At 55.9% G+C, this 87,015-nt stretch carries 75 protein-coding genes, 13 tRNA genes, 1 rRNA gene, 2 pseudogenes, 1 riboswitch and 1 other annotated feature; of the genes and pseudogenes, 73 read left to right on the forward strand and 18 right to left on the reverse strand.

Annotation, left to right across the window (positions count from 1 at the left end):
* The 17 genes from ETC00_RS13215 to ETC00_RS13295 all read left to right on the forward strand — a co-directional run.
* Positions 1 to 173, forward strand: a 23S ribosomal RNA gene (locus tag ETC00_RS13215); the annotation flags it as partial.
* 57 nt (positions 174 to 230) lie between these two features.
* A tRNA-Asn gene (locus tag ETC00_RS13220) sits at positions 231 to 306 on the forward strand.
* Between the two features lie 7 nt (positions 307 to 313).
* A tRNA-Ser gene (locus ETC00_RS13225) sits at positions 314 to 406 on the forward strand.
* 4 nt (positions 407 to 410) lie between these two features.
* Positions 411 to 487: transfer RNA gene (locus ETC00_RS13230), tRNA-Glu, on the forward strand.
* Positions 488 to 559: 72 nt separating this feature from the next.
* Positions 560 to 635: transfer RNA gene (locus tag ETC00_RS13235), tRNA-Val, on the forward strand.
* 21 nt (positions 636 to 656) lie between these two features.
* Positions 657 to 733, forward strand: a tRNA-Met gene (locus tag ETC00_RS13240).
* Positions 734 to 738: 5 nt separating this feature from the next.
* Positions 739 to 815, forward strand: a tRNA-Asp gene (locus ETC00_RS13245).
* 15 nt (positions 816 to 830) lie between these two features.
* Positions 831 to 906 (forward strand) — tRNA-Phe (locus ETC00_RS13250).
* A gap of 5 nt (positions 907 to 911) precedes the next feature.
* Positions 912 to 985, forward strand: a tRNA-Trp gene (locus ETC00_RS13255).
* A 7-nt stretch (positions 986 to 992) separates the two neighbouring features.
* Positions 993 to 1,068, forward strand: a tRNA-His gene (locus ETC00_RS13260).
* A gap of 15 nt (positions 1,069 to 1,083) precedes the next feature.
* A tRNA-Gln gene (locus ETC00_RS13265) sits at positions 1,084 to 1,158 on the forward strand.
* Positions 1,159 to 1,163: 5 nt separating this feature from the next.
* Positions 1,164 to 1,239 (forward strand) — tRNA-Gly (locus ETC00_RS13270).
* A 68-nt stretch (positions 1,240 to 1,307) separates the two neighbouring features.
* Positions 1,308 to 1,382: transfer RNA gene (locus ETC00_RS13275), tRNA-Cys, on the forward strand.
* A gap of 7 nt (positions 1,383 to 1,389) precedes the next feature.
* Positions 1,390 to 1,472: transfer RNA gene (locus tag ETC00_RS13280), tRNA-Leu, on the forward strand.
* A gap of 178 nt (positions 1,473 to 1,650) precedes the next feature.
* Positions 1,651 to 2,352, forward strand: a complete 702-nt coding sequence (gene ric / locus ETC00_RS13285) for an iron-sulfur cluster repair di-iron protein (RefSeq protein WP_171566555.1) — start codon at positions 1,651 to 1,653, stop codon at positions 2,350 to 2,352.
* Between the two features lie 58 nt (positions 2,353 to 2,410).
* Complete coding sequence (locus ETC00_RS13290; RefSeq protein WP_171566556.1) at positions 2,411 to 3,133, forward strand: YwiC-like family protein; 723 nt, start codon at positions 2,411 to 2,413, stop codon at positions 3,131 to 3,133.
* Between the two features lie 146 nt (positions 3,134 to 3,279).
* Positions 3,280 to 3,837 carry a hemerythrin domain-containing protein gene (locus tag ETC00_RS13295; RefSeq protein ID WP_171566557.1) on the forward strand — a complete coding sequence of 186 codons (558 nt, stop codon included), beginning with the start codon at positions 3,280 to 3,282 and terminating at the stop codon, positions 3,835 to 3,837.
* A 74-nt stretch (positions 3,838 to 3,911) separates the two neighbouring features.
* Here ETC00_RS13295 and ETC00_RS13300 read toward each other — a convergent pair whose 3' ends face one another.
* Together ETC00_RS13300 and ETC00_RS13305 are read right to left on the reverse strand one after the other, a co-directional pair.
* Positions 3,912 to 4,301 (reverse strand): DUF488 domain-containing protein, encoded by a 390-nt coding sequence (locus ETC00_RS13300; protein WP_171566558.1) that lies wholly within the window; start codon positions 4,299 to 4,301, stop codon positions 3,912 to 3,914.
* A gap of 80 nt (positions 4,302 to 4,381) precedes the next feature.
* Positions 4,382 to 5,095, reverse strand: a complete 714-nt coding sequence (locus ETC00_RS13305; protein ID WP_171566559.1) for a Crp/Fnr family transcriptional regulator — start codon at positions 5,093 to 5,095, stop codon at positions 4,382 to 4,384.
* A 329-nt stretch (positions 5,096 to 5,424) separates the two neighbouring features.
* Between ETC00_RS13305 and lpdD the strand changes: the two genes are divergently transcribed.
* From lpdD to ETC00_RS13335, 6 genes are all read left to right on the forward strand, one after another.
* On the forward strand, positions 5,425 to 5,775 hold the full coding sequence (gene lpdD, locus ETC00_RS13310; RefSeq protein ID WP_171566560.1) for a prenylated flavin chaperone LpdD: 351 nt from the start codon (positions 5,425 to 5,427) through the stop codon (positions 5,773 to 5,775).
* 256 nt (positions 5,776 to 6,031) lie between these two features.
* Complete coding sequence (locus ETC00_RS13315; protein WP_171566623.1) at positions 6,032 to 9,718, forward strand: nitrate reductase subunit alpha; 3,687 nt, start codon at positions 6,032 to 6,034, stop codon at positions 9,716 to 9,718.
* Positions 9,708 to 11,177 carry a nitrate reductase subunit beta gene (gene narH / locus ETC00_RS13320; protein WP_171566561.1) on the forward strand — a complete coding sequence of 490 codons (1,470 nt, stop codon included), beginning with the start codon at positions 9,708 to 9,710 and terminating at the stop codon, positions 11,175 to 11,177. Before ETC00_RS13315 ends, narH begins: the two co-directional genes overlap by 11 nt.
* 25 nt (positions 11,178 to 11,202) lie before the next feature.
* Positions 11,203 to 11,775, forward strand: a complete 573-nt coding sequence (gene narJ / locus ETC00_RS13325) for a nitrate reductase molybdenum cofactor assembly chaperone (RefSeq protein WP_171566562.1) — start codon at positions 11,203 to 11,205, stop codon at positions 11,773 to 11,775.
* Positions 11,776 to 11,780: 5 nt separating this feature from the next.
* Positions 11,781 to 12,485, forward strand: a complete 705-nt coding sequence (narI, locus tag ETC00_RS13330; RefSeq protein WP_171566624.1) for a respiratory nitrate reductase subunit gamma — start codon at positions 11,781 to 11,783, stop codon at positions 12,483 to 12,485.
* 23 nt (positions 12,486 to 12,508) lie between these two features.
* Positions 12,509 to 14,029: a nitrate/nitrite transporter gene (locus ETC00_RS13335; RefSeq protein ID WP_171566563.1), complete on the forward strand. Its 1,521-nt coding sequence runs from the start codon at positions 12,509 to 12,511 to the stop codon at positions 14,027 to 14,029.
* Between the two features lie 115 nt (positions 14,030 to 14,144).
* On the opposite strand, the gene ETC00_RS13340 is transcribed toward ETC00_RS13335, so the two are convergent.
* Entirely contained in the window at positions 14,145 to 14,840 is a 696-nt protein-coding gene (locus tag ETC00_RS13340) for a Crp/Fnr family transcriptional regulator (protein WP_171566564.1), read from the reverse strand.
* Positions 14,841 to 15,144: 304 nt separating this feature from the next.
* On the opposite strand from ETC00_RS13340, the gene ETC00_RS13345 reads away from it, so the two are divergent.
* The 5 genes and pseudogenes from ETC00_RS13345 (at position 15,145) to ETC00_RS13365 (ending at position 21,770) form a co-directional block, all read left to right on the forward strand.
* Positions 15,145 to 16,266 (forward strand): TIGR04053 family radical SAM/SPASM domain-containing protein, encoded by a 1,122-nt coding sequence (locus ETC00_RS13345; RefSeq protein WP_171566565.1) that lies wholly within the window; start codon positions 15,145 to 15,147, stop codon positions 16,264 to 16,266.
* A gap of 2 nt (positions 16,267 to 16,268) precedes the next feature.
* Positions 16,269 to 18,560 (forward strand): nitric-oxide reductase large subunit, encoded by a 2,292-nt coding sequence (locus ETC00_RS13350; RefSeq protein WP_171566566.1) that lies wholly within the window; start codon positions 16,269 to 16,271, stop codon positions 18,558 to 18,560.
* Between the two features lie 74 nt (positions 18,561 to 18,634).
* Positions 18,635 to 19,909, forward strand: coding sequence for a molybdopterin molybdotransferase MoeA (locus tag ETC00_RS13355; protein WP_253264299.1), 1,275 nt, complete (start codon positions 18,635 to 18,637; stop codon positions 19,907 to 19,909).
* A 95-nt stretch (positions 19,910 to 20,004) separates the two neighbouring features.
* Positions 20,005 to 20,166: pseudogene (locus ETC00_RS20950) on the forward strand (Rrf2 family transcriptional regulator); the annotation flags it as partial.
* A 260-nt stretch (positions 20,167 to 20,426) separates the two neighbouring features.
* A complete protein-coding gene (locus ETC00_RS13365; RefSeq protein WP_171566568.1) occupies positions 20,427 to 21,770 on the forward strand; it encodes a purine/pyrimidine permease in 1,344 nt (447 codons plus the stop codon).
* Between the two features lie 39 nt (positions 21,771 to 21,809).
* Here the strand turns inward: ETC00_RS13365 and ETC00_RS13370 are convergent, their stop codons facing one another.
* Complete coding sequence (locus ETC00_RS13370; protein ID WP_171566569.1) at positions 21,810 to 22,481, reverse strand: B3/B4 domain-containing protein; 672 nt, start codon at positions 22,479 to 22,481, stop codon at positions 21,810 to 21,812.
* A 214-nt stretch (positions 22,482 to 22,695) separates the two neighbouring features.
* Here ETC00_RS13370 and rnhA point away from each other — a divergent pair, with 214 nt between their 5' ends.
* The 8 genes from rnhA to yhbH all read left to right on the forward strand — a co-directional run bounded on the left by rnhA (position 22,696) and on the right by yhbH (position 31,599).
* Positions 22,696 to 23,130: a ribonuclease HI gene (gene rnhA / locus ETC00_RS13375; RefSeq protein ID WP_171566570.1), complete on the forward strand. Its 435-nt coding sequence runs from the start codon at positions 22,696 to 22,698 to the stop codon at positions 23,128 to 23,130.
* Positions 23,127 to 24,332, forward strand: coding sequence for a tRNA epoxyqueuosine(34) reductase QueG (gene queG / locus ETC00_RS13380; protein ID WP_171566571.1), 1,206 nt, complete (start codon positions 23,127 to 23,129; stop codon positions 24,330 to 24,332). The genes rnhA and queG overlap by 4 nt, the downstream gene beginning before the upstream one ends.
* Positions 24,333 to 24,370: 38 nt before the next feature.
* Positions 24,371 to 24,922, forward strand: a complete 552-nt coding sequence (locus ETC00_RS13385) for a methylated-DNA--[protein]-cysteine S-methyltransferase (RefSeq protein ID WP_171566572.1) — start codon at positions 24,371 to 24,373, stop codon at positions 24,920 to 24,922.
* A gap of 433 nt (positions 24,923 to 25,355) precedes the next feature.
* Entirely contained in the window at positions 25,356 to 26,378 is a 1,023-nt protein-coding gene (locus ETC00_RS13390) for an amidase domain-containing protein (protein ID WP_253264300.1), read from the forward strand.
* 176 nt (positions 26,379 to 26,554) lie between these two features.
* The gene (gene trmL / locus ETC00_RS13395; RefSeq protein ID WP_171566573.1) at positions 26,555 to 27,025 is read left to right on the forward strand and encodes a tRNA (uridine(34)/cytosine(34)/5-carboxymethylaminomethyluridine(34)-2'-O)-methyltransferase TrmL; all 471 of its coding nucleotides are present in this window, start codon (positions 26,555 to 26,557) and stop codon (positions 27,023 to 27,025) included.
* Between the two features lie 119 nt (positions 27,026 to 27,144).
* On the forward strand, positions 27,145 to 27,870 hold the full coding sequence (locus ETC00_RS13400; RefSeq protein ID WP_171566574.1) for an HAD family hydrolase: 726 nt from the start codon (positions 27,145 to 27,147) through the stop codon (positions 27,868 to 27,870).
* A 589-nt stretch (positions 27,871 to 28,459) separates the two neighbouring features.
* A complete protein-coding gene (locus ETC00_RS13405; protein WP_171566575.1) occupies positions 28,460 to 30,358 on the forward strand; it encodes a PrkA family serine protein kinase in 1,899 nt (632 codons plus the stop codon).
* 80 nt (positions 30,359 to 30,438) lie between these two features.
* Positions 30,439 to 31,599 carry a sporulation protein YhbH gene (gene yhbH / locus ETC00_RS13410; RefSeq protein WP_171566576.1) on the forward strand — a complete coding sequence of 387 codons (1,161 nt, stop codon included), beginning with the start codon at positions 30,439 to 30,441 and terminating at the stop codon, positions 31,597 to 31,599.
* A 58-nt stretch (positions 31,600 to 31,657) separates the two neighbouring features.
* Here the strand turns inward: yhbH and ETC00_RS13415 are convergent, their stop codons facing one another.
* Positions 31,658 to 32,395 (reverse strand): DUF3050 domain-containing protein, encoded by a 738-nt coding sequence (locus ETC00_RS13415; protein ID WP_171566577.1) that lies wholly within the window; start codon positions 32,393 to 32,395, stop codon positions 31,658 to 31,660.
* Between the two features lie 665 nt (positions 32,396 to 33,060).
* On the opposite strand from ETC00_RS13415, the gene ETC00_RS13420 reads away from it, so the two are divergent.
* The 18 genes from ETC00_RS13420 (at position 33,061) to ETC00_RS13505 (ending at position 54,831) form a co-directional block, all read left to right on the forward strand.
* The gene (locus ETC00_RS13420) at positions 33,061 to 34,104 is read left to right on the forward strand and encodes a nucleotidyltransferase family protein (protein ID WP_171566578.1); all 1,044 of its coding nucleotides are present in this window, start codon (positions 33,061 to 33,063) and stop codon (positions 34,102 to 34,104) included.
* The gene (locus ETC00_RS13425; protein WP_171566579.1) at positions 34,101 to 35,297 is read left to right on the forward strand and encodes a glycosyltransferase family 4 protein; all 1,197 of its coding nucleotides are present in this window, start codon (positions 34,101 to 34,103) and stop codon (positions 35,295 to 35,297) included. Before ETC00_RS13420 ends, ETC00_RS13425 begins: the two co-directional genes overlap by 4 nt.
* Positions 35,298 to 35,316: 19 nt before the next feature.
* Entirely contained in the window at positions 35,317 to 36,345 is a 1,029-nt protein-coding gene (locus ETC00_RS13430) for a glycosyl transferase (protein ID WP_253264301.1), read from the forward strand.
* Between the two features lie 5 nt (positions 36,346 to 36,350).
* Positions 36,351 to 37,772, forward strand: a complete 1,422-nt coding sequence (locus ETC00_RS13435; protein WP_171566581.1) for a phosphomannomutase/phosphoglucomutase — start codon at positions 36,351 to 36,353, stop codon at positions 37,770 to 37,772.
* A 96-nt stretch (positions 37,773 to 37,868) separates the two neighbouring features.
* Complete coding sequence (manA, locus tag ETC00_RS13440; RefSeq protein WP_171566582.1) at positions 37,869 to 38,852, forward strand: mannose-6-phosphate isomerase, class I; 984 nt, start codon at positions 37,869 to 37,871, stop codon at positions 38,850 to 38,852.
* 161 nt (positions 38,853 to 39,013) lie between these two features.
* Positions 39,014 to 39,496 carry a ferritin-like domain-containing protein gene (locus ETC00_RS13445; protein ID WP_171566583.1) on the forward strand — a complete coding sequence of 161 codons (483 nt, stop codon included), beginning with the start codon at positions 39,014 to 39,016 and terminating at the stop codon, positions 39,494 to 39,496.
* 99 nt (positions 39,497 to 39,595) lie between these two features.
* Complete coding sequence (locus ETC00_RS13450; RefSeq protein ID WP_171566626.1) at positions 39,596 to 40,774, forward strand: response regulator; 1,179 nt, start codon at positions 39,596 to 39,598, stop codon at positions 40,772 to 40,774.
* Positions 40,775 to 40,901: 127 nt separating this feature from the next.
* Positions 40,902 to 41,267, forward strand: coding sequence for a response regulator (locus ETC00_RS13455; protein WP_171566584.1), 366 nt, complete (start codon positions 40,902 to 40,904; stop codon positions 41,265 to 41,267).
* A 479-nt stretch (positions 41,268 to 41,746) separates the two neighbouring features.
* Positions 41,747 to 43,921, forward strand: coding sequence for an NAD-dependent epimerase/dehydratase family protein (locus ETC00_RS13460; RefSeq protein ID WP_171566585.1), 2,175 nt, complete (start codon positions 41,747 to 41,749; stop codon positions 43,919 to 43,921).
* Positions 43,914 to 44,804 (forward strand): hypothetical protein, encoded by an 891-nt coding sequence (locus ETC00_RS13465; RefSeq protein ID WP_171566586.1) that lies wholly within the window; start codon positions 43,914 to 43,916, stop codon positions 44,802 to 44,804. The genes ETC00_RS13460 and ETC00_RS13465 overlap by 8 nt, the downstream gene beginning before the upstream one ends.
* Positions 44,801 to 46,636, forward strand: coding sequence for a DUF2194 domain-containing protein (locus ETC00_RS13470; RefSeq protein ID WP_171566587.1), 1,836 nt, complete (start codon positions 44,801 to 44,803; stop codon positions 46,634 to 46,636). Before ETC00_RS13465 ends, ETC00_RS13470 begins: the two co-directional genes overlap by 4 nt.
* Positions 46,633 to 48,084, forward strand: coding sequence for a GT4 family glycosyltransferase PelF (pelF, locus tag ETC00_RS13475; protein ID WP_171566588.1), 1,452 nt, complete (start codon positions 46,633 to 46,635; stop codon positions 48,082 to 48,084). The genes ETC00_RS13470 and pelF overlap by 4 nt, the downstream gene beginning before the upstream one ends.
* The gene (pelG, locus tag ETC00_RS13480; protein WP_171566589.1) at positions 48,060 to 49,475 is read left to right on the forward strand and encodes an exopolysaccharide Pel transporter PelG; all 1,416 of its coding nucleotides are present in this window, start codon (positions 48,060 to 48,062) and stop codon (positions 49,473 to 49,475) included. The genes pelF and pelG overlap by 25 nt, the downstream gene beginning before the upstream one ends.
* Positions 49,476 to 49,497: 22 nt before the next feature.
* Positions 49,498 to 51,213: a CotH kinase family protein gene (locus tag ETC00_RS13485; protein ID WP_171566590.1), complete on the forward strand. Its 1,716-nt coding sequence runs from the start codon at positions 49,498 to 49,500 to the stop codon at positions 51,211 to 51,213.
* Between the two features lie 18 nt (positions 51,214 to 51,231).
* A complete protein-coding gene (locus ETC00_RS13490; RefSeq protein WP_171566591.1) occupies positions 51,232 to 51,939 on the forward strand; it encodes a polyphosphate polymerase domain-containing protein in 708 nt (235 codons plus the stop codon).
* Positions 51,940 to 51,989: 50 nt separating this feature from the next.
* Positions 51,990 to 52,670, forward strand: coding sequence for a DUF4956 domain-containing protein (locus tag ETC00_RS13495; protein WP_171566592.1), 681 nt, complete (start codon positions 51,990 to 51,992; stop codon positions 52,668 to 52,670).
* A 138-nt stretch (positions 52,671 to 52,808) separates the two neighbouring features.
* Positions 52,809 to 53,052: a binding site (T-box leader), on the forward strand.
* Positions 53,053 to 53,155: 103 nt separating this feature from the next.
* A complete protein-coding gene (locus ETC00_RS13500) occupies positions 53,156 to 53,656 on the forward strand; it encodes an Lrp/AsnC family transcriptional regulator (RefSeq protein ID WP_171566593.1) in 501 nt (166 codons plus the stop codon).
* Entirely contained in the window at positions 53,653 to 54,831 is a 1,179-nt protein-coding gene (locus ETC00_RS13505; protein ID WP_171566594.1) for an aminotransferase, read from the forward strand. The genes ETC00_RS13500 and ETC00_RS13505 overlap by 4 nt, the downstream gene beginning before the upstream one ends.
* Before the next feature lie 41 nt (positions 54,832 to 54,872).
* Here ETC00_RS13505 and ETC00_RS13510 read toward each other — a convergent pair whose 3' ends face one another.
* On the reverse strand, positions 54,873 to 56,327 hold the full coding sequence (locus ETC00_RS13510) for an amino acid permease (protein ID WP_171566595.1): 1,455 nt from the start codon (positions 56,325 to 56,327) through the stop codon (positions 54,873 to 54,875).
* A gap of 106 nt (positions 56,328 to 56,433) precedes the next feature.
* Positions 56,434 to 56,622, reverse strand: a riboswitch (Lysine riboswitch).
* A 554-nt stretch (positions 56,623 to 57,176) separates the two neighbouring features.
* On the opposite strand from ETC00_RS13510, the gene ETC00_RS13515 reads away from it, so the two are divergent.
* The 6 genes from ETC00_RS13515 to ETC00_RS13540 all read left to right on the forward strand — a co-directional run bounded on the left by ETC00_RS13515 (position 57,177) and on the right by ETC00_RS13540 (position 64,380).
* The gene (locus tag ETC00_RS13515; RefSeq protein ID WP_171566596.1) at positions 57,177 to 58,247 is read left to right on the forward strand and encodes an extracellular solute-binding protein; all 1,071 of its coding nucleotides are present in this window, start codon (positions 57,177 to 57,179) and stop codon (positions 58,245 to 58,247) included.
* A gap of 12 nt (positions 58,248 to 58,259) precedes the next feature.
* Positions 58,260 to 59,390, forward strand: coding sequence for an ABC transporter ATP-binding protein (locus ETC00_RS13520; RefSeq protein ID WP_171566597.1), 1,131 nt, complete (start codon positions 58,260 to 58,262; stop codon positions 59,388 to 59,390).
* On the forward strand, positions 59,387 to 61,093 hold the full coding sequence (locus ETC00_RS13525) for an ABC transporter permease (protein WP_171566598.1): 1,707 nt from the start codon (positions 59,387 to 59,389) through the stop codon (positions 61,091 to 61,093). The genes ETC00_RS13520 and ETC00_RS13525 overlap by 4 nt, the downstream gene beginning before the upstream one ends.
* A 12-nt stretch (positions 61,094 to 61,105) precedes the next feature.
* A complete protein-coding gene (locus tag ETC00_RS13530) occupies positions 61,106 to 61,876 on the forward strand; it encodes an HAD-IIA family hydrolase (protein ID WP_171566599.1) in 771 nt (256 codons plus the stop codon).
* A 48-nt stretch (positions 61,877 to 61,924) separates the two neighbouring features.
* Positions 61,925 to 62,482, forward strand: a complete 558-nt coding sequence (locus ETC00_RS13535; RefSeq protein WP_171566600.1) for a glycerol-3-phosphate responsive antiterminator — start codon at positions 61,925 to 61,927, stop codon at positions 62,480 to 62,482.
* A gap of 215 nt (positions 62,483 to 62,697) precedes the next feature.
* A complete protein-coding gene (locus tag ETC00_RS13540) occupies positions 62,698 to 64,380 on the forward strand; it encodes a glycerol-3-phosphate dehydrogenase/oxidase (protein WP_171566601.1) in 1,683 nt (560 codons plus the stop codon).
* Positions 64,381 to 64,569: 189 nt separating this feature from the next.
* Here the strand turns inward: ETC00_RS13540 and gucD are convergent, their stop codons facing one another.
* Genes gucD through ETC00_RS13555 form a run of 3 tightly spaced genes read right to left on the reverse strand, consistent with a single transcriptional unit; the run spans position 64,570 to position 67,545 of the window.
* Complete coding sequence (gene gucD, locus ETC00_RS13545; protein ID WP_171566602.1) at positions 64,570 to 66,036, reverse strand: alpha-ketoglutaric semialdehyde dehydrogenase GucD; 1,467 nt, start codon at positions 66,034 to 66,036, stop codon at positions 64,570 to 64,572.
* A 44-nt stretch (positions 66,037 to 66,080) separates the two neighbouring features.
* A complete protein-coding gene (locus tag ETC00_RS13550) occupies positions 66,081 to 67,250 on the reverse strand; it encodes a UxaA family hydrolase (protein ID WP_171566603.1) in 1,170 nt (389 codons plus the stop codon).
* Entirely contained in the window at positions 67,240 to 67,545 is a 306-nt protein-coding gene (locus tag ETC00_RS13555) for a UxaA family hydrolase (protein WP_171566604.1), read from the reverse strand. The genes ETC00_RS13550 and ETC00_RS13555 overlap by 11 nt, the downstream gene beginning before the upstream one ends.
* A gap of 415 nt (positions 67,546 to 67,960) precedes the next feature.
* Here ETC00_RS13555 and ETC00_RS13560 point away from each other — a divergent pair, with 415 nt between their 5' ends.
* Positions 67,961 to 68,860 (forward strand): fumarylacetoacetate hydrolase family protein, encoded by a 900-nt coding sequence (locus ETC00_RS13560; RefSeq protein ID WP_171566605.1) that lies wholly within the window; start codon positions 67,961 to 67,963, stop codon positions 68,858 to 68,860.
* Between the two features lie 260 nt (positions 68,861 to 69,120).
* On the opposite strand, the gene ETC00_RS13565 is transcribed toward ETC00_RS13560, so the two are convergent.
* The 6 genes from ETC00_RS13565 to ETC00_RS13590 all read right to left on the reverse strand — a co-directional run bounded on the left by ETC00_RS13565 (position 69,121) and on the right by ETC00_RS13590 (position 74,707).
* Complete coding sequence (locus ETC00_RS13565) at positions 69,121 to 70,344, reverse strand: hypothetical protein (RefSeq protein WP_171566606.1); 1,224 nt, start codon at positions 70,342 to 70,344, stop codon at positions 69,121 to 69,123.
* A gap of 68 nt (positions 70,345 to 70,412) precedes the next feature.
* Complete coding sequence (locus ETC00_RS13570) at positions 70,413 to 71,159, reverse strand: C39 family peptidase (protein ID WP_253264304.1); 747 nt, start codon at positions 71,157 to 71,159, stop codon at positions 70,413 to 70,415.
* Positions 71,160 to 71,653: 494 nt separating this feature from the next.
* A complete protein-coding gene (locus ETC00_RS13575; protein WP_171566608.1) occupies positions 71,654 to 72,739 on the reverse strand; it encodes a copper amine oxidase N-terminal domain-containing protein in 1,086 nt (361 codons plus the stop codon).
* A 486-nt stretch (positions 72,740 to 73,225) separates the two neighbouring features.
* The gene (locus ETC00_RS13580; protein ID WP_171566609.1) at positions 73,226 to 73,657 is read right to left on the reverse strand and encodes a LexA family transcriptional regulator; all 432 of its coding nucleotides are present in this window, start codon (positions 73,655 to 73,657) and stop codon (positions 73,226 to 73,228) included.
* Positions 73,658 to 73,674: 17 nt separating this feature from the next.
* Positions 73,675 to 74,196, reverse strand: a complete 522-nt coding sequence (locus tag ETC00_RS13585; RefSeq protein WP_171566610.1) for an ImmA/IrrE family metallo-endopeptidase — start codon at positions 74,194 to 74,196, stop codon at positions 73,675 to 73,677.
* A 64-nt stretch (positions 74,197 to 74,260) separates the two neighbouring features.
* Entirely contained in the window at positions 74,261 to 74,707 is a 447-nt protein-coding gene (locus tag ETC00_RS13590) for a helix-turn-helix domain-containing protein (protein ID WP_171566611.1), read from the reverse strand.
* 228 nt (positions 74,708 to 74,935) lie between these two features.
* Here ETC00_RS13590 and ETC00_RS13595 point away from each other — a divergent pair, with 228 nt between their 5' ends.
* Both ETC00_RS13595 and ETC00_RS13600 read left to right on the forward strand, forming a co-directional pair.
* Entirely contained in the window at positions 74,936 to 75,283 is a 348-nt protein-coding gene (locus ETC00_RS13595) for a sigma-70 family RNA polymerase sigma factor (RefSeq protein WP_171566612.1), read from the forward strand.
* The gene (locus ETC00_RS13600; RefSeq protein ID WP_230077832.1) at positions 75,226 to 75,444 is read left to right on the forward strand and encodes a helix-turn-helix domain-containing protein; all 219 of its coding nucleotides are present in this window, start codon (positions 75,226 to 75,228) and stop codon (positions 75,442 to 75,444) included. The genes ETC00_RS13595 and ETC00_RS13600 overlap by 58 nt, the downstream gene beginning before the upstream one ends.
* Positions 75,445 to 75,634: 190 nt before the next feature.
* On the opposite strand, the gene ETC00_RS13605 is transcribed toward ETC00_RS13600, so the two are convergent.
* Positions 75,635 to 76,102 (reverse strand): hypothetical protein, encoded by a 468-nt coding sequence (locus tag ETC00_RS13605; RefSeq protein ID WP_171566613.1) that lies wholly within the window; start codon positions 76,100 to 76,102, stop codon positions 75,635 to 75,637.
* Positions 76,103 to 76,336: 234 nt separating this feature from the next.
* On the opposite strand from ETC00_RS13605, the gene ETC00_RS13610 reads away from it, so the two are divergent.
* On the forward strand, positions 76,337 to 76,531 hold the full coding sequence (locus tag ETC00_RS13610; protein WP_171566614.1) for a BhlA/UviB family holin-like peptide: 195 nt from the start codon (positions 76,337 to 76,339) through the stop codon (positions 76,529 to 76,531).
* Between the two features lie 176 nt (positions 76,532 to 76,707).
* Complete coding sequence (locus ETC00_RS13615; RefSeq protein WP_171566615.1) at positions 76,708 to 77,175, forward strand: hypothetical protein; 468 nt, start codon at positions 76,708 to 76,710, stop codon at positions 77,173 to 77,175.
* A gap of 104 nt (positions 77,176 to 77,279) precedes the next feature.
* On the opposite strand, the gene ETC00_RS13620 is transcribed toward ETC00_RS13615, so the two are convergent.
* Complete coding sequence (locus ETC00_RS13620) at positions 77,280 to 77,717, reverse strand: Dps family protein (protein WP_171566616.1); 438 nt, start codon at positions 77,715 to 77,717, stop codon at positions 77,280 to 77,282.
* 138 nt (positions 77,718 to 77,855) lie between these two features.
* On the opposite strand from ETC00_RS13620, the gene mobA reads away from it, so the two are divergent.
* The gene (gene mobA, locus ETC00_RS13625; protein ID WP_371808906.1) at positions 77,856 to 78,485 is read left to right on the forward strand and encodes a molybdenum cofactor guanylyltransferase; all 630 of its coding nucleotides are present in this window, start codon (positions 77,856 to 77,858) and stop codon (positions 78,483 to 78,485) included.
* Positions 78,486 to 78,549: 64 nt separating this feature from the next.
* On the opposite strand, the gene fdhD is transcribed toward mobA, so the two are convergent.
* Positions 78,550 to 79,353, reverse strand: a complete 804-nt coding sequence (fdhD, locus tag ETC00_RS13630; RefSeq protein ID WP_171566617.1) for a formate dehydrogenase accessory sulfurtransferase FdhD — start codon at positions 79,351 to 79,353, stop codon at positions 78,550 to 78,552.
* Between the two features lie 387 nt (positions 79,354 to 79,740).
* Between fdhD and ETC00_RS13635 the strand changes: the two genes are divergently transcribed.
* The 7 genes and pseudogenes from ETC00_RS13635 to ETC00_RS20725 all read left to right on the forward strand — a co-directional run bounded on the left by ETC00_RS13635 (position 79,741) and on the right by ETC00_RS20725 (position 85,808).
* On the forward strand, positions 79,741 to 81,012 hold the full coding sequence (locus ETC00_RS13635) for an L-lactate MFS transporter (protein WP_171566618.1): 1,272 nt from the start codon (positions 79,741 to 79,743) through the stop codon (positions 81,010 to 81,012).
* A gap of 48 nt (positions 81,013 to 81,060) precedes the next feature.
* Positions 81,061 to 81,426, forward strand: coding sequence for a Na-translocating system protein MpsC family protein (locus tag ETC00_RS13640; RefSeq protein WP_171566619.1), 366 nt, complete (start codon positions 81,061 to 81,063; stop codon positions 81,424 to 81,426).
* 230 nt (positions 81,427 to 81,656) lie between these two features.
* Entirely contained in the window at positions 81,657 to 82,916 is a 1,260-nt protein-coding gene (locus ETC00_RS13645; protein ID WP_171566620.1) for a molybdopterin molybdotransferase MoeA, read from the forward strand.
* 3 nt (positions 82,917 to 82,919) lie between these two features.
* Entirely contained in the window at positions 82,920 to 83,429 is a 510-nt protein-coding gene (gene mobB / locus ETC00_RS13650) for a molybdopterin-guanine dinucleotide biosynthesis protein B (RefSeq protein WP_171566621.1), read from the forward strand.
* Positions 83,430 to 83,685: 256 nt separating this feature from the next.
* Complete coding sequence (locus ETC00_RS13655; protein ID WP_171566622.1) at positions 83,686 to 84,117, forward strand: hypothetical protein; 432 nt, start codon at positions 83,686 to 83,688, stop codon at positions 84,115 to 84,117.
* Positions 84,074 to 84,397: pseudogene (locus tag ETC00_RS13660) on the forward strand (transposase); the annotation flags it as partial. The gene ETC00_RS13655 and the pseudogene ETC00_RS13660, both read left to right, overlap by 44 nt.
* 196 nt (positions 84,398 to 84,593) lie before the next feature.
* Complete coding sequence (locus ETC00_RS20725; RefSeq protein WP_253264305.1) at positions 84,594 to 85,808, forward strand: hypothetical protein; 1,215 nt, start codon at positions 84,594 to 84,596, stop codon at positions 85,806 to 85,808.
* Positions 85,809 to 87,015 lie beyond the last annotated feature (1,207 nt).

Genomic DNA, 87,015 nt, shown 5'->3' on the forward strand with positions numbered 1-87,015 from the left:
TGCGGACGGGATAAGCGCTGAAAGCATCTAAGCGTGAAGCCCCCTCCAAGATGAGACTTCCCACAGCGTCAAGCTGGTAAGACCCCTCAAAGACGATGAGGTTGATAGGTTCGGTGTGGAAGCGCGGCAACGCGTGGAGCTGACGAATACTAATCGGTCGAGGACTTATCCACTCCAATGATCCTTTGCACCATGCATATCCAGTTTTGAAGGCGCGAAGTCTTCAACGTTCCTCGGTAGCTCAGTCGGTAGAGCAATCGGCTGTTAACCGATCGGTCGGGGGTTCGAGTCCCTCCCGAGGAGCCATTATCCCGGATGGATGTCCGAGAGGCCGAAGGAGCACGATTGGAAATCGTGTAGGCGGGGATAACTCGTCTCGTGGGTTCAAATCCCACTCCATCCGCCATCATGGCCCGTTGGTGAAGAGGTTTAACACAGCAGCCTTTCACGCTGTCATTCAGGGGTTCGAATCCCCTACGGGTCACCATCTAAATGAAGTGGACCCTGCAAAGCAAACGTGATATGCTTAATAGCATACAGCGGCTTTGCGAGGTGACGTGGAGGCTTAGCTCAGCTGGGAGAGCATCTGCCTTACAAGCAGAGGGTCGGCGGTTCGATCCCGTCAGCCTCCACCATTACAGTAACATTGTAATCGTCGCGGGATGGAGCAGTCTGGTAGCTCGTCGGGCTCATAACCCGAAGGTCGCAGGTTCAAATCCTGCTCCCGCAACCAAATCTGGAGCTGTGGTGAAGCTGGAGTTCACGCCGGTCTGTCACACCGGAGGTCGCGGGTTCGAGTCCCGTCAGCTCCGCCATTTTCGTTAAGCGATGGCTCGGTAGCTCAGTTGGTAGAGCAGAGGACTGAAAATCCTCGTGTCGGCGGTTCGATTCCGTCCCGAGCCACCATATACAGGGGCATAGTTTAACGGTAGAACGAAGGTCTCCAAAACCTTTGGTGTGGGTTCGATTCCTACTGCCCCTGCCATTGCGTGGCGGTCGTGGCGAAGTGGCTAACGCATCGGATTGTGGCTCCGACATTCGTGGGTTCGATTCCCATCGATCGCCCCATTTTTAATCTCATATTGGGGCATAGCCAAGCGGTAAGGCAACGGACTTTGACTCCGTCATTCCTAGGTTCGAATCCTAGTGCCCCAGCCATTTATGCGGACGTAGCTCAATTGGTAGAGCGTCGCCTTGCCAAGGCGAAGGTCGCGGGTTCGAGACCCGTCGTCCGCTCCATTTGTCTCCTCGATAGGCTTTGGGCGGAACATGGTCAGCCCATGCCGAATATAAATAAAACAGAACATGGAGGCATAGCCAAGTGGTAAGGCACGGGTCTGCAAAACCCTTATTCCCCGGTTCGAATCCGGGTGCCTCCTCCATAAACGTGCCGGTATGGCGGAATTGGCAGACGCGCGCGACTCAAAATCGTGAGGGAAACCGTGGGGGTTCAAGTCCCTCTACCGGCACCATTACATAACGAAACAGCTCTTAAGATGCGAACCGTATCTTAAGAGCTTTTTTGCGTGCAGCTGAAATGGAACCGTACAAAGCGCGATTTTTGTGATTCGCGTCACATTGCCGAATGTCCGACAGCGGTAAACTGTTAGACAGAAGCATCGCCATTACATTAGACGAGGAGGCCGGAACATGGGTCAGACATTCAACGGTTCCGAAACGATCGGTGACATTGTAGCCGGTTTTCCCGGCGCCAGCAATTTGTTGAGGGAATATCAGATCGATTTTTGTTGCGGCGGCAGCCGCACGTTATCCGCGGTGCTGGAGCAGCAACAGATTGACAAGAGCGCGTTTCTTGCACGTTTGAATCAAATGTTTCAGCAGGCACAGGAGAAACGGGGGCAGGATACAGACTGGCGGGAGGCGAGCCTATCCGATTTGATCGACCATATCGTACAAACCCATCATGCCTATTTGCTCAAAGAACTGCCGCTGCTCAGTGAATTTACTACCAAAATTCTTCGGGTGCACGGTCAGCTGCATCCGGAGTTGGCCCAACTTCACAAACTGTTCCATCAAATGAAGATGGAGCTGGAGCAGCACCTGATCACGGAAGAGGAAATGGTCTTTCCACTGATTCGTAAAGCTGAACAAACAGGCGCTGAAACAGACATCTCAAAGGCGGCACATACAATTGAGGAGTTGGAAGCCGACCACAGCGCTGTGGGCACACTGTTAAAAGAAATGAGGGCGGTCACGCAAGATTATCGGCTGCCTGAAGGGGCATGCCGGACGTATACCCTGACATTTCAGAAGCTCGAAGAACTGGAATCGGATTTGTTCGAACACATACACCTGGAAAACAATGTGTTATTTCCGCGTGTAAAACGGTAAGATTGCAGATATGGAGGAAAACGTTTGACAAGGCCCAGTGAACCTGGAGGGGGATCGGATGAAAAAGGGATATATACCCAACCAACATGGGGCCTGGGCGATGCTGCTTATTCCGTTTTTATTCGGCATGTTCGCGGCAAAGCCCGTTTGGCTGCATGTGCTGCTTTTTCTCGGCTGGTTTCTCGCCTACTTGTTCTCGTACGCTTTTCTGCAGTGGCTGCGGACGAAAAAGACCACGATCTACCGGAGACCGATGCAGGTATATGGCAGTTTGCTGATTCCAATCGGTTTCCTGCTGCTCGTATTGGACCCGGCACTGGCGCGGTTGGTTCCGTTTTTCATCCCGTTGTTTCTCGTCAATTGTTATTACGCCAGGCGCAATCAGGAAAGGGCCCTTCTCAACGACCTGGCCGCTGTCGTACAGTTCAGCCTGATGGTGTTTGTTGCGTATCAGGCGGGGGGAGGAACCGATTGGAGGCTTGCGGCTGAGCTGTTCGGATTCAGCATCCTGTATTTTACGGGAACGGTTTTTTACGTAAAGACGATGATTCGGGAAAAGCACAATGCGATGTATTACAGATTCTCTGTCATGTACCATCTTGCTCTACTCGTCGCAGGGGCGTTATGGTTCCCTCCCGGGTTGTTGGTGCCGCTGGCCGTTTTGGCTGTTCGGGCCGTCTGGTCACCGCACACGAAACTATCCGTCAAACAGACGGGCATACTTGAGATTGCCTATTCCGTGCTGATTGCCGGTACAGTGTTGGTCGTGTATGTGGCATAAAATGAGCCTTTCCTATGCGCAGGGCTGTTGTGGGGGGCCGGAATCGTGCCGCATATCTGCACCAGTTGCCAACCAGACTAAATCCTGCATGGATACGGTTTTGAGCGTTTCAAATGTGCACATAAAAAACGAAAGGAGCATCTTGTATGGAACAAATGCCTCATCATTGTGGCCACATGATGTCGGAAGGCCGAGCCCAGGTAGCACTGTGCGAACCGCTTGCCCAACTGAAACGCGAGCACGGACCGCTTCGGGAACAAATGGATGCGTTTGCCCGGGAGGCGGCTGAAATCGGCGCGGATCAGGAAACAACGGACTGGACCGCTCAGCTTGCAGCGCTGAAACAAAAAGTGGAAGCCTTTGTGAGAGAACTCGACCCTCATTCGGAACGGGAAGAAGGTGCGCTCTTTCCCCTCATGGCAAAATATATTGGCAGACAGATGGGGCCAATCGCCGTGATGGAATATGAACACGAGTTGGCCAAACAAAACTTGAAGAAATTCCTGGAGGCCGTGGAACAGTTGGAGGGGACGGCGGATGCCGGACGGGCGAAAGAGATTGCTTCCTATGCACTTCAGGCCCATGCCGTCTTAACCGATCATTTCATGAAAGAAGAAAACGTGCTGTTTCCCATGGCGGAAAACATGTTGAACGCGGAAGAAAAAGCAGAACTCAGCCGTGCGGTTTGCCGTGATTCCATTTGACAAAGCAGGGCAAGTGCCATCCGGGAGTGCATTCCACATGCAGCCATAAGGAAGCCGGTTCAGCACTGTTGGTATCACCCATCCGAATGTAAGCGGCGGTTCAGCCATTGCTGCAGAACAATGGCGTGGTTGTGGACGGGATCTTTTGCGGCATAAACAAGCGTGACGTTTTTTTCAGACGCTAGTTCCCATATCCGATCGACGAGTCTGCACCGGGTCGGATCTTCTGACAATTCCAGTTCGTATCTTCGCGTAAATTCCGCAAATCGCTCCGGTTGATGACAGAACCACTTGCGCAATTCGGGACTCGGAGCGATTTCTTTCATCCATTCATCGAGGGACGCCTGCTCTTTTGAAATGCCGCGCGGCCAGAGCCGGTCGACCAGAATGCGTACGCCGTCTTCCGGAGAGGGCGGTTCGTAAATGCGTTTTAACCTTATAGTTGATCGGTTCGCTGCGTTCATCCGGCAATCAACTCGCACACAGTCAGCATGGTCAACAGTCAGCCTTCTTTCGTGAATTGTGTTGTAAAATGGCAATGTCTTTAGACCCGGCAAATTTCCTTCGGGCAGTTTTCACACTGGCACGTATCACGCAGGTAATCCAAGTCCTGGATGACAATATGCCCATCTTCGTAAGAAATGACACCCGCTTTTTTCAAATCCCCGAGGATGCGGTTCACGCTTTCCCGTGTTGTGCCGATCATATCCGCCAACTCCGAGTTGGTCAACTTTTTGGAAATGAGGATGCGCCCGCCTTGTTCGATTCCATATGTATTCCCCAAACGAATAAGCAGCGAACACAGAATTCCCAGTTTGCCGAACAACATCAAATCGCGCAATTTGGATTGCGTCAACCGATTCATCAGTCCGATCCACTTCATGAACTCTACGGCCAGATCGCCATGCTGCAGCAGCAACGCTTCCAAGTCTTGTTGCTGGATGATTCCGACGTCGGCATCCTCAAGAATTTCCGCGCCAAAAAAATGAACAGATTCGCGAAAAGGGTCCACTTGGCCGAAGAGATCTCCTGCCTGATGCGTGTAAATGACCAAGTGTTTGCCGTCATCAGTCGCTTTGGTAATGCGCACCCTTCCTTTATGGAGAAAGTACAGTTTGTCCGCCGGGTCCCCTTCCCAAAATAAATGCGATCCCGCAGGAAAATGGTTGTCGCACATGATTTCCTTCAGTTTGGCAAAATTCCCCTCTGAAAAGCAGGACGTATTCCGAATGCTCCCTGCGAGATCCGCTTTTATCATCGGTGGTTCCCTCCTGTTTCGATAATCCCGATTCACCATATATAAACGGAGCCGCATGTGGTGTGAACAGCATAACACGAAAGGACATAGCAAGACCACATGATGAGGAAATTTCGTCCAAAATACCCAACTCAGTATTCCCCCGTACGTGCTGGTTTGCTTTACGTTTTTCATCATAAAAAAAGGGAGGTGCCGCTATTGTGATCTTGGTCACATATCTGCAACCTTTTTTCAGCGTGTGACCAAGATCATTCGTGATGCGGAACTGCGGTGTTATTATGATGAGTGCAGGACAGGTCAGGACTGAAAGAGAAGAGGCGTCGAGCCTTATGGATAAATCAATTCATTTTGAGACGGTAGAGATTCGCCCGTTCATGATGGGAAGGGACGTGGTCTTCCTGGTTACCGGGGGGACGGCCCACATCGGGGCGTCAGCAACAGCATACGTCACCAATGATCAGGACGTACAAGTTGAGGTGTTGGCTCTGCCCGGCCATCGGGAAGGACCGCTCGCTGCCGAACTGGCAGAGACGGCATGCCGCACACTTGGCCGCACCGTCGCTGTATTGGCGGGGATCCATCTGGATCAACCGTCCCGCCAGGACATTGAAACAGTCGTTGCCGAAGCGAAAAGAAAAATGAGCCAGATGCTTGATCAATGGAACAACGGGCAGAAATGAGGCATGAAAATGACGGCGCATACGCCAACCGCCCGGTGTATGCCGCAAATCGGCGGATGAACGTAGCTGGGGAAAAAGCGGACTTCTTCGTACGGAGGAGTCCGCTTTTTGTCGATTTTTTGAAACCTGGTGTTTATCGGGCGTCCAACGCGGTGATATTGTGATTTTTTTTACATGAAAAGTGAACATGGAATGCTACATTGAGAAGCAACGGGATGAACAAAGCATAGCGCCGCACCTACAACAAGGGAGGTATATCATGGGCAAGAAAACGCCATTGTTTCAGAAACTGAGATACTTCTCCAAACGGGAACAATATTCCGAAGGCTGGAGTGAAATGTCCCCCGAGAACCGGGACTGGGAAGATATGTACCGCAGGCGGTGGCAGCACGACAAGGTCGTACGTTCGACCCATGGCGTGAATTGCACCGGTTCCTGCAGCTGGCAAATATTCGTCAAAGACGGCATTGTCACGTGGGAAACGCAACATACGGACTATCCCTCGACCGGTCCGGACATGCCGGATTTTGAACCGCGCGGATGTCCGAGGGGAGCCAGCTTCTCCTGGTATTTGTACAGCCCGCTGCGCGTCAAGTACCCCTACATACGAGGCGCGCTCCTCGACTTGTGGAAACAAGCGAAAAACAAAGAGAAAGACCCGGTGCGGGCATGGGCCAGCATTGTGGAAGATCCAAAGAAGGCGAAGCGCTATAAATCGGCCCGCGGAAAAGGCGGGTTTGTCCGCGTCTCCTGGGATGAGGTGACGGAAATCATCTCGGCGTCGATGATCCATACGATCAAAAAGTACGGACCGGATCGGATCATCGGGTTTTCGCCGATTCCGGCGATGTCCATGGTCAGCTATGCGGCTGGCTCCCGCTTCCTTTCGCTCATAGGTGCACCGCTGCTCAGCTTCTACGACTGGTACGCCGATTTGCCGCCGGCATCGCCGCAAATTTGGGGAGATCAGACGGATGTTCCGGAAAGCAGCGATTGGTTCAATTCCGGCTATATTCTCGTATGGGGGTCCAATCTGCCGATGACCCGGACGCCGGACGCCCATTTTCTTGCTGAGGCCCGCTATCGCGGCACGAAAGTCGTCTCCATCAGTCCCGATTATGCGGAGTTCGTCAAATTGGCCGATACGTGGATGTCGGTCAAGCCCGGGACGGACGGTGCGCTCGCCATGGCGATGGGGCACGTGATCCTGAAGGAATTTTATGTCGAGAATCAGACTGATTATTTTCTGCAGTATGCCAAACAATATACGGATTTCCCCAACCTGGTGCTGCTTACGGAAAACAACGGCGCGTATACGGCCGACCGTTTCCTGCTGGCGGAGGACCTGGGAGCAGCGGGAAACAACGTTCAATGGAAAACGGTGGTGTACGACGACAACAGCGGGTCTTTCGCCGTTCCCAACGGCAGCCTCGGTTTCCGCTGGGGCGAAGAGGGCCGATGGAATTTACGCATGGAAGACGCGAACGGAACCGCGATCGACCCGCGCATTTCCCTGCTGGGTGTCCATGATGAAGTGCTGACGATTCAGCTCCCGTATTTTGACGACGACGGCCGGCACGTGATGGAGCGAGCCGTACCGGTCAAGCGAATTGAACAGGGCGGCAAAACGCTGTTCGTGACGTCCGTCTGCGACCTCGTGCTGGCCAAGTACGGGATCGACCGGAACCTGGGGGACTCGTGCCCGAAGAGCTACGATGACGACCAACCGTTCACGCCGGCCTGGCAGGAGAAAATTACGGGCGTGGACCGCCATACTGTCGTGCAAATCGCCCGCGAGTTTGCGCAAAACGCGGTGGAGACGAAGGGACGGTCGATGATTATTTTGGGCGCCGGGATTAACCATTGGTACAATTCCGACGTCATCTACCGGGCGATTATCAACCTCGTGCTGATGACCGGCTGTCAGGGCGTCAACGGCGGTGGCTGGGCGCACTATGTCGGCCAGGAGAAGCTGCGCCCCGCGGAAGGCTGGCAGACGATCGCCTTTGCCAGGGACTGGTCCTTGCCGCCGCGTCTGCAAAACGGGACGTCCTTTTTCTACTTCGCGACCGACCAATGGCGCTATGAAGATACTCAGATCGAGAGTCTGGTGTCACCGCTGGCGGGGAAAGCCAGATACGAGCACAGCGCCGACTATAACGTGCTGGCAGTAAGGCTTGGTTGGCTGCCATCCTATCCGCAGTTCAGCCGCAATTCGCTGGAACTGTACCGGGATGCAGAGCGAGCGGGTGCCCGCACCAGGGAAGAGATCGCCGCTTATGTCGCCGAACAGCTGAAAAATCGAACCTTGAAGTTTTCCATCGAGAATCCGGATGACCCGGCTAATTTTCCGCGTGTCCTGTTTGTATGGAGAGCCAACCTGATTTCCAGTTCCGGCAAAGGGCACGAATATTTTCTCAAACATTTGCTGGGCACCTCAAACGGGCTGCTGAACGAGGACAACATCGGGCTGCGTCCCCAGGAAATCGAGTGGAAGGAGAATGCGCCGGAAGGCAAACTGGATTTGCTCGTCAACCTTGATTTCCGGATGGCTGGCACGGCGCTGTATTCGGACATCGTGCTGCCTGCCGCGACCTGGTATGAGAAGAGCGATTTGAGCAGCACCGACATGCATCCGTTTATTCATCCGTTCAATCCGGCCGTGTCCCCCCAATGGGAATCGCGTTCGGACTGGGAGACGTTCAAGGAACTGGCGCGCGCTTTTTCGACGATGGCCGCCCGGCAGTTCGACGGGCCGCAAAACGATATCGTCACCACGCCGCTCCTGCACGATTCGCCGGATGAACTGGCGCAGCCGTACGGGCTCGTGCGTGATTGGAGCAAGGGACAATGCGAGCCGGTTCCGGGGAAAACGATGCCGCACGTTCACGTCGTCGAGCGGGATTATGCGTCCGTGTACGAAAAAATGATCTCCCTCGGCCCGCTGGTAGAAAACAAACCGTTTGGCATAAAAGGCATTGTCTGGTCCGCGTCGGACGAATACGACCGATTAAAGCGCGTGCTTGGCGTCCGGAGAGGTAACGGGGTTGCGGCAGGATGTCCCGATTTGAGTACGGACCGGAATGTGGCCGAGGCCATTCTCACGCTTTCTTCGACTTCAAACGGAAAAATGGCGGTCAAGGCATGGGAAGCGCTGGAGAAGAAAACGGCGCTGCACCTGAAAGATTTGGCGGAAGAACGGGAGGAAGAATGTTTCACGTTTGAGGAGATCACCGCAAGGCCGAAAACGGTCATCACCTCCCCCGCGTTCAGCGGTTCGGAAAAAGGCGGACGCCGCTATTCGCCGTTCACCACCAATGTGGAGCGGCTTATTCCGTGGCGAACGTTAACCGGGAGACAGCAGTTTTACATCGACCATGAAATGCTGCGCGAATTCGGCGAGACATTGGCGACATTCAAGCCGACCCTCAAACATGCGCCGTTTCATCCAAACAGCAAGCGGCCGGTCAAGGACTGCAAGGAAATTGTCCTGAACTACCTGACGCCGCATAACAAATGGTCTGTTCACAGCATGTACTACGACGCGCTGCCGATGCTGACGCTGTTCCGCGGGGGGCCGACGATCTGGTTGAACCACGAGGATGCGGCCGAAACGCAGATCGCCGACAACGACTGGATCGAATGCTTCAACCGCAACGGCGTCGTCGTGGCCCGCGCCGTCGTGACACATCGCATTCCACGCGGGATGGCGTTCATGTACCATGCTCAGGACCGCCATATCCACGTTCCGGGAACGCCGATTACAGAGACCCGCGGCGGTACGCACAACAGCCCGACCCGCGTCCATGTCAAGCCGACGCATATGATCGGCGGTTACGCCCAACTCAGTTACGGGTTCAACTATTACGGACCAACAGGCAACCAACGGGATTTGAACGTCATCATCCGGAAATTGCAGGAGGTGGATTGGCTTGAACATTAAAGCGCAGGTCGGCATGGTGATGAATCTGGACAAATGCATCGGCTGCCACACGTGCAGCGTCACGTGCAAAAACACGTGGACAAACCGCTCCGGGGCGGAATACATGTACTGGAACAACGTGGAGACGAAGCCGGGCATCGGATATCCCAAACAGTGGGAAGATCAGGAACGGTACAACGGCGGATGGGAATTGAAGAACGGCAAGCTGGAACTGAAATCGGGAACACGGGCAGCGCGACTGCTGAACATTTTTCACAACCCCGACCAGCCGACCCTGGACGACTATTTCGAGCCGTGGACCTATGATTACGAAAAATTGACCGCCAGTCCCGAACAAAAGCATCAACCGGTGGCCAGGGCGAAATCGAAAGTGACCGGGAAATATATGGATTTGACATGGGGACCAAACTGGGAGGATGACCTGGCCGGAGTGAATGAGACAGGACGAGAGGACCCCAATCTGCGGGGGATCGAGGAATCGATCCTCATGGAGTTCGAGCAGGTGTTCATGATGTACCTGCCGCGAATCTGCGAGCACTGCATCAATCCGGCCTGCGTCTCGTCCTGCCCGTCCGGGGCGATGTACAAGCGGGAGGAGGACGGCATCGTTCTCGTCGACCAGAATGCCTGCAGAGCGTGGCGGTTCTGCGTATCGAGCTGCCCGTACAAAAAGGTGTACTTCAACTGGCAGACGAACAAGGCGGAAAAATGCACGCTGTGCTTCCCGCGGATTGAGGCCGGGATGCCTACGATCTGCTCGGAAACCTGCGTCGGCCGCATCCGCTATCTCGGCTTGATGTTCTACGACGCGGACAAAGTGAAGGAAGCCGCGTCGGTGGCGGATGAAAAAAATCTCTACAAATCCCAGTTGGGCATTTTCCTCGATCCGCACGACCCGGATGTGATCAGGGAAGCGCGGAGGGCAGGCATCCCGGAAGATTGGATTTTGGCGGCGCAAAGATCGCCGATCTATAAAATGGTCATGGACTGGGGCATCGCACTGCCGCTGCACCCGGAATACCGGACGCTGCCGATGGTGTGGTACGTGCCGCCGCTCAGCCCGATCATGAACCGAATCGAAGGGATAGGAAGCGAACGCGATCCATACGATATTTTTCCGGCGATCGACGGGATGCGGATTCCGCTTGAATATTTGGCCAACCTGCTCACTGCAGGTGACGTCGAGGTGATTCGAAACGTTTTGCGCAAGATGGCGGTGATGCGCATGTATATGCGGAACCAGCAGACCCAGAGAGCGACTGATCCGGCACTGCTGAGCGAAATCGGGATGGATGAGCAGACCGTCGAGGATATGTATCGTCTGCTGGCAATCGCCAAGTACGATGACCGTTTTGTCATCCCGCCGGCGCATCGCGAACAGGTGGCCGATCTGTTCCATGAGCAGGGCGGATGCGGACTGAGTTTTGCTGGCGGTCCCGGCTCGTGCGGCGTATTTTGATTTGATTGGAGAGGAGACGGCTCGTATGGATATCGGAACATCACAGCGCGTGTGCGGCCTGCTGTCGCGGCTGCTGGAGTATCCGAGCAGCGAGTGGCGGCAGCATCTGCCTGCGGCCCGCGAGATGGCGGCAGAGATCGCGGCTGCCGACGCGGAGGCGGCCATACACATCGAAGCATTCCTGAATGCAGCCGAATCGGCAGGCGAGATCGCATGGCAGGAGCAATATGTGCGCACCTTTGATTTCGGCAGAACGACGAATTTGTATCTGACGTATGAGCAGCACGGAGAGGAACGGGAGCGGGGCGCGGCGCTGCTGGCATGGAAGCGCCGCTACGCCGAAGCCGGCTTCATCCTGGAGGACGGCGAGCTGGCTGATTACTTGCCGCTTGTACTGGAGTTTGCGGCATCGGCATCCTGGTCGGCGGCGCAGGAGGTGCTGGCCTGGAGCCGGCCTGCGCTGCACTCGATCCGGCTTTCGCTGGCAGAAGCGGGGAGTCCGTATACAGGACTGTTTGAGCTGCTGCTGCAGATTGTCCCCGAGGCGCCTGCGGAGCTTGCAGCGGAACCGACGCTGACAGGGAGGGGAGACAATTGAGCAAGATGGAGCTGTTCGTATGGGGTGTCTTGCCCTATATCATTGCGGCGATCTTTATCACGGCGATCATCTGGCGTTATGTGACGGATCCGTTCGGCTGGACATCCAAGTCCAGCGAGGTGCTGGAGAAGCGGATTCTGCGATGGGGCAGCCTGTTTTTCCATTATGGCCTCATCGCCGTGTTCTGCGGCCACATCGCCGGATTGCTCGTTCCCGTCTCCGTGTACCGCTCTTTGGGGATCAGCGACGAGGCGTATCACCTGGTTGCGATCGTCGGCGGCTTGCCGGCGGGCATCATTACGTTCATCGGCGTGCTGATCCTGCTGTACCGCCGGTTCGCCGTCGCCCGCATCCGGCTGACGAGCAGCGCCGGCGACAAGATCGCGCTCGTGGTGCTGGCGATCGTCATTCTCAGCGGCCTCGCGGCAACGGCGGCAAATGCGGTAAGCCACTCCGGCTTTGATTACCGGACGACGATCAATCCATGGCTGCGCGGCTTGTTCGTCTTCCAGCCGGACCCCGAACTGATGCGGACGGTGCCGCTTGGCTTCAAGATTCATATTTTGACCACGTTTGTGCTCTATCTCGTCATGCCGTTCACGCGCCTTGTACATGTGTTCAGCTTGCCGCTCGGGTATTTGCGGCGCAGCTACGTGCTGTATCGGCGCAGAGGTGAAGCGGGGGCCGAAGCCGCGCTTTATGACCGGTAGAACAGGAAGGAGGCCATGGAAAGATGGGGAGCAAGGGAGCTTATCAACTGCCGCTGCAGACGATCAGCCTCGTCGTTGGTTTCATGGTGTGGGTGATTTTGTCGTCACTGATGCCTTTCATTAAGGAAGAAATCGCATTGACCAGCGCCCAGCTGGCCTGGGTGACGGCTATACCGGTCTTGTTCGGGTCAGTCCTGCGCATTCCCGTCGGGTACTGGACGAACCGTTATGGGGCCCGCAAGCTGTTCATGATCAGCTTCGTGCTGCTGCTCGCCCCCGTGTACTGGATCAGCCGGGCTGATTCGTTTGCCGACCTCGTCATTGGCGGCATCCTGCTCGGGATCGGCGGCGCGGTGTTCTCGGTTGGTGTCACCTCGCTGCCCAAATACTTTCCCAAGGAACGGCACGGCTTCGTCAACGGCATCTACGGCATCGGCAATCTGGGAACGGCGATCTCGTCGTTTGGCGCACCGGTCGTCGCCAGCTATATTGGCTGGTCCAACACGGTGATGAGCTACGGTATTCTGCTGCTGGCAATGGCTGGCCTCAACTTCGTGCTTGGCGACCGGCAGGAGACGCCGGTCAAGACGCCGCTTGGCCAGCAGATCAAGGATGTCTCGCGCAATGAGAAGCTGTGGCTGCTCTGCCTGTTCTATTTCTTAACGTTCGGTTCGTTTGTCGCTTTTACCGTGTATTTGCCCAACTTTTTGGTGAGCCATTTTCAATTGACCAAAGTCGATGCGGGGATGAGGACAGCCGGATTTATCGTGCTGGCGACGGCGATGAGGCCGGTAGGGGGCTGGCTTGGTGACCGGTTCAATCCGTTCAAAATTCTCATGCTCGTCTTTGCCGGGATGACGGTGGCCGCCGTGCTGCTGTCGTTCTCGCCGTCGATGCATTTGTATACGGTCGGCTGCCTGACCGTGGCGTTGTGCGCGGGCATTGGCAACGGCACGATTTTCAAGCTGGTGCCGCTCTATTTCACCAAGCAGGCCGGGATCGCCAACGGGATGATCTCGGCGATGGGCGGGCTGGGAGGCTTTTTCCCGCCGCTGATCTTGACGACGCTGTACAGCATGACGGGGCATTATGCCATCGGGTTTATGGCGCTTTCGCAGGTGGCGCTGGCCAGTCTGATTCTGGTGATCTGGCTGTTTTATCAGGAAAAGCTGCACCTGGCGGCCAACATTCTGGAGAACACAGTGGAAGCGATTGTGGTGACCGATACTGACGGCATCATTCGTTCCGTCAATCCGGCGTTTACGGCTGTAACCGGCTACAGCGCGGAGGAAGCGATCGGGCGGAAGCCGAGCATCCTGAAATCGGGCAAGCAGGACAAAAGCTTCTACGAGGCGTTGTGGCGCTCCTTGCGGGAGAAAGGACACTGGCAGGGGCAAATTTGGAACAAGCGCAAAAACGGAGAGATCTATCTGGAGTGGCTGACCATCTCGGCCATCCGAAACGACGCCGGCGAAGTCAAATACTACGCGGGCATGTTCAGCGACATCGGCAAGGCAGGCGAACCGACCGGCAACACAGGATAGACCCGCGGTTCGGTGGATCACTGTGCAGGCCTTTCACCCCGTCTTCAGTCTGAAGCCCCGAAACCATCGCGTTTCGGGGCTTTTCTGGTCCTGGGCGGCCAGGAGCGTCTGGAGGCTACTTCAGCTCTTTTTGCCGCTTCAGCGCCTCCAGGTCCATAATTACGATGCGATTGCGCTCGAACTTCAACAGCGATTCCTTGCTGAACTGATTCAGCAGCCGATTGACGCTTTCCCGGGTGGTGCCGATCGAGCTGGCAATCTCCTGGTGAGTCATCGGCAGGTTGATCGTAATGCTGTTTCCGTTTACTTCTCCATGCTGTTCTGCGAGCTTCAGCAGGAATGACAGCACGCGATGTTTGACGTGCTGTCCGGACAGCGATTGCAGCTTTTCTTGCAGTTCCACGATTTTATCCCCCATGACGCGCATCATCTTGACGGCAATCGATGGAGTGTTCAGCATCAAGCGTTCGAACAAACGGACGGGAATCGCCACCAGATGCGTATCAATGATCGCTTCCGCCGTCGCCGGGTACGGATTCTGATTGAAAAAGCCGGTGTGCGGAAACATGTCCACAGGTTTTAACAATGAGACAATTTGCTCGTGCCCGTTTTCGTCCGTTTTAAAGGTTTTTACCAATCCTTCTTGGATAAAGTAGACGGCTTCCTTCTCGCTTCCTTCCGAAAAAATGACGGACTTTTTGGGAATAAAGCGGGATATCGCGATTTCTGCTACCCGTTCCATTTCTTGATCGCTCAGATCATGGAACATGGGGACCTGCCTGAGACACGGGGACATCACTTGCTTTTGCATCGCATTCTTTCCTCCATCAGCGTTGTATTTCGGGCAGTAACACTCGCCTTATTCCGCACCCGCCTTATCCTATATTTTACCTGAAATGGGGATGTCCCGACCTAAAGGCACCCTGCAGAATTCTACAGAATCATGAACGTTTGCCGCCGGATATTTCGTCACCAGGCCGGATTCAAGCCGTTTGTTGCAAACTGTGAAAAAGTGTTGAACAGTTCGGGAGATGTGATGGGCCTCACGTTTCGGCGTTTTATTTTGCCTTAGGATAAAACTGTCGCCGGCGTATTTTGGGAAGAGGAGGGAGTGTATGTTGCCTCCAGGGAAAGAAAGGGATTATCACGAGAATCCGTTTATCGTCATCTGGGAAGTGACCCGCGCCTGCGCGTTGAAATGCCTGCACTGCAGGGCGGAAGCACAGTATAAGGCGGATCCGCGGCAGCTTACCTTCGAGGAAGGGATCAAGTTGATCGACGACATTGCCGAGATGGACAGTCCGCTCGTTGTGTTTACGGGCGGTGATCCGTTAATGCGTCCCGATCTGTTCGATCTCGCCCGATACGCCATCCAGGAAAAGAAGCTGTCCGTTTCGATGACGCCGAGCGCTACGCCAAAAGTGACGCGGGAGGCGATACGGAAAGCAAAGGAAGTGGGATTGTCGCGTTGGGCTTTCAGCCTGGACGGCTCGTGTGCGGACATTCACGATCACTTTCGCGGAACAAAGGGTTCCTACGAACGCACTATGAGGGGCATTCACTATTTAAAGGAACTGAACATTCCGATTCAGGTGAACACCACCGTGTCAACGTATAACCTGCACGATCTTGAGGCCATTGCAGAAAAAGTCAGGGACATGGACGCCGTGCTGTGGAGCGTCTTTTTCCTCGTGCCGACGGGGCGCGGGATGATACAAGACATGATCACGCCGGAACAACACGAAGAGGTGATGAAATGGCTCGTGCACGTTCAACAAAGGATGCCGTACGGGGTGAAAACGACGGAAGCACCCCATTACCGGAGGGTGTTATTGCAGGAAACCGGCCGTCTCGGCATGGTTGCGGCCGAGGCCGGGACAAAACGGAAAGATGTGCTCGGCCGCGCCCCGAAAGGCGTGAATGACGGCGACGGCTTTGTGTTTATCAGCCATATCGGAGAGGTGTATCCGAGCGGATTTCTTCCGGTGGTATGCGGTAATGTCAGGGAACGTCCGCTCGCCGATATTTACCGGCATTCACCGATCATGAAGCAATTGCGCGACAAGTCGCTGTTAAAAGGGAAATGCGGCGTTTGCGAGTTTAAACAAGTTTGCGGCGGTTCGAGGGCCCGGGCCTATGCAGTCACCGGGGATTATTTGGCCAGCGACCCGTATTGCGCCTACGTGCCAAAAGAGTGGGATGCCTGTGAGCAAGACACGTGTGATGGAGGTGAATGAACATGCAATATAAAAAACTGTGGATTGTACTTGCGCTCGTGTTTGCCGCGTCTTTTGCGGTCCTTCTGTATTACGGCGGGGAAATTTATCAGGAGATGCCGCCTGTTCCGGACCGTGTCGTGACGAATACCGGAAAAGTCGTATTCACCGGAGACGATATCCGCGAAGGGCAAAACATATGGCAGCGCATGGGCGGCCAGGAGGTCGGCAGCATATGGGGACACGGGTCTTATGTGGCTCCGGACTGGACGGCGGACTGGCTGCATCGCGAACTGACGTGGATTCTCGACAAATGGGCGAACGACAGGTACCAAACGGATTACAGCAAGCTCTCCGATGTGCAGCAGGCGGAATTGAAAACATTGTTGAAACAGGAAATACGGACAAATACCTATCATCGCGAAACAAATGAAATCGTTGTTTCCGAAACGAGAGCGGAGGCGATCCGGGAGGTAAGCGCTTATTACGACAAAGTATTCGGCGACGACCCGGAGTTGGCCAAATACCGCAAGCAAATCGCCATACCCGCCAATACGGTCGCCAGCGCTGAAGACCGCGCGAAACTGTCGGCGTTCTTCTTCTGGACGTCCTGGTCTGCGTCCACCAACCGCGAAGGGATGGACATCACCTACACGAACAACTGGCCGGGCGAGCCGTTGATCGACAATGTGCCGACGCGCTCTTCGCTGATTTGGTCGATCGTGAGCGTGATTTTGCTGATCGCCGGCGTGGGCGCATTGGCCTGGTATTTTGCGGTATTGCGAGGAAAAGAAGGGCATTCAGAAGCGACGGCTCCCGAAAAAGACCCGCTCATCGCGATTCAGCCGACACCGTCCATGAAAGCGACGTACAAATATTTCGGGGTCGTGACCGCACTGATCGTCGTGCAGGTGGGATTGGGCATCATTACTGCGCATTACGCGGTGGAAGGCGACGGCTTGTACGGCATTCCCCTCGCCGATTGGCTGCCTTACTCCGTCACGCGGACATGGCACCAGCAGCTGGCAGTCTTCTGGATTGCGACGGCGTGGCTTGCGACCGGTCTGTACATCGGACCGGCGATGTCCGGATACGAACCGAAATACCAGCGTCTCGGCGTCAACTTTTTGTTCTTCTGTTTGTTGGTGATTGTCGTTGGCTCCATGGCCGGGGAATGGGCGGCCGTCAAAGGATATATCAGCAATCTGACCCACAATTTTTACTTCGGGCACCAGGGCTACGAATATGTCGATCTGGGAAGGGCATGGCAAATTTTCCTGACGGTCGGGTTGTTCCTGTGGTTTTATCTAATGGCGCGCTCGATTTGGCCGGCGCTGAAGAAAAAGAGTGAAAACCGCCATTTGCTGACCTTGTTTCTGCTTGCGTCGGTCGCCATTCCGGTGTTTTACATTCCCGGTTTGATGTGGGGACAACACACGCATCTGTCGATATCGACGTACTGGCGCTGGTGGATCGTCCACCTTTGGGTGGAAGGCTTTTTCGAGGTGTTCGCCGCGGTCGTCATTGCCTTCCTCTTCTTGCGGATGGGATTGGTTCGAGCGGCAACAACGACTGCATCTGTTCTCTTCTCGACGATCATCTTTCTCTTTGGGGGAATTATCGGCACGTTCCACCATCTGTATTTTTCCGGCACACCGGTAGGGGTATTGGCGTTTGGCGCAGTGTTCAGCGCTCTGGAAGTCGTTCCACTGCTGCTGATCGGCTTTGAAGCGTATGAAAATGTGAAGCACGGGAGAGCGAAGCCGTGGGTGGAGCGGTACAAATGGCCAATTGCCTTTTTTGTCGCCGTTTCGTTCTGGAACCTGCTGGGCGCCGGCATCTTCGGCTTCCTGATCAATCCGCCGATCGCCCTGTACTACATGCAGGGGCTGAATACGACACCGCTGCACGGCCATTCGGCGTTTTTCGGGGTGTACGGGATGCTCGGCATCGGGCTGATGCTGTTTTGCCTGCGCGGGTTGACCGGACAAAGACCATGGAAGACCAAATTGCTCCGCTTTTCGTTCTGGTCGCTAAACATCGGACTGCTCCTCATGGGCGTAACGAGCCTGCTGCCGGTGGGCATCCTGCAAACGCTGGCCAGCATGGAACACGGTATGTGGTACGCGCGTTCGGCTGAATTTCTGCAGCAAAATGTCATTCAAAACCTGGTGTGGTTCCGAGCCGTGGGCGATACGATATTCGCCTTGGGGATCGTCGGTCTGGCCTGGTTTGTCATCGGTTTGAAGACGGGAAAATCGTTCGTGTCTGATACGACTCACGCCGCTCAAGACAACAAGTCCATGCATATATAGCGAAACCGACTGGACGCGGCGGAATGGATAGCCGCCGGTCCAGTTCTGCGGTATGACACGATATGGAGGAGAAGATGAAGATCGAGCAAAAACACCGGCAAGACCGGTTTCGCAGACATGCCGTTCAGGTAAAGGAAGCGCAGAAGATGATCGAGCCGTATCTTGCTCCTCTGGATACAGAATTCGTTTGCCTTGAACAGGCTTACGGCAGGTATTTGGCGGAAGACATCGTTGCGGCACACCCGCTGCCGCATTTCCGCCGGTCCGGCATGGACGGATTTTCCGTTCGCACGGACGACATCCGGGACGCCTCATCTGAAAAGCCCGTTTGTCTGAAGGTGATCGAAAACGTTCCATGCGGTTTTGTTCCGCAAAAACGCTTGGAGCCGGGAACGGCTGCCAGGACGATGACCGGAGCGATGGTGTCAGAGGGGGCAGATGCGGTAATCCGGTTGGAAATGACGCGAGAATTTGAGATCGACGGGGAATCGTATCTTTCTGTAACGAGACCCATACAGCCGGGCGCCAATGTGTCGGAAGTCGGTTCGGAGCTGCATGAAGGAGCGGTGGTAGTAACGCGCGGACGTACCATTCGTTCCGGCGAAATGGCAATCCTGGCGGAATACGGGTATCACCAGGTGCAGGTGTTCCGCTCCCCTGTTGTCGCCATCTTTTCTACCGGTGCGGAATTGCTGCGAGTGGATAAGCCTGTACAACCGGGAAAAATTCGCAACAGCAATGCGCACATGCTGGCGGGATTGGTCAGACAAGCGGGAGGCGTGCCTCGATGGCTCGGGCAAATCGGCGATGACGTGGAGGAAGCCCGCATAAAGATGACGGAAGCTGTAAACACCGCAGACCTCGTGATCAGCACGGGCGGCGTATCCGTGGGCGATTATGATGTGTTAGCCGACCTGTTTCTTCAGTGGGAAGGGAAAACGTTATTCAACAAAGTGGCGATGAGGCCGGGAAGCCCGACTACTGCAGGCGTTCTTGACGGCAAAATCTGCATCGCCCTGTCTGGAAATCCGGGAGCGTGCTTTGTCGGCTTTCATCTGTTTGTACGGCCGGTGCTGCTGGGAATGCAGGGGTGCGGCGAAACACAATTGCCTGAATTTGCGGCCATACTGTCGGAGACGTACGCGAAAACCGATGCGTACACGCGGTATGTGAGAGGCCGGACTGTCGTTTCCGATGACGGTCACGTGTATGTAGAACCGGTTGGACAGGACAAATCCAGCGTCATGAGCTCGATTAAAGATTCCGATTGCCTGATTTGCATTCCTCCCGGGAAAGGTGGTGCGACAAAAGGCAGCCTGGTTACCGCCTTGCGCCTGCCGAACTGCTGAAACAGATGGACGATCAAAAACGGCGGCCATCACATCCGTGATGACTCGCCGTTTTTGTGCACTCAGTGCTCGCTTGCAAAAGCTACCGCCGCTGCGTCGGCTTCGCGATGCTCGAAGCGGAAGAGAAGATGCGCGAGTATTTACGCGGCAAGACGTTGGCGTGGTTGCATCAGGAGCTTGCTCATGTTTTGCCTGAACCTGTTCGCCAAGCGACGCGGGACTATTTTTCTGCAGGCAAACAAGCTTCCCGCAAATGAGGAGAGTGCTCCGTTTCACAACGAAGCATCGTACAGTTTCCTCGTGTATTCACATTTGTACTGAACCGGTTGGGATTACCAAATGAATCGGGCTTGTGGTAAGATGAAAAAGTCACAGGCAAGGCATGATCGACTGATGTGTTCCTACGATTATTTTTGCGAGATCGGATTTTGCACGCTGGAATCGGCGTGCTTTCTGTTTTCCTTCACAGAGCAGGTCAGTATGCCAGTGGCGGATTGACAACGAAAGGGTGTTGGGGATGCGTTACGGATTGCATGAACGGCCGCCTGTGGGCACAACCGTTTTGGCCTCCATGCAATGGCTGATTGTTACGGTTTCCAGCAGTGTCGCCATTCCGTTGGTGATCGGGGACGTGTACGGATTGCAGCCGGACGAAATCAGTCACTTGATGCAGCAGACCATGTTTTTCATCGGCTTGGCCTCTTTCCTGCAGACGTGGCTGGGTCACCGCTATCCGATGATGGATGGACCTGCTGGATTGTGGTGGGGCATCTTTGTCATATTGGCACAGATTGGTGCCAGTGTGGGAATGGGGCCGCGGCTGATCGGCCAATCGTTCCAGGTGGGGTTGATTCTGGCCGGCGGCTTGTTTTTGCTGTTGGGGATGCTGGGCTGGATCGGCAAAATCCAGCGCTGGTTTACGCCGCTCGTGTCCGGTACCTACATGATGCTGTTGGCGATTTCCTTGTGCAGCAGCATTGTGACCGGCATGCTGGGGATCGGCTACCGGCACGCGCAGGAAGTGCATCCCGGCATGGCCCTGGTGTCTGTCTTGATCGTCGCGCTGGTGCTCGTCTTTCTGCGCAGCAGGCGCTTGGCCAGCTACGCCGTGCTGTTGGGGATGGCGATCGGATGGGGACTGTACGCTGTGGTGGGCTGGACGGAACCGATCCGGCCCAGTGACGAGTGGGTGGTGCTGCCCACCCTGTTTTTCTGGGGAGAGCCCAAGTGGGATTGGGGGGTCATCCTGACCAGTCTGCTCACAGGGTTCGTCCTGCTGACCAATTTGGTCACCAGTTTGTCCGTCGTGGGCAAGGCAACCCAGTCGGAACCGACCATCCAGCAGTACAATCGGGGCGGCGTGTTTACCGGGGTGTCTCACATCCTGTCAGGATTGGCCGGGGTTGTCGGCATGATTCCGCTGTCGTTGGCGGCGGCCGTGATCCAGACGACGGGGATGGCGGCCCGATTGCCGTTCATGGCCGCGATGGCGGGGATGATGGTGATTGGCATGCTGCCAGCTGTCTCCCAGTTCCTGGCCGCCTTGCCGACGCCGGTCGCCTACGCCGGCATGTTTATCGCCTATACGCAGTTGCTTGGATTTGGCATCAAAGACCTGGCGTCAATCCGATTGGATGACCGGGCCATCACGATCGGCGGCAGTTCGCTCTTGGTGGGGATCGGCGTCATGTTTGTGCCGGCTTCGGCGTGGCAGCACCTTCCCCCGCTGGTGAGCTTTCTGTTTGGCAACGGGCTTTTGCTCGGCGTCGTGGTATGTCTGCTGTTGGAACACGTGGTATTTCCCCGGCCGGCGGATTCGGAGCCGGCGACAGAATTGCAAAAAGACGGCCGCTCTGCGTGACGGACCGTCTTTTTGTTTGGCATGTTGTCCCAGGAGAGGTTACGCAGTGACGAGATAGGAGAGCTGAGCCTCGCCACCGTTGATTTCCGTAAACATGCGGGCCGTCGCACCGAGTATTTCGTCCCGCTGTTTTGGCGACACGTGCTCGTGGAAAAAAATCACCTGCATCAGATTGCGGCTGTTGTCCGTGACGGACGTGCGCACCGAGTCGACGATCGGACTGCCGAATGCGCCCTGCTCATCTGCGAGCAGCAGTTTTCCCTCCATCTGCATGTCACGGCCGTTCAGCCCCTGGTAAGCGTCGGAGGCTTGTCCCAGACGGCAGACCACCGGAAAGTGCAGGTGATCTTCGTCGTAAATGCCGTACGGCAGGGCGTGCAGTACGGAGAAGAAGTTGTTGACGTCGACCGCGCCGTTGATCCAGAAAAACGGATGACCCTGCAGCAAGCGGCGAATCAGGGCTTCCGAGGAAGGACGGTAACGGGAGGGATCGATCCCCAGTCGCTTGAAGCAGGCTCGCCATTCACGCACGCCTTCGATCTCGGTCAGTTTGGCGAGATCCCGTTCCAAACGCAGCGATTCCACGAACAGATTGATGCGCCCCTGCAGCTTTTTGGGAGAGGGGCTTACGGTCACGCCGGCGTAGTGAATGACGCCCAGCGAAAGACGCGGCAGGCGTTCAACCACTGTGGAGTCCAAGCGTACCTTCATCGGTGTCACTCCTTGTCTCTCAACTGTTTTTTGGTAGTATAACAAAAACGGCGATGGAAGTATATCAAAGCGGTTTTTTGCGTCAATAGCGGATGCTTTTTGTTTTTTACAGCCGTACTGCGGGGCATATTCTTGCGGGCCCGGCAGCAAAAAATTTTGTGGAAGCGGCTGTCCTTCGGTACAATAAATAGTGAACAGGAGGGATTCCCCGACAATGCGTGAAGTAACCATTTATACCGACGGTGCCTGCTCCGGCAATCCGGGACCGGGCGGCTGGGGTGCCGTGCTGATATACGGCGAGCACAAAAAGGAAATGTCCGGTGCGGAAGCCAATACGACCAACAACCGGATGGAGCTCAAGGCGGCGATCGAGGCACTGTCCGCGCTGAAGGAGCCGTGCAAGGTCACCTTGTACAGCGACAGCGCCTACCTGGTTAACTGCTTTCAGCAGGGATGGTACAAGGGCTGGCAGCGCAACGGTTGGAAGAACAGCAAGAACCAGCCGGTGGAAAACCAGGACCTGTGGAAGGAACTGCTTCGTTTGATGGAAATACACCAGGTTCAGTACGTGAAAGTAAAAGGTCACGCGGACAACGTGTGGAACAACCGCTGTGACGAACTGGCGACGGGGGCGATCAAACAGCTGTGAGTGACCGGCAGTACTGGGAACAGACGAAGCAGGCGATTATTGCCTATGCCCGCGAGTTAGGAATAGACAAGATCGGGTTTGCCAGTGCCGATCCGTTTTTGACCCTGAAAGAGCGTTTGCTGGAGCATCGGGAAAAAGGCTACGAATCCGGGTTTGAGGAGCCAGATCTGGACAAGCGGACCGATCCTGGCCTCAGTCTGGATGGGGCGCGGTCGCTGATTGCCATCGCGCTGGCCTATCCTTCCAAGATGGATAACCCGCCCAAATCGGAACCGGGCGCGTATCGCGGCATCCTCTGCCGAGCGGCGTGGGGAACGGACTACCATCACGTCCTGCGCGAGAAATTGGACAAGCTGGCCGGATATATCTGTGAACTGGAGCCCGGCGCCCGGGTGGAATCGATGGTGGATACGGGTGCCTTGTCCGACCGTGCCGTAGCGGAGCGGGCCGGCTTGGGATGGGTAGGCAAAAACTGCGCGCTAATTACCCCGGAGTTTGGCTCATGGGTCTACCTGGGTGAACTGATCACCAACCTGCCGCTGCCGCCGGACGAGCCGGTGGAGGAAGGGTGCGGCGATTGCAATTTGTGTGTGGAAGCCTGCCCGACAGGGGCGCTGGTCCAGGGAGGGCAGCTCAACGCCCAGAAGTGCGTAGCTTTTTTAACACAGGTAAAAGATTTCATTCCCGACCAGTACAGGGCGAAGATCGGCAACCGGCTGTACGGCTGCGACACTTGTCAGATGGTTTGCCCCAAAAATCGCGGCAAGCACTTCGCCCATCACGCGGAATTCCGGCCCGATCCGGAAGTGGCCAAGCCGCTCTTGCGTCCGCTGCTTCACATGAGCAACAAGGAATTCAAGCAGACGTTCGGCGCTTCCTCTGCGGCATGGCGCGGAAAAAAGCCGATTCAGCGAAACGCCATTCTGGCACTGGCCCATTTTCACGACCGCTCCGCTGTTCCCGACTTGATCCGGCTGCTCGAAGAGGATCCCCGCCCCGTCATTCGGGGAACGGCCGCCTGGGCGTTGGGCAAGATCGGTGGCGAAGAGGCGGAAGCGGCGCTTGCGGCGGCCCGGGAGCGGGAGTCATCGCCGGAGGTGCTGGCCGAAGTGGAGAAAGGATTTGCCCTATTGCGCCAGCACGGTGCATCCGGAGCAGCCAAATCGCACGACGTGAGGAGCGGCAAGGGGGCACACGCGTAGAACCATTCACATAAAAAACGGGTAGGGAGGAACGATGGATGGCACAAGTATTGGGATACACCACCATGGACTCGCCGATTGGACCGCTTTTGATTGCTTCTACGAAAAACGGACTGTGCTTCATTGAATTTGGCGACGGGGAGCAGGCTCTGTCCAGCTTGCAGCGCTGGTGCCGCAAGACCTTCATGGGCGTCCCCATCAGCCGGGACGACCAGGGAAACCAGTCTGTCCGCGAGCAGTTGGAGGAGTATTTTGCCGGTACGCGGAAGACGTTTGACATCCCGCTGGATATGTACGGCACGCCGTTTCAAAAAGCGGTCTGGACCGAACTGACCCGCATTCCCTATGGCGAGACGCGTTCCTACAAGGAGATCGCGCTGTCCATCGGTGCAGCAAAAGCAGTCCGGGCCATCGGCGGGGCGAACAACCGCAATCCCATCCCCATCGTCGTTCCCTGCCATCGCGTCATCGGTTCCAACGGAGCGCTCGTCGGATACGGAGGCGGGCTCTCCATCAAGGCACACCTGCTGGCGTTGGAAGGCGCACATGCAGCGTCTCTCCATGCCGATTCACCAAAAGCTGTCCGGTAAACCGGGCAGCTCAGCGTGTAGACAAAGTTCGCGGCGCATGGGGATCGGGCCCGCTAGCTTGACGCCCGCCCAGCACAGAAGCGGATGAAGTTCGCTCCAAAACGAGACGCGGGCAGGGGACAAACATCTGGGTGTTTCGATGAAGTGAGACTTGTGTCCCCTGTTGATTCCCGCGTCTTCGTTTTTCCGCTGAGTCGGTCGTCAAAGGAGCTCGCTTGGCCCATCCCGCCATGCGATGCACATTGTCTTCCGCTTCGGTTGATGAATGGGCAGGCCTTTCGGCCTGGAAATCATTTTTTGTGGACGCTAACTCAATGAACCGTTTGTCTTCAGTCTGAGCTGTCCGGTAATCCGGGCAGCTTTTTTCATGCTCCCAGTCCTTCTGAACGGGCCCGAACTGTCATAAGCATCAGGGAGAGGCCGGCGCCGGAGCATGAACCCTGACGTGAGCGAACAGGCGCGGGCCAACGGGGAAAGGAGGAGGCGGATGGAAGATTGGCTGAACTTCCTGCAGAACTACTGTAATGCGGTACAACAATGCTGGGTGGACGGCCGATGGGAGCGCCTGCAGCCGTTGGGGGCTGTTCCCGATGCGGGGGCGCGGCAGCGGGAGCTGTGGATGCGGGAACAGGAACAGTATCTGGACAGGGGAGCGGAAATCACTGCTGTCCAGGGCGACGTGGTGCCGCTGTATTGGCTGGAGTCCAACGGGCGCGTACAAGTGGAATTTGCCTGGCACGTCCGGCAGCTGTACCGGCTGCACGGCACCGATCTTGTGAAAGAGACGCGCCGGCAGCAGCGGATGGCCGTCATCAGGCAGGGAACGGGATGGAAGCTGGATTGGATCGAGCCGAGCCCGGACGGGGAGATGAACACGGCCGTATTGAACGATTCGGATGCATGGCTGGAGATGAACGAGACTGAGGAAGGGGAGCCGCTGCCATCACTCGTTCACGGGTCAAAGGGGTACCGAGCGGATCAGGCGGTCGCCTATGCCGAGCAGTACTGGAACTCAGCCAATCCAGCATTCCCCCATTTTACCGACGACTGCACCAATTTCATCTCGCAATGTCTCTATGCGGGCGGCATCCCGATGCTGTTTTCCCGGGAAAAAGGGCGCGGCTGGTGGATGCGGCCGGGAAAATCGGCCAGTTGGAGCTACAGTTGGGCGGTGGCGCACAGCTTGTACCTGCTGCTGAAATCGGGCGGCCCGCCGATGCGTGCCGTGCAGAAGCGGTCGCCGGAGCAGCTGGTGCCAGGAGATGTGATCTGTTACGACTTTGACGGAGACGGACGGTTCCAGCACACCACGATCGTCGTGGCTAAGGACGCCAACCACATGCCATTGGTCAACGCCCATACGACCAACAGCCGTATGCGCTACTGGAACTATCGGGATTCGACGGCCTACACTCCAAATATCCGCTACGCGTTTTTTCACATTCAGGGCATGTGAGTCAACAGAGGCGGCCTCTATGGGAGGAACCGCCTCTTGCTGTCTGGATGCAGCCAACGTGAGCGTCGGGGTGAGAGCGGGGAGGGGGGCCTGCACCTCGGAAGGTGGTCATCTCCATGGGGGATTCGGTATAATATAGGATGTTTGAAAGTTCGGTTGACAAGGAGTTTGTTGACATGCCACTGCACATTGTCCTGCACGAGCCGCTCATTCCCGCCAACACGGGCAATATAGCCCGTTCCTGTGCGGCGACGGGGGCTCATCTGCATCTGATACATCCGCTGGGATTTTCCACGGACGACCGCTACCTGAAACGGGCCGGCCTTGATTACTGGCACGCGGTAAAGGTTCATCACTACGACAGCTTTGAGCACTTTGTCGAGGCACAGGGAGAGAATGCCGGCACCTTTTACTTCGTGGAAACGTGGGGAGAAAAGCTGTACACGGAGGTTTCCTTCCGCGACGGCGATTACATCATCCTCGGCAAAGAGACCACCGGTCTGCCGACCGAGCTGACTGATCGGTACCGGGAACAGACGATCCGCATTCCGATGAGCGGCGCCACCCGCTCCATCAATTTGTCCAACTGCGCCGCCATCGTCCTGTTTGAAGGGCTCAGGCAGTTGGGCTTCCCCGGGCTCTCGTAACGGACAAGCCGAACACGACCATCTTGCTCGATGCGGTGACGAAAAGGAGGCGGACCGGACAGCAGGAAGCACATCATCGCGCCGCCCAACCGTGCGACAAGAAAAAGGAGAACGATACGATGACGGTGACCACCATTTTGTTTGACCTGGACGGCACGCTGTTGGAGATGCAGACGGAGCCGTTTGTCAAAGGCTATCTGAAGGAGCTGGGCCGCTACGTCGGTGACCGCTATGACGCCGAAAAAATGCTCGCGCTGATCTGGGACGCGACCAAGGCGATGATTGCCAATCAGGAGCCGGACAAGACCAACGAGCAGGTGTTTGTCGAGTATTTCAGCAGACACGGCCAGTGGGACAAGGACGAACTGTGGCCGGTGTTTGACGCGTTTTACCGGGATGTTTTTCCCAAGCTTTCCCACATGACCTACCCGTCGCCGTGGGCGAAACGGATCGTGGCGGAAGCCAAGCGGCAAGGATTCCGCGTCGCCGTCGCCACCAATCCGGTCTTTCCTCGCGCCGCCATTCATCACCGGCTGGCCTGGATCGAGCTGGCGCCGCATGACTTTGAGCTGGTCACGGTGTACGAGGAATCCCACTTCACCAAGCCCAATCCCGCCTACTTCGCCGAGATTTGCCAACAGCTCGGCGTGCAGCCGACAGAATGCGTAATGGTCGGCAACCACATGCAGGAAGACATGGTTGCCGGTACGCTGGGGATGAAGACGTTTCTGGTCACCAACTGGCTGGAAGACCGCGGCGAACCGCAGTATCCGGTCGATCAGCGGGGCACCTTGGAAGAACTCTACGCCGCCATTTCCCAACGGACAGGTGTGTTTGCCCGCTGAGACGGGGAATCACACGAATACAGCCGACCGTCACTGTGATGCAGCGACGGTCTTTTTTTTGCCAAAAAACAAGCCGACACCCGCGAGTGCGAAGCAAAAAAAAGCAGGTTGCCCAATTCAGGCAGCCTGCTTTTTTTCCTGGGAGCGATGGCAAAAGGAAAGCCGACGATTCGGCCCGGTCCTACAGATTCCAGGTTTTGTCCTCGTTGTATCCCGCCGTGAGAATGAAGAACAGGAAAGCGGCAAAGACCAACCCTACGATAAACGTACCCATGTTGGACTGCTCCTTTCGTATTTCCAAACTACTCCCATTATAGCGTAGCTTGCCCTGTTTGCAAGAGAGTTACGCTTTGCCGTTTCTGTCATTTTCATGAATGTTTCGCCGGCTGACAGTGAACCGGGCAGGGCCAGTTTTGTCACGGGAGGGCTGAAACATGTGTTGTCATTGTGCATACACATATGAAAAGGATTGTGCATCCTGCTCCGATGGAACGGGACCATGCGCATGCGTGGCCCCAGTCGGACATATACATGAAAGTACACTGTTGTTCGCGAAGAGAGAGGGGCTTATGAAGGAGGAGAGACGAGCATGGACATTTTAAAGCGCATCGCCGAGCACAGGGCCCGTGAAGAAAATCTGATGTGGAGAGGCACATTTGCCGAATATTTGGAGATGGTACGGAAAAATCCGAAGATCGTCCAAACCGCACATGCGCGGGTCTACAACATGATTAAAGCAGCAGGAGTCGAAGAAAACGAAGACGGCACCCGCTCGTACAAGTTTTTTAGTCGGGAGATCTTCGGACTGGATCGGGCGATCGAGCGGCTGGTGGAAGAGTATTTTCACTCTGCTGCCCGCCGCCTGGATGTACGCAAACGGATTCTGCTCCTGATGGGACCCGTCAGCGGGGGGAAATCCACCATCGTGACGCTGCTGAAACGCGGATTGGAGGAGTACACCCGCACCGATGAGGGCGCTGTGTACGCGCTGGACGGCTGCCCGATGCACGAGGAACCGCTCCACCTGATCCCTCGCGAACTGCGGCCGGAGATTGAGGAAGAACTGGGAATCAAAATTGAAGGGGAACTGACCCCGTACAACCGCATGCGGCTGGAGACGGAATACGGCGGGCGCATTGAGGATTTTCCCGTTCGCCGTATCCTCTTTTCCGAAGCCGATCGCGTCGGCATCGGCACGTTCAGTCCGTCCGACCCGAAATCTCAGGACATCGCGGACCTGACCGGGAGTATCGACTTTTCCACGATCACCAAATACGGCTCCGAGTCGGACCCGCGGGCATACCGCTTTGACGGGGAGCTGAACAAGGCGAACCGCGGCTTGATGGAATTCCAGGAAATGCTGAAATGCGACGAAAAGTTTCTCTGGCACCTGCTCTCGCTTACCCAGGAGGGCAACTTCAAGGCCGGCCGTTTCGCCCTGATTTCCGCAGACGAACTGATTATCGCCCACACCAACGAGGCGGAGTACAAGGCGTTTATCGCCAACAAGAAAAACGAGGCGCTGCAGTCGCGGATCATCGTCATGCCGATTCCGTACAACCTGCGCGTCAGCGACGAGGAAAAGATCTACGCCAAGCTGATCAAGCAGTCTGATCTCGGCCACGTCCATATCGCGCCGCACGCGCTCCGGGCCGCCGCCATCTTTTCCATCCTCACGCGGCTGAAGGAGTCGAAAAAACAGGGCGCTGATCTGCTGAAAAAGATGCGCCTGTACGACGGAGAGTCGGTGGAAGGATTCAAAGGCTCCGATCTGGAGGAATTGCGGAACGAATATCCGGACGAAGGGATGTCCGGGATCGACCCGCGCTATGTGATCAACCGGATCTCCAGCGCATTGATTCGCCGGGACACGGAATGCATCAACGCGCTTGACATCCTGCGTGCGCTGAAGGACGGGTTTGACCAACACCCCTCCATCACCAAGGAACAACGTGAGAAATATCTCAACTTCATTTCCATGGCCCGCAAGGAGTACGATGAACTGGCCAAAAAGGAAGTGCAGAAAGCGTTTGTCTACAGCTACGAAGAATCGGCGAAAACGCTCATGGACAACTACCTGGACAATGTGGAAGCGTATTGCAATATGAATAAAATAAGGGACCCCGTTACCGGCGAAGAGATGGACCCGGATGAGCGCCTGATGCGCTCCATTGAGGAGCAGATCGGCATCTCAGAAAACGCCAAGCGGGCGTTCCGCGAAGAAATCCTGATTCGCATTTCGGCTTACGCACGCAAAGGGAAGCGTTTTGACTACAGCACGCACGATCGCTTGCGGGAAGCGATTGAGAAGAAGCTGTTCGCCGATTTGAAAGATGTGGTAAAAATTACCACCTCCAACAAAACACCGGACGAACACCAGTTGAAAAAAATCAACGAGGTGACCAGACGGCTGATCGATGAACACCGCTACTGCCCTGTGTGCGCCAATGAGCTTCTCCGGTATGTCGGCAGTCTGCTGAACAGATAACGTGCTCGCGGGGCACCCGGAGCTGGCTTGCCAGGGAAGCCCATTCGCCGAAGATGCGCCAGCAGGAGGGGGGAGTCTGTATGGAAGATTCGTCACCGTTCGTCGTCTCCCGGGAAGACTGGTCGCTGCACCGCAAAGGATACCAGGATCAGAACCGGCATCAGGAAAAAGTGAAGGAAGCGATCAAGAAAAACCTGCCCGATCTGGTCAGTGAGGAAAACATCATCATGTCCAACGGGCGGGAAGTGATCAAAATCCCGATCCGTTCCCTGGATGAGTACCGGCTCCGTTTTAACTTTCACAAGGGAAAGCACGGCGGTCAGGGCAAAGGAAACAGCAAAGTGGGCGACGTCATCGCCAAAGACGGGGACGCTGCCCAGGGCCCTGGCAAGGGACAGGGAGCGGGCGATCTGCCGGGTGTCGATTATTTTGAAGCGGAGATTACTGTCGAAGAGCTGGAAGAGATGCTGTTTGCCGAGTTGGAGCTGCCCAACCTCCAGCAAAAGGACGAGGACAGGATCATCGTGGAGGAGACGCGTTTCAACGACGTCCGCAAAAAAGGGTTGATGGGCAACATCGACAAAAGACGGACGCTGCTCGCCGCCATCCGCCGCAATGCCCTGGCCGGTTACAACGACCTGGAGTTGGGCATCAGCGACGATGACCTGCGCTTCAAGACGTGGGAGGAGATCGTCAAGCCGCATTCCAACGCCGTCATCATCGCCATGATGGACACTTCCGGCTCGATGGGTGTGTTTGAAAAGTACATCGCCCGCAGCTTTTTCTTCTGGATGGTGCGTTTTCTTCGCACCAAGTACGAAAAGGTGGAAATGGTCTTTATCGCTCATCATACCGAAGCCAAGGAAGTGCCGGAGGAGGTCTTTTTTTCAAAAGGAGAGAGCGGCGGCACGATCTGCTCCTCCGCCTACAAGAAGGCATTGGAGATCATCGACAGCCGCTATCCTTCGTCCCAGTACAACATCTATCCCTTCCACTTTTCAGACGGCGACAATCTGACGTCCGACAACGAGCGATGCGTCAAGCTGGTCAAGGAATTGATGGAACGCTGCAACATGTTTGGATATGGAGAAGTGAATCAGTACAACCGGCACTCTACCCTGATGTCCGCCTTCCGGCACATCAAAGATCCGAAGTTCATGCACTGTGTGATCCGGGAAAAGGGGGAAGTGTACAAAGCGCTCAAGACGTTTTTCGGGAAAAAGGAAGTCAGTACGGGATGAGTGCAGAGGAAACCGGACGGGTACCGTCCGGTTTTTTGCGTCTGTTCCTCCGGTGCGGCTACAGCACGGCCAGCACTCCGTTCCACAGATCGATGCGGGCACGAAGCGACTGCACGGCCGTTCGTTCCGCCTCCGCCTGTTTTTCCGGGGAGTCTTCACACAAGGCGGTCAGCAGCTTTTCCGCCAGCGGGCCGTGTTCGTCCCCGTCCAGTTCGATGTGCCGCTGCAGGTAGTAGTTCAGCCGTTTGGTCGACTGGCCGTTTCGGTTCAGTTCGTCGACCAGCACCTGAAACATGTCCGGGATGATGTCTTCCCGTCCGAAGAAGAAGGCAGCGCATACTTCGTGGGTTCCGCCGTTTTTCGCCAGGTCCAGGGTATGGCGGACAAAGCGAAAGACGGAATCCGGAACTTCCGCGGCCTTGAGCGCTGCAAGCAGGTCTTGTCCGGCCTGCAGTTCGGCCAAAAAGCGATTGATGGGACCGGTATCCGCGCCGCATTCGTTCATCGCTTCCACGTATAATTCGAAATGGCTGGCATAGCCGCCTTGACCGTCTTCATCGGTCTCCTCGCCCAGCACAATCTCGTTGATAAAACGGGCGTACTGGCTGTGTCGGGACGGCATCCAGGGAACCTCCGTGCAGGTCAGGTCCCGCTGCAGCCGTTTCAACAGGCTCATAAAGTCCCATACAGCAAACACGTGGTGCTGCATGAAGATACGGACGCGCTCGGGCGTGTTGATCTCCCGGTACACGGGGTGTTTCAACAGTTCTTCGCGTATCGTGCGGATGTTGTTCATCAGCTTTGGTTCCTTTCCTTGAGCGATGGCCCCTCAAAGGGTCGTTTTTGCTATGGTACAGATTTTATTATGGCACAGACAGTTGACCGGCGTCCGTGACAGCTGTGTGTCATGTTCGGGAGGGCTGGGAAAAACCTGTCTGTCTGCCCGGCACCAGGCGCTTTGGACAGGGGGACCGCATACACAACGGGCCGCTCTTCCTCGGCAGCTCATGCGTTTGCGACCAATGCGACGAGGGACAAGTCTACAAAAAAACGGCCTAATAGCGAGATTTATGGAAGAGTATGGAGAAAACGAATTGTAATGTGGGAAATATCCTCATTTTTAGTGAAAGTCGGGAAAAATCGCTGAAATCCACGGTTGCCAGGAAGTTATCATAATTTTACCATATGAATTGTTAGCACTCACACCAATCGAGTGCTAACAGTAGTGGTGCGACAAGCGTGAAGAACACAGGCTTCAGCCGGTTCGACGCCGCACGTTACCGTTGTCTTTCCAGAACCCATACGGCACATCGCTGTTAGTTCCTGAGTGCTGTGTAACAAAAAAGAAGATTGTTCATAAATGGAAATTTTTTATTTCTCATTTTTCCAAATGAAGGTAAAAGATTTCGTTTATGTGCAAGCTTCTTTTTTATTTTCTCAAAAAAGGGAGGATGATGACTCGTGAAGGCATTGCTGTTGGCGGGTGGTTTGGGCACCCGGCTGAGACCGCTGACGGAAAATCTGGCAAAACCAATGGCTTTGGTGGGAAACCGCCCGTGGCTGGAGCATCTCATCGTTCACCTCAAACAGCAGGGAATCGTCGATTTTGTGATTGCCGTCAAGCATTATCCGGAAATGATTCAACGGTACTTTGGCGACGGACAGGCGTGGGGCGTCAACATCGAATACGCCGTGGAAAAAAAACTGTTGGGCACGGCAGGGGCGATCAAAAACGCGGAAACACTGCTGAGCGACCGTTTTTTGGCGGTCAATGCGGACATCGTTCACCAGGTCTCGCTGCTCCCGCTGCTGGACTTCCACGTGAAGCACAAGGGAGGCGTCACGATCGGGCTGACCGAGGTGGATGACCCGTCGCAGTTCGGCGTGGTGGAACAGCGTGACACCGGGGAAATTATCCGCTTCGTGGAAAAGCCGGACAAGGAGTCGGCGCCGTCCAACCGGATTAACGCCGGTATCTACGTGATGGAAAAAGAGGTGCTGAAGTGGATACCGCAGGGACGGGAAGTTTCGATCGAACGGGAGACGTTCCCGCTGCTGATCGAACGGAACGTGGGGGTCTACGGCACGTTGATCGACGGCTACTGGATGGATCTGGGGACGAAAAACCGTTACCGGCAGGTGCACTGGGACCTCTTGGACCGCAAGCTGTCCCTGCCGCTGCGAGAAAAAGAACACGGCACGGGCATCCTGATCGGGGAGGAGAGCGAGGTCGCCCAAGGCGTGCTGATCGTGCCGCCGGTGCTGATCGGCCGGCGGGTAAAAATCGGCGAGCGGAGCGTGATTGGACCGTATGCGGTGATCGGCGACGGCTGCGAACTGGGCAAGGGCGTCCGCTGCTCGGAAACGATCATGTGGAACGGCTGCAAGGTGCGTGACGCGGCCCAGTTGAAAAACTGCATCATTGGATACGGATTGGAGCTGGAAGCCAGCCACATATTGCATGAAGCGGTGATGAACCGGACAGCGGGAGGAGGACAAGGATGATCCAGGTGGCTTACATGAGCACGTACGTTCCGAAAAGGTGCGGACTGGCGACGTATACCCATCACCTGCGGCATTACGTGAAACAGGCGAACCTGTGGAACGCAGCGGACCCGGTGATCGTGATGACCGACGGGGATGAACAGGAGTACGGGAACGATCAGGCGCTGTGGCCGCTTGCCAAACACGACAGGGAGGCGTATCGGGCGATGGCGCAGAGAGTGAACGCGAGCGGCGTGTCGGTCGTCTCCCTGCAGCATGAGTTTGGCATTTTTGGCGGGGAAGCAGGGGCGTATGTGCTGGACTTTGTACGCGAGCTGAAAAAACCGCTGGTCACGACCTTCCACACCGTGTTTGCCTCGCCTAAGGAACCGTACCGGTCGATTCAGCGGGAGATTGCCGAACGGAGCGATCGGATCGTCGTAATGAATCGCCGGGCCGTCGGCTATCTGCGGCAGTCGTTCGGGATTCCGGAAGCGAAAATCGCGTTTATCCCGCACGGCACCCCCGTCCCCGACCCGCAGCAGCGGGAGGCTGTTCGGCAGCGGTTGAACTGGGCGGATAAAAAAGTCGTGATGACGTTTGGCCTGCTCAGCCGCGGAAAAGGGTTGGAACTGATTTTGGAGGCGCTGCCGCAAGCGGTCAAGGATGTCCCCAACCTGCTCTACGCGGTGGTCGGCCAAACCCATCCGGAAGTGAAGAAACGGGAAGGAGAAGCGTACCGGGAGGAGCTGATGGAGCTGATCCGGCGAAACCGCCTGGAACGCCATGTGGTGATGATCGACCGGTACGTGGACGAAGCGGAACTGGTCCAATTTCTGACGGCGTGCGATTTGTACGTCACCCCTTACCCGGGAATGGAGCAGATCACCAGCGGCACGCTGGCCTATGCCGTCGGGCTGGGACGTCCGGTGTTGAGCACGCCGTACAGCTATGCCCAGGATTTGCTGGAGGGCTGCGACGAGCTGCTGATTCCGTATGGCGAGCCCGACCGGTGGGCGGAAAAAATCGCGTCGCTCTTGCGTGACGACAGCCTGAGGCGGGACTGGGAGGCAAAGATCGGCCGCGTCGGCTCCGCCATGCACTGGCCGCAGATCGGCAAGCGCTGCGCTTCCCTGTTTGCCACCCTCTCCAAACAGTCCGGCAGCACGTTTGAACAGACGGAGGGGACACCCGTTGCGGCCCTTTCCCGTTAGCTTTCGACACCTGGAGAGAATGACCGATGACACCGGACTGTTGGAGCACTGTCTCGGAAACATCCCGCGCCGCCGGGAGGGCTATACAACCGATGACAACGCCAGAGCGCTGTGGGCGTGTGCCGTTTGGCGGCAGCATGCGAACCGGACAGGCGACCGCGATTTGCTGGCGACCCTTGACCGCCTGATCGACCGCTATCTCGGGTTTCTTCTGTGGGTTCAGCAGGAGGATGGCAGCTTTCACAACAACATCGGCTACGACCGCAGGCCGGAACCGGAGAAGCCGTCCGACGACTGTCTCGGACGTGCGCTGTGGGCGTGCGCGGTCGCATCGGCGTCGCTTCCCGACAGCGGCCGGCGGTTTGTCGCCTCCCAACTGCTTGCCAAAGGGCTGCCGCGGGCGACGGCGATGAAGTTTCCGCGCGGATGGGCCTTCGCGCTGGCAGCGTGCAGCTTTTTGGCCAGGAACGGCAGCGGCTCTGCCGATTCTGCCGCCTGCATGGAGCTGATCGAGCTGTTTGAAGAACGGCTGATCCGGCTGTACCGGGAGGCGTCCGGAGATGGTTGGCATTGGTTCGAGCCGGTGATGACCTACGGAAACGGCGTACTGCCGTGGGCGCTGTTTTCCGCCTACCGCGTGACGAAGCGGGAGGAGACGCTGGAAATAGCCAAAGAGAGTCTCCATTTTCTGATCGCCAAGATGACCGGACAAAACGGCGTGATTCGCCCCATCGGCAACCGGGGCTGGTGCACGCCGCAGTCCCGCAGCGACTGGGATCAGCAGCCGTTGGAAGTAATGAAACTGGCGCTCGCTTCGGCGGAAGCCCATGCGGTACTGGCTGATCCTATGTACTGGCAAACAGTGGAAAAATGCCGGGCGTGGTTTTACGGCGGCAACGATGGAGCCGTGCCGATGGCAGATGCGGCGGAAGGCAGCTGCTGCGACGGACTGACACCAAACGGAGCCAATCTGAATCGGGGAGCGGAATCGACCCTGTCCTACTTGCTGACGGAAGCGATTTATCACAATGCGGTGACTGGAGGTTGATGCATATGGACGTTACGGCTGCACACGGCATTCACATCCCGTCCCACGTTTTCCGGGAGTACGACATCAGGGGCAGAGCCGGGAAAGAGATTCATCCGGCGTTTGCCTGGCTCCTGGGGAGAGCGTTTGGCCGAAAGCTGAAGGCGGCCGGGCTGGACAAGGCGGTCGTGGGGAGGGATAACCGGAAATCCTCGCCGGAGCTGCAAACCGCTCTGATGGCCGGGCTTCTTCGCTCGGACATCCGCGTCGTCGATATCGGTGAGGTGACGACACCGATGTTTTACTACAGCCTGGAGCATCTGGACATTCCTTCCGGGCTGATCGTGACGGCAAGCCACAACCCCGGTGACGAGAACGGCTTTAAAATTGCCATGGACAAGACCACCATCTACGGCGAGGCGATTCAGGACCTGTACAACACCATGCGCGCGCTGCTCGCCGAGGAAGGCGTGCCGCACCAACCTTTCTCCCTACAGGAAGGAGTGGAGCGGGTGGACATCGAACAGCCCTATCTGGCGATGCTCAGGGAAAAAATTGTCCTTGGACCGCGCAAAGTGAAGGTGGTGGCTGACTGCGGCAACGGCACCCCCTCGCCGTTCGTGCCGAAAGCGCTGGTCCAGTGGGGCTGCGAAGTGGTTCCGCTCTACTGTGAATCCGATCCCAATTTCCCTCATCATCATCCCGATCCGGTCGACCCGAAAAACCTGCAGGACTTGATTCGCAAGGTGCGCGAAGAAAAAGCCGACCTCGGGGTGGCCTTCGACGGCGATGGCGACCGCCTGGGCGTCGTCGACGAGCAGGGCAATGTCCTGTGGGGCGATCAGCTGATGATTTTGTTCTGGCGGGAGATCCTGCCGAAACATCCCGGATGCCAGGCGCTGGTGGAAGTAAAATGCTCGCGGGCACTGGTGGAAGAAATCGAGAAGCTGGGCGGAGTGCCCGTGTTCCACCGCACCGGCCATTCTCATATCAAAGCCTCGATGAAACGGCTGAACGTGCCGTTTACCGGTGAAATGTCCGGCCACATCTTCTTCAAGGACGAGTATTTCGGCTTTGACGACGCGCTCTACGCGGCGGGGCGGCTGCTTCGCATCTTGACCAACAGCGACAAGCCGCTGTCAGCGTTGTTTGCCGACATTCCCCGCTACCACGCCACGCCGGAGACGAGAGTCCCCTGCGAGGAAAGCAAAAAGCGGACCATCCTGGACAAGGTCAAACAGTATTTCCGGCCCGAGCGCGAGATTATTGACGTGGACGGCGCGAGGGTGATCTTCCCGAACGGCTGGGGACTGATCCGCGCCTCCAACACGCAGCCGATTTTGGTCCTGCGGGCGGAGGCGGAATCGGCGGAAGGGCTGGCCGAGATCAAACGGGAGATCGAGAAGTCTCTTGCGTTTGCCGATTCCGCGCTGACGGTGGACTGGTAACCTCGAAACAGCGGACTCGTGTACCCGTACCATCTTGTCGTGATTCGCTGGCAGTGCCTGTTTGCATACTGAGATCAACCGGGGTGAGTGAGGAAAATGAACGCGTATCCGTTACTGTTTTCACCGATGTATCATCAACGGATTTGGGGCGGCAATCGCCTGCGTACATTATTCGGCTATCCCATTCCCAGTGAGCAGACGGGTGAGGCGTGGGTCATATCCGATCACCCGAAAGGCAGAACCACGATCAGAAACGGCGTCTATCGCGGAAAGACGATCAGCGAACTGCTGGCGGAACAGCCCGATTGGTTTGCGCCGAAGCGTCCGGACCGCTTTCCGCTGTTGGTGAAACTGTTGGACGCCAACGACTCGTTATCCGTACAGGTACATCCCGACGACCGCTTTGCCCATGTCCATGAGAACGGCGAACTGGGAAAGGCGGAATGCTGGTACGTCGTGCACGCCGAACCTGGAGCAGAAATCGTGTACGGCCATACCGCCAGGACGCGGGAGGAACTGGCGGAGATGGTGAAGGCCAGCCGCTGGGACGACCTGTTGGTGCGAGTCCCGGTGCGGACCGGCGACTTCTTCTACATTCCGCACGGCACGCTCCACGCGCTGGGCAAAGGCATTGTCGTCCTGGAAATTCAGCAAAACTCAGACGCCACATACCGCGCCTACGACTACGACCGCGTCGACCAGTCCGGACGGAAGCGCGAACTGCACATCGACAAGGTGCTGCAGGTAACCAATGTGCCGAACAAGCCGGCACAGATCCGGGCAAAGACAGCAGGCAGCCGCTTCCTGCAGGTGAACCACTACCTGGACAGCCCGTTTTTCACGGTAGAAAAATGGACGCTGCACGGCTCGCGCGAAGAAGAGTCCGGGGACCGGTTCTCCCTCGTGTCCGTTCTCGCCGGATCAGCCCTGCTGGAATGGAGCGGCGGTGAGCTTACGGTGAAAAAAGGGGATCACCTGCTGTTACCGAGAACATTGGGCAGGTACAGACTGGCGGGCGACATGGAAGCGATAGTCTCCTTCCCGCCGGGACAGGCGGCCACGCTGCGAAAAGCGGGCTGAACGCGTCAGATGGCGCGAGCGATGCAAAGACCCTGGCAAAGGGTCTTTTTCATTTTTTTCTGGCAGCCCACGATATTCCCTGCGCATCTGGGTTCACTACCTCATGGGCACAACCATAAGCTGGGGTATACATCATCTTTACACATGTGGAGGAGATTCTCATGCATGGTTATCCGATAGCTTTTCCCCGCTACTGGCCCAGGCTCGTACGGCAGCCGGGATTTAGCGAACCGCGCGATCGGGCGCTGGCCGCCGATATCTTGCGGGCCACCCAACGTGAAGAGCGGGCCATCAATTATTTCAGCAGGCTGATAGAGCTGGCCCCCAACGACAGCATCCGGACGGTTTTGAACATCATCCGCGACGAGCGGATCAAGCATTCCCAGCGATTCGCGACAATCTACCGGCAGTTGACCGGACGGGCGCCGCAAGTGAGGCGGGAAGAAGTGCCGGCACCGGAATCATTTGCCCGGGGATTGGAATTTGCCATCCGGGACGAGCTGGCCGCCGCCGATCTGTACCGGGACATTGCCGATCGGGCGGTGACGCTCGCGATCAGAAGGGGGTTCACCCGAGCAGCAGAAGACGAGCTGCGGCAATCCAATGTGCTGATGAACATGCTGGCACAGTTGGGAGCGTCGTAGATGGCTGGCGGAGGCCAGCTGAAAACGGGCGGCCTGTCTTTGCGGGCCGCCCGTGATCGTGTTCAGAAATTGTTGAGATCGAATGCCTATGATAATAGAATGTGCGGCTTGTGTCGGATTCGGGTTGAAAAAGCGAGGTGTGAAACTCTGAAAGCCGTATTGGTTGACGATGAACCTCTGGCTTTGTACCACCTGGAAACACTGCTGCGGGAATGCGGAGGTCTGGAAATCGTCGGGCGATATCAAAATCCCCGCCGCGCTTTGGATGAGCTTTCGCAGGTAAAGCCCGACGTCATCTTTCTCGATGTGGAGATGCCCGAGTTGAACGGCATCGAAACGGCGGAACAGGTGCTCAGACTCTCGCCTGAAACGGATCTTGTCTTTGTAACGGCCTATGATGAGTACGCGGTCAAGGCGTTTGAGCTCAACGCACTGGACTACGTGCTAAAACCGGTTCAGCGCGACCGCCTGATCAAAACGGTGCAGCGGCTGATTGACAGGCGGTATGAGACGCACGTCGTTTCGCTCGCAGGACAAGCCATCATGATCCGCTGCTTTCAGTCCCTGCAGATCGAGATTCCGCCGCGCGGACCGGAACCCATCCGCTGGCGGACGGCCAAAGCGCAGGAACTGTTTGCGTACCTGGTTCATCGGCGGGGCCAGCCCGTTCGCAAAGATGCGCTGCTGGAATTGTTCTGGCCGGATGCGGACCACAAAAAAGGTTTTGCCCGGCTGTACACAACCATCTACCAGATCAGAAAAACATTGAAAGAGCTCAACGTCGGCATTCACATCAGCAACTGCGACGACGGCTATCTGCTGGACATGAAACACGTCAGGGTGGATGTGGATGAATGGGAGCGCGGCATAAGGATGTGGTCCCCCGTTACGCGGGAAAGACTGTCCGAACACTTGCGCTTGCTTGAATTGTACCGCGGAGATTACCTGGACGACTACGACTACATATGGGCGGAAAGCGAGCGGCAGCGGCTGCGGACGCACTGGTTTTACCACGCGAATCATGTAGCCGGCTATCTGGAGTCTGTTGGCGAATACGCCCGAGCGCTGGCCGTCTATCACCGCATCCAGCGCTTTCACCCGCATGTGGAAGAGACGTACGTAAAGCTGATGAAGCTGTATGACAGACTAGGCGACCGCAATGCCGTGGTGAGAGAGTACATGAACCTGAACAGGATGTTGAGCGAAGAGTACGGCGTCGCCCCCCACAAGGCCGTTCGGGAGTGGTATCTGCGTTGGAAGAAAACGCAAAGCAGGTAGTCTCTTCTCGGCCCCGGATTGGCTCGAAAGTCATGTGCGTCATGTCATGCTTTGCGAGCGGCGAAATATGGTAAGAAGGAGGGAATATACTAGTGCGGCACCAGGACAGAAGAAATGGGGAGTACCAGTGAAAACGACCATGATTGTCGATGACACGGCGTTGACCAGGGGATTCCTTCGCGACATGCTCGAATCGCTCGGGCTGAAGGTGGTGGTGGAGACGGAGTCGGGAGAGGAGGCGGTCAAACAATTTATGCTGTTCCGTCCCGACCTGGTCGCCGTGGATGTATCTACACCCGCCATGGACGAATTGGCGGTGGTGAAAAAGATCAGGAAAATCGACGGAAAGGCCAAGATCATCGTCTGTTCAGCCGTTGTGCAGCGGGATGCCATCATGCGGACGATCGACGCGGGCGCGTCCGACTTTCTGGCCAAACCGCTGCAGAAAGACCGGGTGGCATGGGCCATTCAACACCTCAAAGAAATCGGATAACAGATAGGAGAAAAGTACCGAGCAGAGCCGGCAAGCCGCGAACGGTTTCGGGAACCACGCACAAGTGATCGCCCGACAGCGAGCGGATGAAAAGCCTCCGCGCGAAAAAACTCGATAATCATACGTGGCAAGATGGTTGATCGCCATAGTATAATAGTCCTATTCATTGGCTATGTATGGAAATTTTCCTCGTCCCGACCGCCCTGTATTCACCTCATACCTGCTTAACGCCCGTTGAAATATCAAAGCAGACCAACAGCCGGCAGACTAGGCGCATCTGCAGCGGCAGCAGTCGGAGACGAGGCGTCTGCGGCCTGCGTGAGCAGACACGACAGCACAAGCAGGAATGCAACGAATGAATCAAATGATCTAGGTTTTCGTACTTGTTCAAGGTCTTATGTCCCAAAGCGGATGGGAATTCCGAATAAAACGAACGTAATTGTCAATTGTTGTCGATTGTCTATTGGAGGTGTCTGTGCGTGAACGTTCTCGTAACGGGAGGATATGGCTTCATCGGGTCCTCGGTGGTCGAACGTTTTCACAAAGAGGGTCATCGGGTGTACATTATCGACAACCTGTCTACGGGCAGGCGGGAACGCGTGACCGTCCCCCACAAAGCGTACATCTACAGCGTGGATGACCGGGCCTGCGAAGAAGTATTTCGCAGCGTGGGATTCGACGTCGTGGTTCACCTGGCGGCCCATACGAGCGTCATGGACTCACTGGAACGCCCCTGCCACGATGCGGAGGCGAACATCCTCGGGCTGCTCAACATGCTGAATTGCGCGCGGCTGCACGGCGTCAAAAAGTTTATTTTCGCTTCGTCCGCGGCCGTCTACGGCGATACCGCCCAGCTTCCGATCCGTGAAGAGACAGCCTGCCATCCGCTGTCGCCCTACGGGATGAACAAGCGGCTGGGAGAGATGTACTGCGAGAAATGGCAGGAGTTGTACAAGCTCGATACCTTGTGCCTGCGCTTCTCCAACGTATACGGCCCCCGTCAGAGCAGCTCAGGGGAAGGGAGCGTCATTTCCGCCTTTCTGAACCAGGCACGGGAAGGCAAACCGCTGTATGTCTTTGGCGACGGAACGCAGACGCGCGATTTCATCTACGTCGACGATGTGGCCGATGCCATTTACCGCGGCGCCACGAGCAATGTGACGGGCATCTACAACGTGTCGACGGGCGTGGAAACCAGTGTGAACGAGCTGATCGAGCTGGTCCGAACGCTGGTTCCGATAAATGATGTCCAGTACCTCGACAGCAGGCCGGGCGAGATCACCCGCTCCTTGCTGGACAACAGCCGGCTGAAGCACGACCTGGACTGGGTGCCGCTCTATTCGCTGCAGGAGGGGATTGCCAAAACCTACGAATGGATGCTGCGGCAGGAGGCGGTTGCGGCCCGTGAAGAGGCAGCACCCGCAAGAGAGACGCCCAGATGGTGGCGGATCGTCCGGCCGTATGTGGAAAACGGGCTGGCCTTTGCCGCAGTCGTCCTGCTGTCCCGCGACCAGAGCGGTCTTTTATACGAATATGGCATTGATTTTCGGCTGTTGTACATTCTGCTGATCGGGCTGCTCTACGGCTCGCGCCAGTCGTTTCTCTCCGCTGCGGCGGTGATCAGCCTGTATGTGGCCGACAACCTGGCCAACGGGCGCGCCTGGGGCTCGCTGTTGTTTGACCCGGAAACGCTGTTTGTCGCCGCAGTCTACCTGTTTTTCGGCCTGTCGGTCGGGTTTGTGCGGGACAAATACAAAAAAGAGCTGGCGTTTGCCAAAAACGAGCTGGCGGTGGAAGCGCAGCGGTATAAGCTGCTGATGGACGTGTACAAGGACACGCGCAGCGTCAAGGAGTCCCTGCAGCGACAGGTGCTGACCAACAGGGACAGCCTGGGCCGCATCCATGCGCTCGTGACCGAACTGGAGAGCCTGGAGCCGGAACAGGTGGTCAGCGCAGCGGTGAATGTGATGGAAGACCTGATGGAGTCCAGGAAAATCTCGATCTATGCCGTATCGGCGACCGGCTACTTGCGGCTGCTGTTGCAGTCCAACGACGACGAACTGCGCGCCCCCCGTTCGCTGCACCTGAGAGACGTGCCGGAACTCTCCGAGGTCGTTACGTCGCAGCGCTTGTGGGTGAACAAAAATCTGGTGCCGGAGCTGCCGATGCTGGCAGCGCCGGTGGTTCACCAGGGAGAGACGGTCGCGCTGGTCTGCGTGCACGAGCAGGGGTTTGAACAGTTTACCCTGTACCACGAAAACCTGTTTCGGATTGCCGTAGACATGATTTCCCGCTCGCTCTCCCGTGCCTTTATCTACGTGGCCGCCACGCGCAGCGAACGCTTCGTGGAGGAGACCCCGATTTTGCAGGAGGGAGCCTTTTTGGAAGTGTTGCGCAGCAAACAGGCGGCCAAGAAACGGTACCAGGCCGCGTACACCTTGCTGCACGTGGAAACCTCCGAAAACGGCTTCAAGGAAACGGCTGCGCGTCTTGCCCACCTGCTGCGCGACACGGATTATATCGGGCTGTTGCGGGGACAGCTGGTGCTGCTCCTGTCCAACTCCGGGCCGGAAGAGGCCGGGGCGGCAATGGAGCGGCTGCAAAAATACGGCGTGGCAACGCGCCTGGTGAGCGAGGATACGGTCTATGCTTAACGGAGCAATTGCGGCTTATTACGTGCTGACGGCGGTGTATCTGGTGATCCTGTTTCGCCGCCGGGAACCGATGCGCGGCGGCAGGGCAGCGCTGGCCTGCCTGCTCCCGTTTGCCGGGTTGCCGCTGGTGTTGGTCGCCAGCAGGGCGGGGGCCAAGAGTGCGTCCGCCAATCCGGACCGATTCGCCGACGTGGTGGGACTGAAGGCGGATTCGGGAGGCGTCCTGGTCAAAGTGGATCTGGAGAAGGAGACGTCGATTGTGCCGATTGAAGAGGCACTGGTGCTCAATGATCACACCACCCGCCGCCGGATCGTGATGGACGCTCTCAAGGAGGAAACGCTGGACCTCGTCAGCTACCTCGCCAAGGCCGCCCGTAACGATGACAGTGAAACCGCCCACTACGCCGTCACCGCCATTGTGGAAATGAAACGGGGGATGATGGCCGAACTGCAGCGGTGGTCGGTCGAACGGGAGCGTTCCCCTGATGATCCGACCGTGTTGGCCGGGTATGCCAACGCGTTGAAGCGGTATATCGGCAGCGGGCTGATGGATGCCGAGATGGAGCGCACCTACCGCCTGCAGCAGGCGGATGTACTGGAGCGTTTGATCCGACGTGAGGACTGCGGGGAAGAGGCGTTTGCCGACAAGGTGGAATGCGAACTTCTCCTGCGCCGCTACGACAGGGCAGAAGCAGCCTGCGAGCGGTTTCTCCAGGCTTATCCGCAATCGGAGATGGCTTATTACACGGCGCTGAAACTGTATTACTCGCTGCGGGCCGTCATGAAGTTTCACGAGACGCTGAACAGGCTGAAAGAATCGTCCATCACCGTGTCGTATCCGACTTTGCAGATTATCCGGTACTGGAGCAGGGATTTCGTATGATAATCAGGACAAAATCGCTCAGACGCATGATTGTGCTGCTCGTCTTCGTACTCCTGCTGACGCTGTTGATGCAGATGTCCCGTTCAACGCTGGTGATGCGCTGGAATGGGTTCAACGACGGACTTAGTGCCAAGGCCGCGGCCCGCAACGCGCTGACGCCTGCGGAGCTGGCCCGCATCGATCAGGAACGGCTGGTCATCCTGGCAGACCCGAATGACGCGATGAGCCAAAAGGTGGCGTATCAGGCGGAACAACTCCTGATCGGGATGAAAAAGCAGTTTGAGCGGTTGCCTGTGGGAAGCGCCGTGCCTGTTCCAGCGCCCGATGGCGTGATTGTGACCGTGTCCGATTTGACGCGGCTTGCCGGATCGGAATGGCTGAACGGCTACGTGGCGCGGGGCGGCCGCGTATTGCTGGCGATCGAGCCGGACAACAACGAGGCGTTTTCCGCCATGTACCGCCGGCTGGATATCGTTGAGATCGGCACGTACGTGGATACCAGCGAGATTCACCTCCACACCAACGTGCTGCTCGGGTTTGCCGACAGCGTGTTTCGCGATCCCGGCCTGCAGAATCACGTGCTGCGCGTCAAGCTGGGACAGCGCAGCCGCGTTCACGTCTCGGCGGGGGAACATGTGCCGCTGTTGTGGGAGGCGCCGTATGAAAAGGGAGCCTACATTGTGTTCAACAGCGTGCTGCTGCAGGAGAAGATCAACCGCGGACTGTTTGCGGGCGCCATCGGCGTGCTGCTGCCCGACCTGATCTATCCGGTGCTCAACGCCAAACTGATGTTTCTCGACGACTTTCCCGCCCCGTTCCCCCAGGGAACCCATCCCATCATCGACCGGGACTACCGGATGGATTTGCCGCAATTTTTCAAGAAAGTGTGGTGGCCGGACATGATCCGGCTGGCGCGCAGGCACGATCTGAAGTACACAGGGGCGCTCATCGTCACTTACAGCGACCGGGTTACCCCGCCGTTTGACTGGGAGAACGAAGCGGACGTCTCCAGCCTGGTGATGTACGGGCGCGAACTGCTGAAGGAAGGGGGAGAAATCGGCATCCACGGCTACAACCATCAGTCGCTGACCACCATTCCGCGGTTGTCGCGGGCGTTTGGCTACAACGTGTGGTCGAGCCAGCAGGAGATGAAGGACTCGCTTCGCTCCTTGCGGCAGTACGTCGAGTCTGTCTTTCCCCACTACCCGCTGCGTACCTACGTGCCGCCGTCCAACGCACTGGATGGTGCGGGGCGGCAGGTGCTGAAACAGGCGTTGCCCGACCTTGACAACATCTCGTCCCTCTACATCGAAGACCACCAGGATATCTCCTATGTGCAGGAATACAAACTGGCTCCCGACGGCTTGGTGGAGCTGCCGCGCGTGACGTCCGGGCACTTGATCGATGAGTACGACCGCTGGGCGATGGCCAACGCAGTCACCGCTCATGGCATCTTTTCCCACTTTGTTCACCCGGACGACGTGATTGATGAGGAACGGGGCGGCAAAGAAAGCTGGCGCGATCTGTACACGCGCCTGGATGAGTTCCTGGAACTGGTGCAGGACAAATACGGTTGGCTGCGGCCCATGACCTCGGCAGAGGCGAGCGCTGAGGCAAGGCGTACGCTAGTGAGCCAGCCTGTGTTTGAACGGCGTCCAGATGGCCTAACCGGCTACATCAACGGCTTTTCCGGCCCGCAGTACTTTCTGCTGCGGACCGACCGAAACATCGTGCGCACGAAGCAGTGCGAAGTGCGGCGCATCGATCAGGGCGCATTTCTGGTGCGCGCCGATCAAGAAATCTTTTCAATTGATTGGACGGATAAACCATGAAAATTTGTATTGTTGCGGAAGGTTCCTATCCGTATGTGACCGGCGGGGTGTCCAGTTGGATTCATGACCTGATCAACTCCATGCCCCAGCACGAGTTTGTCATATTTGCCATCGGAGCGGAGGAGCGAAACAGGGGGAGATTCTCCTACCGGCCGCCCGACAATGTATGCGAGGTTCGTGAAGTGTTTCTCGACACCTTTTTGCAGGAAGAAGGCCGCTGGGGCCGCCGGATTGAACTGAGCGGCAAAGAACGGGACGCCTTGCAGGGGCTGATTGTCGGCGAGCGGGATACCGACTGGGAGACACTGTTTCAGCTGCTGTGCGGCGGGCGCTGGGATGCGTCCACGGAATTTTTGATGAGCCAGGATTACTTTGATCTGTTGAGCGATGTGGCACGACAGCGGTACGAGCAGCTTCCGTTTCGGGAGTTGTTCTGGACGGTCCGTTCCATGCTGCTGCCGCTGATGCAGCTGCTTCGCCACCCGCTTCCCGAGGCGGACCTGTACCACGCCGTCTCGACCGGGTACGCCGGTGTCATCGCCAGTCTGGGCAAGCACCGCTACGGCCGTCCGATGCTTTTGACCGAGCACGGCATCTATTCCCGCGAGCGGGAGGAGGAGATCATCAAGGCGGACTGGGTCAAAGGGTATTTCAAAGACTTGTGGATTCGCTATTTTTACGGTCTGGCCCGCTGCGCCTACCAGTATGCCGACCAGGTGGTGACGCTGTTCAACCGAAACCGGGAGATCGAGATCGAGCTGGGCTGCCCTGAGTCAAAAATCGCGATTATCCCCAACGGCATCAAGGCGGACGAATACGTCGACCTGCCGCGAAAAACGGCGGACGACCCGGCCGTTCACATCGGTGCCATCGTGCGAGTGGTGCCGATCAAGGACATCCGGACGATGATCCAGAGCTTCGCTGTGGTCAAGCGGGAAGTGCCGCAAGCCAGGTTTAGCATCATGGGGCCGTACGACGAGGACCCGGACTACTACCGCGAATGCGTGGAACTGGCGGAAATGCTGGGCGTGCGGGATCTCACATTCACGGGCAGCGTCGACGTCAAGACTCGCATCGGCAAGCTGGACGTGGTCGTGCTTACCAGCATCAGCGAAGGGCAGCCGCTGGCCGTTCTGGAAGCGATGGCGGCGGCCAAACCGGTCGTGGCGACCGACGTCGGAAGCTGTCGGGAACTGCTCTACGGCAGCGAGGCGGGCGGGGTGGAAGGCCGCGCCGGGCTGGTCGTGCCGGTGCTGGACGACAAAGAGATTGCCCGCGCCATCATCACCTTGTGCAATAGCGAATCGCTGCGCCGGGAAATGGGAGAAAACGGACGGCGCCGCGTCCTGTCGGCGTATACCCACGAGCAGTTCATTTCCCGTTACGAATCGCTGTACGCCTCGCTCGGAAAGGAGGAGAAGACATGGCAGGTATCGGCTTCCAGCTAAAGCGGCTGTTTGACCGTGAAGGCCTGTTTGGCCGCGTGCAGGCCATCTCGTACGCTTCGCTGGTGACGGTGGGGCCGATTCTGAGCTGTATGGCGGCGGTCGCGGCCGTCCATTGGCTGCTCGTCACAGAAATGGCGCCGTATCGGGCCCGGCTGCTGTTTCAGGCGGGAACAGCGTACGTCTTTGCCTTTTCGTTTATCGTCGCGGCTCCGTTCTCCATGCTGTTTACCCGGCTTGCGTCCGACCAGCTCTACGATAAACGCTACGACGAACTGCTGCCGACGTTTTATAGAAGCCTGCAGCTGGCGCTGGGCAGCGCTGCGGTGCCCGCTGCGGCTTTTCTCCTGCTGGCGCCGCTGGAGCTGGCGGAGAAGCTGGTGTTGGTTGTGATGTACATGGAGCTGATTGTCATCTGGATGGGCGTGGTGTACGTGTCGGCGATGAAAGCGTACCGCCGGATTGCCGGGGCATTTTTCGCAGGCATGCTGCTGGCGATGATTGCGGTCTGGCTGTACGTTCGTCTGGAAGGGGAGCATCTGGCAGCGTGGGGGCTGTTTGCCGGATTGGCCGGCGGATTTTTTGTCACGGCATCGGTACTGCTGTGGGAGATTGAGCGTTTCTTTCGCACACCCAAGCCGCTGTATCCGAATGGATTGGTCTCGTATCTGCGCCAGTATCCCTCCCTGTTGGCGATCGGCCTGTTCACCGCCTTCTCGATGTATGCGCATCAGTTTGCCCAGTGGGTGTTTCACGGCGAGTGGCTGGAGGGGACGTTTCTGCTTGCTCCGGAATACGATGTGGCCGTCTACTACGCCGTCCTCTCCGTGCTGCCGACGCTGGTCTGGTTCGTGGTGTCGGTGGAGACGGCATTTTACCCGAAGTATCGCCAGTATTACGACGCGATTCTTGGACAGGGAAGCATTATCGAGATCGACCGCGCCCGCCGCGAGATGGAACAGGTGCTGATCGGCGAGATGGCCAAGCTGATGGGGATTCAACTCGTCTTTTCGCTGGTGGCTGTAGCCTGCGGCATCCTGTATCTGCCCTACATCGGTTTTACCGCCCAACAGGTGGATACCTTCAACATTTTGGTTATGTCCTTTTACACGTACATCATGACCAGTGTTTCGCTGTTGCTGTTGCTCTACTTTGATGATCGAAAGGGAGCGCTGGCGCTCTCGGCGATCTTTTTGGCGGCCAACATAGCAGCTGCCTGGGCCCTGCGCGACATCGAATACCAGGGGCTGTCCCTGTTTGCCGCCTCGTTTCCCGTCCTCATCGCCACTCTGAGCAGGCTGATATACCGGCTGCGCCGGCTGCACTACGCGACGTTCAGCGCACAGCCGCTGGCATCGCGGGAGCAAGACCGGATGCGCGGCAGGGCAGGGTGACAATGGAGGAGGAAAAAATGGAATGAAACAGATATGGAGAAGCGGGTGGCTGGCTGTCTTGCTGGCGATAAGCGTCGCAGCTGGCGGTTGTGCGCCGGACGCAGATGTCAGCCAGCCGCAGGTGGAGGGGCCGGTCGTGCCGCCTGCCGTGGAGTACGCGCCCAAATTGCAGGAAAATCGGCTGGTCTACGATAAGGATCAGCCGGGAAGCGTCGTACACCTGTACATTACCGTGACGGATGACAACCTCAGCGCCGAGCGGCCGATGACCTGGGCGGAGTTGAACCGCATCGCCAACGAGAACGACAACACGGTCGAGCGAAAACTGAACGTCATCGTGCAGGAAGGGACGGATCAGGGACCACAAAAGGGGATGTTTGGTTACGGAACGAACGAGCCCAACGCTTCCATCACCCTTCGGGGCAAGTCGTCGATCAAGGCGATGCAGAAGTCGTACAAGATCAGGCTCTTTGACAATGCCGGCTACTGGCGGGATCAGCGGACCATCAACCTGAACAAGCACGTGTACGATTTTTCCCGGCTGCGCAACAAACTGAGCTTTGACTACTTCAAGCAGCTGCCGGACATCACCAGCCTGCGCACCCAGTTCGTTCACCTGCATGTCAGGGATCTCACCAGCGGGCGGGCGCAGGCGCCGTTTGAGGATTACGGCCTGTACACCCAGATTGAACAGCCCAACAAGTCGTTTCTCCGGACGCACGGGCTGGACCCCTACGGCCATCTGTACAAGGCTACCAACTTTGAGTTTTTCCGCTATCCCGACAAGTTGAAAATGGCGGACGATCCCACGTACGACAAACAGGCTTTCGAGTCCGTCCTGGAAATCAACGGTTCCCATGACCATGCCAAACTGCTGCGCATGCTGGATGATGTGAATGACATGACCAAGGATTTCGACGAAGTCTTTGACCGCCATTTCGACCGCGACAACTTCCTGACCTGGATGGCGGCCAACATCCTGATGGACAATGTTGACACGATGACACAAAACTTTTTCCTCTATTCTCCGCTGAACGCGGAAAAATGGTATTTCCTCCCATGGGATTACGACGCGGCGTTTGATTTTTACGGCAGCCCGGCCGGTAATCCCAATGAGCGCGCATTGTGGGAGCGGGGGATTCATAACTATTGGGGCAGCGTGCTGGCCAACCGGTTTTTTAAAAATCCGCAAAACGTCGAGCAGCTTGTGGCCAAAGTGCGCCAACTTCGCACCATCATCAATCCGGAAAACTCGCGGCGCATGATCGAGACGTACAAACCGGTCGTGTCCGCTTTCGTCAGACGCGAACCGGACATCCGCTACCTGCCGGGGCGGGTGGAGTTGTACGAGCAGGAGCTGGAGCGGATCATCCAAATGCCCGTGAAGAATGAGCAGGCATTCATCGCCAGCTTGCAGGCACCGATGCCGTATTATCTGGCAGATGTGGAGCAGGCGAACGGAACGCTGACGTTTCGCTGGGGGATGTCGTACGACCTGCAGGGCGATGAGCTGACCTACCGCTTCCAGTTGGCGAAAGAGCCGTCGTTTGCCCGCCCGTTGGTGGATCGCGATGGTTTGAAGGGAACCTCGCTCGTGCTGAACGGCATCGGCAAGGGCCGTTACTTTTGGCGAGTCACGGTGAAGGACGCGAAGGGGCACGTGATGACGGCCTTTGACAAGTTCTTTGACGAGAACGGCAACGTCTATAACGGCGTCCGCGACTTTTACGTGAAATGACGGGAGGGGAGCCTGTGCGTGCATGGAAACGGAAACACGCTGCGTCATGAACTGAAGTACTATATTCATCCGCACGATTACGTCGGGTTGCGCAACCGGCTGCGGGCGCTCCTTCCCTTGGACCGCCATTCCGTAAACGACGAAGGCTACCACATCCGCAGCCTGTATTTTGACGACATCCGGGAGAGCGCGCTGTACGACAAGATCAGCGGTTACTTCCAGCGGAAAAAGTACCGCATCCGCATCTACAACGTCAGCGACCGGATCATCCGGCTGGAGCGAAAAAGCAAGTGGAACGAGTACGTGCTCAAGGAATCGGCCCCGTTGACCCGCAGTCAGGTGTACCGGCTGCTGGAGGGTGACATCGACTGGTTGGCGGACAAGGGGCAGCGCCTGTTGGCTGATTTTTACCAGGATCTCAAGGCAGGTGCGATGAGGCCGTCCGTCATCGTCGACTACATCCGGGAGGCGTATGTGGATGTTTCCACCAACACCCGGGTTACCTTTGACAAACAGCTGGCAGCCGGGCTTCATTCGTTTGACCTGTTTGACCCCAACCTGGCTACCTGGGAAGCGATCCAGGGGCCGCGGATGATCATGGAGATCAAATTCCGGCGCTTTTTGCCGGGGACGATTCGCTCGCTGGCGCAGGTGTCGGCTCACCAGCGTTCGGCGATCTCCAAGTACGTCCTGTGCAAGGAGAGGCAAAAAGTATACGACCGCTAACGGCGGATACGCGGTGGGATGCACTGTATGGATGGGAAAGGAAGTGCGTTATGGACGAGCTGATTACGTTTCGGGATATCATCAAAAAAAGCGTGCTCAACCTCGGGGCGTTTACCAATGTATCGTGGGTGGACATGTGTCTGAGTCTTTTGGTCGCGTTTGCGGTCGGCATGTTTATCTACTACGTGTACCGCGTCTGCTACCGGGGAGTGGTATACAGCCACAATTACAACGTCACGTTCGTGCTGATGACGATTATCACCGCGCTGATTATCATGACCATCAGCACCAACATCGTGCTCTCGCTCGGCATGGTTGGAGCACTCAGCATCGTCCGGTTTCGGACGGCGGTCAAGGATCCGATGGACATCGTCTACATGTTTTGGGCTATCTCGGCGGGCATTGCCGCGGGGGCGAAAATATACTCCGTTGCCATCGTCGGTTCGCTGGTGGTGGGTCTTACGATCTGGTGGCTGACGCGGCGCAAGGAAGCCTCCTCCCCCTATCTGTTGATCCTGCATTACGAAGCGATTGCCGAAGACGAGGTCAAGCGGCGGATTCGGAAAATGAACGCCGTGCTGAAGTCAAAGACGGTGCGCAAGGAGCTGACCGAGCTGACGGTGGAACTGCGGATTCGCGACGACAACACCGCGTTTGTCAACGATTTCTCTGCATTGGAAGGGGTCAAGGACGTGGTGCTGGTCAGCTACAACGGCGAGTACGCCCAGTGATGATGTCCCCCTTGTTTGGGAAACCGGCCTGCGGGGAGGAAGGTAGGGCGTATTGACAAACGCGGTCAACTGTTTTTATAATCTCTCATGCTTACCTCCTTCCTTGCACCAGCGAAGGAGCCGACAGATGCATAGCATACCACGGCATTGAAGAGGAAGAGTAAGAGAGGGCGCTGACGTTCAGAGAGCCTGCCTGCAAGCTGAGAGGGGGGCCGTCATCTCTCTTTGAAGCCGCCTTGGAGCTCCTGCTTTTGAAATTGCGAGTAGAAAGCAGCGGATCAGCCCCCGTTATCGGGTGAAAGTCTGTGCAGGACTTTCCGAGTCTGCTTTTCGTGAGGAGAGCAGAAAAGCTGAGTGGTACCGCGATTCCGTCGCCTCAGCAATCGAATCTTTGGGACGAATGTTCCGGGTTCGGTTGCGGGGCGATTTTTTGTTGGAGTACGCGGGTTGGCCACGCGCAATTTTACAGGAATGGAGTGGAAGTAATGGATCGTCAAAAGCAGCGTGAACTCTTGCGGCTGCTGGAACAGGACAGCCGCCTGACCCCGGAACAGATCGCCAGCTTGTTGGCCGAACCGGTGGATAGCGTAAAAGAGACAATCGCCCGGCTGGAAGCGGATAAAGTGATCGTCAAGTATCCCGCGCTGATCAACTGGGAGCTGGTGGAGGACCATCCGTACGTGACGGCCATGATCGATGTCAAGGTGACGCCGAAGCGGGAAGTGGGTTTTGACGAGGTGGCGGAGCGAATCTGCCGTTTCCCGGAAGTGAAGGCCGTCTACCTGATGTCCGGCGCCAGCTACGACCTGTCCGTCGTGCTGGAAGGAAAAACGATGCGGGAAGTGGCGTCGTTTGTGTCGCAAAAGCTGGCCACGCTGGATTCCGTCGTCTCGACCGCGACCCACTTTATCCTCAAGCGGTACAAACACGACGGCATTCAGTTTGAAGACAGAGACGAAGACCACAGGATGGTGGTAACCCCATGAGTCAGCAAATCAGTGTACGTCAGCGCTTGTCCGCCACGGTCGCCTCGCTCAAGCCGTCGGGCATCCGCCGTTTCTTTGACCTGGCCGCTTCGATGGAAGGGGTCATCTCGCTCGGGGTAGGGGAACCGGATTTCGTCACCCCGTGGCGCGTGCGGGAAGCCTGCATCGCCTCGCTGGAACGGGGCTACACGGCGTATACCTCCAATGCCGGTCTCATCGAGCTGCGCAGGGAGATTCACAAGTACCTGGAGGAGCGCTTCGCCGTCTCGTACCATCCGGAAAAAGAGATCATGATTACAGTCGGCGCCAGTGAAGCGATTGACATCGCGCTGCGGGCCATCGTCGATCCTGGCGACGAGGTATTGGTCGTCGAGCCCTGCTATGTCTCCTACGAACCGGTCATCCGTCTGGCCGGCGGGGTGCCGGTGTTTTTGCACACGCGCGCGGAGCAGTCGTTTAAATTAACGCCTGAGGAGCTGGAGGCGCACATCACGCCGCGCACCAAGGCGATCATCTTCTGCTACCCGAACAACCCGACCGGCAGCACGATGTCGGCGGAGGAGTGGAAGCGGCTGATCCCGATCCTCGTCAAGCACGATCTGCTGGTCATCTCCGACGAGATTTACGCGGAGCTGAGTTACGGTCAGCGGCATGAGAGCATCGCCGCCCTGCCCGGGATGAAGGAGAGGACGATCCTGATCTCCGGTTTTTCCAAAGCGTTCGCGATGACGGGCTGGCGCCTCGGCTACGTCTGCGCGCCGGAAGATCTGCTCGGCGGCATGCTGAAGATTCACCAGTACACCATGCTGTGCGCGCCGATCATGGCGCAGATGGCCGCTCTGGAGGCGCTGCGGCATGGTCAGGCGGACATGGAGAGGATGGTGGAAAGCTACCGGCAGCGGCGCAATTTCGTCGTGCAGGGATTCAAGGAGATCGGCCTGTCCTGCCACGAGCCGGAAGGGGCGTTTTACGCGTTTCCTTCGATCGCGTCCACCGGGCTGGATGCCGGCGAGTTTGCCGAGCGGCTGCTGATGGAGGAAAAGGTGGCCGTGGTGCCGGGTGATGTGTTTGGCGACAGCGGCAGAGGCCACATCCGCTGCTCCTACGCCACTTCCCTGGATCAGCTTGGGAAGGCGCTGGAACGGATGGGGCGGTTCGTGCAGCGACTGTCGTAAAAAGGGAAAGGCCGGGGGTTCCCCGGCCTTTGCTATACCGATTAGTTGGATATCGTTGATTCGTCCGTGGAGAGATCCACTTCCCGCAGCGGCACCACTTTCGTCTTTTTCACGGCTTTGTAGCCGAGCCAGACGATCAAAAACAGCGGCAGGCCGATGTACGAGACGAGAATGCCGTTCCAATCGATCGTCTCCCCGGTGAAGGCGGTGTAGTTTTGGCCGAGGATGACGAAACAGCAGACGACGAATGCGAAAATCGGGCCAAACGGGAACCACTTCGCCCGGTACGGCAGTTCGTTCAAATCGCGGCCTTGGGCTGCAAACGCTTTGCGGAAGCGGTAGTGGCTGATTGCGATGCCCAGCCAGGCAATAAACCCGGACATCCCCGAGGCGTTGAGCAGCCAGATGTAGACAGTCCCGTCGCCAAACAGGGAGGCGAGAAACGCAAACATCCCGATGCTGGCAGTCAGCAGCAGCGCATTAACCGGAACGCCCCGCTTGTTTACCTTGCTGAACAGCTTGGGCGCCTTTCCTTCCTTGGCCAGCGTCCACAGCATGCGGGTGGAGGCGTACATGCCGGAGTTGCCCGCCGACAGGACGGAGGTCAGGATGACGGCGTTCATGACGGATGCGGCAAAGGCGAGTCCGGCTTTTTGGAACACCAGCGTAAACGGGCTGATCGCGATGTTCTCGATGTCGCCGTTGACCAGGTTGGGGTTGTCGTACGGGATCAACAGCCCAATCACGAAGATCGCCAGGATGTAGAACAGCAGGATGCGCCAAAACACCTGCTTGATCGCTTTCGGCACGTTTTTGGCAGGGTTTTCGCTTTCACCCGCAGCGATCCCGACCAGCTCCGTCCCCTGGAAGGAGAAGCCGGCGATCATGAAGACGCCGAGCATCGCCATGAAGCCGCCGTTGAACGGTGCATCGCCGACGGTAAAGTTGCGGAAGCCGACTGCTTCACCGCCCATGATGCCCAAGATCATCAGCAGGCCGATGACGATGAAGATGATTACGGTCGCTACCTTGATGAGGGAAAACCAGTATTCCGATTCGCCGTATCCTTTTACAGACAAATAATTCAGACCAAACATAAGCGCGAGGAACAGGGCGCTCCACAAGATGGACGGCGTGTCGGGGAACCAGTATTTCATGATCAAGGCCCCGGCTGACAGCTCGACGGCGATGGTGATGGCCCAGTTGTACCAGTAGTTCCACCCCAGCGCAAAGCCGAGGGACGGATCGACGAACTTCGTCGCGTAGGTGGAAAATGAACCGGAGACGGGGAGAAACGCCGCCATCTCGCCCAAACTGGTCATCAGGAAGTAGACCATCAGGCTGATGGCCGCGTAGGCGACGAGTGCGCCGCCCGGACCGGCGGAGTGGATGGAGCCGCCGCTCGCCAAAAACAGCCCCGTGCCGATGGAGCCGCCAATGGCGATCATGGTCAGATGTCGGGCCTTGAGGCCCCGCTGCAGTTGATTGGATTCCATGAGTGCTTGCACGACCTTTCTACAAAGATAGTCAGAAGGAAGGTCGGACATAAAAAATACCGCCCCAACGAACAGGGCGGTACTGTTACATCCCCACCAAGCCTTCGTTGAAGATAGCACATCACGTTTGCCCGGCTCGCAAACGTGACAGTTCTGCCCCTTTCGAGTACAGCCCCAGCCCGTGTGCCCAGAGAATGCACAGCGGACTTCGGCGGCTTTTCCCTCCTCTGGAGTCATCGATCTTCTCTGGATCTCGTGCCAGAATCATATAAAAGCCGCGACCTCTATCCCCATCGCATGTGATGAGGATAATCTGTGAAGTTTTGTTACGGTTCAAGTATATAGAAAATCGCGGCAAAATCAAGCACTAAAAACTGTAAGAGGTCGTTTTGCATACAAAGCGATTAGCTGAAATGATTTTTTATTGAAGAACATGCACAAGACCAGCCATGAGATATTCATTTTTTACAAGCTTTCTGATGAAATAAAACGGCTGCCCCAACATCACAACAAAAGCAAGGTAAGCGGGGGAAGGACTCCTTCACTCAAAACTATTTTCCGCATACCTATTTATTTACGTTTGGGACCCAGTAATTTCCTTCATTCTAGACTGACTTGTCCGAAAAATTCGATCATTTTCGTTGACAGTTAGAAAAGAAACTGGTTATACTGGAAGAAACACTGATCGGATAGCATATTTTCCCATACGGTTAGGCGGAGAAACGGAGAAACCCTTACCCGTAAACACACTCCCAAAGGGGGATGTGTTTATCTACGTGAGGGTTTTTCTTTTTCCTCGGAAACTGTTTGACTATTCGATCAACAATCACAGAAAGAGGGGTCTGACACATGTTGAAAAAATGGTTGAACGTAGCAGCCACAGCCGTTTTGCTCTCCACTGTCGCCTTGGCAGGGTGCTCCTCCGGCCAGGAGGCTTCGTCCGGCAGCACACCGGCGGGAGACGGATCGGGAGGAACAAAAGAACTGGGCCCGATCGCGCTGTATTCCCCTGAGACGCCGGATATGACCAAAGAAATTGGTCTCAATTTTGAAAAGGCTTTCAAAGGGTCTTCCATCAACGTGCAGTACGCGGGGACCAACGTGCTGGTCAACCGCATGATTGCGGAAAAAGACAACCCGCAGGCGGACGTCTGGTACGGCGGCGGAGGATTCCTGCCGTTTGAAGCGGCCAAGGACAAGGACATCATCACATCGTACACGCCGGAAGCAATCAAGGATTGGCCGGAAGTGCGGGACGGCATCAAGCTCCGCGACAAGGACTGGAAGTGGATCGGCGCGGAAGTGTTCGTACTCGGCTTTGCCTACAACAGCGACCTGGTGAAGCCGGAAGAGGCGCCGAAAACCTGGGACGACCTGCTTGACCCCAAATGGAAGGGCAAAATCCAGATGCCCAACCCCGCCGCTTCCGGCACAGCCACCCTCACTGTGCTGAGTCAACTGATGGCCCGCGGCGAAGAGCAGGGCTGGGACTACTTCAAAAAATTGGTGGAACAGATGAGCGCCATGCCCGACTCCGGCTCCGCACCTTCCAAAGCAGTAGCCAAAGGGGAGGCGCACATTGCGATCGCCTTTGACTTCATGGTGTACGAAATGAAGGCCAAGGGGGAGAAAATCGATTTCATCGTGCCGGACAAGACGCCGGTCATCGTCAACCCGGTGTCGCTCGTAAAAGACGGCCCGAATCCTGATGGCGGCAAGGCGCTGATCGACTACCTGCTGTCCAAGGAAGGGCAGCAAACGCTGGCCAACTGGTACCATATCCCGATCTCCAAAGACGTGGAGTCGAAAACGCCGCTTACCCTGGAGAAAGTCATCCCGCACGCGCAGGAGCTGGACATCGACTGGGTCGTGAGCAACTACGACCGGGTGCGCAACGAGTGGCGGCAAAAATTCCAGTAAGGAGGCTCTTGCATGGGGTCGGTTCGAATCGAGCACTTGCACAAGCAATTCAACGGAATCACCGCTTTGGAAGACGTCAATCTGGGTATTCGCGAAGGCGAATTCTTCGCTCTGCTGGGGCCATCCGGCTGCGGCAAAACGACGACCATGCGCTGTGTGGCCGGTTTTGAAAGCCCCACCTCAGGAAAGATTTTCATCGGGGAGCGGGATGTAAGCCACGTGCCCGCCAACCAGCGGAACTGCGGCATGGTGTTTCAAAGCTACGCGCTTTTTCCCCATCTCAGCGTATTTGAAAACGTCGCCTACAGCCTGCAGGTGCGCCGCTTTTACCAGGGCGGCCTGGGCACGAAGCTGTCCGTGCTGGCCCACATGCTCAACCGCAAGCTGGGGAAAGTGGACAAGGAGATCGAACAAAAGGTGCGTGACGCCCTTGACTTCGTCGAGCTTGGCCACCTCGCCGACCGACTGCCCGGACAGCTTTCGGGCGGCCAGCAGCAGCGCGTGGCGCTGGCCCGGGCGCTGATCATGGAGCCGGCCGTCCTGCTGATGGATGAGCCGCTGTCCAACCTGGACAAAAAGCTGCGCAACAGCATGCGCGTCACGATTCGGCGCATCCAGCAGAAAGTGGGGATCACGACGATTTTCGTGACGCACGACCAGGAAGAAGCGATGAGCATGGCCGACCGCGTGGCGGTGATGCAGGGTGGCAAACTGGTGCAGGTGGACACGCCCACGTCCCTGTACAGCCAGCCAGCCTCCACGTTTGTCGCCGATTTCGTCGGCTCGTCCAACATCTTTAAAGCGACGGTGAAGGAGTCCGGCGAGGCGGGCACGGTGCTGCAGCTCGTCGGCGACGGAATCATCCGCTCCGCGTTTTCGACCAACCGCAGCGAAGTGGACGTGATTATCCGGCCGGAAAGCATCCGTCTGTTCGCGGACGGGGCGCAGGCGGATGCGGGAGACAACCTGCTGGAAGGCACGATCTTGATGTCCACCTATCTGGGAGCGACCATCCGCTACGACGTGCAGGTGGGGCAGCTGCAGATGGAAGTGGACAAAACCTTTGAAGCGGGCAGCCCGGTGCTGCCGGCGGGGACGAACGTGAAGCTGGCAATCGATCCGAATGTCGTGGTGATCTTATGAAACAGCGGTACTCTTTTGCCCTCAGCGGCTTTACCGTGCTGAAATGGTTGATGTATCTTTTTTTCCTCGTGTTTTTGCTGGTCCCGCTGTTTTCCATCCTGCTCGTCAGCCTGACCGGAGAGCCGGTCAACCTGTTTGGCAGCCTGACCAGTCAAAAAATATTGATGTCCACGCTGAAGAAGCTCTCCAACCTGTCGCTGGACGCGTACTCGTCGCTGGTGGAAGGCACCGGGTACTTTGCCGCGCTGATGAACAGCCTGAAGCTGAGCACGGGGGTGGCGCTGCTGGTGACGGTGTTGGTGCTGCCGATCGCCTACGCCTTCGCCCGCACCACCATGCCGTGGAAACCGTTCTTCGCCGCGCTCTGCACCATCCCGCTGGTGGTGCCGACGTTCATCTCCTCCTACGCGTTTACGCTGATGTTCGGCAAGACCGGGTGGGTCAACCACATCTACCGGTCGCTGGGCGGCGAAGGCGTGCTGTTTGACGTGCAGTCGATGCTGGGAATCGTGCTGGTACAGGTCTTTTTCTTCTTTCCCTACGCGCTGTGGCCGATGGTGGCGGCGTTCAAGATCAGCGACCTGACGCTGGAGGAGGCGTCGCAAAACCTGGGGGCGAAAGGCTGGTACACCTTTTTGCGGGTGACCCTGCCGCTGGCCGTGCCGGGGATCGTCTCCAGCATGCTGTTGATTTTTACCGTCAGCTTTTCCGATTTCGGGACGCCGATCATTCTGGCGCCCAAAGACCTGAACCTGATCGTGGTCGAAGCGTACCGCGAGATCGCCGGCTTCTACAACTGGGCGGGCTCGGCCGTCCTGACCGTCATCATGCTGCTGGTGGCCGCCTTCTTTTTCTGGTTGCAGCGGTTAGTGATCAAAGGGAAGGAGTACGGCACCATCTCGGGCAAGCCGACGCGGCAGAAGCTGAATGACCACAAAGGGGTCGTCTCCGTGCTCACCGTCTACACTTTCCTGGTGATGCTGGTGCCGCTTTTGGCAGTCGGTTCCGTCTTTCTCTCGTCGCTGGCGACCACCTGGGGGCATCACGCCCTGCCCGACGGCTACACGCTGAAGCATTATCTGACCATTTTCAGCACGTCGCATAAAAATATTGTGAACAGCCTGGTGCTGGCGGCTGGCGCGCTGGTGCTGAGCGTCGTGATTGCCACGTTTGTTTCCTACTTCGTGGTGCGGCGCGGCTCCGGCGGACTTGACTTCGTCTCGTCGATCCCGCTGATCGTGCCGGGTATTTCCCTGGGAATTGCGCTGATCCAGACGTTTAATACGGCGCCGCTGAAATTGACCGGCACCGCCCTCTTGCTGATCGTCGCCTACACGATCCGGCGGATGCCGTACATGATCCGCTCGACGATGAGCTCAATGATGGCGATCCGCAAAGACATCGAAGAAGCGGCCGTCAACCTGGGCGCCTCCAACCTGCTGGCAGCCGTTACGGTCATCGGCCCGCTGATGCTGCCGGGCATCGCGGCAGGTGCGATCCTGGTGTTCGTGACGGTAATCAAGGAGACCAGCATCTCGCTGCTGCTGGCGCCGACGGATTGGGCGCCGATGAGCCTGGCTGTGTTTCAAAACCTGCTGCGGGGCGAGTACTACACCGCTTCAGCCATGGCGATCCTGATCATCGCCATTGTCATCGCACTGCAGTCTCTGGCAAAAAAACTGACCAAAGACCAACTGTACTAAGGAGAACGGACAATGAGAGGGTTTATCTTTGACCTCGACGGTACGGTCTATCTGGGTGATCGGTTGATTGAGGGGGCGGCGGAGGCGATTCGGACGCTGCGAGCGCGCGGCGACAAGGTGGTGTTCCTCTCCAACAAGCCGATCGCCACCCGCCAGTCCTACGCGGAGAAGCTGACAAACATGGGCATCCCCACAACAGTGGACGACGTGCTCAACTCTTCGCTGATCACGGCCCGGTATCTGCAGCGGGTATTGCAGCCGGGCGAGCGGGTGCTGGTCATCGGGGAGCAGCCGATCCGTGACGAGCTGGCGGCCCATGGCATCGTCATGAGCGACGACCCGTACGATGTGCAGTACGTCGTCCTGTCGTGGGATCGGCGGTTCAGCTACGAGACGCTGAACACGCTGTATCAGGCGGCGGTACGGGGAGCAAAGGTGATCGCCACCAACCCGGACCGGACGTGCCCGCTGGAAGACGGACAAATCCCGGACACCGGCGCGTTTATCGGCGCATTGGAAGGGGCGACGGGCAGGCCGATCGACCTCGTGGTGGGCAAACCTTCTCCGATCGCGGCGGAAGAGGCCGTCCGCCACCTGGGGTTGGACTACGCTTCCTGCTACATGGTGGGCGACCGTTTGGAAACAGACATTAAAATGGGCAACGATACCGGGATGAATTCCGTCCTCGTGCTGACCGGAATCTCCACGAGGGAGATGGCCGAGCGGAGCGAATACCGTCCGCGCTACATTTTAAATAGCATTAAAGAAATTGTGAATATTTAGAAACTGGTGGTATAATAGGTACAACCAACCTGACCTGGAGGGTAACGGATGTATCCTATTGTCGATCTAGTCGAACACCAGACCATCGCTGCGGTTCAAGCGGAAGCCGATGTGGATGACGCGATCAACAGCGACGTGAATATCGTCTTTCTGCTGACTGGCTCGATTTTCAACGTCAAGGAGCTGGTCGACCGGATCAAGCAGGCCGGCAAATGCGTCTTTTTGCACATGGAGTTCATCGAAGGCATCGCGCCCGATAAAAGCGGCGTGGCGTACGTGGCTCAATACATCGCTCCGACCGGCATCATCTCCACCCGCAGCAACCTGATTCGGGTCGCCAAGGAGATGGGGCTGATGGCAATCCAACGCATCTTTCTGATCGACCGCAACGCCGTGATCAAAGGCATCAAGGTCGTGGAGCAGAGCATGCCGGACGCGGTCGAAGTGATGCCTGGGGTGATGCCGCGAGTGATCCGGGAGATGACTGACCTGACGCCGCTGCCCATCATTGCCGGCGGACTGGTGGGCACCAAGCAGGAAATTGACGACGCGCTTGCCGCCGGGGCGCTGGCTGTATCGGTCGGCACCAAGGAACTGTGGTACTAGCGGCGTGTTGTATCGCAAGTCTTCTTGATCATTTTTATAAATAGGATACAGGGAAGAGAACAGGAGAACCCCCTTGAAAGGACAGCTTGTCTGATGACGGCAGGCTGCACTTTTCACGGGGGTTTTTTCATGATGAACCATTGAAGCGCGTGAGAAGAACCGGCGCGGGCGAAGCAGCAGGGAGGCTTTGTTCCCGCCGGAGAGGAGGCTTTTGTGTGAACAAGACATTTTCAGCGAGCAGCCGACTGGCTGTACTTCAGGAAATGGCAGGAGAGACGCTTGACCTGCTCGTGATCGGCGGCGGGATTACCGGTGCGGGCATCGCCCTGGACGCCAGCGTCCGCGGCATGAAGGTGGGCGTGGTGGAAAAAGCGGACTTCGGTTCGGGGACGAGCAGCCGCTCCACCAAACTGATTCACGGCGGGCTCCGGTATCTGAAGCAGGGAGAAGTGAAGCTGGTGCGGGAAGTGGGGAGAGAACGAGCCATCCTGTACAAAAACGCCCCCCATCTGGTCATTCCCGCCCCGATGCTGCTGCCGATCTACCAAGGGGGAACGTACGGCTACCTGGCTACGTCGGTCGGCCTCTACCTGTACGACCTGCTGGCCGGCGTGGAGCGAGCGGAGCGGCGGAAAATGCTCAGCCGCGACGAGACGATCCGGCAGGAGCCGCTGCTCAGGCGGGACCGGCTCAAAGGAGGCGGCCTCTACGTGGAATACCGCACGGACGACGCCCGGCTGACGCTCGACATCATGAAGACGGCGGTGGCACATGGAGCGCGGGCGGTCAATTACGCGGCAGCGCGCCAGTTTCTCTACCACAACGGCCGGTTGACGGGGGTGCGCGTCGCGGATGGCGTGTCGGGCCAGACATTTGATCTGTACGCTGCCTGCATCGTCAACGCCGCCGGACCCTGGGTGGACGAACTGCGACAATTGGACGGCTCGCTCGCCGGCAAGCGCCTCTACCTGACGAAAGGCGTCCATCTGGTGGTCGCCTACGATCGGCTGCCGGTGGCGCAAGCGGCGTATTTTGACACCCCGGACGGCCGCATGGTGTTTGTCATCCCGCGCGGGGCGGTCACCTACATCGGTACGACCGACACGCCCTACCGCAACGACATCGACCAGCCCCGCACCACTGTGGAAGATCGCGACTACCTGCTGCGTGCGGTCAACGCGATGTTCCCCGATGTCAGGCTGAAGCCGCAGGACGTGCTCTCCCACTGGGCCGGACTGCGCCCGCTGATTTACGAGGAGGGCAAAGGCCCGTCGGAACTGTCGCGGAAAGACGAGGTGTTTCATTCCCCTTCCGGACTGATCACCATCGCCGGGGGCAAGCTGACCGGCTTCCGCAAGATGGCGGAGAAGGTAGTCAATCTGGTGGCGCAGCGGCTGCATGAGCAGAAAGGCCGATCCTTTCCCGGCTGCACGACCGACCGGATCGTGATTAGCGGCGGAGAGCGGCGAGGATGGGAGCGGTATGAAGACTGGAAGCAGGAGATGCTGCGGATGGGGATGGAAAAAGGCGTCGATCGCCATACGGCGCAGGAGTGGCTCGACACATACGGCACCAACACGCTGCGGATTTACGACCGGCTGCCGGAACCGCCGCTCACCCCCGAACAGCTGCTGCGGGCGCAGATTCAGTACGCCGTGGAGGAGGAGATGACAGTGCACGCCGTGGACTTCCTGCGGCTGCGCACCGGCTGGACGTATTTTCAACTGCACAAGGCGGAAGAGAAGGCGGAGCAGGTCGTCAGGCTGATGGCCGATGCACTGCAGTGGGACGACGAGGAGACCGCACGCCAGCGGGAGATGATCGCGCGCTTGATCGCGTCAATCCGCCAGCTTCCGGAAAGCGACGAGGCGTTGGAGGAAGGAGCGCGTCGTGCGTGACCGGGGGTCTCTCTCCGCTTGACTTTTTCGTGGAGATGACGGAACCTTCCCTGCACGGGGCAATCGGGCGAGCGGCATATGCGAGTTGGTTCGGGAGGAATGGGCAACAACCACAAGAAAGTCGGCCGGTTTCGCGAGCGGCAGAAAAATAAAAGGGGAAGCTGAAAGAGGCTTCCCCTTGGCTTGTTTTTATCCTTTCACAAACACCGTCTTGATCGCGGTGAAAAACTCGATGGCCGCCTGACCCTGCTCGCGGGAGTGGGAGCTGGACTGCTTCATGCCGCCAAACGGGGCCTGCAGCTCCACACCCGCGCTCTCGGCGTTGATGCGCACCAGGCCGGCGTCCATGTCGCGGATAAATTCCAGCATGTTGCCGATGTCCCGGGTGAAGATGGAGGCGCTGAGTCCAAAGCGGGAATCATTGGCCAGCTGCAGGGCTTCCTGCAGGGTGTCCACTTTCATCAGCGCCAGCACCGGGCCGAAAATCTCCTCCCGGGCGATGGTCATGTCCGGCGTTACGTTTTCAAACACAGTCGGCTCCACGTAAAATCCGTGTTCCAGGCCGGGCGCGGTCACGCGTTTTCCGCCGCACAGCAGTACGGCTCCTTCTTCGAGCCCTTTCTGGATGTAGCCGAGCACTGTCTGCATCTGCCGTTCGCTGGCGCACGGTCCCATCCAGGTGTCGGGGGCGAGGCCGTCGCCCACTTTCAGAGCGGCCACCCGTTCCAGCAGCTTTTGCTTGAACGCGTCGTAAACGGCGCTCTGGACGATGACGCGGCTGGTGGCCGTGCACTTCTGGCCGGTGGAGCGAAGACCGCCGCTTACCGTCGCCTCCACGGCCAGATCGAGGTCGGCGTCGGCCGCGACGATGACCGGATTTTTGCCGCCCATCTCCAGTTGGTACTTGGCTCCCCGGGCGAGCGCTCCCAGGCCCACCTGCCTGCCCACCTGATCGGAGCCGGTGAACGTAACGGCGGCGATGCCGGGATGATCGACGATTCCCTGGCCGATGACCGAACCCGCGCCGGTCACCATGTTGACGACCCCCGGGGGCAGCCCCGCTTCGTCCACGCATTCCATCAGCTTGGCGGCGGTGACAGCGGTCTCCTGTGCCGGCTTGAAGACGACCGTGTTGCCGTAGACGATGGCCGGGGCAATTTTCCAGATGGGGATGGCGACGGGGAAGTTCCAGGGCGTAATCACGCCCACGACGCCCAGCGGCACACGGCTGGTAAACATCAGCCCTTCGCTGTCGGTGGAGGGGATGACGTCGCCGATTTTGCGCATGCCTTCCCCCGCGTAATAGCGCAGGATGGCCACGCCGCGGGCCGTTTCACCTTTCGCTTCCGGCAGTGTTTTGCCCATCTCCCGCGTCATGGTTGCCGCGATGTCGTCGAGGTGCCGCTCCAGCACGTTGGCCAGGCGGTACAAGTATTCGCCGCGGGCGGGACCGGAGAGCTTCCGCCAGGCGATTTGTGCCGATTGGGCCGCTTTCACCGCCTGATCCAGATCCTCGGCTGTCGATTTTTGCACGTATCCGATCACCTCGTGTCGGTTGGCCGGATTGATGCTCGCCTCCACCTGGTTGGACGCGGACGGCCGCCACTCGCCGCCGATGTAGTTTTGGTAGGTTTGCGCTTGTGTATGAACGCTCACGATGATTCCTCCTCTCAACGTATGGTTTTACAGGGAAACAACTGCTAGAACGTGGGGCCGATCCGCCAGATGCCGAAGTCGTGCTGCTTCAGGATTTCCGCTTTGGTCAGCTTGCCGGAGCAGACGTGGACCAATTCGTCAAAAATCCGCTGCCCCACGGATTGAAGCGTTTCTTTTCCTTCGATGATCGTGCCTGCATTCAGGTCGATGTTGTCCCCCATTTTCTCGAAAATGGGCGTGTTGGTGGCGATTTTGATCACCGGAGCGATCGGTGAACCGGTAGGCGTGCCGCGGCCGGTCGTAAACAGCACCACCTGTGCTCCTCCAGCCACCATGCCGGTCAGCTGCTCGATGTCGTGTCCGGGGGTATCCATCCAGACCAGGCCTTTTTTGGTCGGCCGCTGGGCGTAATCAATCAGCTCCTGCAGCGGCCGGGTGCCGGCCTTGTTGGCCGCGCCCAGGGACTTTTCCTCCAGAGAACTGAGGCCGCCCTTGATATTGCCGGGACTGGGGTTGCCGGTGCGGATGTCCACGCCCATCTGGATGGAGCGCTGTTCCATGGCGTGGATGACTTCGTAGACGCGCTTGGCCACCTTGTCGTCCACGGCGCGGTTGGCCAGCAGATGTTCCGCGCCGATCAGCTCCGTCGTCTCCGCCAGGATGGAGGTGCCGCCAAGGTCGACAATCATGTCGCTGACCACGCCGACGGCCGGGTTGGCGGACAGACCGGAGCAGGCGTCCGAACCGCCGCATTCCGTTCCGACGATCAGTTCGCTGAAATCGCACGGCTCCCGCCGCAAGACGGATGCGTCCTGCACCATCTTGGCAGCTATTTTTGCGCCCTGTGCGATCGCCGTCAGCGTGCCGCCGTGATCCTGGATGGAGACCAGTTCCACCGGCTTGCCCGTCTTGGCGATTTCCTCGGCTACGCTCCGCGCCTGATGCGTTTCACAGCCGAGTCCGAGGACGACGACGCCGTAGACATTAGGGTTGGCGCCCATTCCGACGTACGTGCGAAACGTCTGCTCGTAGTCGCTGCCCACCTGGGCACAGCCGTGCTGGTGGATAAACGAGACGGTCCCCTGCACCAGTTCGGTAATCTGCCTGGCCGCCTGTGTGGCACATGTAATCGTGGGCAGAATCAGGACGTGGTTGCGCACGCCGACGCGGCCATCCGGACGGCGGTATCCCCAAAACGTTGTGTCATGCTTCATGAGCGATTTTGTCTCCTCTCCCGCGTTTTCCTTCCAAATTGTGCACATGGACGTGTTCGCCGGGGGCGATGTCACGGGTCGCGACTCCGATGACCTCCCCGTATTTCACGATGTCCTCTCCCTTTCCGATCGGGCGGACGGCAAACTTGTGCCCGAATTCAATCGCCTGGCGGAGCGTCACCGTATGCTGCACGTCCAGACAGGAAACGGTGACGCGGCTGTCTGCCGGTATGGGTTCGAGGGCCGTGGCCACGTTGTCATGCGGCTGCATCATGATGGCGCGATAGGCGGACATGGACAAGCCTCCTTTCCGTATGTAACACGGGGGATGGAAATACCGGGATGTCGGGTGCAAGAAAGGGACGTGTAGGCATGTTCGGCAGAACGTCTGAGTAGTTTTATAATATAAAACGACATACGACAATATCGTATAATGGTTGGCAATTTTTATGATAGAGCAAATGGAAGCGCAATTGCAACTGTTTTCTGAATAAAAAATATTTTCAAATTTGGTGATTGTTTGGTGCGAAAATCGTTGCTATGATGAGAGTAATCATGATATAAAACCTGGTTTTACATACAAGAACCAAAGGAGGAAGGCTGCTCTGTGATTGGAGCAGATGAGTCCCGCCTGATGATGGAATCACCCTTGTACATCGACAGCGGGTTCGTGTTTGCATACATGCCAGAAGACAGACGGGGGGAGTAAGATGAAGCTGTTGACCTTTTATGCGGAGCGCGGCCTGACGCTTGGCGTCAAGACGGACCGCGGTGTGCTGGACGTAGCGGCATCGGTGGAGCGGCACGGCGGAACGGCTGCTGTTCCGCAGACCATCCGTCAGTTTCTCGAGGGAGGGGAGGAGGCGTTTCAGGCGCTTGCGGCCCACGTCCGCCGCATGGAGTCAGCGGGGGAGGCGCAGCTGTTCCTGGACGAAGAGTCGCTGCGCTTCGGGCCGTGCGTGCCGGAGCCGGGCAAGATCATCTGTGTGGGACTGAACTACCGGAAGCACGCGGAAGAGTCCAACATGGCCGTGCCCGAATATCCGGTGCTGTTCAACAAGTACAGCAACGCGCTGGCCGCGCACAACGACGAGATCACGCTGCCCGCGGAAGCGCAGCAGGTGGATTACGAGGCGGAGCTGGCCATCGTGATCGGCAGGCGGGCCAAGCGGGTAAAGCGAGAGGAGGCCCTCTCGTACGTGGCCGGGTACTGCAACGCAAACGACCTGTCCGCCCGCGACCTGCAGATGCGCACCAGCCAGTGGCTGCTGGGCAAAAGCTGTGACGGCTTCAGTCCGCTAGGTCCCTACCTGGTCACCTCCGATGAAGTGGGCAATCCCAACAATCTGGAGATCACCTCCTTTGTCAACGGGGACGTGCGGCAGCACTCCAATACTTCGGACATGATTTTTGCCTGCGACGAAATCGTTCACTACATCTCCCGGTACATGACCCTGGAGCCGGGGGATGTCATCCTGACCGGTACGCCGGAGGGCGTGATCCTCGGCTATCCCAAGGAGCGGCAGGTGTGGCTGAAGGACGGGGACGTGGTGACGATCGAGATCGAAAAGCTGGGCCGTCTCACCAACCGGATGAGGCGGGAGGCGTAATCCGGAGGGAAATCTGTGCAGCCGCGACAGAAAAACCGGACCAGTCAATGGTCCGGGTTCCGTTTGTAGACAAAGTCCGTGGCGCATGGGTGATTGGGCCCGCTCGCTCTCTTGACGACCAGTAAAGAAGTGGATAGCGCCCGCTCCCAAACGCGACGCGGGCAGGGGGCAAACCGAGCCTCTGGACTGGATTTTATGGGAAGATCGGTTTCTAGCGAGACCTTACTAAAAAATGAGCAGTTGTCATCAGTCTATTCTAGCTATTTTATCACGACAAACTTCATGCGACTATTTTGACCATTTCTTTCAATTATTCCATAAGACAGATACTCTCCAGACCTAAATAGTTTCGTCGTGATTATTTTTTCTTCCAATAAACCTTGGTGCTTGCCTGTTTTCAGATTGGCAATAAAAACTCGGTTCATTCCATAGCGATAAATCAGAAAATCGTTCTTAATAAAGGGGGTATCGTTCGTCAAGGTTTTTGATTTTCCAGAAAATCTGTATTTTACTTTTCCGTCCTGCAATGAAGCTACGGATACTTTTCCCTCTTCAGTCCATACAAACCAGTTCCCATGAACGTTGAAATCAATGATGCGTTCACCAATTAACAAATCAACAGCTTTGGAACGATCATAAGGAAACAAAGTGATGACATAACTCTTTTGTGACTTTCCGTCCTTATTTTGGTACTTGGACTGTTGGATGACTAGTCCTCGATCAGTGGGGGTTTGTACTGCAAAATAATATCCGTCCCGACCATCTTTTTCGCTTAGTTTTGTTTCTGCAATAACCTCTATAGCTTTCTGGCGATCTTGATGCAGGATCATCGCCTTACTTGTTACGATTTGGTTCTCTACCTCATACTCGATCCAAGTAACTTTTTTTCCGTAAACCCGCAGGATAGGAGGATCTGTACCGTCCTGACTTATGCCCTGCTTGATCATTTCAATTTTTTTATTTCCTAAGTCCATGGACATGATCCTCCACTTTAGTTCTAGGGAGGGATTTCTGTCATATTCTACCCAATATAAAACGTTATCAATTCCCACTAAAGAATTAATGATAAAAAATGGAGGGGCACTATATATTTTTTCATATTTCTTACTACTCCGGTCAAACAGTCCGACAAACGACTGTTGGAGCTTACTGTCGTCCATATCGAAAGCAATCACTCGATCGTTTACAAACTGTGGTGCGGTTGGAGCCCAGCGAAAATCAGGACTTTCTACTACATACTCCTCAATCTGGAACGGATACGAAAATTCCTCAACGGAGTTAATTTCTACATCGGGGGTCTCTTCAATATTGATTAATGTTCGACCATCCTCAACTGTTTTCATTTCTTTGTTCTCAATTATCTCATCATCAGTTTCATTCGAAGTTGTCATTTGATGGTTATCATACTGGGTATACCAAATTCCAAAGGCTGCTAATACCATTACTCCAGCAATTGCAACAATTGTAATCGTCCGTCTCCCCATTTGATTTCCTCCATTCGCAAAGATAGGAGTCCTAGGAGGAATATTTTTCCCCCTAGGACTCTAACTACTCACCAAATCATAGCTTGTCTGAAGTGTGCTTGGTTGGCTTCCCAAATACCGTCTGCAGGATGCCATACATTACCAAGGGTTACACCGCGATTACCTTGGTCAAAAGGATCTGTGATACGAATTTCCCAATCATCCCAGTCATACCCTGAGGTGTTTACGATGTGTCCTGCAACGGACCTGGTATATTTGGGCATATAATCCGGGTCATTCTTCAAATCGAGTATGCTAGGATATCCGTTGTCGATTCCCCATTCAATTTTATCATTAAATTTACTTTGTTCATCGGAATCATGAGTTGTGTAAACATAATAATTTTCATCCTGATGATCATTTAATACGTCATCCACAACAGAGAAGACTGTACCGTCTTTAGTTGTACCAAGTTCGTCGGCATAGTAACGTTGACTTTTCGATGTGCCATTGATGTAATCCAGTACCTGTTTAACGGTGGCAGGACCACACCAATAACTTGTCTCCTGTTCGAAACTTGGGACCGAGATGACTCGAAAAAGACCTAAAGCAGATACTTTCCCTTCCGATTCCGCTGCTTCTCTCTTGTTAGTAATGTGTTCTCTTACCTTCCTCAATTTTTCATTTTCAGCTTTTACCTGTTTTTCAGTCTTAACATCTTCGATCATTCTAGGATCATCACCAGTTCCTTCTCCCATTACAGTTTGTGGGAGCAAAAGCGCTGTGAATATAGTAGATGCTAGAGCAACTCGAGGAATCAGTTTACGTTTTTTCATTAATTCCACCTCCATCTATTAATCAAATAATACATAAGAAAATTATGAAAATTCTTTATTTGTTGATATATTCACCTCCATTAATACTCAATTAATAGGAATAAGGACTGGTAACAGCAAGTAATATGTTAGTTCGAAAGAATGAGATTGTCAACCAAAACATGGAAATTTATAAATCATCATCCATTTTTGGATACAGACTCTTGATCCCCGCCGTAGTAGATCAATACATCCAGCAGTATTGCCTCCGTCACCGAAGGTCCTGGATCTGCCTATGGATGCAATGGATAAGTGTTTGTATGCGTTACCGCATGCTTCGTTCGCATAGTCTTTCTCACAGCATAACACTGGAAATTGCAAACACCTAAAAGGAGGCATGGTGGACAACAAAAACACTACACATGAACAAAGCCCTTGGCATTGCCTACTGGCAACAACAAGGGCTGATGAGTTTGATATAGCGATATTTCACACTTCACCAAGTTTTGTCTGCGCTATTGGGTATTGGCAGCATCGTCCGTGCTGGAGGAGTCGCCATCCGCGGAATCATCGGAATCAGACGAGTCTTGATCCGCCGACTGGTCCGAATCAGAGCCGTCAGTGGAGTTGTCCGGGGCCGTAGTGTCTTTGCCCGAGGCATTGTCCGCACCCGACGTTCCTTCGCCCGTCCGGTCTGTTGCGTCCGGTGCAGTGGAGTCTGCCGGCTGCGCCTGGTCTGCATTGTCGTCGATGATGATGATCTGTCCGTCTTTTTGCCAGTCGACCTTGGCCTCCAACTGTTCGCTGATCAAGCGAATCGGCAGGTAGAGGCTGCCGTTTTTCACAACGGGCGCGGCGTCGGTCGTGAGCCTGTTGTTGTTCGTTACCGCCACGTTTTTGTTCACCGTAAGCGAGATTGTGCGGTCTCCGCGGGTTACGGTGACGATCCCTGTAGTCTCATCCCAGCGCACATCCGCGTTCAACGCCTCGCGGATGACCCGCTCCGTCACCAGCGCACGTCCGCCTACGATAAAAGGCGCCTGATCCAGCGTGAGTTCCACGCCGTTGACGAACGCTTTGATACCCGTCACGTTCGCCTTGATGTACAGCTGGCCCAACGTTTGAAACGGCTCGGTATTTCCGGCCTGATAGGTTCGCTTCAGCAGTTCCTTTTGCACCTCGATGGCCTGCGGCAGATCGGAGATGTCGACGAGTGCGTTGACCAGCTCCTTGTACGTGGCTGCCACCTGCTCTGTCACCTCAGGTGCGTCTTTCAACTGCTGGCGGAGTTTGCTCAGTTTTTCCGCATCCTGCACTGCTTCCTGGACAGTCAGAGTGATGTTTGACTGATCGGGTGCAGTTGCGGAGGGAGTTGTTGTATCGTCTTCGGTCTGTGAGGGCTTGTCCGCCGACGATTGCTCATCTGTGTTTGCCGATGTGTCAGTGCCGGTTTCATCCGTCGTCGCGGCAGCATCTTCGCTCTGCACTTCGGCATAGACCGCTGGATTTTGGTTCGCCAGCTCTTCCGCTTGTGCCAGTGCTGCAGGTACGGCGCCCATCATCAAGGCAGCCGTGAGAGAGGTCGTTACGATCTTTTTCATCTGTAATCCTCCTCCTTCTCGCAAATGATGTCGTTGTTTCGTGACAGTGCCATTCTACCAAATACTGCTAGTGGGAAAATGATCGAATAGACCAAAAAATTTATACAGCCTTGGTCCTTCGCATGCTGGCTCCAACCGGGGCAGGAACAGGCACATCTTCACCCGAATCATGTCCGCTCAGTCCCTTGTTCATGATCGGTTGGTACGAGAAAACGTTGTGCGGAAGCCTCCTAAAACTGGAAGGACAGTGCAGTTCGTCGGGAGGGAGAGACGGCGAAGGGAGAGGAGAAAAAAAGGAGCAGCCGCTTGTCCATATTCTGGCAAATCTAGGACAAATCTCGTGCAGATGCCGATGATATTGAGGAAAAGGAACGCATTTGTTCCAAAAGCAGCCTTTTTTCAGGACAAAAGCAACCGCACCGATGTCGGCAACCGATGCGGTTTTACGCATGGATGAGATAACGGATTTGGCGGTAGCCACCCTGATCAAAACAGCGTATCTCCCGCATTCCCAATCCGTCCGGTCTCGTACGGCGGAGAGATGATGCCGGAGACGACACCGATGATGCGGATGTTTTCCGACGGCAAGACGAGCGGTGCGACGCCCTTTTTGGCGGCGGTAAACACGCACTCCACCGGATTGACGTCTTCGGCGATGCGGACGATGTACTCCCCCTCCTGCCTCACCAGCACAGGTCTGCCCCGCACCGGCTCCAGTGAATAGTCGGCAATCAGCAGGGCGTTCCCCTCCCGAATCCCGATGTTTGCAAGCCCGTCGTCCCGCATGATCAAGGCGAAACGGGCCACGTGATAGCTGGCCGCAAGCAAATACGGCATCAAATATAGCTCCTCATCCTCCAACGGCAGCTCAAAGAAACGGGTGCTGTAAGCATCACCGGCAATAAACACGCGCTTCATTCCACAACCTCCTCTCATCACCACGCAACAGGATAGCCTTTGGTGTACAGTCTGTTGAGAAAACGCTCAAACCGCTTGCGGGCAAAGTCGAGCGGCACACGAAACGTCCTGGCCAGGTAGCTGGGTGCTTCATAGCGACTGCAATGCCCAATCAACGAGTCAAACATGTAATACGGCATCAGCAGGTGTTCGGCGAAGTGATTGGCCTGGGCCTCCTGCCAGTCAATCATCAGGTCGCTGCCCAGCGGCTGAACCCCTTCATGCAGCAGCAGATGCCCCAGCTCGTGAGCGATTTTGACCCGCCGTGTGGGCTCGTCCAGCCGTTCGTCGACAGCGATCACGAAGCGGCCGGCTTCCTGTGGATGACGGTGCGTGCGGCTCCGCCCGCGGATGCTGCGCAGCTCGATGCCGTAACTGGCGCACAGTTCGGGAAGGTCGATCTGCTCGGGACGCTGGATCCCGTGATGCCGCAGCAGCAGGTATACACGTGATTCCAGCCACGTCTGCGGCTGGCAGATATCAGCTACGAGGAAGTGCATGGAAACCTCCTTTATACGGAACATATGTTCGGTTTATGGTTGGAAAGAATGCCCCGTCGCGGGGCTACTTTATCTTTTTGATCTCCTCCGTGATGGCATACAGGGAAGGAGAATGGCTTTCTTTTACATGGTGGGGCTTCATTTGCTTTTTCAAATCGTACCAGTATCGGCGAATCTCTTTTTTCTCTTCTTCGGATGCTTCCAAATACCCGTCGAGAAAATAGTAGTCGTCCGGATCGTCGATTTTTTCCTGGAGCAGCTCGTCCAGTGTCCGTTCGCGCTTATGGTCGTTCGCGGCGGATGGAGGAAGCGGCTCGTCCACTCGCCCGAGCAGCCAGTCGGTCGAGACGTTCAGCACGTCGGCCAACATGGTCAGCATGTCGTTGGGGGGCGAGCTGTGATTGTTTTCGTAGTTGCTGATCGTTCCCTTGGTCGTCCGGACCATTTCCGCCAGACCTTCCTGCGTCAGTCCTTTCGCCCTGCGGGCCATTCGCAAGCGCTGGGACAGCATGGACCATCCATTCCTTCCTGTGAGATGGGTACAAATATATTGTACACAATTGGAGGTTATTAGGAAATACGGTACAAAAAACTTGTATTTCCCCGTTGACATACAAGACTCTTGTACTATATGATGTGAATATCTTCCAATACGGAACACGTGTTCTTGTGTGGTTGTTATGGTAATCCATATTTTCCCTACATGTATGAGAGGAATGTTGGAAAGGGGGAGGGTACATTGAATCAGCAAACATTGACAGAGGAAGAATGCCGCACGGTACTGCGCCGGCTTGCTTGGCGCATCCAATACCAAGCCAGGAAGTACAGACAGCGGGAATGTCTGGGGGCCGAACGGGTTGTGGCCCTGGTATCAACGGACCAGGACATGTCTGCGCTGTACGTCCGGGAAATGTTGGCCGCGATCTCGTCGGACAAGGGCAGGTGGATCGTTCAACGCGTGATCCTGCACGGGTATCCCGAACGGGAAGTGGCTCGCGAACTGGCCATGTCACAGCAGGGGGTGAACAAATGCAAAACGAAAGCGCTGCAACAGCTGCGCACGCGTCTGCAGCATTTGAACGGCTGATGGACGAAGCCCGGAAAGGGGACAATGAAGCGCTGCTCCAGCTGTTGGAATGGTTTGAACCGGAGATTCACGCGCTCGCCCGGTTTATCAAAATGCCGAGAGAAGACAGCATCCAGGAGATCAAGGCGCAGTTTATCGCGTTTATCCGCGAGGGTGAATGACCGTGCGGATGCTCAGACAGCTTGGTTTTGATCGGATGGCATCGCTCATCTGTCTGATTGATGCAAGGTTGGACGGCGGACAAGCCTGTAGAAAAAAGGCTGCACGACGGTTTGTTTTGGGCCGTAAGGAATATACAAGGCCGGGAACTGATGCTTCTCGGCCTTTCTCTATACGAAATGGAGTGAGCAGCTAATCGAAGGCTGTTTGTTTTTGGATGACAACAGTCACCGTTTTCGTTGGCGCATGCGGATATGTCAATTCCAGTGTATAGTGATCCGGTTTGGCGTTCGGAAAGGGAACCAACCTTCCCACGGGGAAATGGACGGTAAAGGTACCGTCAGGATTAACAGGATAGTCAAACGCGTACATCATATGCTGCTTGTAATTCTCCTGACCGCCATACAATCCGATTTGAAGCGTTTTGCCCGGTTGCACGTAACCGTCGATTTTACCCGCAACAGTGATTTGGTTTTCGGGAAGCGGCAGTGTGAATACGCTCCGTTCTTGAGGTGACAGAATGACGATTTCGGACACTGCTTTTTCTTGGGAGGCAGCCGGTTCGTCCGCGCCTGTTTCCGGAGACGCGGGGGAATAGAGACCACTTACCGCTGCACACAGCACAGCGACGATCTGTATAAGCATCGTTGGTTTTCGCACCTCGATCCATATATGGTTGACATTTATTTAAATTATTTCTAAATGTAAGACGCTTCTGCACCCGGTCATGTTTCTGCGTCGCACAAAAAACATGCGTCGAATGAGCCTTCGCAAGGCTCTTTTCTGTTTGGAAGAAAAAGAGATGACCCGGTTGTTACGCGACCGTGATGTTTTCCTTATATAAGTGAAGCGAGAACGTGGAGTTGCAACCAGTTAAGGAAGGAGGAAGGCGCCATGGAACATACGCTCTTGGACGCGCTGATTCAGCAGGGGCCATTTGCAGCGCTGTTTGTTTGGCTGTTGTTTTACGTGATGAAAACCAACCGCGAGCGGGAAACCCGGCTGCAGGACCTGCTGGACAAGTTCAGCGACAAGTACGATCTGATCATCTGCGAACTGCGGGAAATCAAAGACAAGGTAGGGGAGTGAGATACAGATACGCACGTAAACAGGCCCATCCCCCAGGCCAGCGCAGCAGTTGGCATCCATCCTCGATTTGGATAGCGAGCGGCGCGGGAAACCAGCGGAAATCTCCAATTTCCAATCCGTCAAATTTCTATTATGATAATGAATAAAGAAATTAATGTGAAAAAAGGGGGCAGGGGATGGCGTCGTTTTTTGATGAACGCAAGGCTTTGCACATGACGCTGCAGGGGCTGCTGGAACAGCGTGCCGCACTGCGGCGACAGTATGTGGATCAGGACAAACAATTGGGATTGGACATCAAGGAATTGTTGGCCCGGATCAGGGAGTTAGATGAACGTGAAAACGCTTACCAAACGAACGTGGAGGCGCCCGCGGCCGAGGAAGTTCCGACGGAAGTGCTGGAGCATTTGCGGAAAAGAAAGACGCCTATCCGTCATGATTACGCGGCCGTGGCCGAACAGGTAGAAGCCATCTTGCGGGAGGCGTCGGCGCCGCTGACGCTGATGGAATTATGCAGCGAACTGAAACAGCGGCACGGCGTGGAGTTTGCCAGTCCGTATATCGGCATCCAAAAAGCGTTGAAGCACCTGCCGCAGGTGAAAGTAGACAAGGACGGCCGCAAGCTGATCTTTTCCCTGAAACGGTGACAACAGCCGCAAAAAGGGCGTTGTGTTTCAAGCACGAACGCCCTTTTTGTGCATGGGTGGTGTCGGGGGAACAGCGAATTGGGGAAGCAGCTGAGGCCTGGAGATTAGCTCAGAAAGGCTTTCAGCATCCAGAGGTGTTTTTCCAGACTGCGCTGGATGGAGAGCAGCATGTCGGCGGTCGCTTCATCGTCTGCTTGTTCGGCCGTTTTGATGCCCTCCCGCAGTTCGTCCACCAGCGTCTGGAAATCGTCGATCAGGGTCTCGACCATCTGTTCGGTTGTTTCGATGCCGGATGCCTCTTCGACGCTGGCGTCCCGCAGACATTCGCCGAGAGTGGCGATCGGTTGGCCGTTCAGCATCAGGACGCGTTCAGCCAGTTCGTCGATGTGGGCGGCTGCTTCGTTGTAGAGCTCCTCAAATTTGGCGTGCAGCGTGAAAAAATGAGGGCCTTTCACGTTCCAGTGATAGTTGTGCAGTTTCATGTGCAGGACGGTCCAGTTGGCGATTTGTTTGTTCAATACACTGTGTACCTGATGTTTCATGGTTTATCCGCTCCTTAATTAAAATTATTATTATTTAATACTTATTATAAACTAATACCCCCTTTTGTCAATGGCTTCATTACAGCCAATATTTTGCTCGGTTTATCATGGAAAATAACCGGTAAGGTGAGGGGAGTGGTGAATCTGGATGTGCTGACAATCGGCGGAGTGGTGCTGGCGGGAGGCCGCAGCAGCCGGATGGGACGGCCCAAGGAACTGCTGAGCTGGAAAGGGGGCACATTGATCGGACACGTGGTCAGCGAAGTGACTGCGCTGAACCTGCCCTGTCTGATCGTCTCCAACGCCCCTGAACGGCTGCCGGAGGAAGTGACCAGGCTGGCGAAAGTGAGCATCACCGGTGACCTGGTGCCCTCCGCCGGTCCGATCAGTGGAATCGTGACGGCGTTTCGCGTGCGGCGGGAAGAAGCGCTGCTCATCCTCTCCTGCGACCTGCCGTTTGCTGACCGGGAGCAGATCGGCCGCCTGCTCGCCCATGAGCAGCAAGCGAAGGAGTGGGATGTCGTGGCAGCGCACACGGCCGGCCGGCTTCATCCGTTGTTTGCCCTGTATCACAGAAGGACGCAGCCGTTGTGGGAAGAAGCACTGCGATCAGGCCGTTATCGACTGATGGATGTGCTGGAGCGGCTGCGGATTGCCGAGACGCCGCCCGGTCTTTTGGATGACTGGGCTGCCTACAACGCCAACACGCCGGAAGAATACCGGATGGCCCTCGCGGAACAGCACGCGCGGGACATGGAGCGGAGGTAGGTTTGTTGTGAATCGCGGCTTTATCAAGCAATAGGAAAAACCCCGGCAAAACCGGGGGTTTCCTTTACGTATCGAGAGCTACAATCCGCTCCGCATGCGTATACACGTTCATCTTGTCGGGGCGGACAAATCCGACGGCGGTGATGTTCAGCTCCTCCGCCAACTGCAGCGCCAAGTCGGTGGGAGCTGACTTGGAGAGAATGATGCCGGCACCAATCTTGGCTGCTTTGAGCAGCACCTCGGAGGAGATGCGGCCGCTGAACACGAGAATTTTGTCCTCCGTCGGCAGGTTTTCCCGCAGGCAGTATCCGTAAATCTTGTCCAGCGCGTTGTGCCGGCCGATGTCGGAGTACCTTAGCAGCGTCTGCTCCGGCGTGCACAGCGCGGCATTGTGCACGCCGCCTGTGCTGCGGTGGATGTGGGACGACGCCTGCAACTCGTCCATCAGGCGGAACACCTGCGCCGGCGTAAGCGTGACTGTGCCCGCCACCGGTTTTGCCGTTCGCGCATCGCTGAAAAAGTAAAACGACTGCCGGCTTTTCCCGCAGCAGGACGTGATTCGCCGCTTCGTGTAAAAACTGTGTGACAGTCCGGTTTGCTGATGCAGATCCACGTAGGCAAATCCGCGGCTTTCGTCGATGGACATCTGCTTGATGTCCGTGTATTGCCGGATTGCTCCCTCTGCGGCGAGAAAGCCGATCACCATTTCCTCCAGGTCGGCGGGCGTGCAGACAATCGTCGCAAACTCTTCGTCATTGAGAAATATCGTCAGCGGGTATTCCGTAACAATCTCGTCGTCTTCCCAGGCGAACCGGTCCTGCCCGATCTTCAGCACCGGCCGTCTAATCGTACTCATCAGGTTTGACATAGCAGCCTCCTTGCCGTTTCACGCAGGATGTAGCAAAATTTTGAAAGTAATGTATTGTCGAGAAAGCGCTCACATGATAGTATACTATGTGAGGTTTTACTTGTCACAAAACATTCAACTTTTCTTGCAACAGTTCACATATAGACACGGGATAGCGCACCTGTCGCCGGTTTATTTGTGAACTGCCGAAAGTGAATAGCAAACACTTGCTGTTGATGCTGAAGTAGCGACCCTGCTGATGATTAACTGCCGTGTTTCATCTGTTCCCTCCTCGGGGCCAACGCGCGGACGATGAGGAGAACTGATGGATGCGGCAGTTTTTCTTTCTGCGAGAGCCTGTTCGCGAAAGTGGACGCTCTTTACCCCGCTTAAAAGGAGATGAATCACATGCAGGAAAAATTGAAGAACCGCTGGCTGATTGCTGCGGCTGCGGTGGGAATCCACCTGTCCATCGGTTCGGTGTACGCCTGGAGCGTCTTCACCAAGCCGATCATCAACCAATTTGGCTGGGAGCTGTCGAAGGTGCAGTTCACGTTCAGCATCGCGATCCTGTTCCTGGGTCTGTCGGCTGCGTTTCTCGGCCACTACGTGGAAAAACACGGTCCCCGCAAATCAGGCACTCTTTCGTCTATCTTTTTCGGTTTGGGGATCGCCGGGTCCGGTCTGGCCATTCAATTGGAAAGCCTCCCGCTGCTGTACCTCTGCTACGGCGTGTTCGGCGGCATCGGTCTCGGGGTCGGCTACATAACGCCCGTTTCCACGCTGGTGAAATGGTTCCCGGACCGCCGCGGGCTGGCCACCGGGTTGGCCATCATGGGCTTCGGCTTCGCTTCGCTGGTGGCAAGCCAGATCATGCAGGCGCTGATCGAAAGCGTAGGGATCGCCAATACCTTCTTCATTCTGGGAGCCGTCTATTTTGTCGTCATGTTTGCTTCCGCTCAATACCTCTCCCCGCCGCCTCAGGGATGGGTGCCGGAGGGCTATTCGGCTGAAGAAGGAAGCGGCAAGCAAATCAAGAAGGACCTGTGTCAGCTGACGGCCAACGAAGCGGTAAAAACCCGCCGATTCTACCTGCTGTGGCTGATGCTGTTCATCAACGTGACCTGCGGCATCGCGGTCATTTCCGTCGCCTCGCCGATGGCACAGGAGATCGTGGGCATGTCTGCGGCAATGGCATCGACGATGGTTGGCCTGAACGGCCTGTTCAACGGGGGCGGCCGGATTGGCTGGGCGACGCTGTCCGACTACATCGGTCGGCCCAACACCTACACGGCGTTTTTCCTGATCCAGCTCGTCCTGTTCTTCCTGCTGCCCAACCTGACTATGCCGGCACTGTTTATGGCGGCCATGTTTATCATCATGACCTGTTACGGCGGCGGTTTTGCCTCCATTCCGGCCTATATTGCCGACCTGTTCGGCACCAGGCAGATGGGCGCGATTCACGGTTACATCCTGACGGCATGGGCAGCGGCAGGGCTGGCCGGGCCGATTTTCGCCGCCTGGGTGCGCGAGAGCACCGGCAGCTACATCGGTACGATGACCGTCTTTGCTGCCATGTTCGCCGTCGCCTTGGTCATCTCGCTGATCATCCGACTGGACATCAAGAAATTGCGGGAGCAGGCGAAACAGAATGAAAACTCTGTTGAATTGGCTTGCTGATAGATGGTAAATTTTTAGGTAAGAGAATTTTGTAAAGGTGACATTTCGATGAATAAATACGAAGCTGAGTTCAGCAATTTAGTCAGAGCTTTCCGCAAGCGTCACATGGGCAAAGGCCCCAGCAAGATTGTGACCACGTTTTGCAAGAACTGGGCAATTTGCGAAATGGAGGGGAATCTTTCCCCGGTGGAAAAGTTCATTGCGACGGCTGATGAAGGCAAACAGATGCTTCGCGCGGCCCGCACGGAAATGGTAAAAGAAATGTACCGCAAAAACCGGCCGGTCGAAATGGAGGCATTTCTGGGCGCAAACTTCGTCGATTTATTCGTCGATATTGACATTGAACGCGATTTTGGCATGTCCATTTTCGTCTTTGATCAAGATATCGAGAAGAAGTTTAAAAACGAGTCGTGAGTCTGCGCCGAAGCAGCGACCCTGTTTGTCGGGCAGACAAGAGAGCATGGGAAACGCGCGCGTAGTTGGGACTTGGCAGCGCCCCTGCCTGAGACAACCACCGTGGACATTCTCTGTCCGATGAGAAGGGACTGGTTCATGGGTGGTTGTCTTTTTGTCGTCCTGCGCGTTACGCAGGTTCACCGGCCGACTTCAGGGGACGGGTCTTGCAGCAAAAGGAGGAACAGACGATGCACGTTCAGCGACAAACCATCAGCGTGGAGGAAGCGCTGCGCAGGCTGTTGGCGGACCTGACGCCGCTGCCGGAAGAACAGGTAGGCATTGGAGAAGCGTATGGGCGGACGTTGGCCCAGAACCTTGCCGCCACATGTGACATGCCGCCGTTTGACCGCTCGCCGCTGGATGGGTTTGCCGTGCGAGCAGCGGATACGGCCGGAGCCACACCGGATCAGCCGGTTCGCTTGCGGGTGCTGGAAACGGTCGGGGCCGGACAAGTCCCCCGGCAGACGGTAACCGCCGGAACAGCCGTCCGGATCATGACTGGCGCGATGATCCCGCCGGGAGCTGATGCCGTGATCATGTTCGAACAGACGGAGCAGCCCGGCCGGCAGCTGGAGTGGGTCGGGGTAAAACGGGCGCTTCGCCCTGGAGAAAACATCTCCCGCAGGGGTGAAGAAATCGCTGCCGGCGCGTGCGTGGCCCGGGCGGGAACGCGGATCAACGCGGGGATCTTGGCCGTGTTGGCGGCGTTTGGCTACGCGCAGGTTCCGGTCGTCCGCAGACCGCGCGTCGGATTGATTTCCACCGGCACGGAACTGCTGGATGTGGACCAGCCGCTTGAGCCGGGCAAAATTCGCAACAGCAACGCGGTAATGCTGTCCGCCTTGATCGCCGAGGCGGGCGGCATCCCGGTGTGGTTCGGACGATTGCCGGACGATCTGGCTCTGGCCAAGCGGCAGCTGGCCAACTGTCTGGAGGAGGTCGACCTGCTGGTGACGAGCGGCGGTGTGTCAGTCGGCGACTTCGACGTTATGGCCGCGTTGGCCAACGATCCGGAGGTCACCCTGCTGTTCAACCGTGTCGCGATGCGGCCGGGCGGACCGACAACCGGCCTTTTGTTTCGAGACAAACTGGTCTGTGCGCTGTCGGGCAATCCGGGGGCTTGTTTTCTCGGCGCCCAGCTGTTCGTCCGTCCCGTGCTGCGCCGGCTGCAGGGCGACAGAGAGACTGGCCTGCGACGCATCCGGGCCACGCTGGCGGAGTCCTACACGAAACCGTGTCCCTTCCCGCGCTATTTGCGCGGCCGGCTGACGGAGCGGGAGGGAAAACTGTACGTCGTTCCCGACCACAACGACAAGGCGGGCAACCTGTCCACGCTGGGCAAAAGCGAATGCTTCCTGATCATCCCGGCAGGTGGCCGGGGCAAACAGGCGGGGGAGACCGTCGACGTGATTCCCCACGCCGCGCCGGAGTGGAGAGAGGAGGCGTAGTGCATGGCAAACAAGCCGAGCGTGCTGCAGGTGGTGGGCTATTCCAATTCGGGCAAGACAACGCTGTTGACCAAACTGATTACGCTGCTGGAGCAGGAGGGGCTGCGCGTCGGCGTGATCAAACACGACGGCGGTCACGATTTTGAGTGGGACCGGCCGGGCAAGGACACATGGCGATACCGCGATGCGGGAGCGTCACTGGTGGCAATCGTCTCGCGGAGCAAGACGGCGATGCTGGAGCTGAAGCCCGTCCCGCTGTCTGTTTTGGTGGAACGAATGGCGGAAGCCGGTGCCGATCTTGTTCTGGTCGAGGGATTCAAGCAAGAGGACTACGAGAAACTGGTCGTGCTCCGCGACCCGGCGCACCGTGAATTGGTGGAGGCAGTCACCCGGCCTGTGGCTGTGGCTAGCTGGGAGCCGTTTGCGCACCCGACACTGCCGGTGTACGCCATTGACGACGCAGCGGGTGTGGCCAGGTTTATCCTGAACAGATATATAATGAAAGAACAGTAGTGGGAGCGGGCAATATGTGGCGGGTGAGATTTGTGCCCCCTGTATTACCCGCATCGTTTTTTTTTTTTTTTTCGCTGAGCAGGCCGTCAGAGGAATTCGTTTGGCCATCCCTTCATGCCACGCAGGATCTCCAACTTCGGTCGATTAATGTGCAGGCATCCCGCCCGGAAACGATGGGAAGGTCGGTTCCTATGTGAAACTTCATGATGTATCTCACCCCGTATGCTTATACAAGCATACGGGGGAGGTTTCAAGCATGGAATCAAAAAATTGTATGCCTACCAAACAAGAAGTTGAATTTTTGAAGAAGCATTTTCATTCCCTCGACGTTCTTGATTTATATCCGCAAGGGGAATACATATCGCTGATTGACAGATATCCGCGCAGTTTAACGGAAGATGAGATAGAACATGAACCTTTATCCTATCCACGTGAATGGAAACCTGCCTCTAAAGAAAAACAGAAGTACCTGTCATACGAAAAGAGATTTTTACGATTTTTCTCATCCGTTTACCATTATCACAATAAACAGCAGGTGTTTGTTTATTGCTGGGATTTTGCTGACATTACGAATATTTATTTGGAGCATGTAGAGGATACACATGCTCGAAACATCGCTGCTAAGGTAATGTCTGATCTCATTCCTCCCCCAGTGTACAGAGAGCCGGGAGGCTATGAAGCCAGCTAGTCGTCATATTTAGGCGGATTACCTAGACGAAGTGGAGCATCTGCGACATACCGAAGTGAATAAACGCCTGTACACACGCCGAAAAGAAACCATTGAGCGCGTATTTGCGGACTTAAAGGAAAAGCATGGTTTGCGTTGGACCACTTTACGAGGACTGAACAAAGTGACAATGCAGGCGATGCTTGTCTTTGCTTGTATGAATTTAAAAAAACTGGCCAATTCGCTATGGAAGTTAGGCAAAGGAAGGCACAATGCCTTTCATTTTCGCTTCATTTTTTGAAAACATACAGGACAAAAACTCCCTCGACTGTACTGACAACGAGGGAGTTTGTCTGCAATCTGAGTAGCTGCCTTTTACGGCAACTACTTACCTTTATATTGCCTCACCTCATCAAATTACCTATATTTACAAAATAACCAAATTATGCTAACATGAACGTGTGTTTCTTTCAAAATAAAAGAAAGGGAGGATTTTTATGAGAAAAGCATTACCAGTTATTGCAGCATTGACCTTAGCAATAAGTGCTCTCTATTCACCTGTTCATCCAGTAAAAGCGAAAGAAAATTCTGGAGTATTCACCATTAAATCGAAAGGCCATTCAAGAACAATTCTCATAGAAACTACTGACTATGACAGGGATACTAATGAAGAAAGTATTACAGAAACACTTGGTGAAGAATTGATTGGAAAATTTAAAGTTGACAGCGAGTATTTTCAAGCAAGCATTAAAAATATGGAAACAAAAGAATCCTATGATCTTGTGGGAACAATAGAGCAAGTTCTTGCGGAGGATAAAGCCTATTATTATAAGGGAGTTGACGACGATAGCGACTTAATTAAGTTTGAAGCGATAGTTGAGAAAACCTCACCAAAAGACTACGAAGCAACAATAAACATTTACGAATATGAAAATAAAAAATCTGAAAAACCTATTTCCATCAAAACATATATCTTTGATGGTAAGGGATCTACGACAAAAAAATACAAACAAAAATCTGATAGAAAAACCATCAAAATGAGAAAGTCTAGTGTAGATAATAAAAATATTACGACTTATGATAAAAGAGAATATTATCGAACGATTCTAGCTACTTGGGGAAAAGGTTACCGATACGAGATTCAAGGCCCAGAAACAACTAGAATTGATGGAGGAAACAATTACAGTTTTCGTTGGGGTACGGATAAAGAGTATATTGAGTCAGTGTTGGAGGCAGAGGGTTTAAATTATACTGGCCAACACGATATAGTAAACTTTAGACTAAGACTTTATACAAGTGAACCTATTGTGTTTAATACTGTTGTTCCGTGTTGTGAATCGGAAAAGAAGTTTTCTGTGCCTATGTGGTTTGGTAATCAAATTGGAGTTGTAAATCTTCCAGTAACTGCAAGTAAATTAGACATAACTGGCGACGGTACAGACGACATTTTGTATGATTTTAAATGGAACGAAAACTACTTTCCGTCGGGTTATTTAGATGAGCGAGATTTTGACGATTACCCTTACAATACCCCTGGATTTGCCGTAAGATATTTCATGGATACCGCCCCCTCAATCGATACTGGGGTAGCAAAAATCAATTTTAATGGGTACTTTAAGTACAGATCGTTAGTAAATAAGTATTCCTTATTGCTCCATGAATATACTGAAATAACACATAAGAATTATTATTTTATTGATATAGTCGAGTAACAAAATGATTTTTGGCGGTTGGGCAAAGTTTTTGTCTAACCGCTAATTTTCGGCATAAGTATAATCAAAGTAAAGTGTTTTATCGTTTATTAGTTTTTTATTAAATGAGCAGTAAAGAAAGTGAAAAAAATAGGGGTAACATTCATGGTAATTTTACTATCAATCGGAAGTTTAGTTATTTTTAGATGTTCACATTATTGGGGAAATACCCAAGGGTTCCACAAGACTAACGATATGTTGGCGCGTCCGACCATTTTTGAACAGAAATGACTACTGCTCCCTTACAGTTTTCCAAATATCTTTTTGACCGCATTTTGCAATCCTGCAATTCTATGGATCTCTTTAATGCAAACCTCTCCTTTTCTGTTTTATTGAATAATGGCCATTTATTGTCCATTACCGAGTTTCGACGGCCTGCCGTGCATTCGGATTTCGCCATTCGTTACATTTCATTTTTGATAGCCTGTATGAACGTCTCATGCTCTCTAAAACTGCTTTTGCTTTATCATATGTTGGAAAGCATCCAGTTATTTTCCGTGAAAGCTGACCAAAGCTATCCTGCATTCCAATAAAAAAATTTTGCAGATCGGGAAACTATCCTTTTATCCATTGAAAAACTTCCCTGGAATCGACTCTCCACAAGGCTACACATTCTGGATGTACCTCTTGCCCAAAGCCGATTCTCGACTGCAGTAATGCGACTCAGCATCCCCAAGGTTCTGAGAACCCGAGACAAGTATAGTAGTTCCCTACGCATGCTTACTACGGTACGGGGTGACCGGAGGTCGTCGCATGCCCATCAAGTGGTCACTGTCTCTTCATACAGATCGTGGTGCACACTCCACGATCATTCGCCTATGAAGTTGTCAAGGATCAAGGGTGGGAACTGTCCACCCGTGCGACTCACATCTCTGGATGCAAACCCCACGCGGGGACAATATCCGCATTGTTATGCGTTTTCTTCCAAGCTGTAACCTCAAATTGATCTCTTATCGTGTAAAATGGATTAGGTCTTGTACTACTCAGCTTTACAGTATTGCAGGAAGTAGCACTGGCAGTCGCTTTCCACGGACTGTCCTCTGTGAAGATCAACGTTAAAATCCCCAATATAATCGGTTGAAAATTCCCCACTTTCATCGCAAACTCTCTCCTTGGAGGAGAGAGGAATCATGATAAAGAATGGGGAGTTTTACATGATTCACGAAAT

Source organism: Brevibacillus sp. MCWH, assembly GCF_013096935.1.
Classification (GTDB): domain Bacteria; phylum Bacillota; class Bacilli; order Brevibacillales; family Brevibacillaceae; genus Brevibacillus; species Brevibacillus aydinogluensis.

Excerpts from the sequence above, each read along its gene's own strand:
- ric (WP_171566555.1), top strand. The coding sequence starts at position 1,651 with ATGGGTCAGACATTCAACGGTTCCGAAACGATCGGTGACATTGTAGCC.
- ETC00_RS13290 (WP_171566556.1), top strand. The coding sequence starts at position 2,411 with ATGAAAAAGGGATATATACCCAACCAACATGGGGCCTGGGCGATGCTG.
- ETC00_RS13295 (WP_171566557.1), top strand. The coding sequence starts at position 3,280 with ATGGAACAAATGCCTCATCATTGTGGCCACATGATGTCGGAAGGCCGA.
- ETC00_RS13300 (WP_171566558.1), bottom strand. The coding sequence starts at position 4,301 with ATGAACGCAGCGAACCGATCAACTATAAGGTTAAAACGCATTTACGAA.
- ETC00_RS13305 (WP_171566559.1), bottom strand. The coding sequence starts at position 5,095 with ATGATAAAAGCGGATCTCGCAGGGAGCATTCGGAATACGTCCTGCTTT.
- lpdD (WP_171566560.1), top strand. The coding sequence starts at position 5,425 with ATGGATAAATCAATTCATTTTGAGACGGTAGAGATTCGCCCGTTCATG.
- narJ (WP_171566562.1), top strand. The coding sequence starts at position 11,203 with ATGGATATCGGAACATCACAGCGCGTGTGCGGCCTGCTGTCGCGGCTG.
- narI (WP_171566624.1), top strand. The coding sequence starts at position 11,781 with ATGGAGCTGTTCGTATGGGGTGTCTTGCCCTATATCATTGCGGCGATC.
- ETC00_RS13335 (WP_171566563.1), top strand. The coding sequence starts at position 12,509 with ATGGGGAGCAAGGGAGCTTATCAACTGCCGCTGCAGACGATCAGCCTC.
- ETC00_RS13340 (WP_171566564.1), bottom strand. The coding sequence starts at position 14,840 with ATGCAAAAGCAAGTGATGTCCCCGTGTCTCAGGCAGGTCCCCATGTTC.
- ETC00_RS13345 (WP_171566565.1), top strand. The coding sequence starts at position 15,145 with ATGTTGCCTCCAGGGAAAGAAAGGGATTATCACGAGAATCCGTTTATC.
- ETC00_RS13350 (WP_171566566.1), top strand. The coding sequence starts at position 16,269 with ATGCAATATAAAAAACTGTGGATTGTACTTGCGCTCGTGTTTGCCGCG.
- ETC00_RS13355 (WP_253264299.1), top strand. The coding sequence starts at position 18,635 with ATGAAGATCGAGCAAAAACACCGGCAAGACCGGTTTCGCAGACATGCC.
- ETC00_RS13365 (WP_171566568.1), top strand. The coding sequence starts at position 20,427 with ATGCGTTACGGATTGCATGAACGGCCGCCTGTGGGCACAACCGTTTTG.
- ETC00_RS13370 (WP_171566569.1), bottom strand. The coding sequence starts at position 22,481 with ATGAAGGTACGCTTGGACTCCACAGTGGTTGAACGCCTGCCGCGTCTT.
- rnhA (WP_171566570.1), top strand. The coding sequence starts at position 22,696 with ATGCGTGAAGTAACCATTTATACCGACGGTGCCTGCTCCGGCAATCCG.
- ETC00_RS13385 (WP_171566572.1), top strand. The coding sequence starts at position 24,371 with ATGGCACAAGTATTGGGATACACCACCATGGACTCGCCGATTGGACCG.
- ETC00_RS13390 (WP_253264300.1), top strand. The coding sequence starts at position 25,356 with ATGAACCCTGACGTGAGCGAACAGGCGCGGGCCAACGGGGAAAGGAGG.
- trmL (WP_171566573.1), top strand. The coding sequence starts at position 26,555 with ATGCCACTGCACATTGTCCTGCACGAGCCGCTCATTCCCGCCAACACG.
- ETC00_RS13400 (WP_171566574.1), top strand. The coding sequence starts at position 27,145 with ATGACGGTGACCACCATTTTGTTTGACCTGGACGGCACGCTGTTGGAG.
- ETC00_RS13405 (WP_171566575.1), top strand. The coding sequence starts at position 28,460 with ATGGACATTTTAAAGCGCATCGCCGAGCACAGGGCCCGTGAAGAAAAT.
- yhbH (WP_171566576.1), top strand. The coding sequence starts at position 30,439 with ATGGAAGATTCGTCACCGTTCGTCGTCTCCCGGGAAGACTGGTCGCTG.
- ETC00_RS13415 (WP_171566577.1), bottom strand. The coding sequence starts at position 32,395 with ATGAACAACATCCGCACGATACGCGAAGAACTGTTGAAACACCCCGTG.
- ETC00_RS13425 (WP_171566579.1), top strand. The coding sequence starts at position 34,101 with ATGATCCAGGTGGCTTACATGAGCACGTACGTTCCGAAAAGGTGCGGA.
- ETC00_RS13430 (WP_253264301.1), top strand. The coding sequence starts at position 35,317 with ATGACCGATGACACCGGACTGTTGGAGCACTGTCTCGGAAACATCCCG.
- ETC00_RS13435 (WP_171566581.1), top strand. The coding sequence starts at position 36,351 with ATGGACGTTACGGCTGCACACGGCATTCACATCCCGTCCCACGTTTTC.
- manA (WP_171566582.1), top strand. The coding sequence starts at position 37,869 with ATGAACGCGTATCCGTTACTGTTTTCACCGATGTATCATCAACGGATT.
- ETC00_RS13445 (WP_171566583.1), top strand. The coding sequence starts at position 39,014 with ATGCATGGTTATCCGATAGCTTTTCCCCGCTACTGGCCCAGGCTCGTA.
- ETC00_RS13450 (WP_171566626.1), top strand. The coding sequence starts at position 39,596 with ATGTGCGGCTTGTGTCGGATTCGGGTTGAAAAAGCGAGGTGTGAAACT.
- ETC00_RS13465 (WP_171566586.1), top strand. The coding sequence starts at position 43,914 with ATGCTTAACGGAGCAATTGCGGCTTATTACGTGCTGACGGCGGTGTAT.
- ETC00_RS13470 (WP_171566587.1), top strand. The coding sequence starts at position 44,801 with ATGATAATCAGGACAAAATCGCTCAGACGCATGATTGTGCTGCTCGTC.
- pelF (WP_171566588.1), top strand. The coding sequence starts at position 46,633 with ATGAAAATTTGTATTGTTGCGGAAGGTTCCTATCCGTATGTGACCGGC.
- pelG (WP_171566589.1), top strand. The coding sequence starts at position 48,060 with ATGGCAGGTATCGGCTTCCAGCTAAAGCGGCTGTTTGACCGTGAAGGC.
- ETC00_RS13485 (WP_171566590.1), top strand. The coding sequence starts at position 49,498 with ATGAAACAGATATGGAGAAGCGGGTGGCTGGCTGTCTTGCTGGCGATA.
- ETC00_RS13495 (WP_171566592.1), top strand. The coding sequence starts at position 51,990 with ATGGACGAGCTGATTACGTTTCGGGATATCATCAAAAAAAGCGTGCTC.
- ETC00_RS13500 (WP_171566593.1), top strand. The coding sequence starts at position 53,156 with ATGGATCGTCAAAAGCAGCGTGAACTCTTGCGGCTGCTGGAACAGGAC.
- ETC00_RS13505 (WP_171566594.1), top strand. The coding sequence starts at position 53,653 with ATGAGTCAGCAAATCAGTGTACGTCAGCGCTTGTCCGCCACGGTCGCC.
- ETC00_RS13510 (WP_171566595.1), bottom strand. The coding sequence starts at position 56,327 with ATGGAATCCAATCAACTGCAGCGGGGCCTCAAGGCCCGACATCTGACC.
- ETC00_RS13515 (WP_171566596.1), top strand. The coding sequence starts at position 57,177 with ATGTTGAAAAAATGGTTGAACGTAGCAGCCACAGCCGTTTTGCTCTCC.
- ETC00_RS13520 (WP_171566597.1), top strand. The coding sequence starts at position 58,260 with ATGGGGTCGGTTCGAATCGAGCACTTGCACAAGCAATTCAACGGAATC.
- ETC00_RS13525 (WP_171566598.1), top strand. The coding sequence starts at position 59,387 with ATGAAACAGCGGTACTCTTTTGCCCTCAGCGGCTTTACCGTGCTGAAA.
- ETC00_RS13530 (WP_171566599.1), top strand. The coding sequence starts at position 61,106 with ATGAGAGGGTTTATCTTTGACCTCGACGGTACGGTCTATCTGGGTGAT.
- ETC00_RS13535 (WP_171566600.1), top strand. The coding sequence starts at position 61,925 with ATGTATCCTATTGTCGATCTAGTCGAACACCAGACCATCGCTGCGGTT.
- ETC00_RS13550 (WP_171566603.1), bottom strand. The coding sequence starts at position 67,250 with ATGAAGCATGACACAACGTTTTGGGGATACCGCCGTCCGGATGGCCGC.
- ETC00_RS13555 (WP_171566604.1), bottom strand. The coding sequence starts at position 67,545 with ATGTCCGCCTATCGCGCCATCATGATGCAGCCGCATGACAACGTGGCC.
- ETC00_RS13560 (WP_171566605.1), top strand. The coding sequence starts at position 67,961 with ATGAAGCTGTTGACCTTTTATGCGGAGCGCGGCCTGACGCTTGGCGTC.
- ETC00_RS13565 (WP_171566606.1), bottom strand. The coding sequence starts at position 70,344 with ATGGGGAGACGGACGATTACAATTGTTGCAATTGCTGGAGTAATGGTA.
- ETC00_RS13570 (WP_253264304.1), bottom strand. The coding sequence starts at position 71,159 with ATGAAAAAACGTAAACTGATTCCTCGAGTTGCTCTAGCATCTACTATA.
- ETC00_RS13575 (WP_171566608.1), bottom strand. The coding sequence starts at position 72,739 with ATGAAAAAGATCGTAACGACCTCTCTCACGGCTGCCTTGATGATGGGC.
- ETC00_RS13580 (WP_171566609.1), bottom strand. The coding sequence starts at position 73,657 with ATGAAGCGCGTGTTTATTGCCGGTGATGCTTACAGCACCCGTTTCTTT.
- ETC00_RS13585 (WP_171566610.1), bottom strand. The coding sequence starts at position 74,196 with ATGCACTTCCTCGTAGCTGATATCTGCCAGCCGCAGACGTGGCTGGAA.
- ETC00_RS13590 (WP_171566611.1), bottom strand. The coding sequence starts at position 74,707 with ATGCTGTCCCAGCGCTTGCGAATGGCCCGCAGGGCGAAAGGACTGACG.
- ETC00_RS13600 (WP_230077832.1), top strand. The coding sequence starts at position 75,226 with ATGCAAAACGAAAGCGCTGCAACAGCTGCGCACGCGTCTGCAGCATTT.
- ETC00_RS13610 (WP_171566614.1), top strand. The coding sequence starts at position 76,337 with ATGGAACATACGCTCTTGGACGCGCTGATTCAGCAGGGGCCATTTGCA.
- ETC00_RS13615 (WP_171566615.1), top strand. The coding sequence starts at position 76,708 with ATGGCGTCGTTTTTTGATGAACGCAAGGCTTTGCACATGACGCTGCAG.
- ETC00_RS13620 (WP_171566616.1), bottom strand. The coding sequence starts at position 77,717 with ATGAAACATCAGGTACACAGTGTATTGAACAAACAAATCGCCAACTGG.
- fdhD (WP_171566617.1), bottom strand. The coding sequence starts at position 79,353 with ATGTCAAACCTGATGAGTACGATTAGACGGCCGGTGCTGAAGATCGGG.
- ETC00_RS13635 (WP_171566618.1), top strand. The coding sequence starts at position 79,741 with ATGCAGGAAAAATTGAAGAACCGCTGGCTGATTGCTGCGGCTGCGGTG.
- ETC00_RS13640 (WP_171566619.1), top strand. The coding sequence starts at position 81,061 with ATGAATAAATACGAAGCTGAGTTCAGCAATTTAGTCAGAGCTTTCCGC.
- ETC00_RS13645 (WP_171566620.1), top strand. The coding sequence starts at position 81,657 with ATGCACGTTCAGCGACAAACCATCAGCGTGGAGGAAGCGCTGCGCAGG.
- mobB (WP_171566621.1), top strand. The coding sequence starts at position 82,920 with ATGGCAAACAAGCCGAGCGTGCTGCAGGTGGTGGGCTATTCCAATTCG.
- ETC00_RS13655 (WP_171566622.1), top strand. The coding sequence starts at position 83,686 with ATGGAATCAAAAAATTGTATGCCTACCAAACAAGAAGTTGAATTTTTG.
- ETC00_RS20725 (WP_253264305.1), top strand. The coding sequence starts at position 84,594 with ATGAGAAAAGCATTACCAGTTATTGCAGCATTGACCTTAGCAATAAGT.